General features: G+C 60.8%; 103 protein-coding genes and 1 tRNA gene (2 of these 104 running past the window's edge). 34 read left to right on the top strand and 70 right to left on the bottom strand.

From position 1 onward, the window contains the following. Positions 1 to 16, bottom strand: partial view of a 4-phosphoerythronate dehydrogenase PdxB gene (pdxB, locus tag KZO83_RS04105; protein WP_247619851.1) — the beginning only. 1,136 nt of this gene lie to the left of the window's left edge; 16 of the gene's 1,152 nt are visible here — the first part of the coding sequence; its start codon is at positions 14 to 16; the stop codon falls past the left edge of the window. Between the two features lie 193 nt (positions 17 to 209). Between pdxB and KZO83_RS04100 the strand changes: the two genes are divergently transcribed. After that, positions 210 to 494, top strand: coding sequence for a hypothetical protein (locus tag KZO83_RS04100; RefSeq protein WP_179000047.1), 285 nt, complete (start codon positions 210 to 212; stop codon positions 492 to 494). Positions 495 to 515: 21 nt separating this feature from the next. Here KZO83_RS04100 and rlmKL read toward each other — a convergent pair whose 3' ends face one another. After that, positions 516 to 2,726, bottom strand: coding sequence for a bifunctional 23S rRNA (guanine(2069)-N(7))-methyltransferase RlmK/23S rRNA (guanine(2445)-N(2))-methyltransferase RlmL (rlmKL, locus tag KZO83_RS04095; protein ID WP_247619850.1), 2,211 nt, complete (start codon positions 2,724 to 2,726; stop codon positions 516 to 518). A 239-nt stretch (positions 2,727 to 2,965) separates the two neighbouring features. On the opposite strand from rlmKL, the gene rmf reads away from it, so the two are divergent. Further along, positions 2,966 to 3,172 (top strand): ribosome modulation factor, encoded by a 207-nt coding sequence (gene rmf, locus KZO83_RS04090; RefSeq protein ID WP_040243900.1) that lies wholly within the window; start codon positions 2,966 to 2,968, stop codon positions 3,170 to 3,172. A gap of 128 nt (positions 3,173 to 3,300) precedes the next feature. Here the strand turns inward: rmf and KZO83_RS04085 are convergent, their stop codons facing one another. From KZO83_RS04085 to KZO83_RS04060, 6 genes are all read right to left on the bottom strand, one after another. Beyond that, the gene (locus tag KZO83_RS04085) at positions 3,301 to 4,305 is read right to left on the bottom strand and encodes a quinone-dependent dihydroorotate dehydrogenase (RefSeq protein WP_247619849.1); all 1,005 of its coding nucleotides are present in this window, start codon (positions 4,303 to 4,305) and stop codon (positions 3,301 to 3,303) included. Positions 4,306 to 4,453: 148 nt separating this feature from the next. After that, positions 4,454 to 5,509: a hypothetical protein gene (locus KZO83_RS04080; protein ID WP_247619848.1), complete on the bottom strand. Its 1,056-nt coding sequence runs from the start codon at positions 5,507 to 5,509 to the stop codon at positions 4,454 to 4,456. 140 nt (positions 5,510 to 5,649) lie between these two features. Further along, complete coding sequence (locus KZO83_RS04075; RefSeq protein ID WP_247619847.1) at positions 5,650 to 10,488, bottom strand: NAD-glutamate dehydrogenase; 4,839 nt, start codon at positions 10,486 to 10,488, stop codon at positions 5,650 to 5,652. Between the two features lie 173 nt (positions 10,489 to 10,661). After that, positions 10,662 to 11,783, bottom strand: a complete 1,122-nt coding sequence (gene trmA, locus KZO83_RS04070) for a tRNA (uridine(54)-C5)-methyltransferase TrmA (protein WP_247619846.1) — start codon at positions 11,781 to 11,783, stop codon at positions 10,662 to 10,664. A 58-nt stretch (positions 11,784 to 11,841) separates the two neighbouring features. Continuing rightward, positions 11,842 to 12,654 carry a glutamate racemase gene (gene murI / locus KZO83_RS04065; protein ID WP_247619845.1) on the bottom strand — a complete coding sequence of 271 codons (813 nt, stop codon included), beginning with the start codon at positions 12,652 to 12,654 and terminating at the stop codon, positions 11,842 to 11,844. Then, complete coding sequence (locus KZO83_RS04060; protein ID WP_179000053.1) at positions 12,651 to 13,544, bottom strand: LysR family transcriptional regulator; 894 nt, start codon at positions 13,542 to 13,544, stop codon at positions 12,651 to 12,653. Before KZO83_RS04060 ends, murI begins: the two co-directional genes overlap by 4 nt. Positions 13,545 to 13,673: 129 nt before the next feature. Here KZO83_RS04060 and KZO83_RS04055 point away from each other — a divergent pair, with 129 nt between their 5' ends. Both KZO83_RS04055 and KZO83_RS04050 read left to right on the top strand, forming a co-directional pair. Next, complete coding sequence (locus KZO83_RS04055) at positions 13,674 to 14,138, top strand: LexA family protein (protein ID WP_247619844.1); 465 nt, start codon at positions 13,674 to 13,676, stop codon at positions 14,136 to 14,138. Next, positions 14,126 to 15,385 carry a Y-family DNA polymerase gene (locus KZO83_RS04050; RefSeq protein ID WP_247619843.1) on the top strand — a complete coding sequence of 420 codons (1,260 nt, stop codon included), beginning with the start codon at positions 14,126 to 14,128 and terminating at the stop codon, positions 15,383 to 15,385. Before KZO83_RS04055 ends, KZO83_RS04050 begins: the two co-directional genes overlap by 13 nt. A 29-nt stretch (positions 15,386 to 15,414) precedes the next feature. Here KZO83_RS04050 and KZO83_RS04045 read toward each other — a convergent pair whose 3' ends face one another. Beyond that, on the bottom strand, positions 15,415 to 15,960 hold the full coding sequence (locus tag KZO83_RS04045) for a hemerythrin domain-containing protein (RefSeq protein ID WP_075367860.1): 546 nt from the start codon (positions 15,958 to 15,960) through the stop codon (positions 15,415 to 15,417). Between the two features lie 225 nt (positions 15,961 to 16,185). Here KZO83_RS04045 and KZO83_RS04040 point away from each other — a divergent pair, with 225 nt between their 5' ends. Next, on the top strand, positions 16,186 to 17,520 hold the full coding sequence (locus tag KZO83_RS04040; RefSeq protein WP_247619842.1) for a replication-associated recombination protein A: 1,335 nt from the start codon (positions 16,186 to 16,188) through the stop codon (positions 17,518 to 17,520). Positions 17,521 to 17,540: 20 nt separating this feature from the next. On the opposite strand, the gene KZO83_RS04035 is transcribed toward KZO83_RS04040, so the two are convergent. From KZO83_RS04035 to KZO83_RS04015, 5 genes are all read right to left on the bottom strand, one after another. Then, positions 17,541 to 17,963, bottom strand: coding sequence for a group II truncated hemoglobin (locus KZO83_RS04035; RefSeq protein WP_247619841.1), 423 nt, complete (start codon positions 17,961 to 17,963; stop codon positions 17,541 to 17,543). After that, the gene (locus KZO83_RS04030) at positions 17,960 to 19,219 is read right to left on the bottom strand and encodes a DUF445 domain-containing protein (protein ID WP_247619840.1); all 1,260 of its coding nucleotides are present in this window, start codon (positions 19,217 to 19,219) and stop codon (positions 17,960 to 17,962) included. The genes KZO83_RS04035 and KZO83_RS04030 overlap by 4 nt, the downstream gene beginning before the upstream one ends. Further along, positions 19,216 to 19,842: a condensin complex protein MksE gene (locus KZO83_RS04025; RefSeq protein ID WP_246920930.1), complete on the bottom strand. Its 627-nt coding sequence runs from the start codon at positions 19,840 to 19,842 to the stop codon at positions 19,216 to 19,218. Before KZO83_RS04025 ends, KZO83_RS04030 begins: the two co-directional genes overlap by 4 nt. Further along, positions 19,839 to 23,549 carry an ATP-binding protein gene (locus KZO83_RS04020; protein ID WP_247619839.1) on the bottom strand — a complete coding sequence of 1,237 codons (3,711 nt, stop codon included), beginning with the start codon at positions 23,547 to 23,549 and terminating at the stop codon, positions 19,839 to 19,841. Before KZO83_RS04020 ends, KZO83_RS04025 begins: the two co-directional genes overlap by 4 nt. Positions 23,550 to 23,706: 157 nt before the next feature. After that, positions 23,707 to 25,317, bottom strand: a complete 1,611-nt coding sequence (locus KZO83_RS04015; RefSeq protein WP_247619838.1) for a BCCT family transporter — start codon at positions 25,315 to 25,317, stop codon at positions 23,707 to 23,709. A 226-nt stretch (positions 25,318 to 25,543) separates the two neighbouring features. Here KZO83_RS04015 and KZO83_RS04010 point away from each other — a divergent pair, with 226 nt between their 5' ends. The 3 genes from KZO83_RS04010 (at position 25,544) to KZO83_RS04000 (ending at position 29,128) form a co-directional block, all read left to right on the top strand. Then, positions 25,544 to 27,517, top strand: coding sequence for a RecQ family ATP-dependent DNA helicase (locus KZO83_RS04010; RefSeq protein ID WP_247619837.1), 1,974 nt, complete (start codon positions 25,544 to 25,546; stop codon positions 27,515 to 27,517). Positions 27,518 to 27,597: 80 nt separating this feature from the next. Beyond that, positions 27,598 to 27,954, top strand: coding sequence for a 4a-hydroxytetrahydrobiopterin dehydratase (locus tag KZO83_RS04005; protein ID WP_179000064.1), 357 nt, complete (start codon positions 27,598 to 27,600; stop codon positions 27,952 to 27,954). Then, positions 27,938 to 29,128 carry an amino acid aminotransferase gene (locus KZO83_RS04000; RefSeq protein WP_179000065.1) on the top strand — a complete coding sequence of 397 codons (1,191 nt, stop codon included), beginning with the start codon at positions 27,938 to 27,940 and terminating at the stop codon, positions 29,126 to 29,128. Before KZO83_RS04005 ends, KZO83_RS04000 begins: the two co-directional genes overlap by 17 nt. Positions 29,129 to 29,196: 68 nt before the next feature. Here KZO83_RS04000 and KZO83_RS03995 read toward each other — a convergent pair whose 3' ends face one another. The 4 genes from KZO83_RS03995 to dkgB all read right to left on the bottom strand — a co-directional run bounded on the left by KZO83_RS03995 (position 29,197) and on the right by dkgB (position 33,415). After that, a complete protein-coding gene (locus KZO83_RS03995) occupies positions 29,197 to 29,613 on the bottom strand; it encodes an EF-hand domain-containing protein (RefSeq protein ID WP_247619836.1) in 417 nt (138 codons plus the stop codon). A 112-nt stretch (positions 29,614 to 29,725) separates the two neighbouring features. Continuing rightward, positions 29,726 to 30,985 (bottom strand): D-amino acid dehydrogenase, encoded by a 1,260-nt coding sequence (locus tag KZO83_RS03990; protein WP_247619835.1) that lies wholly within the window; start codon positions 30,983 to 30,985, stop codon positions 29,726 to 29,728. Positions 30,986 to 31,139: 154 nt separating this feature from the next. Beyond that, positions 31,140 to 32,465, bottom strand: a complete 1,326-nt coding sequence (locus tag KZO83_RS03985; RefSeq protein WP_247620178.1) for an MATE family efflux transporter — start codon at positions 32,463 to 32,465, stop codon at positions 31,140 to 31,142. A 134-nt stretch (positions 32,466 to 32,599) separates the two neighbouring features. Next, a complete protein-coding gene (gene dkgB, locus KZO83_RS03980) occupies positions 32,600 to 33,415 on the bottom strand; it encodes a 2,5-didehydrogluconate reductase DkgB (RefSeq protein ID WP_247619834.1) in 816 nt (271 codons plus the stop codon). Positions 33,416 to 33,636: 221 nt separating this feature from the next. On the opposite strand from dkgB, the gene KZO83_RS03975 reads away from it, so the two are divergent. Then, complete coding sequence (locus tag KZO83_RS03975; protein WP_247619833.1) at positions 33,637 to 35,451, top strand: sensor domain-containing diguanylate cyclase; 1,815 nt, start codon at positions 33,637 to 33,639, stop codon at positions 35,449 to 35,451. A 60-nt stretch (positions 35,452 to 35,511) separates the two neighbouring features. Here the strand turns inward: KZO83_RS03975 and KZO83_RS03970 are convergent, their stop codons facing one another. From KZO83_RS03970 to KZO83_RS03925, 10 genes are all read right to left on the bottom strand, one after another. Further along, positions 35,512 to 36,108 (bottom strand): YceI family protein, encoded by a 597-nt coding sequence (locus KZO83_RS03970; RefSeq protein ID WP_247619832.1) that lies wholly within the window; start codon positions 36,106 to 36,108, stop codon positions 35,512 to 35,514. A gap of 64 nt (positions 36,109 to 36,172) precedes the next feature. Next, the gene (locus KZO83_RS03965; RefSeq protein ID WP_247619831.1) at positions 36,173 to 36,727 is read right to left on the bottom strand and encodes a cytochrome b; all 555 of its coding nucleotides are present in this window, start codon (positions 36,725 to 36,727) and stop codon (positions 36,173 to 36,175) included. Between the two features lie 151 nt (positions 36,728 to 36,878). Continuing rightward, positions 36,879 to 37,562, bottom strand: a complete 684-nt coding sequence (locus tag KZO83_RS03960) for a type 1 glutamine amidotransferase domain-containing protein (protein WP_247619830.1) — start codon at positions 37,560 to 37,562, stop codon at positions 36,879 to 36,881. A 90-nt stretch (positions 37,563 to 37,652) separates the two neighbouring features. Further along, positions 37,653 to 38,513, bottom strand: a complete 861-nt coding sequence (locus tag KZO83_RS03955) for a DUF2797 domain-containing protein (RefSeq protein WP_247619829.1) — start codon at positions 38,511 to 38,513, stop codon at positions 37,653 to 37,655. Further along, positions 38,513 to 38,776 carry a YeaC family protein gene (locus KZO83_RS03950; protein WP_179000074.1) on the bottom strand — a complete coding sequence of 88 codons (264 nt, stop codon included), beginning with the start codon at positions 38,774 to 38,776 and terminating at the stop codon, positions 38,513 to 38,515. Before KZO83_RS03950 ends, KZO83_RS03955 begins: the two co-directional genes overlap by 1 nt. Next, positions 38,776 to 39,630 (bottom strand): rhomboid family intramembrane serine protease, encoded by an 855-nt coding sequence (locus KZO83_RS03945; protein ID WP_247619828.1) that lies wholly within the window; start codon positions 39,628 to 39,630, stop codon positions 38,776 to 38,778. The genes KZO83_RS03950 and KZO83_RS03945 overlap by 1 nt, the downstream gene beginning before the upstream one ends. 167 nt (positions 39,631 to 39,797) lie before the next feature. After that, on the bottom strand, positions 39,798 to 40,805 hold the full coding sequence (locus KZO83_RS03940; RefSeq protein ID WP_247619827.1) for a metallophosphoesterase: 1,008 nt from the start codon (positions 40,803 to 40,805) through the stop codon (positions 39,798 to 39,800). Between the two features lies 1 nt (position 40,806). After that, positions 40,807 to 41,688: an NAD(+) kinase gene (locus KZO83_RS03935; RefSeq protein WP_179000077.1), complete on the bottom strand. Its 882-nt coding sequence runs from the start codon at positions 41,686 to 41,688 to the stop codon at positions 40,807 to 40,809. Between the two features lie 104 nt (positions 41,689 to 41,792). Further along, positions 41,793 to 42,062: a hypothetical protein gene (locus tag KZO83_RS03930; protein WP_179000078.1), complete on the bottom strand. Its 270-nt coding sequence runs from the start codon at positions 42,060 to 42,062 to the stop codon at positions 41,793 to 41,795. Further along, complete coding sequence (locus KZO83_RS03925) at positions 42,059 to 43,522, bottom strand: aminotransferase-like domain-containing protein (protein ID WP_179000079.1); 1,464 nt, start codon at positions 43,520 to 43,522, stop codon at positions 42,059 to 42,061. The genes KZO83_RS03930 and KZO83_RS03925 overlap by 4 nt, the downstream gene beginning before the upstream one ends. Positions 43,523 to 43,688: 166 nt before the next feature. Between KZO83_RS03925 and KZO83_RS03920 the strand changes: the two genes are divergently transcribed. Together KZO83_RS03920 and zntR are read left to right on the top strand one after the other, a co-directional pair. Continuing rightward, on the top strand, positions 43,689 to 44,666 hold the full coding sequence (locus KZO83_RS03920) for a DUF1853 family protein (protein WP_247619826.1): 978 nt from the start codon (positions 43,689 to 43,691) through the stop codon (positions 44,664 to 44,666). A 15-nt stretch (positions 44,667 to 44,681) separates the two neighbouring features. After that, positions 44,682 to 45,122: a Zn(2+)-responsive transcriptional regulator gene (zntR, locus tag KZO83_RS03915; protein WP_247619825.1), complete on the top strand. Its 441-nt coding sequence runs from the start codon at positions 44,682 to 44,684 to the stop codon at positions 45,120 to 45,122. A 9-nt stretch (positions 45,123 to 45,131) separates the two neighbouring features. On the opposite strand, the gene KZO83_RS03910 is transcribed toward zntR, so the two are convergent. Continuing rightward, entirely contained in the window at positions 45,132 to 46,775 is a 1,644-nt protein-coding gene (locus KZO83_RS03910; protein ID WP_247619824.1) for an FMN-binding glutamate synthase family protein, read from the bottom strand. Positions 46,776 to 46,869: 94 nt separating this feature from the next. After that, complete coding sequence (locus tag KZO83_RS03905; protein WP_247619823.1) at positions 46,870 to 47,745, bottom strand: carboxylate/amino acid/amine transporter; 876 nt, start codon at positions 47,743 to 47,745, stop codon at positions 46,870 to 46,872. A gap of 28 nt (positions 47,746 to 47,773) precedes the next feature. Between KZO83_RS03905 and KZO83_RS03900 the strand changes: the two genes are divergently transcribed. The 3 genes from KZO83_RS03900 (at position 47,774) to KZO83_RS03890 (ending at position 49,956) form a co-directional block, all read left to right on the top strand. Continuing rightward, entirely contained in the window at positions 47,774 to 48,238 is a 465-nt protein-coding gene (locus tag KZO83_RS03900) for a DUF6314 family protein (RefSeq protein WP_247619822.1), read from the top strand. 110 nt (positions 48,239 to 48,348) lie between these two features. Further along, complete coding sequence (locus tag KZO83_RS03895; protein ID WP_247619821.1) at positions 48,349 to 48,816, top strand: outer membrane lipoprotein; 468 nt, start codon at positions 48,349 to 48,351, stop codon at positions 48,814 to 48,816. 150 nt (positions 48,817 to 48,966) lie between these two features. Beyond that, complete coding sequence (locus KZO83_RS03890) at positions 48,967 to 49,956, top strand: lipid A deacylase LpxR family protein (RefSeq protein ID WP_247619820.1); 990 nt, start codon at positions 48,967 to 48,969, stop codon at positions 49,954 to 49,956. 59 nt (positions 49,957 to 50,015) lie between these two features. On the opposite strand, the gene KZO83_RS03885 is transcribed toward KZO83_RS03890, so the two are convergent. Further along, positions 50,016 to 50,300 (bottom strand): hypothetical protein, encoded by a 285-nt coding sequence (locus KZO83_RS03885; protein ID WP_247619819.1) that lies wholly within the window; start codon positions 50,298 to 50,300, stop codon positions 50,016 to 50,018. A 265-nt stretch (positions 50,301 to 50,565) separates the two neighbouring features. On the opposite strand from KZO83_RS03885, the gene KZO83_RS03880 reads away from it, so the two are divergent. Then, positions 50,566 to 51,054: an FKBP-type peptidyl-prolyl cis-trans isomerase gene (locus KZO83_RS03880; protein WP_040243966.1), complete on the top strand. Its 489-nt coding sequence runs from the start codon at positions 50,566 to 50,568 to the stop codon at positions 51,052 to 51,054. Between the two features lie 71 nt (positions 51,055 to 51,125). On the opposite strand, the gene KZO83_RS03875 is transcribed toward KZO83_RS03880, so the two are convergent. Beyond that, entirely contained in the window at positions 51,126 to 51,800 is a 675-nt protein-coding gene (locus KZO83_RS03875; protein ID WP_247619818.1) for a CDP-alcohol phosphatidyltransferase family protein, read from the bottom strand. A gap of 86 nt (positions 51,801 to 51,886) precedes the next feature. Here KZO83_RS03875 and msrA point away from each other — a divergent pair, with 86 nt between their 5' ends. Beyond that, positions 51,887 to 52,489 (top strand): peptide-methionine (S)-S-oxide reductase MsrA, encoded by a 603-nt coding sequence (gene msrA, locus KZO83_RS03870; RefSeq protein ID WP_247619817.1) that lies wholly within the window; start codon positions 51,887 to 51,889, stop codon positions 52,487 to 52,489. Positions 52,490 to 52,499: 10 nt separating this feature from the next. On the opposite strand, the gene KZO83_RS03865 is transcribed toward msrA, so the two are convergent. From KZO83_RS03865 to KZO83_RS03855, 3 genes are all read right to left on the bottom strand, one after another. Then, positions 52,500 to 53,702: an MFS transporter gene (locus KZO83_RS03865; RefSeq protein WP_247619816.1), complete on the bottom strand. Its 1,203-nt coding sequence runs from the start codon at positions 53,700 to 53,702 to the stop codon at positions 52,500 to 52,502. A 100-nt stretch (positions 53,703 to 53,802) separates the two neighbouring features. Beyond that, positions 53,803 to 54,411 carry a C40 family peptidase gene (locus tag KZO83_RS03860; protein ID WP_247619815.1) on the bottom strand — a complete coding sequence of 203 codons (609 nt, stop codon included), beginning with the start codon at positions 54,409 to 54,411 and terminating at the stop codon, positions 53,803 to 53,805. Positions 54,412 to 54,708: 297 nt separating this feature from the next. Continuing rightward, positions 54,709 to 57,165 carry a DUF1266 domain-containing protein gene (locus KZO83_RS03855; RefSeq protein ID WP_247619814.1) on the bottom strand — a complete coding sequence of 819 codons (2,457 nt, stop codon included), beginning with the start codon at positions 57,163 to 57,165 and terminating at the stop codon, positions 54,709 to 54,711. Between the two features lie 204 nt (positions 57,166 to 57,369). Here KZO83_RS03855 and KZO83_RS03850 point away from each other — a divergent pair, with 204 nt between their 5' ends. Together KZO83_RS03850 and gabT are read left to right on the top strand one after the other, a co-directional pair. Then, positions 57,370 to 58,818: an NAD-dependent succinate-semialdehyde dehydrogenase gene (locus KZO83_RS03850; RefSeq protein ID WP_178999488.1), complete on the top strand. Its 1,449-nt coding sequence runs from the start codon at positions 57,370 to 57,372 to the stop codon at positions 58,816 to 58,818. A 13-nt stretch (positions 58,819 to 58,831) separates the two neighbouring features. After that, positions 58,832 to 60,112, top strand: a complete 1,281-nt coding sequence (gene gabT / locus KZO83_RS03845) for a 4-aminobutyrate--2-oxoglutarate transaminase (RefSeq protein WP_247619813.1) — start codon at positions 58,832 to 58,834, stop codon at positions 60,110 to 60,112. A gap of 84 nt (positions 60,113 to 60,196) precedes the next feature. Here the strand turns inward: gabT and KZO83_RS03840 are convergent, their stop codons facing one another. From KZO83_RS03840 to KZO83_RS03825, 4 genes are all read right to left on the bottom strand, one after another. After that, positions 60,197 to 61,486, bottom strand: coding sequence for an acyltransferase family protein (locus KZO83_RS03840; RefSeq protein ID WP_247619812.1), 1,290 nt, complete (start codon positions 61,484 to 61,486; stop codon positions 60,197 to 60,199). Positions 61,487 to 61,621: 135 nt separating this feature from the next. Continuing rightward, the gene (locus KZO83_RS03835; RefSeq protein WP_040243976.1) at positions 61,622 to 61,864 is read right to left on the bottom strand and encodes a GlsB/YeaQ/YmgE family stress response membrane protein; all 243 of its coding nucleotides are present in this window, start codon (positions 61,862 to 61,864) and stop codon (positions 61,622 to 61,624) included. A 109-nt stretch (positions 61,865 to 61,973) separates the two neighbouring features. Next, positions 61,974 to 64,475 (bottom strand): glucans biosynthesis glucosyltransferase MdoH, encoded by a 2,502-nt coding sequence (gene mdoH, locus KZO83_RS03830; RefSeq protein ID WP_247619811.1) that lies wholly within the window; start codon positions 64,473 to 64,475, stop codon positions 61,974 to 61,976. After that, positions 64,468 to 66,072 carry a glucan biosynthesis protein G gene (locus tag KZO83_RS03825; RefSeq protein ID WP_247619810.1) on the bottom strand — a complete coding sequence of 535 codons (1,605 nt, stop codon included), beginning with the start codon at positions 66,070 to 66,072 and terminating at the stop codon, positions 64,468 to 64,470. The genes mdoH and KZO83_RS03825 overlap by 8 nt, the downstream gene beginning before the upstream one ends. 255 nt (positions 66,073 to 66,327) lie before the next feature. Between KZO83_RS03825 and KZO83_RS03820 the strand changes: the two genes are divergently transcribed. Beyond that, positions 66,328 to 67,857: a glucosyltransferase domain-containing protein gene (locus KZO83_RS03820; RefSeq protein ID WP_247619809.1), complete on the top strand. Its 1,530-nt coding sequence runs from the start codon at positions 66,328 to 66,330 to the stop codon at positions 67,855 to 67,857. Positions 67,858 to 68,055: 198 nt separating this feature from the next. Then, complete coding sequence (locus KZO83_RS03815; protein ID WP_247619808.1) at positions 68,056 to 69,651, top strand: solute:sodium symporter family transporter; 1,596 nt, start codon at positions 68,056 to 68,058, stop codon at positions 69,649 to 69,651. Between the two features lie 161 nt (positions 69,652 to 69,812). Here the strand turns inward: KZO83_RS03815 and KZO83_RS03810 are convergent, their stop codons facing one another. The 11 genes from KZO83_RS03810 to KZO83_RS03760 form a co-directional block, all read right to left on the bottom strand. After that, the gene (locus KZO83_RS03810) at positions 69,813 to 71,108 is read right to left on the bottom strand and encodes an adenylosuccinate synthase (RefSeq protein ID WP_247619807.1); all 1,296 of its coding nucleotides are present in this window, start codon (positions 71,106 to 71,108) and stop codon (positions 69,813 to 69,815) included. Between the two features lie 33 nt (positions 71,109 to 71,141). Further along, positions 71,142 to 72,323 carry an ATP phosphoribosyltransferase regulatory subunit gene (locus KZO83_RS03805; RefSeq protein ID WP_247619806.1) on the bottom strand — a complete coding sequence of 394 codons (1,182 nt, stop codon included), beginning with the start codon at positions 72,321 to 72,323 and terminating at the stop codon, positions 71,142 to 71,144. 252 nt (positions 72,324 to 72,575) lie between these two features. Beyond that, positions 72,576 to 73,469, bottom strand: coding sequence for a protease modulator HflC (gene hflC / locus KZO83_RS03800; RefSeq protein WP_247619805.1), 894 nt, complete (start codon positions 73,467 to 73,469; stop codon positions 72,576 to 72,578). 2 nt (positions 73,470 to 73,471) lie between these two features. Then, on the bottom strand, positions 73,472 to 74,836 hold the full coding sequence (gene hflK / locus KZO83_RS03795) for an FtsH protease activity modulator HflK (RefSeq protein WP_247619804.1): 1,365 nt from the start codon (positions 74,834 to 74,836) through the stop codon (positions 73,472 to 73,474). Positions 74,837 to 74,897: 61 nt separating this feature from the next. After that, on the bottom strand, positions 74,898 to 76,217 hold the full coding sequence (gene hflX, locus KZO83_RS03790) for a ribosome rescue GTPase HflX (protein WP_178999479.1): 1,320 nt from the start codon (positions 76,215 to 76,217) through the stop codon (positions 74,898 to 74,900). A gap of 14 nt (positions 76,218 to 76,231) precedes the next feature. After that, a complete protein-coding gene (hfq, locus tag KZO83_RS03785) occupies positions 76,232 to 76,483 on the bottom strand; it encodes an RNA chaperone Hfq (protein ID WP_040243993.1) in 252 nt (83 codons plus the stop codon). A gap of 124 nt (positions 76,484 to 76,607) precedes the next feature. Further along, positions 76,608 to 77,546: a tRNA (adenosine(37)-N6)-dimethylallyltransferase MiaA gene (gene miaA / locus KZO83_RS03780; RefSeq protein ID WP_178999478.1), complete on the bottom strand. Its 939-nt coding sequence runs from the start codon at positions 77,544 to 77,546 to the stop codon at positions 76,608 to 76,610. Between the two features lie 31 nt (positions 77,547 to 77,577). Continuing rightward, a complete protein-coding gene (gene mutL, locus KZO83_RS03775) occupies positions 77,578 to 79,509 on the bottom strand; it encodes a DNA mismatch repair endonuclease MutL (RefSeq protein WP_247620177.1) in 1,932 nt (643 codons plus the stop codon). Between the two features lie 45 nt (positions 79,510 to 79,554). After that, positions 79,555 to 80,973 carry an N-acetylmuramoyl-L-alanine amidase gene (locus tag KZO83_RS03770; protein ID WP_418904300.1) on the bottom strand — a complete coding sequence of 473 codons (1,419 nt, stop codon included), beginning with the start codon at positions 80,971 to 80,973 and terminating at the stop codon, positions 79,555 to 79,557. 77 nt (positions 80,974 to 81,050) lie between these two features. Next, positions 81,051 to 81,530 (bottom strand): tRNA (adenosine(37)-N6)-threonylcarbamoyltransferase complex ATPase subunit type 1 TsaE, encoded by a 480-nt coding sequence (gene tsaE / locus KZO83_RS03765; protein ID WP_247619803.1) that lies wholly within the window; start codon positions 81,528 to 81,530, stop codon positions 81,051 to 81,053. 18 nt (positions 81,531 to 81,548) lie between these two features. Continuing rightward, complete coding sequence (locus tag KZO83_RS03760) at positions 81,549 to 83,057, bottom strand: NAD(P)H-hydrate dehydratase (protein WP_247619802.1); 1,509 nt, start codon at positions 83,055 to 83,057, stop codon at positions 81,549 to 81,551. A gap of 94 nt (positions 83,058 to 83,151) precedes the next feature. On the opposite strand from KZO83_RS03760, the gene queG reads away from it, so the two are divergent. Then, positions 83,152 to 84,252 (top strand): tRNA epoxyqueuosine(34) reductase QueG, encoded by a 1,101-nt coding sequence (gene queG, locus KZO83_RS03755; RefSeq protein WP_247619801.1) that lies wholly within the window; start codon positions 83,152 to 83,154, stop codon positions 84,250 to 84,252. Positions 84,253 to 84,276: 24 nt separating this feature from the next. Here queG and orn read toward each other — a convergent pair whose 3' ends face one another. Continuing rightward, complete coding sequence (orn, locus tag KZO83_RS03750) at positions 84,277 to 84,840, bottom strand: oligoribonuclease (protein ID WP_178999474.1); 564 nt, start codon at positions 84,838 to 84,840, stop codon at positions 84,277 to 84,279. A gap of 86 nt (positions 84,841 to 84,926) precedes the next feature. Here orn and rsgA point away from each other — a divergent pair, with 86 nt between their 5' ends. Next, positions 84,927 to 85,958, top strand: a complete 1,032-nt coding sequence (gene rsgA, locus KZO83_RS03745; protein ID WP_247619800.1) for a small ribosomal subunit biogenesis GTPase RsgA — start codon at positions 84,927 to 84,929, stop codon at positions 85,956 to 85,958. 91 nt (positions 85,959 to 86,049) lie between these two features. Here the strand turns inward: rsgA and KZO83_RS03740 are convergent, their stop codons facing one another. The 13 genes from KZO83_RS03740 to KZO83_RS03680 form a co-directional block, all read right to left on the bottom strand. Further along, positions 86,050 to 87,240 (bottom strand): O-succinylhomoserine sulfhydrylase, encoded by a 1,191-nt coding sequence (locus KZO83_RS03740; protein WP_247619799.1) that lies wholly within the window; start codon positions 87,238 to 87,240, stop codon positions 86,050 to 86,052. A gap of 11 nt (positions 87,241 to 87,251) precedes the next feature. Beyond that, positions 87,252 to 88,772 (bottom strand): amidophosphoribosyltransferase, encoded by a 1,521-nt coding sequence (purF, locus tag KZO83_RS03735; RefSeq protein ID WP_178999471.1) that lies wholly within the window; start codon positions 88,770 to 88,772, stop codon positions 87,252 to 87,254. An 87-nt stretch (positions 88,773 to 88,859) separates the two neighbouring features. Beyond that, positions 88,860 to 89,456 (bottom strand): CvpA family protein, encoded by a 597-nt coding sequence (locus KZO83_RS03730; protein WP_178999470.1) that lies wholly within the window; start codon positions 89,454 to 89,456, stop codon positions 88,860 to 88,862. Beyond that, positions 89,456 to 90,115: an SPOR domain-containing protein gene (locus KZO83_RS03725; protein WP_247619798.1), complete on the bottom strand. Its 660-nt coding sequence runs from the start codon at positions 90,113 to 90,115 to the stop codon at positions 89,456 to 89,458. The genes KZO83_RS03730 and KZO83_RS03725 overlap by 1 nt, the downstream gene beginning before the upstream one ends. After that, complete coding sequence (gene folC, locus KZO83_RS03720) at positions 90,112 to 91,413, bottom strand: bifunctional tetrahydrofolate synthase/dihydrofolate synthase (protein WP_247619797.1); 1,302 nt, start codon at positions 91,411 to 91,413, stop codon at positions 90,112 to 90,114. Before folC ends, KZO83_RS03725 begins: the two co-directional genes overlap by 4 nt. Beyond that, positions 91,414 to 92,346: an acetyl-CoA carboxylase, carboxyltransferase subunit beta gene (gene accD, locus KZO83_RS03715; RefSeq protein WP_178999467.1), complete on the bottom strand. Its 933-nt coding sequence runs from the start codon at positions 92,344 to 92,346 to the stop codon at positions 91,414 to 91,416. A gap of 90 nt (positions 92,347 to 92,436) precedes the next feature. Continuing rightward, positions 92,437 to 93,240 (bottom strand): tryptophan synthase subunit alpha, encoded by an 804-nt coding sequence (gene trpA, locus KZO83_RS03710; RefSeq protein WP_178999501.1) that lies wholly within the window; start codon positions 93,238 to 93,240, stop codon positions 92,437 to 92,439. Positions 93,241 to 93,248: 8 nt separating this feature from the next. Next, positions 93,249 to 94,463 carry a tryptophan synthase subunit beta gene (gene trpB, locus KZO83_RS03705; RefSeq protein ID WP_178999466.1) on the bottom strand — a complete coding sequence of 405 codons (1,215 nt, stop codon included), beginning with the start codon at positions 94,461 to 94,463 and terminating at the stop codon, positions 93,249 to 93,251. 11 nt (positions 94,464 to 94,474) lie between these two features. Continuing rightward, complete coding sequence (locus KZO83_RS03700) at positions 94,475 to 95,110, bottom strand: phosphoribosylanthranilate isomerase (RefSeq protein WP_247619796.1); 636 nt, start codon at positions 95,108 to 95,110, stop codon at positions 94,475 to 94,477. Then, entirely contained in the window at positions 95,107 to 96,033 is a 927-nt protein-coding gene (gene truA, locus KZO83_RS03695; RefSeq protein ID WP_247619795.1) for a tRNA pseudouridine(38-40) synthase TruA, read from the bottom strand. The genes KZO83_RS03700 and truA overlap by 4 nt, the downstream gene beginning before the upstream one ends. Before the next feature lie 55 nt (positions 96,034 to 96,088). Next, positions 96,089 to 97,894 carry a FimV/HubP-related protein gene (locus KZO83_RS03690; protein ID WP_247619794.1) on the bottom strand — a complete coding sequence of 602 codons (1,806 nt, stop codon included), beginning with the start codon at positions 97,892 to 97,894 and terminating at the stop codon, positions 96,089 to 96,091. Positions 97,895 to 98,054: 160 nt separating this feature from the next. Next, on the bottom strand, positions 98,055 to 98,213 hold the full coding sequence (locus tag KZO83_RS03685; protein ID WP_040244018.1) for a YqaE/Pmp3 family membrane protein: 159 nt from the start codon (positions 98,211 to 98,213) through the stop codon (positions 98,055 to 98,057). 121 nt (positions 98,214 to 98,334) lie between these two features. Next, positions 98,335 to 98,601, bottom strand: a complete 267-nt coding sequence (locus KZO83_RS03680; protein ID WP_040244019.1) for a hypothetical protein — start codon at positions 98,599 to 98,601, stop codon at positions 98,335 to 98,337. A gap of 293 nt (positions 98,602 to 98,894) precedes the next feature. Here KZO83_RS03680 and KZO83_RS03675 point away from each other — a divergent pair, with 293 nt between their 5' ends. The 7 genes from KZO83_RS03675 (at position 98,895) to putP (ending at position 107,647) form a co-directional block, all read left to right on the top strand. Further along, positions 98,895 to 100,364, top strand: coding sequence for a dihydrolipoyl dehydrogenase (locus KZO83_RS03675; RefSeq protein ID WP_247619793.1), 1,470 nt, complete (start codon positions 98,895 to 98,897; stop codon positions 100,362 to 100,364). A gap of 86 nt (positions 100,365 to 100,450) precedes the next feature. After that, entirely contained in the window at positions 100,451 to 100,861 is a 411-nt protein-coding gene (locus KZO83_RS03670; protein ID WP_246893789.1) for a CBS domain-containing protein, read from the top strand. A 226-nt stretch (positions 100,862 to 101,087) separates the two neighbouring features. Further along, a tRNA-Gly gene (locus KZO83_RS03665) sits at positions 101,088 to 101,163 on the top strand. A gap of 193 nt (positions 101,164 to 101,356) precedes the next feature. Continuing rightward, on the top strand, positions 101,357 to 101,728 hold the full coding sequence (locus tag KZO83_RS03660; protein WP_040244022.1) for a hypothetical protein: 372 nt from the start codon (positions 101,357 to 101,359) through the stop codon (positions 101,726 to 101,728). A 64-nt stretch (positions 101,729 to 101,792) separates the two neighbouring features. Beyond that, positions 101,793 to 102,581, top strand: coding sequence for an AraC family transcriptional regulator (locus tag KZO83_RS03655; protein ID WP_040244023.1), 789 nt, complete (start codon positions 101,793 to 101,795; stop codon positions 102,579 to 102,581). A gap of 190 nt (positions 102,582 to 102,771) precedes the next feature. Further along, on the top strand, positions 102,772 to 105,963 hold the full coding sequence (gene putA, locus KZO83_RS03650) for a bifunctional proline dehydrogenase/L-glutamate gamma-semialdehyde dehydrogenase PutA (protein ID WP_247619792.1): 3,192 nt from the start codon (positions 102,772 to 102,774) through the stop codon (positions 105,961 to 105,963). A 193-nt stretch (positions 105,964 to 106,156) separates the two neighbouring features. Then, positions 106,157 to 107,647: a sodium/proline symporter PutP gene (putP, locus tag KZO83_RS03645; protein WP_247619791.1), complete on the top strand. Its 1,491-nt coding sequence runs from the start codon at positions 106,157 to 106,159 to the stop codon at positions 107,645 to 107,647. A gap of 65 nt (positions 107,648 to 107,712) precedes the next feature. On the opposite strand, the gene KZO83_RS03640 is transcribed toward putP, so the two are convergent. Beyond that, positions 107,713 to 108,099 carry a GtrA family protein gene (locus KZO83_RS03640; protein ID WP_247619790.1) on the bottom strand — a complete coding sequence of 129 codons (387 nt, stop codon included), beginning with the start codon at positions 108,097 to 108,099 and terminating at the stop codon, positions 107,713 to 107,715. A 2-nt stretch (positions 108,100 to 108,101) separates the two neighbouring features. After that, a complete protein-coding gene (locus tag KZO83_RS03635) occupies positions 108,102 to 109,118 on the bottom strand; it encodes a glycosyltransferase family 2 protein (RefSeq protein ID WP_246893792.1) in 1,017 nt (338 codons plus the stop codon). Between the two features lie 315 nt (positions 109,119 to 109,433). Here KZO83_RS03635 and KZO83_RS03630 point away from each other — a divergent pair, with 315 nt between their 5' ends. Then, a complete protein-coding gene (locus tag KZO83_RS03630) occupies positions 109,434 to 110,021 on the top strand; it encodes an OmpW/AlkL family protein (RefSeq protein WP_247619789.1) in 588 nt (195 codons plus the stop codon). Positions 110,022 to 110,090: 69 nt separating this feature from the next. Here the strand turns inward: KZO83_RS03630 and KZO83_RS03625 are convergent, their stop codons facing one another. After that, positions 110,091 to 110,417 (bottom strand): YqcC family protein, encoded by a 327-nt coding sequence (locus KZO83_RS03625; protein WP_040244027.1) that lies wholly within the window; start codon positions 110,415 to 110,417, stop codon positions 110,091 to 110,093. A gap of 256 nt (positions 110,418 to 110,673) precedes the next feature. Here KZO83_RS03625 and KZO83_RS03620 point away from each other — a divergent pair, with 256 nt between their 5' ends. The 4 genes from KZO83_RS03620 to KZO83_RS03605 all read left to right on the top strand — a co-directional run bounded on the left by KZO83_RS03620 (position 110,674) and on the right by KZO83_RS03605 (position 113,636). Next, positions 110,674 to 111,708: a DUF3549 family protein gene (locus KZO83_RS03620; RefSeq protein ID WP_247620176.1), complete on the top strand. Its 1,035-nt coding sequence runs from the start codon at positions 110,674 to 110,676 to the stop codon at positions 111,706 to 111,708. Positions 111,709 to 111,711: 3 nt separating this feature from the next. Further along, complete coding sequence (locus KZO83_RS03615; protein ID WP_040244028.1) at positions 111,712 to 112,149, top strand: ATP-dependent zinc protease family protein; 438 nt, start codon at positions 111,712 to 111,714, stop codon at positions 112,147 to 112,149. 33 nt (positions 112,150 to 112,182) lie between these two features. Next, complete coding sequence (rimK, locus tag KZO83_RS03610) at positions 112,183 to 113,091, top strand: 30S ribosomal protein S6--L-glutamate ligase (RefSeq protein WP_040244030.1); 909 nt, start codon at positions 112,183 to 112,185, stop codon at positions 113,089 to 113,091. Positions 113,092 to 113,201: 110 nt separating this feature from the next. Beyond that, entirely contained in the window at positions 113,202 to 113,636 is a 435-nt protein-coding gene (locus KZO83_RS03605) for a hypothetical protein (protein ID WP_040244032.1), read from the top strand. Between the two features lie 18 nt (positions 113,637 to 113,654). Here KZO83_RS03605 and KZO83_RS03600 read toward each other — a convergent pair whose 3' ends face one another. The 3 genes from KZO83_RS03600 to KZO83_RS03590 all read right to left on the bottom strand — a co-directional run. Next, positions 113,655 to 114,347, bottom strand: a complete 693-nt coding sequence (locus KZO83_RS03600) for a SanA/YdcF family protein (RefSeq protein ID WP_246893796.1) — start codon at positions 114,345 to 114,347, stop codon at positions 113,655 to 113,657. A gap of 70 nt (positions 114,348 to 114,417) precedes the next feature. Then, complete coding sequence (gene sufT, locus KZO83_RS03595; protein WP_040244036.1) at positions 114,418 to 114,981, bottom strand: putative Fe-S cluster assembly protein SufT; 564 nt, start codon at positions 114,979 to 114,981, stop codon at positions 114,418 to 114,420. Between the two features lie 10 nt (positions 114,982 to 114,991). After that, positions 114,992 to 115,343, bottom strand: partial view of a cysteine desulfurase gene (locus KZO83_RS03590; RefSeq protein WP_246893797.1) — the 3' portion only. Its footprint extends 890 nt past the window's final position; the window shows 352 of its 1,242 coding nt (coding positions 891-1,242); its start codon lies beyond the right edge, outside the window; its stop codon occupies positions 114,992 to 114,994.

The following is a 115,343-nucleotide window of genomic DNA, read 5'->3' as shown; positions in this document are numbered from 1 at the left end:
CGACCAGGATGCGCATGACCTTCTCTTTTCTCCCTTGTTCACGTCCGACGGCCGGTTACAATACGCACGGGGCGCACTTGCCTGTCCACGGCCACGCCAGAGACGGCGTTCGCCGGGGATTCGATACCCGCCGGGAATGTCGATAGTAGGCCCGCGAAAGACACGTCACAAGCCCATTGCCAACCACAACGGCGCCACCAGGAGTTCTCGTGATCGTCCGCTGGGAAAGTGAACACGACTACGTTCTCGTGCATGTCCACCAGGATATGTTCGGTGACTGGATATTCAGCCGCGCCTGGGGCCAGATCGGCACCCAGTTCGGCGGCCTCAAGCATCAACTGGCCGACAGCTATGCCCAGGCCACGACATGGCTCGAGGATGTCGCGCATATCCAATCCTCGCGCGGCTTCGCCAAGGTCTTCGAGGCCAGCGACGACTCGAGCCCCGAGGCCCGGGAAGCGATGCGTCAGCTATCGCTGCTCGACGGCGTCTGACCCCACGCGCCTCCGCCGGCTTCAGCGGTGACGGATCAGGAAGCAATGATGCAGATCCGGGCGCCGCGTGAAGTCCGGATCGAACGTCCGCGCCGAAATATCTTCCACCGCGAAACGCTCGCCCATGGCGGCGTCGAGCGCGAAACGCCGCTGATTGTTGGAGAACACCAACGTACCGTCCGCTGACAGGCGCGACATCGCCAGTTCGATGAGTCGCACGTGATCGCGCTGCACGTCGAGCACGTCATCCATCTTCTTGGAATTGGAAAACGTCGGCGGATCCATGAAGATCAGGTCGAACTCGCTACCCGCGGTTTGCAGCCAGCGCAGGCAGTCGTCGCGGATCACCCGATGCCGGCTGGGGTCGAGGCGGTTGAGCGCGAAGTTATCGCGTGCCCAGCTCAGGTAGGTATTGGAAAGGTCGACGCTGACACTGTCGCTCGCGCCCCCCAGTGCCGCCTGAACGGTCGCCGTTCCCGTGTAGCAGAACAGGTTGAGAAAACGCTTGCCGTCAGCCATGTCACGCAACATTCGGCGCACGGGGCGATGATCCAAAAACAAACCGGTATCCAGGTAGTCGCGCAGATTGACCCACAACCGCGCCGGCCCTTCGCTGACCTCGAAACGTTCGCCGCTGGCCTCCTGCTTGGTGTATTGCGCCTTGCCCGATTGTCGCGTGCGCTGTTTGTAGTGCACGTCCTCCGGGCGTACGCCGAGCACCTGGGGGATGACCTCCAGCGCATCGAACAAGCGACGCTGCGCCTGGCGAGGGTCTACCGAGCGCGGTGGCGCGTATTCTTGCACGTGGACGTGGTCGCCATAGACATCCACCGCCAAGGCGTATTCCGGCATATCTGCGTCATACAGCCGATAACAGCTCTCGCCGGATTGCTTGAGCCATTTTTTCAGCCGCTTGCGGTTCTTCTGCAACCGGTTGGCGAACATCTGCGCGCCGTCATTGCGCGGGGCATGGCCAGGCGCCGCCTGGGTATCCCGTTCGCCTGCCGAGGCGCTCTCGCCCGAGTCCTTGCCAGAAGCGTGCGAGGTGCGCGCCGCCTCCACCGGGATCAGCAGCAACTTGCAATCCAGCGGCCCGTTCTTGAACGCATACTGTTTGGTGGCCCGCAGCCCGGTGCGGTGGCCCAGGTCGGGGTTGCCGGTAAACAGCGCCAATTGCCAGCCTTCGAACTCGGCGCGCAAGCGTTCACCGAGGGCGGTGTAAATGGGAACCACCTCAGGCAACTCGCCCAGGCGCTCGCCATACGGCGGATTGGTAATGACCAGCCCCGGCCCGTCGATGCCTTCAGGGCGCGTTAGTTGTGCTACCTCGGCACCTTGCAGCTCGATCAAGGCGGGAATCCCCGCGCGCATGGCGTTGGCCTTGGCGGCGGCGATGGCCGGTGGACTCTGATCGCGCCCGAACAGCTTTGACTTGACGCGACGACGCCCCACGCTGGCACGGGCGTCCGCTTCGCGCTTGAGCTCTTGCCATACGCCGGCATCGTGCTCTGCCCAGGCCTCGAAGGCGAAATAGTGCCGGGCCAACTGGGGGGCGATGTCCGCCGCCATCAACGCCGCCTCGATGAGCAGCGTGCCGGCCCCGCACATGGGGTCGAGCAAGGGTTCCCCACGCCGTGCCCGCGCAGGCCAATCGGCACGCATCAGCAAGGCGGCGGCGAGGTTCTCCTTGAGCGGCGCATGGCCGGCATCACGACGATAACCACGCTGATGCAGGCTACCGCCGACCAAGTCGAGCCCCAGCAGCAAGCGCCCACGATGCAGGTGCGCGTAAATACGTGCATCGGGGTTTTTGAGCTCGATCACCGGGCGTTCATGGCCGGCCGCTCGCATTGAATCGACGATGCCATCCTTGACGCTCTGAGCGCCGAAGCGCGTATGGCGGATATGCTCGGATTGGCCATGGAAATCCACGGCCAGGCTGCTTCCGGTACGCAGGTGTGCGCGCCAGTCGACCCGGCGGGCGGCTTCGACCAGCGACTCGGGACGCTCGATATCCTGCTCGCGCAGAAGACAGAGCACCACGCGATTCGCCAGGCGCGACCACAGGCAGATGCGATAGGCCATGGCGATATCGGCCTGCACGTGGACACCCGCCACGGTCGTCCCGGTCACCTCCGCGCCGAAGCCCGCGAGTTCGTCGGCCAGCAAGCCCTCAAGGCCCCGTGGACAGGTGACGTAGAGCGTCAAAGATTGGGGTTGCACATCGGTCATAAAGTCGTCATCCCGGCGCCACGCACCGGTCATATTCCTATGGTTTACATGGAACGTTTGGCTTATGCCAAATCGCTGGTCGACAAATCCGCCTCAAAGCACTAAACATTACAAGTAGTAGCTACTGAAAACGCATGCGTTTCGTGTCCGGACGTTCCGGTTCATGGCGATGATGGTTGCCCCATTGTCGGCATGTACTGTCAGATCTCAACAATCGGTTCTTGATAAGAGGCCATCCGATGAAACGACAGAAACGTGATCGCTTTCAGCGTGCATATGTCCACGGATACAAAGCCGGCATGACGGGGCGCTCTCGCGATGATTGCCCCAGCCAGGACATCAACCTCCGTGAATACTGGATGAGCGGTTGGCGTGAAGGTCGTGGGGACCAATGGGCCGGCATGACGGGGATTTCCGGCATCCATCGAAACCCCATGGTACTGTGATGGTAGAATCCTTAATGGCACCTGGATCGATACCCCAGTGACAGGTCCATGACAAGGCCCGCATCGCGGGCCTTTTTATGTCAAAGCACACTATCTACGTCAAAACACACTATCTACGTCAAAACACACTACGCCACAGCTCCAGCGCATTCGCCCACCAGGGGCGGTCCACGGTAGATAAAGCCGGTATAAAGCTGGACGAGATCGGCCCCCGCCTCGCGCTTGGTCTTTGCCGCATCACCGCTGTCGATACCGCCCACGCCGATGATCGGCAACGTCGGCAGGTGGCGGCGCAACTCATGAATCACCCGATTGGAAGGCTCGAACACCGGGCGGCCAGAAAGCCCGCCCTGCTCCTCGGCATGTGCAAGCCCCGCCACCGCCTCGCGTGACACTGTGGTGTTGGTAGCAATGACCGCATCGACACTGTTGGCCGCCAGCGCCTGCGCAACTAACGCCACCTCGTCGGCGTCCATGTCCGGCGCGATCTTTACGGCCAGGGGCACGCGCCGGCCACTGACGGCATCGAGGCGGTGTTTTTCCTCGACCAGTGTGCCCAGCAATGCATCCAGGTGCTCGCCGAACTGCAAGTTGCGCAGCCCCGGCGTGTTCGGCGACGACAGATTCACCGTGACGTAATGCGCATGCGCATGCACTTTGCGCAGGCACGTCAGGTAATCGTCCACCGCATGCTCGACTGGCGTACTTAGATTCTTGCCAATGTTGATGCCGATCACGCCGTCGTAGCGGCTCTTGCGTACATTGGCGACAAGCGCGTCGACACCGGCATTGTTAAACCCCATACGATTGATGATCGCCCCTTCCGTCGGCAGCCTGAATAGGCGCGGCCTGGGGTTGCCGGGCTGTGGCTTGGGCGTCACCGTGCCCACTTCGACGAACCCGAAGCCCAGCGCTCCGAGCGCGTCGAGGTGCTCGGCATTCTTGTCGAGCCCCGCCGCCAAGCCCACGCGATTGGGAAACGTCAGCCCCATCAGCGTGACGGGCGCCGCGGCACGCGTACCCATCCACCTGCCCAGCCCCAGGCGATGGACGGCATCGAGTGACGTCAATGCAACGCCGTGGGCGGTTTCGGGATCGAGTCGGAACAGTAGCGAACGGGCCAGGGCGTACATGGATCCTCGGACAATGTAATGAGCGGCAAGACATGAAATGGGCACGCAGTATAGCGTAGCCACGCCCAAAAGCGCAGAGCCCCGCATTCGCACATGGCGAAGCGGGGCTCGCATCGGGGCGCGTCAGCCCCCGACACAGCACCAGACCTTACGGCTGGGTATCGAGCTGCTGTACGCGTAGCGTGTAGTTATTGACACCGCTCATCGCACTGCCGAACTTCCGGCCCTTCACCCAGACAGTGTAGCGTCCCGGTTGCAGCGTGGTTTCGATGTCGAAATCACTCTCGAAACCTTCACCTTGGTCACTGGCCACGACATCACCGCTCTCGTCGAGGATCCGCGCTTCGAGGCTATAAGTTCCCTCATTGCCAGGGAAGGTCGAGCTGGTCACCGACACGGTTCCCGCTTCCACCACATCGAAACTCAATACCTTACCCTGCTCGCGAATGGCCAGGTCGGTGACGATCTCGTCGAACGCATCCGGCAAGGCGTCTTCGTCATTGGCGGACGCGGCCTCATCGTCGGAGGAGCCAGCGGCTTGGCCACCGGCCGATGCGGTGGCCGTCTCCGACGCGGTCGTAGAAGAAGCTGCCTCGCTAGCGTCGGGACGCGGCGCAGCGATGGCCGCCACCGCATCGTCATCATCAACGAAGGCCGTGGTATGACCGTCTTTACCCGGGCCACCAAACATGATGCCACCGCCGGCGTCGACACCGCTTTCATCACTTGAAAGCCGGTTACCTTGTGCGTCGAGGCCATTGACGGTGACAACGAAGCTATTACCGCCCGTCTTGGTGGTACCGAACTTCTGACCATGAACACGCAGCACGTAATCGCCGGGTTCCAGGCGCTGCTCCATGGTCAAGCCGTCGTTCTGGCCCAGCCCCGACGCCGAGGCGATTTCATTGCCCTGCTCGTCGAGCAAGGTCGCTTCGATTCGGTAATCGTCGGAGTCACCCGGCAAGGTTGAGCTCTGAAATTGATAACGTCCTGACTTCTCGACGGTAAAGGGGTGGGTCTGCGTCCCGCCGAAGAAAAAGCTCTGGCTACGTGCATCGGAACTCGACTGCAAGAAATCGGTAAGATCGATTTTAGCCGCCGCTTCGTGCGCCTTCTGCTGTGCAGCGCTCTGCGCCATGGCCAGCGATGACGTGCCGGCCAGTCCCAGGGCCACGAGCATTGTGGTAATCACGCGATGATTCATGGGGCTTCTCTACTTGGCTTCGAACCTGAGTCGGGCACAGCATATCAGAGACATCAGCGCCAATGCTTCACTTGAAAGCTCGAAGAGGAAGGAAAATCGACAATGCCCCGAGCACGAGGCTCGGAGCATTGTGTGCGGGTTTATCCCTCGCCATTGCTCTCGGCGAGATCAACCAGTTCACGAATGGCCACCGCGAATAGCGGGAAACCGCCCTGGGCGCCCGAACGCACCTCGTTGAGCAGGCCGCACCAGCGTTCGACCAAGCCGGCATGCCGTTCCAGCCACTGCTCGACACGCGGTTCCACACCACTCGGCGCGCCGTCCATCTTGAGCACGCTGACGGTCAGCGCCAGTTGCTGGCGATCGAGATCGTCGCGGAAGGTTTCGCGCGCCTGCGCCTGCCAGCTATCGCGTACTTTCAGTGCGTTGATCTGACCATTCATCCACGGCAGCTCCAGACGATGGCCGATGTCGTAATAGACCTCGGCGACACGCTGGATCTTCTCGTCGGTGGCACGCGCCGCTTCGATGATGCCCAGCCCGGCATATAGGCTGTTGGCCGCCGCGACAACGCTCGCCAGAGAGGTGGGCACGCCGGCTTTTTCTAGCTCATCGCGACGCGCATCCCACGTTTCGTGATCCTCTCCACGCAAGCGCTTGCCGACGCTCTCTTGCAGTTGGGTGATACGCGGTGCGAAATACTCCACCGCTTCCTGAATGCTCTGATTGGTGCGATGACGCAGGAACCAGCGCGTGGCGCGACGCAGCAGTCGCATCAGATCGAGCATCATGCCGTACTGAACGCGGCTTTCGACCTGATAATCGAGCGCCTCGATCTGCTCCCAGAGGCCTTCGAGATTGAAGCAATCGCGCGCGATGAGATAAGCGCGTGTCACCTCCGCTCGTGTGGCACCGGTGGAGTCACGTAGACGCCGCACGAAAGTGACTCCCATATGATCGACCAGATCATTGGCGATCTGCGTCGCGGTGATCTCGCGCTTCAAGCGATGCTGATACATCTCGTCAGGGAAGCGCTCGACCAGCGTCTGCGGGAAGGCCCGCGCCATATGCCGCTGGACATGCGGATTGTCCGGCAGATCGGAGGCGATCATGTCGGTCTTCAGCGCACTCTTGGCATAGGAAATCAGCACCGACAGTTCGGGAAGCGTCAGGCCGTTTTCCGCATTGGAGCGTTCGACCAGCATCTCGTCGGTGGGCAAGAACTCCAGCTCGCGATCCAGTCCCCCGGCGGCTTCCAGCTCATTGATGAAGCGGCGATAGGGACCCATGCCTTGCTGGCTGAGAATTTCCGACAAGGAGAGTGCCTGGGTCTGGCGATAGTTATCGCGCAGGACCAGTTCACTCACTTCCTCGGTCATGCTCGCCAGCAACTCATTGCGCTGCTTGTCGGTCATGTCACCGGCTTTGACGATACCGTCGAGCAGGATCTTGATATTGACTTCATGGTCGGAGCAATTGACCCCGCCAGCATTGTCGATGAAGTCGGTGGTGACGCGTACGCCCTGCTCTGCGGCTTCCATGCGCCCGAGTTGGGTAAAGCCAAGGTTGCCGCCTTCACCGATCACCCGGCAGCGCAACTCATGACCATCGACACGCAAGGCATCGTTGGCCTTGTCACCCACCTCGGCATGCGTCTCGTCGGACGCCTTGACGTAGGTGCCGATGCCGCCATTCCAGAGCAGATCGCAACGCGAGGTCAGAATCGCGCGAATCAACTCGTTGGGCGACAGTTTGCCGGCCTTGATGTCGAAAGCCTTTTTCATCTGCGGCGTGATGCTGATGGACTTGGCATCGCGCGAGAACACGCCCCCACCCTCGGAGATCAAGGCGGTGTCGTAGTCCTCCCAGCTCGAGCGCGCCAGCTCGAACATGCGCTTGCGTTCCTTGAACGAGGCCGCCGGATCCGGATCGGGATCGACGAAGATATGCCGGTGGTTGAAGGCGGCGATGAGGCGAATCTTGTCCGACAACAGCATGCCATTGCCGAACACGTCGCCCGCCATGTCGCCGACACCCACTACGCTGAACGGTGTCTCCTGGGTATTGAGGCCCATTTCACGGAAGTGGCGCTTGACCGATTCCCAAGCACCCTTGGCGGTAATCCCCATCTTCTTGTGGTCATAGCCATGCTCACCGCCGGAGGCGAAGGCATCGCCCAGCCAATGGCCGTATTCCAGCGAAATGGCATTGGCGATGTCCGAGAAAGTCGCGGTGCCCTTGTCGGCAGCCACCACCAGGTAGGGATCGGCCTCGTCGTGACGCACCACGCGTTCGGGCGGCACGGTCTCGCCACCTTCCAGGTTGTCCGTCACGTCAAGCAGCGCGCGGATGAATATCTGATAGCAGGCAATGCCTTCTTTCTGCACCGTGTCGCGGTCGGCACCATCAGGCATGCGCTTGCAGATGAAGCCGCCCTTGGCGCCTACCGGAACGATGACGGCGTTCTTGACCTGCTGCGCCTTGGCCAGCCCCAGGATTTCGGTGCGGAAGTCCTCGTGACGATCGGACCAGCGCAGCCCGCCGCGCGCGACCTTGCCGCTGCGCAGGTGAACACCCTCGACGCGCGGCGAGTAGACGAATATCTCGAACATCGGCCGCGGTTTGGGCATGTCCGGCACTTGCGTCGGCTCGAGCTTGAGGGCGATGTAATCCTTGGCCTCGCCATCTTCACGCCGTTGATAATAGTTGGTCCGCAATGTCGCCTGAATCAGCGCCATGTAGCGACGCAGCAACAGGTCGTCATTGAGACTGGCGACTTCATCGAGCAAGCCCTCGATGCGCGTCACGCATTCTTCGATCTCGCTGTCGCCGGCGGCATCGTCGGGATCGAAGCGTAGTTCGAACAGCGTCACCAGTTCACGCGTGATTTCCGGGTGGCTGGCAAGCGTATTGGCGATATAGTCCTGCGACAGACCGAATCGCAATTGCTTGAGATAACGCGCATAGGCACGCAGCACCGCCACTTCGCGCCACGCCAAATTGGCACCGATGACCAGACGGTTGAAGGCATCGCTTTCGGCATCGCCGGTCCAGATGCGCGTGAACGCCTCGATGAAGACATCGCGCATTTCCTGAAGATTGACGACTCCGTCGCCCCGGTGCTCGAGCGTGAAGTCATGAATCCAGTAAGTCTGGTCGGGGCATTCGACCTCGTAGGGACGCTCGCTGATCACGCGGAGCCCCAGGTTTTCGAGCACCGGCAGCACATCGGAGAGCGGGATCGGCTGATCGGCGTGGAACAGCTTGAGGTTGACCCCGTCGATGTTTTCCTCGACCAGCCGATAAAGGCTCAGGCTGATCGGTGCGTTCCCGCCCAACTCACCGAGATGATGGATATCGTAAACGGCAGTACGGGCCGAAAAGTCTTCGCGATAACTGTTGGGAAACGCCTCGCGATAGTCCTGCATCAGGCGGTTAGCCTGTTCTTCGCCGTAGCCCTCGACCATGGCGGTCTGCAGGTCATCCCGCCAGCTACGCGAGAGCGCCGTAATCTTCTTCTCCAGACGTCGTATATCGTATTCGGCCGGGCGCTCGCCGTTGAAACGCAGGATGAACTGGATTCTCGCCAGCACCGACTCGGATAGATACGTATTGAAATCACCGAAGGTAGCGTCGAGCTCTTCGCAAAGCAGGTTCTGGATGCGCACGCGCAATTCGGTGGAGAACACATCGCGCGGCACGAACGCTAGGCACGAATAGAACTGACCGAAACGGTCCTCGCGAATGAACAAGCGCACCTTGCGCCGTTCGCGGATATTGAGAATACCGAAGGCCGTCTGCGCCAGCTCGTCGGTGTCGATCTGGAACAAGTCGTCACGCGGATAGACCTCGAGGATCTGCGTCAGTTGTTTACCGTTATGCCCCTTGGGATTGACGCCCGCGGCCTTGATGACGGCTTCGATCTTCTTGCGCAGCACCGGTACGTTGCGCGGCGATTCGTTGTAGACCGTCGAGGTATAGAGCCCCAAAAAGCGCCGCTCGCCGATGACGCGACCGTCTTCATCGTAACGGTCGATGGAGATGTAATCCGGATAGGCAGGGCGATGCACGCGCGCGTGATAGGCACTCTTGGCAAAGGACAAAAGCTCCGGCACCAGCACATACTGATCGTCTTCGACGCCCTCGTCGGTACTGATGCGCTCGCGGTAACGCGGCTGGTCGAGCTTGAACACGCCCAGCTCGCTCTTGGATATCTGGCGTAGACGATCCTGACCGTCTTCCTGCAACACCTCGTACTCGTCATAGCCCAAGAAGGTGAAGTGATCGTCGAGCAGCCATTCGAGGAAAGCGATGGCTTCTTTATGATCGTCGGCCTTGATCTGCTTCGGGCGCTGCGCCTTGAGTTCCTTGATCGACTCGCGCACCCGCTCACGCATGGGATCGAAGTCTTCCACCGCCGCACGCACGTCGCACAGTACTTCTTTGAGGCTGTCGTGCAGGTCGTCCAGGGTCGCCGTATCGGAATGGCGGTCGACTTCCACCAGAATGATCGACTCGCGAGAGGCCGGGGCATTCTTGGCCTGAGTCGAGGTTGCACGCTTGAGATGATGCTTGGCATCGCGCTCCACCGCCAGAACGGAGTTATGAATCGCATGCACGGTCAGCCCGCGGCGATTGAGCTCGATACGCACCGAATCGACGAGAAACGGCATGTCTTCGTGCAGCACGGCCACTACGGTGTGCGGCGACTGCCAGCCGTGTTCCTCGAAGTCGGCATTGAAGACGCGAACCTTCGCCTCGCTGGGGTCATGCGTCTGCATGAAGTGCCACGCCGACAACGTCGCGCCGTAGATATCATCCAGGCCGCGCTCGGCGGCCTCCTCGAACGGCGCCGACGCATACAGGTCCTCGGCGAAAGCAGCGATCCGCTCCACTTTTTCCTGGGGAAGCCGCTTGGCCAGTTGTTCTTTGAGCTGGGCGAGAAAATCTTCCTTGCCCTCGATCGCAACGTGTTGCATCAAGCACCTCGTCTACGACCGGCCGCCCTTCATGGCGACCGATGAATGATCCTTCGGCGGCACGCACGCGTATCGCGTGCACCACCACGGTGACACGAGCTTACTCCCATCGCGCGTCAGACCCCACCGATGTGACGCTCCCTCATGGCGTATGCCGGTTGTGCATGGGCTGGTCACGCACGTACTGGCGCTTCCCGGCGTTCCAGCAACACGCCACATTCGCAGTGGTCGGTATACGGAAACTGATCGAACAGTGCGAAACGGGTCACGACATGGGTCGTGGCCAACGACTCGAGATTCGCCTCGAGCGTGTTCGGGTTACAGGAAATATAGACGATGCGCGAATAGGCTTTTAGTTGCTCGCAGCTATGCGCATCGAGGCCGGCCCGCGGCGGGTCGACCAACGCGGTGGTGAAATCATGCTCATCGAGCGCCAACGCCGCCACGCGCCGCCCGCTTTTCTCTCCGGCCAGGGCTTCGCTGAACTCCTCGGCGGACATCCGCGCCACCACCGCGTTAGCCACGCCATTGGCCTCGAGATTGACGTTGGCCGAGGCCACCGAGGTCCGCGAGATCTCAGTCGCCACGACACGGCGGAAGTTCTCGGCCAGCGCAATCGTGAAGTTGCCATTACCGCAATAGAACTCCACCAGATCGCCGTCGTGGCTTTCGCGGGTCACATCCCGAGCCCACCCCAGCATCGATCGACAAATCGCCGCATTGGGCTGGGTAAAGCTATTCTCCACCTGCTGGTAGACGAATTCGCGGCCTTCGACACTCAGCCGCTCCCAGACATGATCGCGCTCAAGAACGAGACGCTGCTTACGTGCCCGACCGATGATCGACACATTCAGGGATTCCTGTAACGCCCGTGCTTCTTGCTCCCAAGCCTCGTCGAGTTGGCGGTGATAAATCAAGGTCACCAACGCTTCGCCATTCAGCGTGGTCAAGAACTCGACCTGGAACAACTTGCGCCGCAGGGTATCGCTTGCCAACAGCGCGTCACGCAAGGCGGGCATGAGCGCATTGATGCGCTCCCCTGCCACCGGATATTCATCCAGTCGAATGACCGCCTTGCGCTTGGGATCGGCCGGGTCGACTTCGAACATGGCATAGAACAGATCGTCGCCGTCATGCCAAATACGAAACTCGCAGCGCTGCCGGTAATGACTCGGCGGCGAGGGAAATACTTCCAGCGGCGGCGGAGAGAAACGCGCGAACTGCTCCGTGATACGCTCGCGCTTGGCATCGAGCTGAGACTCGTAACGTTCGGGGTCGACGACGGGTACGGCCACGAAAACTCCTTTCAGCAAAAACTCGCGATGTCGCCGAAACGACACCATCTCATGGAAATCAGAAGGTTAAAACAGGGTCAGGCAATGCCAAAGAACACGGTGCGCTGAAGCCATAACCCGCCAGGGTACGTGCCAGGCCCGATTGTTGCGGAGCGCTGGCCCAGCTCGCATCGCTACCCGACGCATCACGCGCGGCCCCTGAAACGGCCGGCGAAGCGACCTGTGCCACGCGCCGCGCAATGGCGTCACCGGAATCGATCCACACGATTTCGCGCGGCGCATGCCGCTCGAGCGCCTCGCGCAGCAGCGGAAAATGCGTGCATCCCAACACCACGGTATCGAGACGCGACGCTTCCCATAACGGCGCTAGGCTCGCGGCGATGACCGCATCGTCCCACGGCATCCCGGTCAGGACGCGTTCGGCCTGCGCGACCAAGGGATCGGCCGCCAGTCTCACCACCGTGCAATCCGGTGCGAACTCACCAATCAAACGCTGCGTATAAGGACGCGACACCGTCGCCGAGGTCGCCAGAAGTCCGAACACACCACTACGCGAGGCCTGGGCAGCCGGCTTTATCGCCGGTACGGTGCCGATCACCGGAATACTCAGGCACTCGCGCAAGGCCTGTAACGCCAACGTGCTGGCCGTATTGCAGGCCACTACCAAGGCACGCGCGCCACTCGCTTCGACCGCCGCGCGACACACCGCGACGATCCGCGCGACCAACCAGGCATCGGGCTTGGTGCCGTACGGCAACGCGGCGTTGTCGCACACATACGCCAGCGGTGCACCCGGCAAACGAGTGCGCAAGGCACCGACCACCGAGAGCCCGCCAACGCCGGAGTCGAAGATCAGAATCGGCGCCGTCATGCGCGGGTCTCCGCGAAGTGCGCCAGCAGCGTATCCACTAAGGCCCTCAGGCGCGCGGGGATGAACTCACGCTCGGCATACAACAGATGGACGCTGATCGGCGCCACGCTGAAATCGTCTAACACGCGGACCAGTCGTCCGGCCTCGACTTCCGGTTCCCCCAGGAACGCCGGCTTGTAAACCAGCCCCATGCCGCGTATTGCCGCCTCGGTCAGGGCGCGTCCATTGTTACAGGCCATGACCGGCCGGATGCGCACCCGATACGGCGCCCCGTCGACCTGGAAGTGCCAATAGTGCCCTTCCCGCGCCAGGCTATAGTGCAGGCAACGATGTCCACGCAGCTCGGCGGGGTGCGTGGGCGTTCCATGCCGCGCCAGATACTCCGGCGCGGCGTATACGTGGCGCGGCATGTCCATCAACGGCCGCGCGATCAGACTGGAGTCCTCCAGCTCGCCGATACGTACTACCAGGTCGAAATCCTCGGCCACCGGGTCGACACGGCGATCCTCGAGCACGACATCGAGCATCACCGCCGGATGATGGCGCTCGAACGCCTGCAAGGCGGGTATCAGCGCACGCACGCCGAAATCCAACGGTGCGGAAAGTCGTAGCCGACCGCGCACCTCGCCACGCTGCTCGCCAAGTCCGGTCTCCAGTTCCTGCAACTCATCGAGCAAGCGACTCGCGCCATTGAGATAGCGCTCGCCCTCTGCGGTTAGCTGCAAACGCCGCGTGGTACGCGTCAACAACCGCACCCCCAGGCTGGCTTCCAGCTTGGAGATCTGCTTGCTGACCATGGCATTGGAGAATTCCAGCTTGCGCGCACCGCCAGCGAAACTGCCGGCCTCGACCACGGCGCGAAAGATGTGCATCGCCTGCAGGCGGTCCATACGACTTCCTCGAAAATACGTGCGCTCATTCTACCTTACCCGCCCACGCGATGAGATGGCTCGACTTGCCTAAAGGCAAAATACTGTTTATTTTTACAGTATTCGTCATTTCGTTTTCGAGGTTCCGCCATGTCCATGACGCCTATCGCCCTGGCCGCATCCACCTCGGCACCAGCATCGAGCGACACCCTGTCACGCGGCGCCAGCGGCTTTCCGTCTCCGGCCGACGACTACCGAGAAGCACCGCTGGATCTACATCACCATCTGGTGCGCCGCCCGGCCTCGACATTCTTCATGCGCCTGGAAGGCGATGACCACCGCCACGCCGGTCTGCACCACGGTGACTTGTTGGTGATCGACCGCGCTATTTCACCGCGCCCTGGGCATTGGTTGGTCGCCGCCATCGATGGCGAACTGAGCGTGTTGCACCTCGAACGTCGTGAGGCGCAGCTGTATCTCGCGCCGTCACGCCCCGGTCTGGCGACGCTGCCCTTCGAGGCCGACGATGACCGCTTGTGGGGCGTCATCTGCTACGCCATTCACGCCTTGCCCGCCACGGGCGAGGAGCCGGCAGAGTCATCATGTTTGCGCTGATCGACTGCAACAACTTCTATGCCGCCTGCGAGCGTCTGTTCGAACCGCGTCTGGAGGGCGTTCCGGTGGGCGTGCTGTCCAACAACGACGGCTGTGTCATCGCGCGTTCCGAAGAATTCAAGGCGCTCGATATTCCCATGGGCATTCCCACCCACAAGATCGATCCAGCACTGCGACGTCGCGTAGTGCTGAAGTCTTCCAACTACACGCTTTATGGTGACCTCTCGGCACGCGTGCAACAGGTACTGGCGCGTCAAGTCCCGACGCTGGAGCCCTATTCCATCGACGAGTGTTTTCTCGATCTACGCGGCTTACAGGAAGACTGGCACGCGCTGGGCGCACGCCTGGTGCGTAGCGTGGTGCGGGAAGTCGGACTGCCGGTATCCATCGGCATCGCCCCGACGCGAACTCTGGCCAAGCTCGCCAACCGCCAGGCCAAGGCGCAATCGACGCGCCCTCAGGTGTGTGTCTGGACACATGCTGACGCGCCCGACTTGACGGCACACCTGCGTCGGCTATCGCCGCGCGATGTATGGGGCGTGGGCGAGCGACTCAACGCGCGCCTGGCCGGCATGGGCGTACTCACCGCTGCTGCGCTGCGCGAGACCCCCGACAGCGAGCTACGACGTCGTTTCAGCGTGGTACTGGCGCGCACCGCCACCGAACTCAACGGCCATCCTTGCTTATCGATGAGCGACCTGGAAACCCCGCGCCGTAGCATTCTCTGCTCGCGCTCGTTCGGGCGCCCCTTGCGCGACCACAACGCCCTCGCCGGTGCCTTGCGCCATCACTGCCAACGCGCCGGCGAAAAGCTGCGACGCGATGCCATGCAGGCTTCGGCCATCGGCGTCTATCTGCGTACCAACCCGCACCACGCCGGCACGTTTCGTCATGCCTGCGAGTGGACCGCGTTACCCTTTCCCAGTGCCGACACGCAGCAACTCAACCGCGCGGCGCAGCGCCTGCTAGCACGCTTATGGCAACCGGCAGCCTATCAGAAGCTCGGAATAATGCTCGCCGAACTGACGCCCCGCCAGCAGAGCCAAACGACGCTCTTCGATGGCGCCGAGCCCGCCCGGCGAGAGGCATTGATGGAGGCTTGGGACGCGATCCGAGCCCGCTACGGACGTCAAGCACTGACCCTGGGCCCGCAGCCCATTGACGCCTCTTGGCAGATGAACAGCGCCTACCGTTCGGCCTGCTACACCACGCGCTGGGACGAACTGCCCCGCGCACGCGCCCGATGACCACTATGCCGTTCACGTGGCGACACAGATCAATTCAACGGCGAAGGCGCCTCGCGGAATTCGGCGTAAAGCTCCGGATAGCCTTCCTGCAGGCGCGCCAGTTCAGCTTCGGCCCCTTCCGGCAGCGCCTTGGCCAGCCGATCCAGGTCGTCTTCATCGAAGTGCTCGCGGATCAACGGGAACAACTCCTCACGCTCGCCGCGCAGATAGGCCCGATGCGCCTCGAGATAAGCCCTAAGATCTTCGCTGAAGCGGTCCATGGGCACTACCGCATCCATCAGGATCATGTCGAGATCCTGAGAGAGTTTCGCCAGGCGTTCATTGAGCGCCCGATAGTCCTCGGACAACCGCTGACACAGCGCGTCGGCTTGCGGCGCCCGCACATTCAACTGCTCGGTACACATGCGTTCCAGCGGCTCGGTGAACCCACTCATGTAGTCGAGGATGTAATCCACGACCTCGCGTATCAATTGGAAGTTGGGTCGCTCACCTTCCGCCAGGGTTTTCTGCTTGAGCTGCAACACATGCAGCAGACGCGCCATGTTGGCGTGGTCTTGGCGCAGTTGAGTCAGCATGGGCATGTACAGGCCTCCTTTGCTGTCGAAGCGTGGCAGCGCGGGGTATCCGGCAGCCTATTTGCCAGTTTAGGCGAGAGTCTTCAGTGACTCCCATTCTCCCGATGGGAAACACCCTACCGGGGCTCGAATGTTTTACCCTAGCGTGTATGACAGGATTACGCCTGTTGGCCGAAAGTCTAGACACGGTTTTTGGCGACTCGACTCACCCACGGTGGCATACACATGGACCTGTTCGCTTCTTCCCAATCTGATAACACACCGCTGGCCTATCGCATGCGGCCTCGCCGTCTCGACGACTACGTCGGCCAAGAGGCGCTGGTCGGTCCCGGCAAACCGTTGAGCCGCATGGCGGAAAGCGGCGCGGTACGCTCGATGATCCTGTGGGGGCCGCCAGGCGTGGGCAAGACCACCCTGGCCGATATTCTCGCCGATGCGTCGGGCGCCATGCTCGAACGCCTCTCGGCGGTGATGGCCGGCGTCAAGGACATCCGCGCCGCCGTCGAGCGTGCGCGCGAGGGGCAAGTGCGCGGCCAGCCGACGCTCTTGTTCCTCGATGAGATCCATCGTCTCAACAAGAGTCAACAGGATGCCCTGCTGCCACACGTCGAGTCCGGACTACTGACGCTGATCGGTGCAACCACCGAGAACCCGTCATTCGAGGTCAATTCGGCGCTGCTCTCGCGGGCACGCGTTTATGTGCTGCGCAAGCTGGAGGTCGACGACCTGCTGCGTGTACTGCATCAGGCCCTGACGGATGCCCAGCGCGGCCTGGGAGAGCGCCATATCGAGGCCGACGAGGACGTGCTGGAAACGCTCGCGCGCTCGGCCTCGGGTGATGCACGACGCGCACTGGGCCTGCTGGAGACGGCATGCGACTTCGCCGAGCCGACCGAGAACGGCGAACGCCTGACCCTGCAGGCGCTGCATGAAGTGCTGGGGCACCAGGCCAGCGCCTTCGACAAGCAGGGCGATCATTATTACGACCTGCTCTCGGCCATCCATAAATCGATACGCTCGTCACGCAGCGATGCCGCGCTTTTGTACATCGCGCAATTCGTACAAGGTGGCGGAGATCCGCTCGATGTGGTGCGTCGCCTCGCCGCCATCGCCTCGGAAGACGTCGGCAATGCCGAGCCACGGGCCCTGCCGCTGGTGATGGCCGCCTGGGACGCTTACCTACGCCTGGGCGACTACGAAGGCCAGCGCGCCATCGCGCATGCCGCGCTGCATCTCGCCATCGCCCCCAAGAGCAACGCCATCGACCAGGCCTGGAACGCCGCCAAGCAGTTCGTCGCCGCGCACCCCGACTTCGAGGTGCCCACCTATCTGCGCAACGCCCCGACCAAGTTGATGGAATCCCTCGGCCACGGCGAAGGCTATCGCTATGCGCACAACGAGCCTAACGGTTACCCCGCCGGACGAGCGCACGATTGCTGGCCCGCGGAACTCCCCGCGGCCACATTCTTCGCGCCCACCGAATACGGACAGGAAAAACGCTTCAAGCAGATGCAGGCCTGGCGCGCCGAGCTCGATGCCCAAGCCGACGGAACGTCATGAGAACCCGCCGCTTCTCGGCCTTAACGACGTCGGCACATCTCGGCGGGGTGGCGTAGCTGAGTCAACAGATAGCGCTTGAGGTCGTCCGCCGCGCCGATTTCATCCAGTGCCGTCGCCATACATGACAGCCAGGCATCTCGCTCCTCAGGGCCGATATCCAGGTGGCGATGCGCCGCAGGAATGGCGATCGGCCCGAAGCGTTCGCGGTAACGGCTCGGCCCGCCCATCCAGCCGATCAGAAAGGTCGTCAGCTTGTCGCGGGATTCGTCGAGGTCGGCGGGATGCAGAGCGCGAATCCCCCGCGCCTCGGGCAAGCGCTCCATGGCATCGTAGAAACGATCCACCAACTCGCGCACCGCCGCCTCGCCGCCCACGGCGCGCAACGTGCTATCGCCGACGCCGAAGACCATGACGTCAGGTGTCTCATGCCGTTCGTCGTTCATGCCGAATTCGCCAGTTGCAACGTAACGTCGTGGATCAGCCGAAGGTCGTTGAAGCGGCTGGCCCGGCTCTCCGATTGATGTAGCCGAAAGGCCCGTTGCTCACTACGCGGTAGGCCCTGGTACTCGGCGATCACTTGGAAGAGCCAGATCTCGTCGCCCCATTCCATGTCACTTTCCTGCAGATAGGCCAGCGCACTGATGCCCATGGGATCGGGGTGATCGATCACCGTGAGGTAGAAATTTTCCACGTCTTGCTTGAGCGCCTGTTGGCGAGCCGCCACCAGGCTTTGCTCCTCGGCCTCGGCAGGCCGTGCGGCGGCAACGGCCTGCGGCTTGTGCACCGGCGTCGGTAACTGGTGCACGAGGTCGGTCAGCACGCGAATGTCCGGCTCATGGTCCAAGGCCGGCGCAGCAGCGGCGATCAAAGGACTGGCTTGGTTGATCAGATCGGGCACTTCGCTGCGCCGCGCATAATTACCGGGAACGAAGTTGGGGTGTTCGCGTAGAAACGCCGCCATGCCACTAATCAGCCGGCTACGCGATTGCTGCTGGCGGAACCGCGCCATCAGTTCGGTCAGACGGCTCTGGACTTCACGCAGGCTGGTGTAATGCTGACTGACCTGGCGCTGCAATTGACTGATCAGCAGCTTGCGCAGGGTGCCGTCGCTACCGACCAGTTCGATCAGCTCGTCGAAGTCGATCAGTTGCAGGCCATCCAGCAGGCGCACGATCTGCTTCTGGGCACGGTCGTTTTCACGGATCTTGTCGTTCAGGCGGCTGACGAAACCGAAGTCGCTGTTGAGACGCTGCCAGAGACTATCGATGGCATCGGCGAAACGTCCGTTGAGGTCATCGACGGCCTGACGCAGACGCAGCAACTGCTGCTCCTGGCGCCAGTATTCCCCCTGATTCTGGGCCTCGCGATAGCTCTGCACCAGCGTGCGCAAAAGCTCCAGGGTTTCGCCCACGTCGGCGTTGACCTGGCGGCGGGTTTCGTCAGCCAACATCTCGGCGATCAACTCGCGCACCCTGGGCGCCAGCTTGACGCCACCCTGATCGTCGGGCCGCCAGACGATGCGTGCGGCAAGCAGCCGCCGCAGTGCGCTATCGCTCAAGGCTTCCAGTGGCACTTCATCGCGGCTGTAGCCTTGCATCAGGGCATCGGCGTGCTTGCCAAGCAGCGCTAAACGCTCCACGCCGGTGCCGATCAGGCGACTTTCCAACTCATGCTCGTCGCGCACAGCAAGCTCCTTCATAACAAGCTTTCCTGCGTCTGAGGGCGCTCATCCTCGACGGGCAGGTTTTCTTCGTCGCGGATGAGTCGCACCAGATCGACGAGGTAATCGATCTTGCCGGTGACCAGATAGACCTGGCGGTCGGCATGCGGCTGCAGCAGATAACCGTGCTCCTTGAGACGTTTGAAGACCTGCTTCATCTGAGCGTCGAGCTGCTCGCTCTGGGAGCCGAAGAAGGTGTCGCCGGCGAGACGTTCGAGCTGCTCGCGCAGACTCTGGTTGTCCTCGCAGCGAGCGCTGAGTTCGGCGGGCTTGAGTACATCGCCCGGCGCCACTAGGGCGTCATGCCCCATCGCCTCCTGCATCAGTTGAAGCCATTCGAGCATCGGCATCAAACTGTGCAGTACCTCGCCGAGCTGTCGCGAGAGTTGCTCGCGGGCCTCGTCGTTGAGCTGCCGCCAGGCCAGGAAGTAGACACTGCCTTCGGCGTTGGTAGCCAGACGACGGTTGAGCGGTCGCAGGTACGTGTCGATCTGCTCGCGCACCTCCTCGTCTTCGAGGCGACGGAAGGCTCTGTCATCGCTAACGGCGCAGACGAACTCGCCGGCCAGCAAACGCTCCAGCAGCGGACCATGTTCGATCATGACGAGACCTCCTCGGTGGTGCGTTCCTGCAGGCGCTCGGCCAGGCGACTCAGACGCGGTTCGATGCGCTTCAAGCGGCGGCGACTCGGTTGCTCGGCGTCACGATCGATCAAGTAGCGGTTATGGAATAACAGCAAGACGTCGGACTCGGGGTTGGGAAACGCCCCAACGATATGGATGCGATTGCTATCGCAAGCATCGAACAGCATCTCGACGTTGTGATAAGCCAGCGTACCGATCTCATCGATGGGCCAGTGAATGGCGATCTCCGAGGGCCCGCGCAACAACCGCGTGAAGGCGAGCAAGAACTTGCACAGGATCAGGTAGGCCATGCCGTGGCTCGAGGATTCGAGCAACTGACGATCGCTTTTGATCACCAAATCGGTGCCGCCCTCGTTCAAGTGCAGCTCGAGGCGCAGCAGGCTTTCGAAACTGTATTGCTGGTCATGGCGCAGCAGGTCGACGACATCGGCCAGCGCATCCAAATAGTCATCACTGGGCAGCGTCTGGCTGGAGCTCTCCCAGTCACGATAAAGCTGAGCGAAGCGCTTGAGCGGCTCCCAGAAGCCCAGCTCGTCGATGGTCGACTGAATGCGCACCTCAGCTTTGTTGATGCCCTCGAGACGCAAGTCATCGGCCACTTCTTCGGACAAGCGACGGCTCTGGGCGCTGATGCGTCGATTGAGATCGCGGAAGACGGTGAAGAACTTGTCCAGATCGGCGCCCAGATTGCGCCCCTGCTGGATCAATTGCTGCTGCTGATCTTCGAGCAATTGCAACATGCCCCGCAGCAGCGGAAGCTGGCGACGCGGATTGATGCCCTGTTCGCTCGCCCCGCTGCCCGACCCACTGAACAGCTTGCCGCGCTCGGCTTCCAAGGTCTCGACGAAGCCCTCGCTAGCCCCCTTGATCAGCTCGCTCTCGACGTGCTCGCAGCCCTTGCGCAGCGTTTCCACCTCCCTGCTCCGGTTGCTCAGCGCCTGGCGTGTGCGCTCGATGCGCTCATGCACATCGCCCGGCGCTTCTCGAGGCGGCTCGCCGGCGGCATCCGGCGTCGACGTCAGTCCAAGCCCCTCGACCTGACCGAGCAATGGCTTGAGGGCATCGATGACCTCGCGTTCACCATTGCAGCGTGCCTGGAGCGTCTTGATGGCTTGCTGATGCGCCACCTTGGCGGCCTGAAAATCGCTGCGGCATTGATCGCGCTGGTGCTCGGCGGCCTGCTTGTCACGCGTCAGCGTCGCTTCGCGGTCGACAAGTTGCGGCTTGCGCTCGCCCCATTCGACGCGCATGAAGCGTGTGTAAGCATCGAGTTCTTCGCGGCGGCTTTCGGTGACGCGAATGCGCTCTTGCAGGTCACTGATGCGCTGGCGCGTCGCACGCAGGGTTTCGGGATCACCGCCCTGGTCCTGCAGCTCCTGATCGAAGGCAGCTTCCAGCTCCTGACGTTGACGCTGGTGCTCGGCCTTGAGGTCTTCGAGTTGCTGCTTGTACTGATCGAGGCGTGCGTCGAAGCTGGCCAGCTGGGTCTGGCCATCGGCCTTGAGTTCCAACAGTTGCGCCTGATGGGTCTCGTCGAGCGTGCTCAATGCCTCGCGCTTTTCATCACGTAGGGCTTTGTCCGCGGCCTGCTGGCTGGCCAGCGCTTCTTCGGCGGCCTGTCGGCGTTCTTTCTGCTGCCGAGCGTGGCGCTCCTGAAGTTGATGTCGGGCATCTAGAGCATATTCGACTTCGTCATCGGCATGCTTGAGGGCAAGCCGCGCCTGGCTTAATGGCTCCTCGGCCCCTTGCACCCGGTCATGACAGGCCTTGAGCTGTTTCTCGGCAGCTTGGAGGTCGGTTTCGGCGCGCGCTTGGTCGGCCTCGGCGGCGTCGATGGCGGCATTGAGACTCGCTTCATCGCGAGCATGGTCGGGCAGCTCGATGGCGGAAAGATCGAGCGCTACACCGAATAAGTCATCGTGTTCGGTGTCGCCAAGTTGTGGCGAAAGATCGCGACGTTCAAGCAGTTCGGGCGCGATGACCTTGCCGAGGCCGTGCTCCCAGCCAGGACGGTGGTAACGCATGAAATAGCGCAGACTGCCCTCGGCAGGATCGCGCTGACGCTGAAGTTCCTGGGAACGCTGGTTCGCCCGATTGAGTTGCTGTTTGGCGCTTTCTCGCTGCTGCTCTGCCGTGTCGCGCTCGCGGCGCAAGGTTTCGTGCTCACGGCGCAAACTCTCGAGACGACTGGCGACAGCGTTACGGTCGCTCTGAGCCTGATCGACCCGGGTCTGGGCCAGTTCCGCTTCTTGAATCTCCTCGGGCACCTGGCCGGTCGAGGCGAGCTGCGCCTTGAGATCGGCCAAGCGTTCGATGCCTTGCTCGAGCCGCGTCTGATAAGCGGCATCCAGTTCGCTGCGCTGCGTATGATACTGGGACTCCAGCTCACGCTCGGAGGCCCACTGCTGCTCCTGGCGGGCCGACTTTTCGTCGCCCAGTTCATTGATGAGTGCTTGGATTTCATCGGTGCGCCGCGAGAGGTCATCGGCAAGCTCACGCAGGCGACCGTCAAGGCGTGAGCGGTTGGCCGCAGAGGCCTCCTGCATCACCGCCAGATGCTCCTGCAATTGCTGGGCCTGTTCGCGCCATTGCGGCAGTTCGGCCAGGTCCCGCTCCAAGGCGGGCATATCGGCCTCGGCATATTGCTCATACTGCTGCTGCAGGTCGTTCAGGCTGCGCTGGGTACGGTCCAGCTCGCTGGCAAGCTCACTGATGCGGTCGTTGAACGTGTCGCGCGCCTGCTCGTATTCCTGCTCGCGAGCCTGAAAAGCTTCCTGCTGAGTGTTCAGCTCGGCCTCGGTATCGGCCAGCACGCGCTCCGCGCGATGGCGGTCGGCATCCAACTGCGGCTTGAGCTGCCAGAGTGTCGATTCAAGATCGACGATATCGCGGTCGACGTCGGCCAGTTCCGCCAATGACTGTTGCAGCGGCTCCAGACGCATCGACTGGCGCATCTGAGCGATCCAGTCGCGCGCTTTGGTGTTGCGAATGCGGGTGACCGGCAGTTCGACGCCATCTTCCTCGAAGATCGCCGCCAGCATGGTCTTGAGGGTGTCCATCTTGCCCTCTTTGGCATGCACCGCCGAAATCAACTTTTCCATGTGGCGAATGCGCCGCTCGGGCTTGACCAAGCTGAATTTCGCGGCGGTCTGGCGCAGCTTCAAAGCCTCGCGCCGATTGCCCTGCTGCTGAGTGAAGTCGTTCTGAATCACCGCACGGTATTCGGAGGTCGCCCCGTACTTGGCAGAGAAGTCGATACCGGCGCGGCGCAACCCAGCCAACCAGTCGCCGTACTCCAGCGCCACGACCCCATCCTGGCTTTCTACCAGATAATTCTCGGGCTGGTACGGCGCCCCGACGAAGCGATATTCCAGGCCGCCCTCTTTCTTGCGCGTCAGCACGGCCTGGCAGACATTGCCGGCTTCGCGGCGGTATTCGTAGATCAGATAGCTGTTGCGATGCGGCAGGTAGAAAGCATCGAACTTCATCCGCGTCTTGGGGACGACCTTGTTGGGTAGCTCGCCATAGAAGACCGGCACCAGTCGCTGCAGCGTGGTTTTGCCCGAAGCGTTGGTGCCACAGATATTGGTATGGCCATCGACATCCAGTTCGACGACGCCTTCCAGATGACCGTGAATCATCACGATACGTAACAAATGGGCCATGCCGCGTCCTTGGTAGTTTGCGCTTTTTTGCAAAAAGCCATTCTACCCACCCGGGCATGCACAACCAACGTTGGCACTTCCACTACTCGTCGGCACCGATACACACAAGCCATTGCCCCACGCCAGACAGCCCGCGCTGCATACTGCCCAGGTTCACCTACAACTCGTCGGCCCGCGGCGGCTTGCCGACAGTCACCTCGCTGAGTTTCTCGTGGGCCAAGCCCCGCAGCAGCGCGAACATCATGGCGAACACCAGGATGAACATCGGCAGGCCGACGACGGTGATGACCTGCTGCAAGGCGGTCAAACCGGCATCGCCGGCAAGCACGATCAACATGGCGGCCAACATCCCTTCGGACACGCCCCAGAATACCCGCTGATGCCAGGGACCGGGATCGGACGTCCCTGTACATAGCATGTCGACCACTAGCGAAGCCGAGTCCGACGAGGTGGCAAAGAAGATCGCCACGATGACGACCGCCAGGCCCTGAATCAGCGTCGCCGCCGGGAAATGCTCGAAGAAGGCGAACATCGCCAGCGGAATGCTCTCCTCCACCGCCGCGGACAACGATCCGGCCTGCGCGCCGAGGGCCGCACGTGCATCTTCGCCGATGCCATCGATCTGCATTGCCGACCAGCCGAAGATCGCGAACCACACCAAGGTGAACATCGACGGGGCGAACAATACCCCGAGTACGAATTCACGGATCGTGCGCCCGCGGGAGATACGCGCCACGAAGATGCCAATGAAGGGCGACCAGGTCACCGTCCATGCCCAGTAGAAGACGGTCCAGCTTCCCTGCCAGCCCCAGCCACCTTCCTCGTGGGTATATTCCGCCAGCGCATCGTTCCAGAACGCCATCGGCACGATATTGGAGACATAGATGCCGACGGTTTCGATGATCGAGCGCAGCAGGAACACCGTCGATCCGGTAACCAGCACGAACAGCATCAACCCCACCGCCATGCCGATATTGATGTTGGACAGCACTCTCACGCCCTTGTCCAGGCCCGCCACGATCGAGCACACCGCCACAGTGGTGAGAACGGCAATGATGATGACCTTGGGCAGGACGCCATTGGAGACACCGAGCAGCTCCGTCAAGCCGGCATTGATCTGCTGGGTCCCCAGGCCGATCGAAACGGCCACCCCGAACAGAGTGCCGAGAATCGCGAAGACGTCCAGCGCTTTACCCAGCGGCCCGTAGATCCGATCTCCGATCAGCGAATAGAACACCGAGCTGAAGCGCATGGGTAGGTTATAGCGATAAATGAAATACGCGAATGCCAACCCGGGCAGCGTAAAAATCGCCCAGGTGTGCAGGCCCAGATGATAGATCGCGAACCCCATCGCATCGTCGGCAGCCTGGACCGAGAAGGCCTCGACGTCCGGCCGCGGCGGGTTGGCGAAATGGGACATCGGTTCGGCCACCCCCCAGAACATCAGTACCGTGCCGATGCCGCCGGCAAACAGCATGGTAAACCAGGAGACGTTGCTATAAGCCGGCTTGGCATCATTACCGCCGAGGCGAATCGCGCCGAAACGACTGATGGCCACCCACAGCAGAAACACCACCCAACTAGTCACCCCAAAGATGAAAAACCAGCCGAGATTGGTGACGATCCAGGCCCGTCCGGCACCAAAGGCAGCGCCAATGGGTTCAGGCGCCACTAACAGGGCGATCAGAAAGATCACCATGATGCCGGCCGACACGAAGAAGATGGTCGGGTCGGTTTGCAGACCGAGTCTACGAGCCAGTTTTTCCATGGGTTATTCCTTTATCTTTTATTGTCCTTCTAGAAACACAGTAGAAGCAGACGGGCAAGGCGTCGAATGGCACACGCATCCCCGCATCATCGACTTCGACGATATGCGAGAATAAGTAGACTAGAGGGATGCCACCGGCTAGCCGCCCAAAGGGTCGTATCGACGGGCGCCAATCGCCACGCTCCCGATATCCCGGCCATACTCAGTTCTGCAGCGAGAACGATCGATGATTCAGGAAACCTTGCAACGCGTCTTCGGCTACGCCGACTTCCGCCCCGGTCAGCGCCAGGTGGTCGAGGCCGTGACCCAGGGGCGCTCGGCGGCGGCGATATTTCCCACCGGATCCGGCAAGTCGCTCTGCTACCAGCTGCCGGCGCTGCATCTGCCGCACCTGACCCTGGTGGTATCGCCACTGCTGGCGCTGATGCAGGATCAGCTCGAGTTCCTGCGCCGTCACGGCATCGCCGCAGCGAGCCTCGACTCTCGCCAGAGCCGGGAGGAAGCCTCGGCGGTGATGGATGGCGTCAGGCGCGGCGACATCCGCATCCTGATGATCTCGGTGGAACGCCTCAAGAACGAGCGCTTTCGCGCCTTCCTGCAGCGGGTGCCGGTCTCGCTGCTGGTGGTCGACGAGGCGCACTGCTTGTCCGAGTGGGGCCACAATTTTCGTCCCGACTATCTCAAGCTGCCCGCCTATCAGCGTGAATTCGCCATTCCGCAGGCGCTGTTGCTCACCGCCACGGCCACGCCGCGCGTCATCGACGACATGCGCGACAGCTTCGGCATCGACGCCCGGGATGTCGCCGCCACGGGCTTCTATCGTCCCAATCTCGACCTGCAGGTGCAGCCCACCGCCACCGAGCGCCGCCCCCGTGCCCTGGTCGAGTGGCTGGAGCCGCGCCTGGCCGCCTCGCCGCCCCAGCCCAGCATCGTCTATGTCACCCTGCAGAAAACCGCCGAGCAGATGGCGGCGTACCTGGGCAAGGCGGGCCTCGAGGCCCGCGCCTATCACGCCGGCCTCGACGGCGAGACCCGCGATGCCCTGCAGCAGGCGTTCATGAACGGCGAGCTCAATTGCATCGTCGCCACCATCGCCTTCGGCATGGGCATCGACAAGGCCGATATCCGCAACGTCGTGCATTACGATCTGCCCAAGTCGATCGAGAACTACAGCCAGGAGATCGGTCGCGCCGGACGCGACGGACAACCGTCGAACTGCTTGATGCTCGGCGGTCGCGACGCCCTGGGTGCGCTGGAAAACTTCGTCTACGGCGACACGCCCGAGCGCGACGGCATCGAGCGCGTCCTGCGAGACATTCGCGATGCCGCGCCCCACGGCCAGTGGGAGGTACGCCTGAACGCCCTCTCCCAGCACAGCAACATACGGCCGCTGCCGCTCAAGACACTGCTGGTGAGACTCGAGCTCGAGGGCGTCATCGCCCCGCGCTACGCCTATTTCGCCGAATATCGCTTCAAGTATCTGATCGCGCCGGAGACACTGATCGAGCGTTTCAATGGCGAACGTCGCGATTTCGTCGCCGCCCTGATCGAGGCATCGCCCAGGGCCAAGACATGGTGCGCGCTGGACCATGAGGCGCTCGACGCCCTGGGTACCGAGCGCGGTCTCGATACCTCTCGGCGACGCGTCATCAGCGCGCTGGAGTATTTCAACGACCAGGGATTCATTCAGCTCGAAAGCAAGCAGATGACCGAGGTCTACGCTGTACGCTCCTCCGAAATCGATATTGCTGTGCTGGCCGAGCGGCTCACGGCGTACTTCCAACGCAAGGAGCGCGCCGAGATCGAGCGCTTGCAGGCCATGCTGGCTCTGTTCGAATCGACGACCTGCCTCAGCCGGCGCCTAGCCGACTATTTCGGCGATTATCAGGCGCCCGAGCATTGCGGTCATTGTTCGGTGTGCCGCGGCCATATCGCACAGTGGCCCACGGAGCCGACACGTGCACCGCTCGAGCCGCACCAGATAGCCACGCTGTGTGCGCCTTTGCATGAACGGCTCTCCGCGCTATCCGATGCGCCGCCCCCCAGCGACGCGTTGTTCACACGCTTTCTCGCGGGGCTCAGCAACCCCGTGCTGACCCGCCTCAAGGCACGCCAGCTCGAGGGGTTCGCGGCGCTGGAAGACTGGCCCTACCCGGAGATCCACGCCGCCGTGAAGGCCACATCGTCGAGCGAGGCGTAAATCATGCGCCGTTGCGGTAGGCCCGCCCCGGCGCTGGCTTCTACACTGATATAAATCACTCGAAGGAGGCGAAGAACAGCATGAGCGAGCTTGCCGAACTGAAATGCGAAGCCTGCAGCGCCGACGCCCCCACCGTCAGCGATGCGGACATGCATAGCCTCGGCGCCGAGATTCCCGAGTGGCGGATCGTGGAGCGCGATGGCATCATGCAATTGGAGCGTGAGTTCACGTTCCGCAACTTCAAGCAGGCCCTGGCGTTCACCAACCAGGTGGGCGATCTCGCCGAGGTAGAAGGTCATCACCCGGCGCTGACCACCGAATGGGGCAAGGTCACCGTTACTTGGTGGTCGCACAAGATCAAGGGCTTGCATAAAAACGATTTCATCATGGCCGCCAGAACCGACGAGGTAGCGCAGTCCAATGTTCGAGCAGATTGAACGCGTACCCGGGGACGCCATCCTCGGGCTCATCGAAGCCTTCAAAAAGGATCCCAACCCCCAGAAAGTCGATCTGGGGGTCGGCGTTTACCGTGACGCCCACGGCAATACGCCCGTCATGCGGGCCGTCAAGGAGGCCGAGGCGCGGCTGCTGAAGAACGAGACGACCAAGAGCTATATCGGCTCGCACGGCGATCCGCGTTATGGCCAGGCGGTACTCGAACTGGTTCTCGGCGCGCAATCCCCGGTGCTGGCCGCCAACCGCGCCAGCGCGACCCAGTCGCCCGGCGGTACCGGCGCGTTGCGGCTGGCGGCGGACTTCATCAAGTCGCAGTTGCCCGGCAAGGGCATCTGGGTCTCCGATCCGACCTGGCCCAACCACCTGGGCATCTTTCATGCGGCGGGGGTCGAGCTGAAGAAGTATCCGTACGTGGATGCCGACAACCGTCTCGACTTCGAGGGTATGTTGAGCGCCCTGCAGCAGATTCCCGAAGGGGATGTCGTGCTGTTGCACGCCTGCTGCCACAATCCGTCGGGCTTCGACCTGTCACGCGAGCAATGGCAACGCGTGCTGGAAGTCGTACGCGAGCGCCGTCTACTGCCACTCGTCGATTTTGCCTATCAAGGCTTCGGCGATGGCCTCGATGCCGACGCCTACGGACCGCGCCTGCTGGCCGAAAACCTCGACGAGGTCATGATCACCAGCTCCTGCTCCAAGAACTTCGGGGTCTATCGCGAGCGCACCGGCTGCATGATCATGATCGCCCGCGACAGCGAGCAGATGGAAAACGTTCGCTCGCAGATGGCCATCGTCGCCCGCGAGAACTACTCCAACCCGCCGGCCCATGGCGGCGCGGTCGTGGCCGAGATTCTCAACGACGATGCATTGGCCGGCGTATGGCGTGAGGAACTCACCGAGATGCGTGATCGCATCAACGGCTTGCGCCGTGACTTCGTCGAGGCGCTCAAGCCTTACGGGCTGGACGAACGCTTCGCGTTCATCGCCGAGCAACGTGGCATGTTCTCCTACACCGGGCTGAGCCCGGAACAGGTGGACCGCCTACGCGACGAATTCGGCATCTACATGGTGCGTTCCGGCCGGGCCAACGTCGCTGGCCTGGCGCAGGAAAACCTTCCCTATGTAGCCAAGGCCATCGCCACCGTCGTCGGCTGACAACGACGCCGCTGACCGGCACGAAAACGCCCGCCACGCGCACGCATGGCGGGCGTTTTGTTGTACGTTTACTTATCCTGAGCGTCGGGTAGCGTGTCCGAGCCGATCTTGTCGCGAAACGTCTCCCGCGTTACCTCACCTTCACCGTCGTCGAGGCGCTCGAACAAATCGAGGCGGTCGGCCTGACGTGCCTCTTCTTCGCTGAGCACACCATCCGCGTCGATATCCATCTGATCGAAGGTCACCGCATTGCGGCGTTGGTCGAGCGGGGTTTGTGCACCCCCCTGGCCGAAGCTGGCTTCCTCATCGCTGACCCCGGTTGATTTTTCGCTAACCTCGCCCGCCTCGGTCGCTTGGCCCTTCTGGACCTCCGAGGAAGCAGCCGCTTCCTGGGCGAGTGCCGCCCCGCTCATCATCATCGTACTGCTCAATAACAACGCCACTATGCCGGCGCTTGTGGCACGCCAGTTTGAGAGATTCGTCATCGCTGCCTCCTCAATGGCTCTCATCACACTTAAGAGTGCCCGATACTGATGGACCGGACCTGATGCGAGCATTGGACAAGCAGTGCGCTCAGGGATTCCCCAAGCCACAAGATCACGCGGCGTAACGCGCCACACAAAGCCCTTGAGGATCGATGGCCGGGCGACGACCAGCCATCAGGTCAGCCAGCAAGTGGGCGCTACCACAGCTCATCGTCCATCCCAGGGTGCCATGGCCGGTGTTGAGCCAGAGGTTGTCATACCGCGTGGCACCGATGATGGGCGTCGAGTCCGGCGTCATCGGGCGCAGGCCGGTCCAGAATTCGGCCTTGGCCATATCGCCGCCTTCAGGAAAGACATCACGCACCACCATGCTGATAGTCGCGCGGCGTTTTTCCAGCAGACTCAAATCGTAGGACGCCAGCTCGGCGGTACCGCCGACGCGAATCCGGTCGTCGAAGCGCGAGATGGCTACCTTGAAGGTCTCGTCCATCACCGTGGACTGCGGCGCGCCGCCATCGTCGATCACCGGCAACGTCAGGCTGTACCCCTTCACAGGATAAATCGGCAAGCGGATATCGAGATCCTTCATCAGAAGCGGCGAGAAACTGCCCAGGCACACCACGTATGCATCGGCGCTCAGGGCGCCCGCCGAGGTCATGACTCGTTCGATGCGACCGGCCTGACGCTCGATGCGCTGGATATCGACATTGAAGCGAAATTCGACACCTAACTGTTCACGGCAGTGATCGGCCAAGCGTTGGGTGAACAAATGGCAGTCGCCGGTCTGATCGTCCGGCAGATGAAGCCCACCCACGAACTTGCCCGGCACACGTGCCAGCGCCGGTTCCACGGCGGTCACTTCTTGGGCATCGAGCAGCCGGTGGCGCACGCCGCAATCGCTCAGCACGCGCATGTCCTTGGCCACCGCCTCGACCTGAGCGTCATGACGAAAGAGCTGCAGCAGGCCACGCTGGCGATCCTCGTAGCGAATCCCCGTATCGCGGCGCAACGCATCGATACATTGTCGGCTGTACTCGGCGACACGCACCATACGCTCCTTGTTGACGGCATAGCGCTCGGGCGTGCAATTGTTGAACATCGCCATCATGAAGCGTGCCATGGCGGGGTCGCGCTTGGGCCGAATCTTCAGCGGCGCATGTTCCTGGAACATCCACTTGAGTGCCTTGCGCGGAATGCCCGGGGCCGCCCAGGGCGAGGAAAACCCGAAGGATACCTGGCCGGCATTGCCGTAACTCGTTTCCATGGCGGGCCCAGCCTGGCGATCCACCACCGTGACTTCATGCCCCTGCGATGCCAGATAGTAGGCGCTGGTGACACCGACGACACCACTGCCGAGAATGAGTACGTGCATGGCTTTCCCCTACTTGGCGCTGATTGGATGCTGAAACGAAGCGCCAGTATAGGACGGAAAAGCCAGTAAAATATGAGGTAATCTAACTCATAACCAGATGATGAAATCGATTTTTATCCACCACCTGGTTTTTAGGACTTAAAAAACGGCGTTTTCAAGTTTCGCCACTGACCGCCATGCGCTGCGTCAAGGAACGCCGGAAAATGCCCCAGGCAAGGCCGCCTGCCAGCACGTTGCCCAACGCGGCTCCCCAGGCGACGCCAAAGACGCCCGACAGCCAGGCGCCCACCGCCAAGCATGGCAAGTAACACACGAACAAGCGCATGAAGGACAGCAGCATCGCGCGTACCGGCCAGCCCAGCGCATTGGAGGCGGAGACTACCAGCATGCAAAGGCCCAGCAGGCTATAGCTAGGTAGCAGCCAACGTATCAAGGTCGCGAGTTCATCGCGTATTTCCGGATTACCCGACAGAGCGACCGCTACCCAGGGTGCCGCCAGTGCCATGACACATCCCAGCCCCAACTGCCAAACCACCGCTGTACGCGCCGCTAGCCTCATCAAGGCATCGATGCGCGACCAATCGCCAGCGCCGTAACAACGCCCCAGCCAAGGCGGCAGCGACATGGTCAGCGCCAGCACCACCATCAACGAGAGCGTTTCCAGACGGCTGGCCAGCCCCCACGCCGCAACCGCCGTCTCACCCAGTTTGGCGACAATGGAGGTTGCCAGCATCGCCGACAACGGCGGCATCAATTGGCTGATCATCGCAGGGCCGGCAATCGCCATGAACGGCACGGCCGAGGCACGCAGTTCATCACGCAACCCATGACGCGCCAACCAGTCGTGGGCACGTAGGCGCACCACCAGTTGCCAGATACCGATGGAAAACGCCAACGCCGTCGCCCAGGCCGCGCCAGGCAGTCCCCAGCCCGACCAGTCGCCGACACCGAAAATCAACAGCGGATCGAGGCCTAGGTTGATCAGGCTGGTCAGCACCATGAGCTTGCCGGGCAAGCGTGTATCGCCATGTGCCCGGAACAAGCTATAGCCGAAATACAGCACCGCCCCTAGCCAGTTGGCCACCAACTGCGGCCCCCAATAGGCGCGAATCAGCTCCCGCGTGGGGGCATCGGCTCCCAACAGCGTGAAGATCGGCGTCTGCGCGGCCCACATGATCAACATCAGCAGTGCCATCAAGGCACTTCCACCGACCAGCACCAGGCTGCCTAGACGCCTGGCTCGCGCTGTATCGCCCGCCCCCAGGGTGCGCGAAATCAGCGCCGCGATGGCGATCCCCAGCCCCACCTGCACGCCGATGATCAGAAACGACAGCGGGAAGGTGAAGGATTGTGCCGCGAGCGGCTGGGTGCCCAAACGCGCGATGAAAGCACTATCGACAAGCTGGAAGCCCAGCAGCGAGAGTACACCAATGGCCATGGGCCAGGTCTGCTGCCACAGTTGGCGACGTAGCGAGGACATGGATTCCGTCACGGAAACCTCATTGCGAATCAACGGTCAAGGTATCAAGCAGGGCGCCCCCGGCATCGGTCGATACCGGGGGCGCCAAGTCTAACAGGCTGCCAGCAAAAAGTGCCTTCGTGAGTGATGACGATTCAGGCATCCCACTCAGGAGCAAAATCCGGATTGGCGATACGCTCGCCCCTATCCAGCGCATCGATGCGCGCCATCTCGTCGGCACTCAAAGTAATCGCCATCGCCTCCAGGTTCGATTGCTGGTGCTCCGGCTTCGTGGACGACGGGATCACCACGATGTCGCGCGCCGCGACCCAAGCCAGTGCGATCTGCGCCGGACTCACGCCATGCGCCTCGCCAATCTCCTTGAGCACGGGCTCGTCCATCACCTTGCCCACCGCCAGTGGCATGTAACCGGTGACTTGCAGCCCCTTCTCCTGGCAATGCGCCACCACGGTGCGATTGGCCAGAAAGGGATGCACTTCAATCTGGTTGGTAATTAGATGCTCGCCTCCGGGCACCGAGAGGGCCTGGTCGAGCTGCGCCACCGTGAAGTTGGATACACCGATTTCGCGCGTGAGGCCCTTCTCGCGCGCCTGGTTCAAGGCGCCAATGTAATCGGCCATCGGCACTTCATCGTCGGGCGACGGCCAGTGCACCAGAGCCAGGTCGACGTATTCTACGCCGAGCTTGCGGCAACTTTCTTCGAAGCTTTCCAGCAATGCCTGCGGCTGTAAACGGTCCCACCACACCTTGGTGGTCAGGAATATCTCGTCGCGGGGAACATCGCTTTGTTTGAGCGCCTCACCCACGGCGCGCTCGTTATCGTAGAACTGAGCAGTATCAATATGCCGGTAACCGAGTGACAGCGCTGACGTGACCGAGTCGATGACGTCTTGGTCCTTGAGACGAAAGGTACCGAGACCAATGCGGGGCAACGTACGTTGGTTCAGCATGATGACTCCTTGTCAGATGACAAAAGACAGTACAAAAAACGCCTGGTTACAATATGAAACATCGCATCAGGTGATCTGTCTCATCAGTACGGGAAGTGGGGACCGTTAAATTGACTTTCAACACCTTCCTCACGCTAGATCGCCATTGAGATTGGCTACCGAGCCCCATTATGATCAACCATACGTAACCGATAGTTACACACCTGAGGAAGCTAAACCTCATGCCTCATTCACTCTACGCGCGCATGATAGTCGCCGCCATCGTGCCTTTCATGATCATGCTGACCGGCTGCCTTGCCCTCTACCAGGCATCTCAGGTCGAGCAGCGCACGGCTCGCAGCGTCGCCCAGACCCTGGAGGTGATCGCCGATGCCAATCACTTGATGCGACTGTTCATGGACGCCGAAACTGCCCAGCGTGGTTACGCCCTGACCGGGGATGGCGATTACCTGGCGCCCTACCAGCGTGCCTTGAGCACTTTTCCGCGCACCCTGCGACGCTTGAAAGAAGCCTCGAACGACACGACGCAACATCGACGCCTCGAGCAGGCCAACCAACTTTTCCGGCAATGGATAAAAAACGTCGCCACCGACAGCATCCTCAAGACGCGTAACGAGACACCCGAACTACTCCCTATAGCCGATAAGGCCAGCAAGCGCATGGTCGATGAGTTCCGCACGGTCATGGGCAACTTCATCGATACCGAGCAGGAAGCTCTCCATACGCGTCAGACCGATAGCCAGGGTGCCGCAAAACACGCGCAGTACATCATGGTATGGAGCATCTTGCTGGCACTGGCGAGCGCCCTGCTGACCTGGTGGCCGTTGTTTCGGCGCACCCGGCACGCTGTCTCGGAAATCACCCAGCGCTCGCAGCGTATGGTCGCGGGGGACCTCAGCCAGCGCGTGGCGCTCCGAGGACGCGATGAGTTCGCCTGGATGGCGCATGCTTTCAACGCCATGGCCGCGCGCCTCGAGACGCTGGTAGCCACCGAAAAACGCACTAATCGCGAACTCGCCGAACGCGTCAATGTGCTGGTACGCGATCGAACCCGCGATATGCGAGCGCGTCATGATCTTGTCGAAGCCCTGCAAGCCTGCCGCAGTACGCAGGAAGCGCAGTCGACGCTGCGTAACCAGTTACCCACGGTTTTTGCCAATACCCTCGGCGGTACGTTGTGGTGCCTCAACACACATACCGCCGCGCCCCATCGTATTTGTCAGTGGGGCGAGGACAGTGGCGATATCGAGCGGGACGAATGCCTAGCTCTGCGCGATGGTGGACTGCGCGATGTCACTCTGCCCATGGCGCACGATGCAAAGGCCTGCTCGCACCTGCGCGCCGCGCGCCCCGGACGCCATCTTTGCATACCCTTGAGGGGTACGGAGGAACCGATGGGGGTACTGCACCTTCATCTCACCAGCCCCCCTGACGAGACGGATAACGGCGATCCTCAAGCTGAATTCGCCCTGGGCGCCGCCGAGGATATGGCACTATCACTAAGCAATGTGCAACTGCGCGAGCAACTCGAGGAGGCAAGCGTTCGCGATGCCTTGACCGGTCTCTACAACCGACGCTTCTTGGACGATACCTTGACGCGCGAACTGGCACGTGCCGAACGCCAGCCCGGCCCCTTGTCGGTTCTCATGCTGGATATCGACCATTTCAAGCCAATCAACGATGACCACGGCCATGCCTTTGGCGACAAGGTCTTGATCGAGGTCGCCGGTCTCCTGAGCAACAACGTTCGGCGCGGCGATATCGTCTGCCGTTACGGCGGCGAGGAGTTTGTCATCATCATGCCCGGTGCCGACCTGGCCGCCGCACGGCAACGCGGTGAGCATCTTCGGCAACAGGTCGCCACGCTGAATATCACCCTGGACGATGATACACCGCTTGGCCTTACCGTCTCTCTAGGGCTAGCCTGTTACCCCCAGCACGGCGAGTACGCCGACACTCTGCTGCATCACGCCGATATGGCGCTTTACGGGGCCAAGCAAGGCGGGCGCAATCGACTGGCGATCGCCCACCACTGAGTCCAACGTGAATCGCCCCGCACAAGGCGGGGCGATTCGGGCTCACGTATGCAGAGCGAATTACTGGCGGATACCTTCGATCACCAAGTACATGTCGACGGTGGACGCGGTCGGCCCCAACTTGCTGGTATCGATGCCGAAGTCAGACAACGTCAACGTCGTTTCCCCTTCGAAGCCTTCGCGATAATTACCCCACGGATCATCACCGCCGCCGATATGATCGACATCGATAGTGATCGACTGCGTCTGGCCATGCAGCATCAAGTCACCGGTGAGTTCACCCTCGCCTTCACCGGTCGATTCGAAACCGGTCGACTCGAACGTCGCGGTGGGATACTGCGACGCATCAAGGAAGTCATCACTCAGCAGGTGCTTGTCACGCTCGGCGTGGTGGGTATCGATACTGTTCACGTCGATCTCGACATTGGCACTGGCATCTTCCGGTGCATCGGCATCGTAGCTGAACGTTCCCGTGAAGTCCTCAAAGCTACCGAGAACATAGGAATACCCCAGATGGCTGATCTTGAACTCAATGAAGGCATGTTGCCCTTCGCTGTCGATCTTGTAATCGGCGGCGTTGGCCTGGGCCATGGGCAACAGTACGGCAGCCCCGAGGGCGGCACTGGTCGCGGTCTTGAATAGCGATTTCGAGAACATCGTCATCTCCTAGGAGGAAGGATTGAAGTACTTAAGTGGCGGCAAACCGCCACGGACATAGAACTCATTGGCGTCGAGACTCACCGGGCCACCACATGCGACGCAAGGTGTCTCGGCGGTCGAGAATATGATGTTTAAGCGCAGCCAGCGTGTGCCCCACGGCTAGCACTATCAATGCCCACGCTGCATACCAGTGCACCTCCCCCGCGAGGGTCGCCTGCCGGGGCAAGTCGCTGAGCAGTGCCGGTACTTCGAAGGCGCCGAACACACTGATGCCTTGGCCTTCGGCAGTAGAGATCAAGTAGCCACTGATCATCACCGTCAACAGCAAGACGTAGAGCAAGCCATGGCCAGCATGCGCCATCGCCCGCTCCCAAGACACGCCGTGTGCCTCGGGCGTGGGCTGCATCAGGCGCCACGCCAGCCGCAGCAGCGTCAAACCCAGTAGCGCCAGGCCCAGCGACTTGTGCCACCACGGCGCCAGTTGATACCAGCGGTCATAGTAATCAAGGCCGGTCATCCACCAGCCAAGCACGAAGAGCGACACGACCAGCACGGCACTCAGCCAATGCAAAAGGATGCTGGGCAAGCCCCAGCCGTGTACCGAATTGCGCCACATGCGTGTTTCTCCACCGATTATGCCTTTAGCATAATGGCTATCGCGCATCACGCCAGGACGCCGAGAGGAAAGGCATCATTAACTCAAAAGAAATAATGGCCCGCCAAGGCGAGCCATTATAAGGGAAGCGGGTAAAGGTCGAGGGCCAGGATCAGCCTTTGAGAGCATCCAGCAGCAACTTGGCCGTCGGCGCGCTGGAAGCCGGATTCTGACCGGTGATCAACAGGCCATCGCGCAATTGGAAGGCATCGAAATCCGCGTCGCCGCGCTCATAGTGGCCGCCCTTTTCTTTCAGAGCATCTTCCACCAGCAACGGCACGACATCGGTCAGCCCCACGGCGTCTTCCTCGCTGTTCGAGAACCCCGTTACGCGATGCCCCTTGACAACCGACTGACCATCGGGACCTTGGGCATGCACCAACACGGCAGGCGCATGGCAGACTGCGGCGACCGGTTTGCGGGCCACGAGGAAGTCGTGGATCAACTGCTGGGAATGGCGATCTTGCGTCAAATCCCACAATGGGCCATGGCCGCCGGGATAGAAGACTGCATCATAGTCATCGGCGCGCACCTCGGACAGCTTGCGCGTATTGGCCAACTGCGCCTTGGCCTCGCTATCCGCCTCGAAGCGGCGCGTTTCCTCGGTCAGCGCATCGGGCTGCGTGGAAGTGGGATCGATGGGCGGCTGCCCACCTTGAGGCGAGGCCAGGGTCAACTCGGCGCCCGCATCCTTGAACACGTAGTACGGCGCCACGAACTCCTCGAGCCAGAAGCCGGTGGCGTGACCGGTGTCCCCCATGCGGTCGTGCGACGTCAATACCATCAGAATCTTCATGCGAACCTCCTTGGGTAAGCGACGTTCATGTCGATACCCATGAAGTGGAGACATCCAAGCGGACTTCAAGGCGTCGCCGCGCCAAGCGCATTACTCGATCGCCACTTCCACTTCATAGCCACCGAACTTGCGCAGGTTGATGACACCGGTATCGAAGATCAAGTACTGCCCCTTGAGTCCCATCAAGCGGCCGCTCACCTCGGGGGACTTATCGAAATTGTGTGACACTACCTTGCCGGGAAATTCCAGGATGGGATAGTGCAACTCGACCGGGCTCGCCGCCAGCGTGCCAATCGCCTGCTCGCCAACGTGTTGCTTGAGTGCCGCCAGCTCCTGATCGAGCGCGGCCAGGAGGCGATCTCGCTCAGCGGGCAGGTCTATCGGCGCCACGTCACCTTTCAGCATTGCACGCCAATTGGTGCGATCGCCCACCATCTGCTTGAACAAAGTTTCGACCAACCCCGACTGCAGGCGATTGTCGACCTCGAGAATCGGCAGCGCCTGAATCGCCCCTTGATCGAGCCAGCGTGTAGGCAATTGCGTCTTGCGCGTGATGCCGACCTTGAGCCCCGACGAATTGGCCAGGTAGACCACGTGCGGCTGAAAACAATGCTGCTCGCCCCATGCCGGTTCGCGACACGTGCCCGCATGGTAGTGGCAGGTTTCCGGCTTGACGATGCAAGTATCGCACTGGGCAAGCGACTTGAAACAAGGGTAGCAATAGCCCTGCGCGAAACTCTTGCGCGTGGCGCGTCCGCAATGCACGCAGTGGATGGCGCCGGTATGCACGAGGCGCAACGAAGCGCCCAGGTGCGCATTGAGACCAATGCGCTGCTCGCCGGCCCGCAGGGTGTATTGTGCCGGTGTCTCGGCATCGCTGGGCGCAATCTCCATCTTGCGCAAGGGCCCGCGCGCGGCGCTGACATCCGCCACGCTGAACAGATCGCTCATCAGTTCATCCACTTGATGGTATCGGACTCGCCAGCTTCATCGTCAGTGCCGCAACCACCGCGCTCGAGATAGCCCACACGCTCGTTCTCGGGAATATCGTGGGCGACTTCGTATTTCATCACCGCCTCGAGACAAAGCTCGGTCTGTTCTTGGCTCAGGCGCTGTCCATCCGGCCATTTACGCAGCGCGATCGCCTGCTTGAAGCTGTCGTACATGGCGGGTGTCATCTGCGCCACCATCTTGTCGAAGGTCATGTCACTCACTAACGCTCTCCTCTCGCGGCACGTCCACCGGCCCACCATCCACCGATCAGTCCGACCAACAGACCGCCCAGGTGCGCCTCGTTGGCGACGTTACCGAATCCAAACAAACTCGCCATGTCGGTCATGGTGAAGACCATCCAGGCAAGCATGAACACCACCAGCATCTGGGGCACGAAAAATCCGCTTCCCGGGGCCCGACGAGACATCAGCCAGACGTATCCCAGCAAGGCATAGTCGACCCCGGACATGCCGCCGAATAGTACGGTCCCCGTGGCGTATTGCGCCAGGTTGGAGACGAGTGCCGCCACGACGGCGAGCATGATAAGACGCGCGGGGCCTTGCAGGGCTTCGACCTGGCGCCCGAAATACCATAACCACAGCATGTTGAAGACGAGGTGCATCCAGCCGAAATGCATCAACGCGGGCGAGAACAAGCGCCATACCTGACCGCTTGCCAGGGAGTCGCCCAGGGTGCCGACCGTCAGGCGTCCAGACACGGCATCGACGGGCACGAAGGTTAGCGCGGCGACCACACGATCGCCGAACAACGTCATCAAGGCGAAGACCACCACACACAATGCCACCAAGGCAGCCGCCAGCGGTGCCTGAGTAAAGGCACTGCCAAGCATGCCGGGCGATTGGCGTTTCGCGGCCTGAGCAGGACGCTCGGCCAACTCGCCACGATGCCATTGCTCGATCAAGTGCGCCGCCTCGTCACGCTGGCGCGGATCGGCCAGCCACAGCACCTGACCCTCATCCTCTTCGGTCACCTGATGGCCGATACGATGCGCCCACAACGCCCGACGCAGGGCGACGATATCCTGTTGACGAGGTAGTTCCAGCAGCTTGTACATGGGCGGGGTCCCTTTCAGTACCGCAGACGAACGCACAAAAGAAAAAGTCCGGCGGTGGGGGCCGCCGGACAAGAGCAAGGGATCATTCAAGGGAACACTTACTCTGACGACGCCCCACCGCGATGAGTTCCCGGCGCAACGAAATTTTTTTCAATTTTTTCTGCCCCTCAAGCCAGCGCGCTGTCATCTGGCGTCGGAGGAGCCGCCCCCTCACGTGCCACATCGACCCACACGAAGCGATTGGCATCCAGGCGCTGCTCGCCCTCCCAGCGATAGGCCACCAGACGCCCGTATTTCACGGCGCTGTAATCGAGGCAAGCAATATTCGGCGCTGGCAGCGCCGGAACCCCCTCACACCAATAGTGGCCAATGAACAGCGGCGGCTCCTCCGGTCCGTAATACGGCAGTCGCTGTCGCTCCTCCGCTCGCAAGGGCCAATTTTCGAGGTCGTCGGGAAGGTTATCGGGTTGGAAGACCACATCGCCATAGGTCAACGGGTCGCGTGCCCAGAAATGAGCTCGAAAGGTGGTGCGCGTGAAACCATCACCGGAATAGATTCGCAAGCCCGCAGGAAGCGGCAGTGAGGGGCCGCGCGTCAGTCGATCCATGACGCGAAAGGCGAATGTGCCCGGGCAGACTGAATCGTAAAAAAAATCCTCGCTCATGCAGCCATCGGGGCACTGCGACAGAAATGGAGCGATGAGATCGTGGTCCCAGCAGGCATGCACCACCCGCAGTCCATCACGTTCGAGACACAACGGCATCGTCATGAACCAGTCGAGATGGGACTGCCACTCCTGAGGGTGATCGCGAAACTGTGCCAACGTCTCATTGATGATGCGATTGTGGCGCGGCGAATGCTCACGCAGCCATTCTCCCGCCCATTCCGGCGGTGCTCGGCGACAATACGCCAAGGCATTGTATTCGTGATTGCCCATCACGATATCTGCCTCGCCCGCTTCGACCATGTCACGCGCGATATTCAACGCCAGCCGAATGCGCGGACCGCGATCAATCAAATCGCCCAAGAAGATCACTCGACGACGCGGATGACGATACACGCCCTCCCGATAGGAATATCCTAGCTTTTCCAGCAACACGGCCAGCGAGGCGCCACATCCATGCACGTCGCCGATCAGGTCGTAACCGTCGAGATCCTGTCGAACCAGCGTCATGTCACTCCCCCATCCGGCTGCTCCAGCCGAGCTTGGTGCGACAGGCCTCGAAATAGTTGTGACCATGCGGATGAAGAAGCGTCAGCCGTTCACGTTTGCGACGCACGACCAAGCGATCGCCGGGCTTGGAAACCACTTGCGTCTGGCCGTCACAACTGACATGCGGATACGCGTGGTTGGTTTCACCGATGTGCACAGTGATCTCGCTGGCCGCGTCGATGACGATCGGCCGACTCGACAACGTATGCGGAAACATCGGCACCAGCGTGATGGCCTCGAGCCGTGGATGCACGATCGGGCCACCTCCCGACAAAGCATAAGCAGTGGAGCCGGTCGGCGTAGCGATGATCAACCCATCGCTGCGTTGGCTATAGACGAACTGACCGTCGATGAACAGTTCGAACTCGATCATCCGCGCAGCCTTGCCGGGATGGATGACCACATCGTTGAGTCCCGAGGCCGTTCCGACCTGTTCGCCGGCACGGAACACTTCCGCCTCCAACAGGAAACGACGTTCACTCTCGAAGTGCCCATCGAGCACTTCGCCGATCCGATCTTCGACTTCATCCGGCGAGATATCGGTCAAAAACCCCAGTCGTCCCCGATTGATGCCCAATACCGGCGTGCCCGTGGCGCACAACTCCCGTGCAGCGCTCAATAGACTGCCATCACCGCCCACCACGATCGCCAAATCACAGCGCTCACCCAGTTGGCGACGACTCGCTTCGGGATAACCATGATTGAGCAATACCGTGGCGGTGCGTTCCTCGATGATCACATCGAGCTGGCGAGCGCCGAGGAAGCGGAGCAAACGCTTGAGCGTCTCTACCGCGTTGGGGCTGCCCAATCGCCCGATCAGGCCAATGGTCTTGAATGGCTGCATGAAAGCATCTCGTTGCCGGCATCGCGGCCCGTCATTATGCGGACTGGCGAGCAGCGGAGCAAACCGCGCCCAACCGGAACGCTTGCAACATTAGTGATCTTCGCTCATTCCCTGGGGTCGTTGTACTGATCCGACTCGGGCGTCTGCACGGGGTGCAACTCCCACCAGTAGAGATACAAGGCCACCGGCGAAGCGAAGATCGTATTCAAGATCATGAAGGTCACCAACGCTGCCCAACCCTGTCCATCGACCTCGCCGTAATAGAGCATCATGAAGACAATGCCAGCGACGCCCACAATCACGTTGATCACGAGGATAGCCGCGAAGAATTTGAATATCGCTTTAAGCTTACGCGACATTGGCTTTTTACTCATGGTATCGCTCCTTGCTGGATTTCATCTGTCGAGTGGTCCCCGCATTCCAGCTGCTGGGCGATCAGGCGCCCGAGAATTTCCATGCCGGTCTGCAGGCGCTCATCCCAAGGATGGCCATAGTTCAAACGCAGACAGTGGCGAAAACGCTCGTGCGAAGAAAAGATACTACCCGGCGCGATACTGATACCTTCGGCCAGCGCCATCTGATGTAGCCGCGAAGTGTCCACACACTTCGGCAACTCGACCCATAAAAAATATCCTCCAGCGGGATATGTCGTCCGGGTACCTTCAGGGAAGTGCGCCGTGATCGCTTGCAGCATACAGTTACGCTGCCATTCAAACCTGTGCCTAAGCGTTCGCAAATGCCGATCAAACCCGCTTCGTGACAGATAAGCCGATAGCGCCACCTGAGCCGGCGCTGATGCCGATAAAGAAAGTGAAAGTTTGTCGCGCATGATGTGTTGGGTATAGCGTCCCCCTGCCACCCAGCCAACACGCCAGCCAGGTGCCAGACTTTTGGAAAATGAGCTGCAGTGCATGATCAAGCCTTCTTGGTCGAAGGCTTTGGCAGGCAGCGGCCGGCGGCTATCGAAATAAAGCTCACCATAGACATCATCCTCGATCATCGGCAGCGCATAGCGTTGCAGTAACGCGACAAGATCGCGCTTCTTGTCTTCTGGCATCAGGCTACCCAACGGGTTCTGGAAGTTGGTCATCAACCAGCATGCCGCCGGCTTATACCGCTGTATCGCCCGTTCCATCGCCTCCAGATCAATACCATCGCGTGGATGTGTCGATACCTCGATTGCCCGTAGGTGATTCCGCTCCAGCGCTTGGAGCGCGGCATAAAAGGTAGGGGACTCTACAATGACCGCAGCCCCCGGCTGGGTGACGACACCCAGGCAGATATTGAGCGCTTCCAGTGCGCCATTGGTCACTACGAGATCATCCGCATAAACTTGCATACCATCCGCGTGATAGCGCAGTGAAATAGCATGACGCAGTTGAGCACTACCGGGGCTCAAATCATCTACCGTATGCCAGACACCCAGCTTGGGTAGCGTGGATGCCATGACCTGAGAAAGCCTCGGGATAGGATAGAGCTCAGGACTCGGCAGTGCAGACCCCAAAGGTACCAGATCGCGGCGCATAGTGGCGCCTAGCACTTGGAGAACACGGTCGCTGACATCGACATTGAATACACGCTCGTCAGGCGCGCTGGTCATCTCGATTTCCGGCGGACGGGTGCCTTCCGGCCCAACGACATAGAACCCTGAGCGGTCACGCGCCCGGATAAGTCCTTTGGCTTCCAGCAGATAATACGCCTTGAACACAGTCGTGGGACTGACGTTACGGCTGATGCTGGCAGCACGAATCGAAGGCAGACGATCCCCGGCATGCAACGCACCGGAGAGAATTGAAGACTCAAGTGCTTCGGCCAGATGTTGATAACGCTTCATGTCCACCTCCGACAACACTCAATACCTGTTTAAACGCAACGGCAACGGGTTCGCATTGTCTTGCAACTGGAGATATTGTCAGGGGAATACCATGGAGAGTACAGATTCAGATAAGTATGAAAAAAGCATATCAGTTGACGACAGGCGCCTCACACATGACGACGAAATGACGCAAGTACTGCTCGATGCGGCCACGCCCGCGCTGGAAGACGAATGGGCATCGCTTCACCATCCCTGGGTGCGTGATCTCGCTTGGCTATTGCATGCACCGGATATCATCGACAGCGATTACCCGGGCCGACCGACCATCGAGGAGCTCGGGCTTGGCGACGCCTCGTGCAGAAAGGCTTGGCTGCGTGCACTCGACGCCGAGCCGCAACAGCTCATGCCTTATATCAGCGCGACGCCACCGCGACGTCTGGGGCATTATCATGAGCGTCTCTGGCACGCTCTGCTCGACCTTGCCCCGGCGACGCGCCTGCTGGCCACCAACATCGCGATTCACGAGGCCGGCCGCACCCTCGGTGAGCTGGATGTGATCTATGCCGATATCCAGGGACGGCCCATCCATCTTGAACTGGCCATCAAGTATTATTTGGGACTTCGCGAAGGACCTGGCAACGAACGCAATCCGGCACGCTGGATCGGCCCCGGCTGTGCCGACTCGCTAGCCCGCAAGCATGCCCATACCCGGCACCACCAATTGCCCCTGGCCCATCATCCACGCTCGATGGCACGCTTGAGCGCGCTGGGTATCGATCCCAAATTGCTGCGACAGCGTGCGGCCATGCTCGGGATGCTGTTTTACCCTTGGTCCGTCACGAAAGCGGCGCCGTATTCGGCACGTACCGCCGCCGCTCATGGCGGTTGGCTAACATGGCAAGACTGGCCGATGCTGCGTGACCACTTGCCGACGGGAACCCTGGGAGCCCCGCTTCATAAGCCGCATTGGCTCGCGCTCCCCGGATGCGAGACTTATCGCTCGCTTCACAGGCTGGAAACCGAGCTCGAGGCGCACTTCACAGGCATCGGCGCACCACGGCAATATCACCTGCAAGCGCCCGACGGCACCCAGCGACGTTTTTTCATGGTGCCCGATGATTGGCCGCGTAGCCTGCCATTACCACCCATTACGCCACTATAGGGAGGAAATCCCACCATGCTAAGGATCGGAGAATTGGCTGAGCGTAGCGGCGTCAGCGTCGATACGTTGCGCTACTACGAAAAGGAAGGATTGCTCCCGCATGCCCAACGCGGCGACAACGGCTATCGCTACTACGCTACGGACAACCTCGAGCGCCTGCATTTCATCCTTCGCGCCAAGCGCCTGGGCTTTACCCTGGCTGACATTCGTGAGCTGCTCTCGCTACAGGTCGACGCCGATGCGCACACCTGTGAGGAGGTCAAACGCGTCGCCGAGGACAAACTCGCCGCCATCGACTCGCGGCTAGCGGAGCTGCATCAAATGCGCCAGGCACTGGCCCACCTGACCGATGCCTGCTGCGGCGGTCCGCACGCGGCCACGCAATGCACGATCCTAACCGCCTTCGCTCACGGCAAGGCCGCCCCTGAGCCGCACCAACACCGTCATGACACCTGAAAGTTACCTCTACGCGGCCGTCGCCCCACTCGGCGCATCAGCCAACCGCACGGGGGCGAAGCTCTTGGCTTGCGCCATGCGCCAGATACGCCCATAGAACGGACGCTGACCGGGGTCGCGCAACAACTCGCCCGGCTCCAGAAATGGGTGTAGATGAGAGAATAGCTTCACCTCGTTTTCCGAGACCCGGTGCACGAGGTGGTCCGGGGTGATCTGCCACGGACGCGTCAGCCCCGCCGCCGCGATCATTTCCGCCAGGGCATGCAGGGTATTGTGATGGAAGTGATACACCTGCTCGGCCTTGTCGCCGACCACGAGTGCCTTCTGACGTAGCGGGTCCTGGGTAGCCACTCCCGTCGGGCAGCGGTTGGTATGGCAGCTTTGCGATTGAATACAGCCCAGCGCAAACATGTACCCGCGTGCGGCATTGACCCAATCGGCCCCCATGGCCATGACCCGAGCGATATCGAAAGCGCTGATGACCTTGCCGCTCGCGCCGAGGCGAATCTGCTCACGCAGCCCCACCCCGACCAACGTGTTATGCACGAACAAGAGCCCTTCACGCAGTGGCGCTCCCAGATGATCGGAAAACTCGACCGGTGCCGCGCCCGTCCCCCCTTCACTGCCATCGACGACGATGAAATCGGGCACAATCTCGGTTTCGAGCATCGCCTTGACGATGGCCATGAATTGCCAGGGTTGGCCGAGACACAGCTTGAAGCCGACCGGCTTGCCACCGGAAAGCTCACGCAATTGCGCGATGAAGTCGAGCATCTCGAGCGGCGTCGAGAACGCCGGATGGCTGGCCGGAGAGAGACAATCCTCGCCTTGGGGGATCTCCCGCGTCTGGGCGATTTCCGGCGTGATCTTGTCCGCTGGGAGCAGCCCCCCGTGACCGGGCTTGGCACCCTGGCTAAGCTTGACCTCGATCATCTTGACCTGCGCATCACTGGCCTGCTCGGCGAAGCGCTTGGGGTCGAACTCGCCTTCCGGCGTACGGCAGCCGAAATAACCGCTACCTAGCTCCCAGATCAGGTCACCACCATGCTCGCGATGATAAGGGCTGATACCCCCTTCCCCAGTGTCATGCGCGAAGCGTCCAAGCCGCGCACCCTTGTTAAGGGCGCGAATCGCATTGGCGCTCAGCGCACCGAAACTCATCGCCGAGATATTGAATAACGAAATTTCATAAGGCTGGGCACACTGGCCATTACCGATGGTCAGACGAAAATCGTCCGGCTCTGCCACAGGTGCCGTTTCCATCGAATGGCCGATGTACTCATAGGCATTGGCGTAGACATCGCGTAACGTCCCGAAGGGCTTGGCATCGTTATGCTGGCGCGCTCGCTGGTAAACTAAGCCACGCTGCACATGGGAAAATGGCAGCTGCTCGGTATCGGCCTCGAAGAGATACTGACGTAACTCTGGACGTAACGCCTGAAAAACATAACGCAAGTTGCCAATGACAGGGTAATTGCGACGCACCGCATATCCACGCTGCGAGAGATCGGCAATACCCACGAGCACCAGCGCGCCGCTCACCAGCGGCAGCGGCCATCCGCCATGCCACTGTATGGCCATGAGCGTCGTCACCAGCGTGATCACGCAGCACGCTGTGAAAAAACCGTAACGCGATAACAAAGAATGCTTCATGAAGATGTCCTGAACGAAAGGCGTCATCACCATGAAAACACGAAACGTCGTCTGGGTTTAGAGTCGCCTAGCCCAATAGGCGACCGCAACGCCATCAAGCAATACCGAGCGACGCTTGGTGGCGCCGGCGCCACCAAGTATTGATCAGCAATGAGGCCAGCAATATTCCCCCGCCCAACACCAACCGCGGTACGTCAGCGTCGCGATTCCAGATCAGCAGATTGACCAGCAATCCGGCAGGCACCAGCGCATTGTTCATGATCGCCAGCGTCCCGGCATCGACTCGACAAGCCCCCTTGTTCCAGAGGAAGTAACCAAGCCCCGACGCGACGACACCCAGCCATACCAGAACGCCCCACTGCAGAGAGGTCGTCGGCAACGCCGTGATGTCGCCGAATAGCCAGAACGCTGGTAGCGCCACGCACAATGCCCCCAAGTAGAACCAGCCGAAGACATGACGATGCGCTACCTCCCGCGGCAAGCGCGGCGCCAAATGGCGATAAGCGACCTGCCCCACGGCAAAGCATAGGTTCGAACTCTGTACGACCAGGAACCCGGCCCAATAGGCATCGCTGATGTTGGCGTAACGGATGACCGCCGCCCCAAGCACGGCAAGCGCAGCAGTGAGCAGATAGAATGGCGTGAAACGCCCCTTGAGTATGTCGTCGATCAAGGTGATGTAGAGGGGCGTGAAGATTGTGAACAGCAAGACTTCTGGCACACTCAATAACAAAAACGACTGGTAGAAGCCGATGTACATCGCGCCCAACTGTATGGCCCCGATCGCCATCAGTCCCAGTACGTGCCCAAGCGGCAAATGTCGCGGACGTAGCCAGATCAGAAAGACCAGTGCCGCTAGTACAATCCGGGTAAGCACCGCAAAATAACTATCGACCTGGCCAGAGAGGTAGGCGCCAATCAAGCTGAAGGAAAAGGCCCAGAGCGTCGTCACACCAACCAGATACCCCATCTAAAGTTAACCTCAGGATTTTAAAAAGTTGACTGCCATTATACGCCTGACACGCCTGTTGCCTAGTATTCACCGACTGAGTTTCACGTCTCGCTCGGGGCACGCCTCCGGGGTAGCCTGGTCCGGCCAAGGCACGGGAACGGTAACACCTGAGGCACACACCGACGGGGTACGCTTCATTGAACAAGGCCATTTCCTGCCCCAAGGTCAATCCCGAGAGGTAGCATTTCGCAATGTCTATCGCTGGGACCTTCATACTGAGCATATCGCGCTCTACCACGAGCGCCGGGGCCCCGACGCGGCTGTCTGGTTATTCGATCTCGTCGCCGACTCGGCGACCAAATTGATCAGCCAGTCGCCGCATCTCTGCGGTGCCGACACCTATCGAGCCCGGCTCACCTTCGAGCCCCACGGCTTTCGACTCGAATGGCATATCGCGGGACCGCGCAAGGATGAGCGACTCGTCTACCATTATCGACAGCCAGACGCTTAGCGCAGCGCAACGACGCATCTTCGTCGCCAGCACTGGTCGACATCGTCACAACGCGCTAGAATAGTTTGAGAACGCTGTTTTCAAACAGCATGACAAGCAATGGAGGTCGCATGAAAGCACTACTTCCCTTAGCCCTCATCGGAACATTGGCACTGGCCGGCTGTGCCAACACATCCCCTTATTCCGGCGATGTCTATCGTAGCGGGCAAGCCGAAACCGCACAGTCGGTGACGTACGGCACCATCACGTCGGTGCGTCAGGTTCAGATTCAAGCCGGCGATCAGAACGAAAGCATTCTAGGTGGCCTAGGCGGCGCCGTGCTGGGTGGCTTGCTCGGGAATCAAGTCGGCGGTGGATCCGGCCGCACCATCGCGACGGCGGCTGGCGCCATCGGCGGTAGCGTCGCCGGCAGTAAGGTCGAAGATGCTGCCAATCGTACACAGGCCTGGGAGATAGAAATCCGTCGCGATAGCGGCGATTCCGTCGTCGTGGTTCAGAAAGCGGACCGCAACTGGCAAGTAGGACAACAAGTACGCATGGTAGGCAGTGGCGCCAATCTGAGTGTCGCGCCTTATTGATCGCCGGTAAGCGTTTGCCAAACAGGTAATGTACCGCCCGTGTGTTTTCGCAACCCGGGCGGCATTGTCTGTGCCAAGTTTTCCTATCCGATATCGTTTACATACGCTATCGTATGTCACGTGATACGCCACGGATAGGAAAATCGTTTCATGAACACAGAACGCACGCTCGGTCACCTCGCCTCGATCTTGGCCCTCGCGATGTTCTCCGGTTCCGTCATGGCCGACGGAATGCTCACGATCAAGAGCGAAAATGATCTGTTCGCCGGCGGTGGCGATGGACATTACACCAATGGATTGGAAATTGGCTGGTCGTTCACTCCCGAGACACATCACTGGACACGACGTCTCGCCGATGCGGTACCAGGCTGGTCGGGCTCGGAGCTCGATGGCGTGGCTTATCGTGCCGGTCAGCAGATCTACACGCCCAACGATATCGACCGCTCGGACCTCGTCGAGAACGACCGGCCTTATGCGGGCCTACTCTATGCCGGCGTGTCACTCTTCGATAACCGCCAGTATAACGGCTGGCGCCAAGCGGATGATCTCCATTTCGACGCCGGCATCGTGGGGCCGGCATCGGGTGGGAAAGCCATACAGAAAAACTTTCATCACCTCATCGGTAGCGACGAGCCCAACGGCTGGTCGCATCAGCTTCACAACGAGCCGATACTCAACCTGACCTACAAGCGCAGTTGGTGGCTGCAAGATTCGCTCGGCAACCTGGACATGGAATACGGCCCCAACGCTGGCTTTGCCCTCGGCAACCTGTATACCTATGCCTCAAGCGGCGTGGGCCTACGTATTGGCGATAACCTACAAAATAGCGCCGGTATACCTGCCGTCGCCCCTGCCCAAAGCGGACGCAACGACTTCGAACCCGGTCAGGGTTTCGGCTGGTATGCGTTCGCAAGCCTCGAGGGCCGCTTCATGGCGCATAACCTGCTGCTAGATGGCAATACTTTCGAGGACAGCCATTCCGTGGATCGCCGCCAATGGGTCGGCGATGCGCTGGCCGGTATCGCCTTGACGTGGGATAGCTGGCAGCTCACCTACACCAGCGTCTGGCGAACCGATGAATTCGAAGCCCAAGACGAAAATGACCAATTCGGCTCATTGACGCTTTCGCTTTGGCTGTGACGCCCCAACGACAATGCCCCGCATTAGCGGGGCATTGATCTAGCGAAAGCAGCTTTTGGTCAGTGTAACTTGACGCGACGCATCAACCAGCATCCCACGCGCTTGGCGATCCAATAAAACAGCGCCAGGATGATCAACGTCAGTAACATCGAGATCGGGTTGACGATGAAAGTGGCGCCCAACACGGCCAAGGCAATACTCCACACCCAACGATCGTCACCGCCCAGCTGCAACGCCGCCGGGATGCGGCGCATGATCATCTTCCCGAGAGAGCCGTCCCACGCTCGCAGCGCCAGGAAAAGAATCACGGCGAAAGCGATCAGCCAGATCAGCGTTACGGTCATGTTGGCCTCCTGATAGGCAACGTCGGTAATCTTTCAATTGCACCAATGTCGGCAGGGTACCGTCACCCCCCTTACCGCGCAACCGGCGCGACGTCCTGACGCAGGGCGCTGCTCAAGAGACCGCTCGGCGGCGAATTCGTTCCCGATGCACCTTGAAGTGTCGTCATGCAATTCAAAGGGCAGATGAAAACTCCGAGAGGCCCCTGACACACTTGGGTGAGCGCGTTACCATGGGTAGCGACATACACCCAGAAAGGTCTTCAACATGCAGATTGCCCAGAATTCCGTGGTTTCCTTCCACTACACCCTTACCAATAACGAGGGTGAAGTGCTGGACAGCTCGGAAGGCCGCGATCCTCTGACATACCTGCACGGCGCGGGCAACATCATTCCAGGGCTGGAAAAGGAACTGGAAGGCCGTCAGAGCGGCGAGAATCTCAAAGTCACCGTCGAGCCGGCAGAAGGCTACGGTGAAACACAGCCCGGCCTGATGCAAGAAGTGCCGCGCGATGCCTTCCAGGGCGTCGACGAAATTCAACCGGGCATGCAGTTCCAAGCGCAGACCCAAGGTGGGCCGCTCATGGTCACGGTCACTCAGGTCGAAGGCGACACCGTCACCGTCGATGGCAACCATCCGCTGGCCGGTCAGACCTTGAATTTCGATGTCGAGATCGCTGAAGTGCGTGAAGCTTCCGAAGAAGAAGCCGAACACGGTCACGTACACGGTGAAGGCGAGCAAGAACAGGAGCACTAAGACGCTCCTTCGCAACACCTGACGTGAAAACGGGCGGCCTGCGAGCCGCCCGTTTCATGTACGGCCCCCGCCTATCTTAGCTCGCCTTTCGATGAATCAACGCCTTTATCGAACGTCCCCTCGGATGTCGCTTCAGCCTTGGCCAAGGCACGATAGCCTCCCACAACGCGCGTCGCTGTCGTGAGCAGGCAGGCCAACGCGAAGCAGACCGCCCACCAGGGAAAATATGCCGGCCACAAGCAGAACACGACGAAAGCAATGATCGTCTCGGTGCCCTCGGTCAACCCATCCAGGTAGTAAAACGCCTTGTGCTCAAAGTGCGGACGCTCCAAGTCATGGTGTGCCGCGGCGATCGCAAAGGCCAGAAACGATGCGCCTGTTCCCATGAACGCGAAGAGCAAAAAGGCTGCGGGCAAGGCGTTTTGAGCCGGGTCGGCAAGCGCGAATCCCAATACCACGGCGGCATAGAAGACGAAATCCAGAACAATATCGAGAAAACCGCCGGCATCGCTTTGACGTTGTTGATGACGCGCCAAAGCGCCGTCCAGGCCGTCACACACGCGATTGAGGACAATCGCTACCAACGCCAGACCATAGGCTTGATAGGCCAATAACGGCAGCGCCAGCAGGCCGATTGCAAAACCGCCCACCGTCAGTTGTGTCGGTGTCACGCCGCGACGTCCCAAGCCAGTGGTGCAACGCGTCAGCACCGGCGCGACCCAGGCATTCGTCCATTTATCCAGCATTCGGGCTCCCGCTATTTTTCGAGTAGACTTGATGTATGTTCATCGTATCAGCGTGGCCCACTAACCCAACGCTCAGGAGATTCCCGATGCGCTTTCCCGTGCTGGCATTAGCCCTACTCGCAACGCTTGCATCCGTTCCCATCTCCCAGGCGCATGCAGCTCAGCGCGAGGCCATATTTGCCGGCGGCTGTTTCTGGTGCATGGAGCCGCCTTACGACAAACTCGAGGGCGTCGTCTCGACAACCTCCGGTTACATCGGCGGTGATAGTGAGCGTCCCACCTACGAACAAGTCAGCAGCGGCAATACCGGCCATGCCGAGGCGGTCAAGGTCGTCTACGATGATGAGGTCGTCGGCTACGACACGCTGCTCGACGTGTTCTGGCACAATATCGATCCCTTCGCCGAGGGGCGCCAATTCTGCGATGTCGGTAGCCAATACCGTAGCGCCATCTTCCCCCTCGACCAACATCAGCGACGCCTCGCTGAAGCCTCCAAGGAGGCCGTGGAAACGCGCTTCGAGCGCGACGTCAAGACGCGCATCGAAGCGAAGGCGCCCTTCTGGGACGCCGAGGAATACCATCAGAATTTCTACAAGAAAAACCCCGTGCGCTACCGCTTCTACCGTGCCGGTTGCGGTCGGGACGACCGCCTCGAGGCCGTATGGGGCGATGACGCTGGCAAGCCTTGAGAGTAAGCGCTCAGGTCGCCGCTGGCATGTCGACGATGCGTCGCTCGCGACGCCACAACCAAGCCGCCACGCTGAAGGTTCCCAACAACACCAGCAGCGAGGCAGCGATCACGCCGCTCCACTGCCAGCGCGCCCAGAACGGTTCCAGATAGAAACCACCGAGGCTGGCGCCCAGGTAGTAGAACACCAGATACAGCGACGAAGCACTGCCCCGGGCGCGCCGTGCGTGCCGTCCCACCCAGCTCGAGGCCATCGAATGCGCCAGGAAGAACCCCACGGCATTGATCGTCAGCCCCACGATGATCGTGACCAAGGAAGGCATCCATGTGAGTAACGAGCCGCTCATCAAGATACCGATGCCCAGCATCATGCAGGCCGGCTGTGACAAAAGCTGCGCGATACGCCCGGAGAGCGCCGAGCCCACAGTACCGCCGAGATAGGTCAGGAAGATCAGGCCCAACCATTGCGAAGTGAGGGAAAACGGCGCCTCGCTAAGCCGAAACGTCACATAGCTGTATTGATTGATGAAGATGAAAAAGTTGAACCCGCCGATCAGGTAGGCGGCAATCAACCGAGGATCGCGCAAATGCCCCTGCATGTCTCGCGCGGCCTGGCCCACGCGCAACGGCGAAGGGCGGAACTGTCGAGCAGGCGGCAAGGCGCGCCAGAAGACCCAAGTGCATGCCAGGCTCAGGCACGCGATCGCCACGAAACTACTATGCCACCCCCAATGTTCGGCGACCGTACCGCCGATAACGCGTCCGCCGATTCCCCCCAGCGTGTTACCGCTGATATAGAGCCCCACGGCCAGCAAAAGCGCCGGCTTGTTGAATTCATCGCCCATCCAGGCGATTGCCACTGCAGGCAACCCGCCCAGCAGGAACCCCTGCAAGGCACGTAAGGCCAGTAGACTCGCGAAGTTAGGTGCAAATGCCATGGTCAAGGTGCAGAGGCTGGCGAGTACCAACGTGACACGCATGATCGCGGCTCGGCCGATGGCATCGGACAGCGGTCCGTAAAACAGCAGCGACAGTGCCAGCGTCAACATGCTCACCGACATCGCACTCCCCGCCGCCAGTGTCGAGACATCGAAACTCTCGCGAATGGCCGGCAGTAATGGCTGTGCAACGTACAAATTGATGAAGACGGAAAAGGATCCTAGGCACAGTGCCAGGGTTGCGCGCCACCAGGCGCGGGTACGCGGCTCGATCATGACGCCCTCCATGAGTGCATCATGCTTTCGCCGGACGCAGCATTATATAAACGAGACACGAGGAGCCTATCGATCTGGCATGCCGAAACCTGTGAGCCACTCACCCTTCGTGGGGCTGGCGATCAATACGCGCCGCCAACTGAGTTCTGTCCATGGGCCGCCGTGACTGCCAGTAGTGACGATTCCAGTAGACATTGTCGAGGCGTGATAACTTGACGCCCTGTGACGTCGAAGCATGCAGAAAATAACCGTCGTCGACATAGACGCCGACATGGTTGTACGGGCCGGGAGAATGGAAGAAGACCAAGTCGCCGGCTTCAAGCTCGCTGCGCTGAACCCGACGCCCCTCTTGCATTTGTTGCCCGGTGGTACGCGGCAACGCGATATGGAACGCATCGCGATAGACATGCTGCATCAACGCCGAGCAATCGATGCCACGCTGCGTGGTCCCACCGAGACGGTACGGAGTCCCCACCCAGCGCTGATGTTCGGATAGTAGTGCCTTGCGAATACGCACCGGCGATACCAACGCCCGCTGAACGTCGCTGGCGCGAAAGGTGGCCAACGGAGATTCGCGACTTGCATCAGACAGAGCGCCTTCACCGGCCTTGGCGGCCGCGGACAGGGAAGACGATTGTGGAGCGCTATATTGCGGGCTTTGCGTGGCACAGCCACTCAACAGAGCAGCCAATACCCATCCCAATGCCATGGTTCGAAGCATCCAAGCGACCTCATCACACGTATTCAACCTCGCGGATGCCTCGGGGCGCTTGTATGAATGCAAGACGCTGCCCTGCCTTACTAGGCACTACCTGGCGAGGGGGTCGCTGTGGTGGTGGCGCGCGTCGCAGGTGCCACCGCCAGAGCGGCCTAAACTCGACTCGTTAACATGCCATGTGCCCGCTGGAGGGCATCAAGACCGACACGATGATAAAGAAACTCCCGCCTTTTGACGAGAGTCCTCGGAAACGGGATACGAAATGCTTCATCCCGGCGCCCTGCCCGATCAATGCAGCGTCCGCGCATCGCCCGGTAGGGTATCGATATGCAGAGGTGCCCAGTGACGTGCGGGAGCGCCCGGGAAATCGAGACTCGCCCAGCCACCGGACAGTGGCGGTGCGGCCGTCAACCAAGCGGTCAATGCCTCGCCGAATCCCTGCAGAAACGCCTCACGCTCATCGGTCTCGCCCATGAAGAAGGAAAAACCCGCATAAAGCCCTCGGGCGTAATCGTACCAACTCGCATAGTGCGATTGCGCCAAATGAGCGGCACGATCCACCAGGGTGTCGAATTCCACCGCCGACAGCCAGTCCATCTGTCGTCCGGCAATGGCAAGATCGACGGCCTGCGCCACATCCCAGGCGGCCATGTCGTACTCGTTGCACCCCGAGACGTTGTTCTCGACGCGCCGCAAGCGCAGTAGATGATTGCGATCATCCTCGCTGCACTCGCCGGACTCGATGATCGCGACTTCCTCACGCAAGCGCGCGGCATTGAGCGTGTAAGGCGCATAGTTGATCTGATATTCCTGACGATCACCCGCCTCGATCAAGAACCCTAGGAACGCCTTGAGCGCCTCCGCCGACAACAACCCATAATGACTATCGAGCCATTCGCGCAGTTCCTCGCGCTCGCTGCCAACCTCCGGGCCTGGGGCACTCCAGACAGGGGCATTGAGAGGCCCCACCAACGCCAGGGCCGTAAAGCGTGGCAACGACAAGCGCTCGCCGGGCTCAAGCCAGGTAGCATGGTGCCAATCGAGCCAATGGAAGGGGCTTCCGGGATCATCGCGGTGCCAACGGATTTCCGCTACCAGGGACGGCTCGTCCGCCTCGGGCAACGCCGCTTCCCATGCCGCCCACGCCTCGATCAGCGCCTTGGGGCCACTATAAAAGCGGCTCAGCACGCCGCGCAGCGACTCTGCCAGCGTCTCGAGCTCGCGCCGATCGTAATCGCCGCTGTCGGCACACATCATCAGATAGAAGGCGTATTTCTCCGCCATGAATATCGTCGCCGCATGGCGCGTGCAGTGCTTGAGGCCATTGCGTAGCCGTATAGCCTCCGGCATCGCGTGACCAAAGGGCGTTTTCGCCGCGGGCAATGCACCGTGGGCGGCATCGGCGGCCAGTTGATTGAGATGATGCACCTGCCCGGGCAGCCACAAGCTGGCCAGGCCGGCCGTCCCCATGGCAGGTTCAAGACCCAAGGTGTCACGCAGATAGCGACGCGCCTCATCTCGCTGCTGCGAGTCCGGGGGACGATCAATGCCCTGTCGGTACAACAGATCGGGTTCACGCATCGCCGCCAACGCCAGGACCCAATGCCACGCTGGCGCACGCCAGCCGCGTATTGTCTGCCGCGATGTCTCGCGCTGCGTGTCGTTTAGCAGTGCCTCGAGGGGCATCTGCCAGGGGCTCGACCGTGAACGCAACAAGACGTCCCAATCACGCGCGAAATCCGCACGCCGATCGGCCCCCTCGAAAAGGCTACGCCCACGCTGGTAGGCCTTGGCGACGGCCGTCCAGTCGCGATACCGGCGCATCAGCAGATCGCCCGCGTGTGCAGCAAATGCCTCAGCTTCCTGCGCGTCGAGCCAGCCTGCGTTCCAGCCCGCATAGGCTAGATCCGCCAACCGCAGCCAATCCCACGCCGCCCATTCCAGGGTTTCTCCACTGTCGAGGAATGTCAGCATCATATGGCCGTAGTCATGCGCTTCACCGAGCGATTCCCACCATTGATGTCGAGCACTCCCACCCTGGGAGGTCAAGCGCGCGGCATCGAGATCCCATGTATAACGATGCCCTTGTCCACCCAACCACAACAGCATGCGAATCAACTCATCGCGCCCGTCGATGCGCCAGACATCAGCCAACCAGCGCTCCACCTCCGGCCAGTCCAAGTGTGCATCGCACGTTGCGGTCAGCACAGGGGCGAAGACCGCGCGCAGACGCCATACTCCGCTATTCTGATCGATCGGCCACGGTAGCTGGGGAGACCGGTCGGACAACCACTCGGCGAGCACCTCCCAGGTAACGCCGGCCGCTTCGCGCTCGAGTTGCGACAATGCTTCGCATGCCTCGAGAAAGCCGTCATCGTCTTGTGTCCAGTCGATTTGTCCCCGCTCGTGACGCAACGCCGTCAACCATGCGTCCAGCGAGGCATGATGCGCCTGGATATCGGCGGCTATCCACTCCGCCCAGGCGTAGGCGCGGGGAGGGTCCAGCCAGCCGACGGTGCCCGACAACGCCAGCAGTTCAAGTGCCTGTAGCTGGCGCAAGGCCTCGCCCTGCCCCGGCATGCACGCTTCAGCCAAGCGCCAGCCGAGTTCACCCCGTTCGCGCACGTCAAGCAACGCTAGGCGTGCCTGAGCCGTCTCGGGCGGCACACTCAACGGTTCGGGATCAAACGCCCAGCCGCACAGCACCAATTGCTGTGCCCACCAGGCGTTAAGAGGATCGATCAAGACGCACCTCACTAATGGACTCGGCATTCATACAACGGCGCCATAGTGTACCGGAAAGAGGCTGGTGTCGCCGATACGCAAGGCGCGATAACCTGCCCATGCGAGATGCGAAAAATCGCTGGACGCCACCCTAATCAAGTGTTTTAAATAATGCACACACCGTCAAATAATAGACGATGAATCACGCGTCACCCGGAGGCTTCCATGAGTCAACCAACACCTAACATCTTAATCGACCGCGCCTACATAGGGGGCGAATGGCGCGATAGCGAGCGCCGTTTCGCGGTCACCGATCCTGCTACGGGCGAATGCCTGGCGCAGGTCCCCGACCTGGGCGCCGACGAGGCACACGATGCCATCGCCGCCGCCGAAGCCGCGTGGCCGCAATGGCGTCGACGCCCCGCCAAGGAGCGCGCGTCCTTGTTGCGTGCCTGGTTCGAGCTTGTCATGACTCATCGCGAGGCACTGGCGCAACTCATGACCTTGGAACAGGGTAAGCCACTCACCGAGTCGCGCGGTGAGGTCGCCTATGGCGCAAGCTTCATCGAATACTACGCCGAGGAAGCCAAGCGCATCGCTGGCGAAACCTTGCCCGGCCACGGCGCCGACAAGCGTATCCTCGTCATGCGCGAGCCGATCGGCGTGGTTGCCGCCATTACGCCCTGGAACTTCCCGCTGGCGATGATCACCCGAAAATGCGCCCCGGCCTTGGCAGCCGGCTGCCCCGTGGTGATCAAGCCCGCAGAAGCCACGCCGCTGACCGCCCTGGCGTTGGCCAAGCTCGCCGAGGATGCCGGGCTTCCCGCAGGCGTCATCAACGTGCTCACCGCCGAGAAGCCCGCCGAGATCGGCCACGTGCTGACTACCGACCCCCGCGTGCGCAAGGTCTCATTCACCGGCTCGACTCCGGTCGGCAAGCGCTTGCTGGCGCAGTGCGCGGAGACCGTTAAGAAAGCCTCTCTGGAACTAGGCGGCAATGCGCCTTTCGTGGTTTTCGACGATGCCGATCTGGAGGCCGCTGTGGAGGGAGCCATCGCCTCCAAATTTCGCAACTCCGGTCAAACCTGCGTGTGCACCAACCGCTTTCTGGTGCAAGACGGCATCTACGACGCCTTTATTGCTAGGTTCGCCGAGCGCATCGCGGAACTCAAGGTCGGTAACGGTCTCGAGGACGACGTGACCCAAGGCCCCTTGATCAACGCCGCGGCCATCGACAAGGTGCAGGCACACATTGCCGATGCTCGGTCCAAGGGCGCACGCTTGGTGTGTGGTGGCGAACCGCACGCATTGGGCGGCACCTTCTTCCAACCGACCCTGCTCGCCGACGTCACCGCAGACATGCATGTCGCCCGCGAAGAGACATTCGGCCCCGTGGCCCCGGTTTTTCGTTTCACCGACGAGGCCCAAGCCATCGCCATGGCCAACGCCACCGAATTCGGCCTTGCCGCCTATGTCTATGCGCGCGACTATCGACGTATATGGCAAGTGATGGAGGGCCTCGAATACGGCATGGTCGCCATCAACGAAGGGCTTCTATCGACCGAGCTGGCGCCCTTCGGCGGCATCAAGGAGTCCGGTCTGGGACGCGAAGGCTCCCACCACGGTCTCGAGGAATACACCGAGCTAAAATACGTCTGCATGGGCGGACTTTAACAAGGAGGCAAGCATGAACAACGCACAGCTCAATGAACTCAAGACACGTTACGTCGCCAGCGGCGCCGCGAGCCCAGCGACCCAATTTGCCGAGCGTGCCGAAAACGCTCTGATCTGGGACGCCGACGGTAACCGCATCATCGACTTCGCCGGCGGTATCGGCGTGCTCAACGTCGGTCACCGTCACCCCAAGGTGGTGCAAGCGGTCAAGGACCAACTCGACAAGGTGATGCACACCTGTCAGACGGTGATGCCCTATGAGGGCTACGTGAAGGTCGCCGAGAAGCTCAGCCAGCTCACGCCGGTGCGCGGCCATGGCAAGGTAATGCTGGCCAATTCCGGCGCCGAGGCATTGGAAAACGCGGTCAAGGTCGCCCGCGCGGCCACTGGACGCGACAACGTCATCTGCTTCACCGGCGGCTACCACGGCCGCACGTTCATGACCATGGCCATGAACGGCAAGGTCGCCCCCTATGCCACCGACTTCGGCAGCATGCCGGGCAACGTCTTCCGCGCCCCTTATCCGGTACCCTATCACGGGGTCAGCGAGGAAGACGCGCTTAACGGCCTGAGAATGACGCTCAAGACCGACGCCAACCCCCGCGACACCGCCGCCGTGGTGCTTGAGCCGGTGCTCGGGGAAGGCGGCTTCTACGCAGCCTCGCCCAGCTTCCTCAAGGCGGTTCGCGAGATCTGCGACGAGCACGGCATGCTGATGATCGTCGACGAGGTGCAGTCCGGCTTCGGGCGTACCGGCAAGCTGTTCGCCATCGAACACAGCGGCGTCGAGCCGGATATCATCACCATGGCCAAGAGCATGGCCGATGGCATGCCGATCTCCGCCGTGGTCGGTACCGACAAGGTCATGGATGCCTCCGGTGGCAATTCGCTGGGCGGCACCTACACCGGCAGCCCGGTCTCCTGCGCTGCGACTCTCGCGGTACTGGAAGTCTTCGAAGAAGAGAAGATTCTCGAGAAGAGCCAAGCACTGGGCGATAAGTTGGGTGAGCGTTTCGCAAAATGGCAGCAAGACTTCGCCTGCGTCGACAACGTCCGCCACCTGGGCGCCATGGCCGCCTTCGACGTGGTCGCCGACAAGGCCAAGCATACGCCAGATGCTGAACGCACCGGAGCGCTGTGCAAGAAAGCGCGTGAGAAGGGATTGATCCTGCTGTCCTGCGGGCTCTACGGCAATACCATCCGCTTCTTGATGCCGGTGACCATCGAAGACGATATTCTCCAGGAAGGTCTGGATATCATCGAGGCCTGCCTCAAGGAGTTGAGCCACGCGTAAACGCACGAGCGTCATCGCATGATACGAGAGGGGCGCCATATACATGGCCCCCCTCTCGTCGTTCAGCTCAGACAGCAACTAACGTCAGCGCGCCACCTTTTCGGTATGCGACGGCGGCGTCCCCACCCTAGGCAGCAACCAACGCTGCATGGCATTGCGTACCCGCAGTACGAACTGTTCTTGAAACATTACGCAGAACAGCACCGTCAGCAGGAGAAACAACGGATAGAACACCAGCGAGCTGTCACCAGCGGCATCGAAGCAAGCGCGAAATCCGCTCGTGCACAGGGCTGGATCGCCCGCGAACACGCGCTCGGTTCGGGTAAAGATCACGAAAAGCGGAACATGCAGTGCGAACATCGGCAGCGACGCACCGCCCAGCCGACTCGCCAAGCGACGGACACGGCGGCTCTCGGGCGTGCGCCATTGTGTAGCCAGAAGAATCAATGCCAACTGCGCAGGCAGTAACAAGCCATTATGCAGCAGGTAATACCAGGCATGTCCCTGCCCCAACAACCAGACCGCCACCACGACACAGCTGGCCACAAATGCCATCAGCATCAGACGCTGCATGACACTCAGCCAGCCGCCCGCCGCGCGATAGCGGGTATACCACACGCACAGCAGTATTCCCGCCACGAACTCAGGCAAGCGAATCAGGGGGTTGCGGTGCAGGATTCCCGTTTCGGGCATACCGAAGTCGGTCATTGCAATGACTATTAGAGGCGGCAGCAGATAGAGCAAGTTGGTCACGACCAAAGCCCGTCCCGCGTGGCGAAGACGAAAAAGGCGCGGCGCTATCCACGGGAAGACCAAATAAAAGGCCATCAGCGCCGAAATCGACCAGGACGGCGGATTGAAGGTCAGATAATACGGATTCCAAGCATGCAACAGGCTGACATTGAGCACTAGGTTGAGCGCGAGCTCGGCGTTGCTCATGAAATGCTCCAAGGCGCCCGGTGTCGTCTGACCCAGATCGTTGTTGACATCGTAAATGACGAAACGGGGCGACATACCAGCGTCTTGAGGCGTGATGGCGAGGTAACCTATCAACAAGGAAATACCAATCGCCAGCAGCAGAGAGCCTATATGAATCGGGTACAGATTCGAAAAACGCTTGATCCAGAAGCTCCGCGCCGGCTCACGCAGCTTGCGCTGATTGTCTAGATAGACATGGGTCAGCAAGAAACCCGACAGCACGAAAAACGTACTGGTCGAAAAGAAACCGATATCGGTCACGTAATGCGACCAGTCACTGATCGACGGGTAGGTATGCAGAGTATGGAAGATAACGATATAAAGCCCGAGCGCGAAGCGTAACCACTCCAGGCCAATAAAGCGTTCCTTCTGGCCTGACCGTTGTGTCTTGTCCATAAGCACGAGTCTCACAGCAGTTCCGAGAATACTGCATCCACGAAAAGCCCCGGCCTCTCAAAGGGGCCGGGGCAAGGAATTATTCGTTTTCCATATTCAACGAACGCTCTTTAGGGTATCAGTACCCACGGCACGCTACGACTTCCGGACCTTGGCCACGATCCACAGTAGCAACACGGCACCGATCACGGCCATGATCAACGAGCCGATGATATTGGTCTGCGCCAATCCCAGTAGGCTGAAGAGGAAGCCGCCGATAACCGCGCCCACGATGCCGACACCGATGTTGCCGAGGATACCGAAGCCGCCACCGCGCATGATCTTGCCTGCAATCCAGCCGGCCAAGCCCCCGATGATCAACCACAAAATGATGCTCATTCCTTTATCTCCTTCTTTCCTTGAATGCGACGCTACACGAAAGGCCACTCACAGACATCGCCTCCAGCATAGCAGCTAGGCTGGCGGCGATACTTCGTCGCCCGTCGTCTCATCCCGGCACCCGCCATGAGACAGGCGTCGGCGTACCGAGTTCGCGCCAGTCCGGGTGTGCGTCAGGCGATGTCCATACCCAGTGATGCAGCATCGACAGCAACACGGGGTCATCGAGAAAGTTCAATTGGGCCGCAGGCTCCACCTTGATGGGATTCTCGGTAACGACCGCCCTGACCCGTTCCTCTCGACGTTGCCGTAGAAGCGCCGATACGCCATGCCGGCTCGTGGCCAGCGCACACCCTAGCGCATTGGCCATGGGGTCGACGACCACCTGCACGAACGTCGGTGCCGTCGCCTGCTGGGTGCGCATACGTTTCAGGTGACGCACCATGCGCCGCAACACACGCGGAGGGTGCGTCTCTTCGGGAATACGAAACAAGCGCGCGTGCTGACACCAGCGCCCCAGCGACACACGGCTGGAAAATACCGACACCGGGATCGATACCATCAAGGCGCCCACGATGGGCGCCAGCCACCAGAGAAAGGTCGGTTCCATGTAATACACGCCCACGGCCCATACCGCCCCGATGAGCGTCTGAACGCCATGGTGACGCACGGCATCGCCCCACGGCGTATCGCTGTTGTCACGCGACGGAGAACGCCACTGTATGGCGCGTCCCAGAAGCGCCGTCAGTACGAAACGTGTATGAAAAAGCATTCGTACCGGCGCCATCAGCATGGAGAAAAGCGATTCCAGGACCATGCCCGCGCATAGCCGCAAGCCGCCGCCAAACTCCTTGGACCCTTGCGCAATCACCAGGATCACGCTGAGCACCTTGGGCAAGAACAAAAGCGTGGCCGTCGCCGCGAACAATCCCACCGCCATGGTCGGATTCCACTGCGGCCAGACAGGAAACATCATGCCCGGCTCGGGAAAATACTGCGGCGTACTCAACGTATGCACCGCCAGCAAGGCTGTCGACAAGATCAGGAACAAGCACCACAGCGGCGCCGATATGTACGACATCACCCCGGTCAGGAAGACCGCGCGATGCACCGGATGGATGCCCTTGGCCAGAAACAGGCGAAAGTTCATCAAGTTGCCGTGGCACCAGCGGCGGTCGCGATTGAGTTCGTCGAGAAGGTTGGGTGGCATCTCTTCGTAACTGCCATCCAGATTGTAGGCGATCCACACGCCCCACCCTGCCCGACGCATCAACGCCGCTTCGACGAAATCGTGAGACAGAATTTCCCCGGAAAGCGAGCCTTTCCCAGGCAGCGGTGCCAGCATGCAGTGACGCATGAAGGGGGCCAAACGAATGATCGCGTTATGCCCCCAATAATGCGACTCGCCTAACTGCCAAAAATGCAGCCCCGCCGTGAATAGCGGTCCATAGACACGCGTCGCGAACTGCTGCATGCGCGCATAGAGGTTCAAGCGACCGGAGGCACGCGGTGCAGACTGGATAATCCCGGCCTTGGGATGCGCTTCCATCAATCGCACCAGACGCGTCAAGCACGCACCGCTCATGACGCTGTCGGCATCCAGCACCACCATGTAGCGATAATTAACGCCCCAACGCCGGCAGAAGTCGTCGATATTGCCGCTCTTGCGCTTCATGCGGCGCTGGCGACGGCGATAGAAGACACGGTCGAAGGCATCCAGCTCACGACACAACGCCAGCCAGGCGTGCGTCTCCGCAATCGCCAGCTCGGGATCGAAGGTATCGCTCAAAATGAAGAGGTCGAAGTGACGTTCCTGGCCGCTATCGCGCAGCGACTCGAGCGTGGCTCGCACACCGGCAAAAACGCGCGCCACATCCTCATTACAGATAGGCACGACCAACGCCGTGCGCGCCGCTTCGTCGATCGGCGCATCCTCTTGCACATCACGGGCATCGATCGCGTAGCGGTCGCGTCCGCGCAAAAGCTGAAAGAACCCCATGAGGGCCGTCCAGAATCCCGCCGAGACCCAGCAAAACAACAGCACGAACAGCGTCAGAATGGCGACTTCGAGCGCTTGCTTCCCTTGATAGGGCAACACCGAACGCATGTATTCCGCCGCCACCAGACTTTGCCCTACCACCAGGAGCAACAGAATCTTACGACGCAGCCTGCCGACTTTCTGCCAACGCGGGGTCGGCATGGCATCCGACCCGCCCTTTTGACGTCGACGAAAGCCACGCTCTACCCAGTTGCGCGTACGCTGAGCATAACGCACGAAAGGATTGGTCGCCCATGGCTCCGGTGCCAGGGGTGTGCGGACTATGGGCGGCGTAGTACAAAGCCGCGTAATGCCTTGCGCGTCCGTCGTGAGCACGGTGGGCGGCGCCAACGGACGGGCGCTATACGCAAGCGACAAGCGCGCGCCCACCGACGCCGACGCCGGATCATCTTCCGAGACCTCGCGCGCACCGAGGCTCGAGTGCAAGGCTTCCATGCCTTGTTCATCGAGGCGACTCGCGAGCAGTTCGCGGCGCGCCCCTCGGGAATCCGTTTCCTGTGCCAGACGTTCGAGATAATCGCCGGTCACTGTATCAGCTTGTGTATCAACCATTGGCGGGGAGCCGGTAATACCAGGTTTCCGAAAGCCGCTCATCTCCATCTTTCAGGTAAGCGCGAATATCCAGAGGTTGACTGTCATCGCTACGCTTGACGCGCACGAACATTCGCCACCCCCCTTCGGCGTCATTGGGAACGACACGACTTTCGACCAGTTCGCCGTTTTCTCCGACGGAGGCATCGACTTGCATGCTGGCACCGTCCTTGATCGATTCCAGCCCCGGTCCCTTGAAGTCGACGATGAACGCTAGCGAACCATCGGTCTCACGCACCAAGTTGTCTTTACGTACCTCGCCTTGCGAGCGACGCGTCTGGCCAGCCCAGGATAAATCGGGACTATGGAACTTGGCTTCGTGCGTCGTCCAGTACATACGATAATTGAAGTCGAGTTCATCGCCCGCTTGCGGCGCTTCGTCGGGCTTCCACAAGGTGACGATATTATCGTTGGTTTCGTCTGGCGTGGGGATCTGGATCAGTTCGACTTGGCCCTTGCCCCAGTCGCCTTGAGGCTCGATCCACACGCTTGGACGACGATCATAGCGATCTTTGAGATCTTCATAATCATGAAAGTCGTGACTGCGCTGCAGCAGTCCGAATCCCTTGAGAGAGTCGACATCTTGCTCGTCGACCATCAACTTGTTGGGATTGGCAAGCGGGCGCCAGACCCAGTCTTCCTTGCCCCCTTCCGCTTTTTTGCCTCCGTCGTGCACCAACAGACCATTGGAATCGTGAATCGCCGGCCGATAGTTGAGTGAGTTTGTAGGCTGGCCAGGGCCATACAAGTACATACTCGTCAGCGGTGCGACCCCCAGTTTTTCCACGGCGTTGCGCATGAAGAGATGCGATGTCACATCGACGACGGTGTCTTCGCCAGGACGAAGAACGAAGCGATAAGCACCGGCAAGGCTCGGTGAATCGAGCAGTGCGAACACCGTTAGATACTGGCTGTCGTTGCTTGGCTTGACGACCCAGAACTCACGAAACGCGGGGAACTCCTCACCACTGGGTAGCGCCGTATCGATCGCCAGACCACGACCGGATGCACCATAGGTCTGATCACGCCCCAAGGTGCGGAAATAACTCGCCCCCTGAAAAGCCATGACTTCATTCATGCGATCGGCGTCATTGAGCGCATTGGTCACCTTGAATCCCGCAAACCCGAGGCCCTCGAGATCTTCCTCGGGAATATCCAGGTCACCGTATGCGAAATCGTCGGGATCGAAGGAAATGTCTTCCACTTCACCTTCCACCACGGTGTGTATCTTCACCGAAGTGTCGTAGTGCATCCCTTTATGAAAGAAAGCAAGATTGAAGGGTAGGTCTTCGTCTTCCCACAGCGCGTGCCCATCTTTGGTATGGATCTTGGCGTAATCCGCGTACTCCAGATTGCTCAGCGATTCCGGCAAGTTCGTGTCGGGTGCTTGGTACCCTTGCTCGGAAAGTTGTTCGGCTTTCTTGACCACATCCTCGAAGCCAAAGGCCATACATGCCTGCGCCGCGAAGGCTAACCATACGCCCAGCATGCCCGCGAGAGGGCGACTACAACGACGCGAGGAAATTGCCGTCAAAAAATGTCGATTCGGTACACTCACATTACTACTCCCTTGCGGCTTTTCAGGGGCAAGTCCCCCCTTTACGTCACATTCTTCGGCTGAACACACTAGTGTATGCAATACACCCAACGAAGATGAAAGTTCCAGAGGCGACGCAGATTGATGAGACGAGAAGCCCTCCATGCTCCCGATACGAGAGCTTAGCATCACGCAGGGCATGAAGGGAGCCCACCGGCAGCGTTGTCGTCACATTGCGCTCATCCACGCTTTCTCTCACACCACTAAGGGTACCTGATGTCGATACCGTCAACTCTGCCTCCCTCTCGCACGCCGAGCCCCGATGCCTGGCGATGGGCGGGAATCTTCATTGGTCTTGTGCTGGCCACTTATCCGATCGTGGCGGCCGATCGTCTCTACCTCGACGATATCTGGCGCAGCATGTATGGCGAGCCCGGTTGGACCTCGAATGCGCGCCCTCTTGCCGATGTCGTCATGCTCACGCTCAATCAGGGCACGCGTGTCGTCGAGCTGGCTCCACTTCCTTTATGGCTGGGATTGGCCAGCGTCGCGACAATGCTCGTTGCGCTACGTCAGGCCTTTGTGCAATTCAGTGACGGCCACGCCTGGCTTGCGATGACGTTGTTGGTGCTGCAACCCTTCTTCCTGCAGAACCTTTCCTATCAGTTCGATGCCTTGCCCATGGCACTTGCCGTCAGCTGCGCCGGGCTAGCCCTCGCCGCCGGCATGAGAGCGTCACTGGGAAAGGGCGTCATGCTATCGGTCATCGGCTTATTCGCCAGTCTATGCTTCTATCAGGCGGCGGTGAGCGTTTACTTCGTGTTACTCGCTTTTCATGCTCTGCTCAGCCTGGCCACGCATGGCACACTCCAATGGCGGCGCCATGTCGGCTTGCTAGCCGCTGGCGCCGTCACGCTCGTGGGGTACAAGCTGATGTCGGGTTGGTGGCTGGCTGGCGGCTATAGCCTGTCGCATAGCCAGATGGCCGCCCCCGCGACACTGCCCATTCATATTTTCGACAATACTCTGACCTTCTGGCGCTATGCAGCCAGGACACTCGCAGGAGCGCCTTGGTGGGGTCTATCGGCCACGACCCTGATCGCATTGATCGGCCTGATCCTCGGCACCCTGCGCCCTGCACAGGCCAAGCGCTCCCTTGCATGGCCCTGGCGGCTCTTGCTCATGGTGGTCATCTTGCTGCTGCTACCGCTTGGTTCGCTGGGCATCATGGCGGCGCTTGAAGATCCTCTCTGGCGTCCGCGCACCTTCATCGGGTTCGGCGCCTTGTGCGCCGGCTCACTGTTTTGTGCAGTGGCTACCTGTGAGCATTACGGATGGCGCCGCTTAGGCGTGTCGATGCTCATTCTCGTACTGGGCGGTGCCACGGTGATCGCATATGCCTACGGCAATGCCCAGGGCAGTCAGAAAGCGTTCGAGGAAAGCGTGTCGCGCCAGCTAGTCGACGACCTGCGACGATTCGAGGCAAGTGGCCCCCTCGTTGTCTTCGGTACTCTCCCGCTCAGTCAGAGCGCCCACAACACCGTGCGTGCATTCCCCGTACTCAAGATACTCATGGGCAGCTATCTAGACAACGGCTACTGGTGGGGCTACCAAAACCTCTACCGCTTGGGCTTGCCCCAACGTTACGAGTTCAATGGCGACCAGGCACTGCGCGACGCCTTCGCCAACCACTGCACTAGCCTCGAGCCTCTTCTGGAACGTGGCTGGTACACCCTATATCGGTGGCAGGACGCCACCTTCGTCGCCTTGGATGAGGGCTGTCGCCAGGACACTAGCAACCCATAAAGCGAGTTACACAGACATTACTGGAGCAATGTCAGACAAATGGGGAATGGTAGTTTTCTGTTTGCCGGCTAAAATTCGTCCTCACGATGTAGTGTTCGACACGCCCGTGCGCTTGAAGACTGACGATATGACAAGGCCATGTCGCGGGCCTTCAATCGACACGGCCATGACCCATGAAAGTCCAAGGATGCCTATTCCATGCATGCCCTGACGCTGATCTCGTTTCTTTTCTTCACGGGGCTCGTCGCACTGATCACCTGGCTGATCACGCGCCGAGATGACCTGCGTAGCACCCGCGGCTACTTCTTGGCCGGCCGTAGCCTGACCTTTCCGCTGATCGCCGGCTCACTGTTGATGACCAACCTCTCCACCGAACAGATGGTGGGGCTCAACGGGGCCGCCTTCACCGATGGCTTGAGTGTCATGGCGTGGGAGGTCGTTGCGGTCGTTGCCCTGGTGCTGCTGGCGCTCTTCTTTCTGCCACGCTTCCTGCGTAGCGGGATCGCGACCGTACCGCAACTGCTGGAGATCCGCTTCGATCACGGCACGCAGTTGATCTGTAACATCATCTTCCTGATCGCCTATGCGGTGATCCTGCTCCCGATCGTGCTGTATTCCGGGGCGATCGGTTTGCAAGGCATGCTCGATCTCCCGGGGCTGACAGGCATCGAATCGAGCAGCTTTCTGCTGTGGGCGACCGTATGGATCGTGGGCCTGATCGGCGCCGTGTATGCGCTCTTCGGGGGGCTGCGGACGGTGGCCGTGTCCGATACGCTCAATGGGGTCGGGCTACTCATCGGCGGCCTCTTGATCGTGTTTTTCGCGCTCAACGCCGTCAGCGATGGCGGAGGCATCCTGGCCGGCTGGGATATCCTCAACGAACAGCACCCCGAGATGTTCAATTCGATGGGGCGCGAGGATCAGGCCGTACCGTTCGCCACGCTATTCACCGGCGTCTTCCTGATCAACCTGTTCTACTGGACCACCAACCAACAGATCATTCAGCGCACCTTCGCCGCCAAGACACTCGCCGAAGGCCAGAAGGGTGTTCTGCTGACCGGTTTCTTCAAGCTTCTCGGCCCCTTGTACCTCGTACTGCCGGGCATCATCGCGTATCACATGTATGCCGACCAGGGCGTCCAGGCCGATGAAGCCTACGGCCACCTGGTGTTCGACATCCTGCCCCCTTACCTGACCGGCTTTTTCGCTGCCGTGATGGTCGGCGCCATCCTGTCGTCGTTCAACTCGGCGCTCAACAGCACCACGACGCTGTTCAGCCTGGGCATCTACAAAGGCGTCATCAAGAAAGATGCCACGGAAGCGCAAGTGGTTAAGTCAGGCAAGATCTTTGGCTGGATCATGGCCATTGCCGCCATGGTCATCGCACCGCTTCTCGCGGGCCAGGAAAGCCTGTTCAGCTACTTGCAGACGATGAACGCCATTTATTTCATTCCCATCCTGGCCGTGGTCCTAGTGGGGCTGCTCACCAAGCGCGTTCCCGCGATTGCAGCCAAGATAGGCTTGGTCGCGGGCTGCTTATTGATAGCGGCGGGATATTTCATACCGCCCTTCAACAAGATTCTCGACGTCACTAGTCAATACCATTTCGTAGCAGGCGTCTTCGTGCTGCTAATCGCCATCATGCTGATCATCGGCAAGGTCTGCCCACGCGGAACCAAGTGGGTTCACCAGGATGCGGGCGAAGTCGATCTAACTCCCTGGAAGGGCGCTTGGCCTGTGGGCTTGGTACTCGTCCTGTGCGTCATTGCCATCTATGCCGCCTTCGCCGGCTAAACGACTTCCCTCAGCAACACGTAAAAAAGCTCGCGCCGGTAACGGCGCGAGCTTTTTCATTGTCTTTCATAGTCAGCGTGACAAGGCCGGCTCTAAAAACCTAAGCTCCTGCACGAAAACGCCCGACCGGGCATTGCCCAGGAACCAGGCAAGCGGCCCATCTAGTCAGAGAACGGGTTGCGCAGCACGATGGTCTCGTTGCGATCAGGCCCCGTCGAAATGATGTCGATCGGCACGCCCGTCTGCTCCTCTAGAAAGCTGATATAGGCGCGTGCATTATTGGGCAGGTCCTCGATACGCTTGACTCCCAACGTCGACGCACTCCAGCCGGGCAGATCCTGATAAAGCGGTTCGATGACCTCATAACCTTCGGAGTCGACGGGGTTATCGATAGTAGCGCCATCCTTGCTGCGATATCCCACGCAAACCCGGATGTTTTCCAGGCCATCGAGCACATCCAGCTTGGTCAGGCATAGCCCGGAAACCGAGTTGATCTGCACCGCGTGGCGTAGCGCCACGGCATCGAACCAGCCACAGCGTCGCGCGCGGCCCGTCGTGGCACCGAACTCATGGCCTTTCTCCGCCAAGTGGCGACCGAATTCATCGAAAATCTCGGTGGGGAACGGCCCCGACCCGACACGCGTAGTATAGGCCTTGGTAATCCCCAGCACGTAATCAAGATATAGCGGCCCCACGCCCGAGCCCGTCGCCGTGCCCCCTGCTGTGGTATTAGAGCTGGTCACATACGGATAAGTGCCGTGGTCGATATCCAGCAACGAGCCCTGCGCCCCTTCGAACAGGATGTTATCGCCGGCCTTACGCATTTGATGGACCAACGACACGGTATCGCAGACCATCGGGCGCAGTTCTTCGGCCATTTCCATCGCCTGGTCGAGTACCTGCTGAAAATCCACCGGTGACTCGTTGTGATACTGCGTCAGCACAAAATTGTGGTAGTCGAGTACCTCGCCCAGCTTCGACGCGAAACGCTCGCGATGCAGGATATCGCCGAGACGCAGCCCACGCCGTGCAACCTTGTCTTCATAGGCCGGCCCGATTCCACGGCCGGTCGTGCCGATTTTGGCAACGCCACGCGCCTTTTCGCGCGCCTGATCGAGACGCACGTGATACGGAAGAATCAGAGGACAGGCCGGGGATAAGCGAAGCCGTTCACGCACGGGCACGCCTTTCGCTTCCAGCTCGCGGATTTCTTCCATCAGCGCTTCCGGCGAGAGCACCACCCCATTGCCGATCACGCAGGTTTTATCGGCACGCAACACCCCGGAGGGGATCAGGTGCAGGACGGTTTTTTCGCCATCGATCACAAGCGTATGGCCGGCGTTGTGCCCCCCCTGAAAACGGACCACCGTGGCGGCGGATTCCGTCAGCAGGTCGACGACCTTGCCCTTGCCTTCGTCACCCCACTGGGTGCCCAATACGACTACGTTCTTGCCCATTGCTTTCGTCTCTCGATCAAAGGATCCGCCGATTTACGCGAGCGGTTCGACCCGCCATTCGCCGTTGGTTTCCACTAATTGTCGATCGCAACGCTGTTCGCGAGGCCCCACACGCTGCCCTGGCAATGCTTGAATGACGCGCTCGCCGGAAGCGCGCAGATGCGCAATGGCCTGGGTGAGCGTGGCACGCTCATCGGCAGGCGCCCAAATGGCGTCACCACGCGGACCGCTTTCGATCAGCGAGGCCAACAGTTTGAGATCCATGGAAAATCCCGTCGCCGGGCGCGCCCGACCGAAGGCGCGTCCGGTGTCATCGTAGCGCCCGCCCTTGGCCAAAGCCTGCCCATAACCCGGCACATACGCCGCAAACACCATCCCCGTGTGGTATTGATACCCACGCAGCTCAGCCAGGTCGATATACACCTCGGCCTGTAGGTGATTGGCCGTGACGGCACGGCATAATGCTTGCAGCTCATCCAGTGCCGCCGCGACTGCGGGAGGCGCTCCTGCAAAGACCTCGCGAGCCTGATCAAGCATCTCCTGGCCCCCGTACAGACGCGGCAATGTTTGCAGCATCTCGGCCAACGCGGGGTCACGCACATCCCGCGCGACCAGGGCATCGACGTCGTTGAAGGCCTTGCGCTCGATGGCTTCGAAAAGCGCATACTCGCTTTCCGCATTCAATGCCGCCGCGTGCACCAAGGCACGATAGATGCCGATATGACTGAGCGCCAGGTGAGTTTCGCCCGCCCCGGCGACTTCCAGCCCCGTGAGCGCCAACCGCAAGACCTCGATGTCGGCATCCAACCCCGCATGGCCGAACAGCTCCACCCCCACCTGAGTCGGGCTGCGGCCGCCCTGATGCTGATCGGCTTTGGCACGCAATACGGTCGTGCAATAGCAGAGCCGCGCCGGCCCATTGCGCTGCAGCGAGTGCGCATCCATACGCGCCACCTGCGGCGTCACATCCGCGCTGGCGCCCATCATCCGTCCGGAGAGCTGGTCGGTCAGCTTGAATGTCTGCAGATCGAGATCGGTCCCCGTGCCGGTCAAAAGCGAATCGAGAAACTCGACCGTCGGAGGAATCACCAGGTCATATCCCCAGCGATCATAGAGATCGAGCAACGCACGACGCAGTTGTTCCATGCGCGTCGCCTGAGGCGGAAGTACTTCATCCATGCCGTCGGGAAGCAGCCAGCGGTCAGCGATGGTCATTTTTCGGTCCTGCCAGAAATGAGTGGCGTATTGGCATCGTCGGCTGAGGGCGAGACGACACGAACGCTGACACGTCATGTCGGAGTCGCATACCGAGCCCGTCGCGAATCGCCGTAGAGGCATCCAGATCCGCTGACAGGCCACAAAAAAACCGGGCGACGCCCGGTGTCAAGAGTCTACCACGTTTGGCCTCCGGATGTACCCCGGACGGATGTACCCCGGACGGACGGACCCCGGAGGCCAGGTCGTGACTTATTCGTCGTTGCTGCTTGCCTCGCCGTTCGGCGACCGGAAATAACGGAAGAACTCGCTATCCGGGCTCAACAACAACATATCGTCGCCCTTGTCGAAGCTATTCCGATATGCCTGCAGGGAACGATAGAAATCAAAGAAGTCTTCATCCTGCTTATAAGCATTGGCGTAGATCTCCGCAGCCTTGGCATCGCCTTCACCACGCAGCGTCTCGGCCTTCTTGCGGGCGTTAGCCAGTGTCACCTGACGCTCACGATCGGCGCGGGCGCGAATACGCTCGGCCTGCTCCTGCCCCTGGGCGCGATACTGACGCGCTTCGGCATTACGCTCGGTGCGCATACGCTCGAAAACCGCCTGCTGGACTTCCTGAGGCAGTTCGACACGCTTGAGGCGAATATCCAATATCGAGACACCCACTTCCTCACGCAGTCGTTTATCCAACTGCTTCTGCGGCTCCTCGAGCATCTCATTGCGTTCTTCGCTGATGATCTTGTCCACTTCGCGGCTACCGAAAGCGTTACGCAAGCTTTCATCGACGCGCGGCGCAATGAGGCCCTCGGCGCGCGAGACCTCACCTCGTGTGGCCTGATAGAACAGGCTGGGATCGACGACCTGCCACTTGACGTAGGAGTCGACGATCAAGGCATTGCGACGCGCTGTCAGAAAGCGACTTTCGGTGCTTTCCAGCATCTGCACACGCGCATCGAAGAAGCGCACGGTGTTGAGCACCGGCCATTTCACATGCAAGCCAGGTTCGATATCGGCCTGCACTACCTCACCGAAGCGTAACTTGATGGCCCGCTGCTTCTCCGTCACCACATACAGGCTGGAACTGGCGATCCAGGCCCCTACGGCCAGCAATGCGACGATACCCAAGGCACGATTGTTGACCATGATTAACGACCCTCCCGCGAAATTCCGCTCGACTGGCGCTGACCACTGCTGTTGTCGCTACCAGAAAGTGGTTCGTTTTGAACCTGCTGGGAGACCGACTCAAGTTGACGTATATCTTGCGAGTCAGCATCGCTACCGCTGCCGGCGCGAGGCTTACCTAGCTGATCGAGCGGTAGATAAATCATCGAGTTGTTCTGAGAGCCAACATCGATCAATGCCTTGCGGTTGTTACCCAATACCTCGCTCACTGTATCCAGATAGAGACGTTGGCGTGTCACGTCCGGCGCCTGCTGGTATTCGTCCAGTACGGCCAGGAAGCGGTTGGTTTGGCCTTCGGCATCCGAGACCACGGTATTACGATAACCGGTCGCTTCTTCGATAAAGCGCTGCGCTTCCCCTTCAGTGCGGGGCTGCAGGGCGTTCTCGTAGGCCCGTGCTTCGTTGATCAAGCGCTGGCGGTCTTCACGTGAGCGAATCACATCGTCCACGGCATCTTGAACCTGTTCCGGCGCCTGAGTGCTCTCCAGATTGACGGTCTGCAAACGCAACCCTAGCCCATAGGCATCCAGAGACTCCTGGAGCCGTTTGGCGACCTCGGGACCAAGCTCCTCACGGCCACTGAGCAACGAATCCGGGACCGGCGGCGTCATGGTGACCACCGGCAATTCGCTGGGATCTTCCACGGTTTCCGGCATATCCGGCACCTTACCGCCTTCATCGATCTGCTTGACTTCTTCGACCTCGGTTGTACTGGTCAGCACATTCTGCATGCCACTCGCACCGACGACATGGCGTAACGTGGAATCGAGTGCGTTACGCAGACTCTGCTCGGGATCACGTACGTTAAGCACATAATCGCGAGGATTGGCGACCTGATACTGAGCAGAGAGACGCACCGTCACGATGTTGGTATCGCTCGTCAGCATGGAGGCGTCCTGCCGGAACGAACGCACCTCAGTAACATTCACCCTCGTCACTTGATCGACGAAGGTCGGGCTCCAATGCAGACCGGGACTCACCGTATCGTGATACTTGCCGAAGCGCAGCACCACACCGCGTTCAGACTGATCGACCACGTAGAACCCAGACCCGGCCCAGATGACCAATGCGATGATCACTAGCACGCCCGGCAGTATGAAGGGGTTCCCCTTGCCGCCCGAGCCGCCGCCGTTGCCATCGCTTCCACGCTTACCGCGCTTCCCCATCAAGCGACTAAGCTTGTCCTGAAACTTCTTCAGCGCCTCGTCGAGATCCGGCGGGCCTTGGTTGTTTCCACCATTCCCCCCACCGTTACCGCTTCCGCGACGACCACCGCCGCCGCTCCACGGGTCCTGCTGATTTCCACCACCAGGCTCGTTCCAAGCCATACGTTTTCTCCACTGCATTGATTGCGATGCATCTCGCCAGGGACGCCAGTGACGGGCACTGTCAGTGGCGCTCCCACTCCGGGCGATCGAGGGCTCCCGGCGGCAAATAGTGTGCTGCGTTTTCGCCGAGACGGGCCATCAACTGAAAGAAATCGCGCCTAGGCAGACGGATATCCAGCAGGATTCGGCCCTGCTCGTCAAATTGTTCTTGCTGCACGGCATTCAACGCATGCAGCGATGCCCGCAATCTTCCCTGTTCGGGCTCCAACGTCAAACTCGTCTCGAGCAGCTCTTCAGCCAACAGCTCGCCGAGTGCTTGATGCAACAATTCGAAGCCGCGTGCGTCACGCGCCGACAGCCACACGACCTGCGGACGCCCGTGTCCGTCACGCTCAAGACGTGGAGCGCTGTCCAATATGTCGATCTTGTTCATGACCAGCAGCCGTGGCACCTCGGCGGCGCCGATTTCCTCGAGTACCGCATCGACCTGTGCCACGTTGAAATCGCGATCCGGATCCGCGGCATCGATGACGTGCACCAACAACGATGCCTCGGTCGCTTCCTGCAAGGTGGCACGAAACGCCTCCACCAGCTTGTGCGGCAGATGGCGGATGAAGCCCACGGTATCAGCCATGACCACCGGCCCGACATCTTCCACGTCGATGCGACGCAGCGTCGGATCGAGCGTAGCGAACAGCTGATCGGCGGCGTACACGTCTGACTGGGTCAAGGCATTGAAAAGCGTCGACTTACCGGCATTGGTATAGCCCACCAGAGAAACGCTGGGGATCTCGGCACGCGCTCGCGCACGGCGATTCTGGTCGCGCTGGGTGCGGACCTTCTCCAAGCGCTTGTGAATCGCTTTGATACGCCCACCCAACAAGCGGCGGTCGGTTTCGAGCTGCGTTTCCCCCGGACCGCGCAAACCGATCCCGCCTTTCTGACGCTCCAGGTGGGTCCAGCCACGCACCAGGCGCGTCGACATGTACTCTAGTTGTGCCAGCTCGACCTGAAGCTTGCCTTCGTGCGTACGCGCGCGTTGCGCGAATATATCCAGTATCAACCCCGTGCGATCCAGAACACGGCTTTTCAGGGCGCGTTCCAGATTGCGCTCCTGCGAAGGCGACAAGGCATGGTTGAAAATGACGACTTCGGCGCCGTGAAGTTCGCGGATCTCGCGAATCTCCTCCAGCTTACCGCTGCCGATAAATGTCTTGGGATCGGGACGACGCCGACTGCCCTCGATGAGGGTCGCCGGCGTCACACCCGAGGAACGCACCAACTCCAGGAATTCTCCCGGGTCTTCACGTTCCTGTTCGTCGTGGAAATCCACATGGACGAGAATCGCCGTTTCACCGGCGTCGGGACGTTCGAAAAACAATCAGCGCCTCTCGATCAAACGTCTTCTTCCGCCGGGGCATTCGGATCCTGGACGGGAAGACGCACGTTGCGTGATGGCACGACAGTGGAAATGGCGTGCTTGTACACCATCTGGCTGACGGTATTGCGCAGCAGGATGACGAATTGATCGAAAGACTCGACCTGCCCCTGCAATTTAATACCGTTCACCAAAAAGATGGAGACCGGAATGCGCTCCTTGCGCAGAATGTTCAAGTATGGATCTTGAAGGGACTGTCCTTTGGACATTTTGCTCTCCCTAACTTCTCGCTGTGGTTTATGGTCGTTTTCGAAGGGTCACAGCCGCCATTCGCGTTGCCACCGCCATTCGCGGCGCTACTCGCCAAGCGTTGTCGTGACCGGTCATCTTACGCTAAGTGCCGCTTCCGCGCACGATTTTCAATACCTGCTCGTGCATATCGCTCGCCTCGCTATCGACCCACTGCACGCCTTGCCAATTGCGCAGCCAGGTCAACTGACGCTTGGCGAGTTGCCGCGTCGCTGCTATGCCTCGCTCGCGCATCGTGGCTTCATCGGTCTCACCATCCAGATGCTCCCACATCTGACGATAGCCGACACAGCGGATCGCGGGGAACCCACGATGCAAATCGCCACGCGCCCTGAGAGCGGCAACTTCCTCGCGGAAGCCGCCCGCCAACATGCTTTCGAAGCGCTGCGCGATACGTTCATGCAACACCCGGCGTTCAGTAGGCGCCAGCGCTATGGACACGAGGCGCCAAGGAAAGGTTTCACGGGGCTGTTCGGCCCAGAGTTCGCCTAGTGCCCGGCCAGTGAGGCGGTACACTTCCAGCGCCCGCAACAGGCGCTGCCGATTGTGTGGATGGATGGTTCTCGCGGCGATCGGATCGACCTGCGCGAGCTCTGCATGCAGCACCTCCAGCCCTTCGCGCTCGGCGCGCAGGGCCAACTCATCGCGCAGCGCAGGATCGCGGGCAGGCAATTCCGCCACCCCATCGATCAAACGCTTGATGTACATCATGGTGCCACCCACGAGTATAGGGATACGCCCCTGCGACGAGATGTCGCGCATCTCAGTCAGAGCGTCTTCGCGGAATTCAGCGGCAGAGTACGTTTCGGCCGGGTCTCGAATATCGATCAGACGATGTGGAGCCCGCGCCAACTCTTCCGCCGAAGGTTTCGCGGTACCGATGTCCATGCCGCGATAGATCATCGCCGAGTCGACGCTGATGAGCTCACCGCCCAGGCGCTCGCGCAGGGCGATGGCCGAATCGGTCTTGCCGGCCGCCGTCGGGCCCATCAAGAGGATGGCCAGTGGCCGCGTATCGTTCATCGAAAATCCTGAAAACGGTCAATGACCAGCCTTACTGGCCACGAAGAAACAGCTTATCCAGCTCGTGCATCGACATCTCGGTCCAGGTTGGCCGCCCGTGATTGCACTGCCCACTGCGCTCGGTACGCTCCATGTCGCGCAGCAAGGCATTCATTTCAGGCACTGTCAGCCGGCGATTGGCCCGCACGCTGCCATGGCACGACATACTGGCAAGCAATTCATTGATATGCGCTTCGACTCTGTCCGACCGCCCGAAGCGCTCAAGATCGCCCAGCATGCCATGAATCAGCGATTCAACATCGGCATTGTCGAGCAGCACTGGCACTCGGCGTACGAGGAGTGTTTCCGGGCCGGCGACATCCAGCTCGACCCCCAGACGCTCGAAAGTCTCGTGTTCGCGTTCGGCGGTTTCTACCTCGCGCGTACTGACCGCCAGCGACATCGGCACCAGCAGCGGCTGTGTCTGCAACCGTCCCAGAGCCTGCCCGTCGCCATGTACTTGCTGCTTCATGCGCTCGTAAGTAATGCGCTCATGCGCAGCATGCATGTCGACCACGACCAGCCCGCGGGCGGTCTGCGAGAGAATATAGACACCATGCAACTGCGCCACCGCATAGCCTAGTGGCGGCGCTTGGGTCGCATCGGCCTCGGGCATCGCATGCGCCTGGACGTCGGGCGTATGTGTCGCCGGCGCCTCGGGCTCGTTGCGTTGCGGCTGCGGCGTCAAAAGCTGTTCTTCATGCTCGGGATGCAGTGCCTGGTAACCGGCCATGAACTCGCGCACACGATGGGCCGCGGGGCGCTCCTGATCGGCGCCCAGCGCCATGCCTTGTTGCTGCCAGCGCGGTTGCGCATCGACAGCCGCCGCTGATGCTCCCGATGCCGGCGTTTCATCACCAGCACTACCAGCGCTCGCGGTCACCGCGTCTGACGAAGAGGCCTCGTTGGGGCGGACATCGGCCAGCGCACGGTGCAGGCTCGAGAAAAGGAAGTCGTGCACCAGACGTCCATCGCGAAAGCGGACTTCATGCTTGGTGGGGTGCACGTTGACATCGACCACGTGCGGATCGAGTTCCAGATAGAGCACAAAAACCGGGTGGCGACCGTGAAACAGTACATCACGGTAGGCTTGACGTACGGCATGCGCGACCAGGCGGTCACGCACGACACGGCCATTGACGAAGAAGTACTGCTGGTCCGCCTGCGCTCGGGAATGGGTCGGCAACCCGACCCAGCCCCACAGGCGTAAACCGGTCGCTTCGATATCCACATGCAGGGCATTCTCGAGGAAATTGCGACCCAGCAACGCCCCAACACGTCGTTCCATCGCCGCCGGCTCATCACCCGCGCGTAGTTGGTGCACGACCTTCTGATTGTGCCGCAGCACCCAGGCGATGTCGTAGCGCGACAGCACCAGCCGCCGAAACGTCTCTTCGACATGGCCGAACTCGGTCTTCTCGGTACGCAGGAACTTGCGGCGTGCAGGCGTATTGAAGAACAGGTCGCGCACCACGACCGAGCTGCCACGCGGATGTGGCGCGGGGCTCACACGAGGCTCCATCTGACGCCCTTCGGCGACCACACGCCAGCCTTCGCTTGGTTCATCCTGCGTATTGGACACCAGTTCGAGCCGCGAGACCGAACTGATCGAGGCCAGCGCCTCACCGCGAAAACCGAGACTATCCACGCCTTCGAGGTCGTCCAACGAGGCGATCTTGCTGGTGGCATGCCGCGATAGTGCCAGCGGCAGATCGTCCTCGGCGATGCCACGCCCATCGTCACGCACACGAATCAAGCGGGCACCACCCGCTTCGAGATCGATCTCGATACGCTGACTACCGGCATCGATGGCGTTTTCGGCCAACTCCTTCAATACCGAAGCCGGTCGCTCGACGACCTCGCCGGCCGCGATCTGGTTGGCGAGCCGGGGATCAAGAATATGAATGCGTCGGGATTCAGTCATAACCGCCATTGTGCCTCGCGCATAGGGCTAACGTCATGTCCATGCTCACGAATGAGGGATCTTCAGCACCTGGCCCACGCGCAGAATATCGCCGCTAAGATCGTTGGCCTGCTTGAGAGCCAGCATCGTCACATCATGACGCGCTGCCACCTGAGACAAGGTATCGCCCTTTTGCACACGATATTCGTCGGGCTCCTCGCCACGTCCTTGGTCACGTTGCCAGGCCAACAGACTGCTAGGCGGTGGATGGCGGCGAAAATGCGCGATGATGCCATCACCGATGGCGTCCGCAATCTTCTCTTGAAACGCCGACGAGCGCAGTCTCTTTTCTTCGCCGGGATTGGAGATAAACCCGGTTTCGACCAGCAACGATGGGATATCCGGCGACTTGAGCACCACAAAACCCGCCTGTTCGACCTGCGAGCGGTGTAGACGGTTGATACGCCCCAATTTATCGAGAACTTGACCGCCGGTGCTTAGCGACTCATTCATCGTCGCGGTCATGGTCAAATCGAGCAGGACACCGCGCAGCACCTCATCCTTGTCGGACAGATCGAGTCGTCCGTCGACACCACCGATCAGGTCGGAGCGGTTTTCCGTCTCGGCCAGCCAACGCGCACTTTCCGAGGTAGCCCCGTTCTTGGACAGTGCATAGACAGAACTCCCACTAGGACCACGACTCTTGACCGCATCAGCATGCACCGAGACGAAGAAGTCGGCTTTCTGCTCACGTGCAAGCAACGTTCTTTTGCGTAGACCCACGTAGTAATCGCTATCTCGCGTCAGGAAGGCCTTGAAGCCCGGGGTGGCACTAATGTGTGCCTTGACCTTGCGTGCAATGGCCAATACCACGTCCTTTTCATACGTACCGCTAGGTCCGATCGCTCCCGGGTCTTCGCCCCCGTGGCCGGGGTCGACGGCAACGATGATATCGCGCTTGGGGTGGGGTTTCGCCTGGCTGTCGCGCTTGGCCAACGCCGCGCTTGGCGACGCCCCTTCAGCCTCGGCCTGCCTCAGTTCCCGCTCGGCATCCATTTCCTGATCGCGGATCATAGCCGCGATGGGATCGACGGGCTCGTCCAGCGCCCCCTCGCCCGGGTAGTCGAGATCGACCACGAGACGGTAGCCGTACTGATCGGTGGGCGGTAACAAAAAGTGGTGAGGCTCTATCTTGCGATTGAGATCGAAGACCACACGCAAGTCATCGCCATTGCGCCTCCCCGTGCGCAACGCATCTATCGCACTGTCTTCCGGATCAACCTCGTCCGGGTCGAAGGCTAGTTGCGTATCCTTCAAATCGACGACCAGTCGGCGCGGGTCGTCGAGCTTGAACACGGAACTGTCCACCTCGTCGGACAAATCGAAGACCACGCGCACATGATCGGGCGCCGCCCAAAGACGGATATTGTCGACGTCAACGTCGGCGGCCTGCGCAGGTGCCACATGACATATCGCAAGCACCATCAGCACGAACAAGCTGATGAAATGCCGGACGGCATTCGAGTGGCATCGCGTCTGCCAGGGCTTTTCATGAAACGGCATCAAGCGTCGTTTTCCTTGTCCTGACGAGTGGCGTGCAGTGCAGTGATCACGGCCTGGCCGTGCGGGCTGAGTCCTTCGAGCGTAACGTGGCGGCCCTCACCTTCCAGGGCCAGATGCACCACGAGATCAGCCTTGGGCAACCATCCAGCACCTCGGGAAGGCCATTCGATGAGGCTCAAACCGTCATCACCGAGCATATCGCGTGCGCCCATGAACTCGAGTTCTTCGGGATCGCCCAATCGGTAGAGGTCGAAATGATAGAGGCAACGCCCGTCCAGCATGTATGGCTCCACCAACGTATAAGTGGGACTCTTGACGGCTCCCTCGTGGCCATAAGCCTGCAAGATGCCGCGCGTCAGCGTGGTCTTGCCGGCACCCAGCTCACCTTCCAGGTGGACTTGGCCGTGGCCATTCAGGGCATGCCCTAGCGCTTCACCGAAAGCGACATGGGCGGCTTCGTTGGGCAGAAAGCGTTGCATCTATCGTGGCATCTCGCGTTATCGCATGGCATCAAAGCGGCGTGGGTTGGCAATCGCGCGCGCATAGGATGCCAGATCCGTGGCGACCAGACCACGCTCGCCCCCGTCTTGCGCCGCCGCATCACCGGCCAGGGCATGCAGTAGAACGCCATGCCGCGCCGCTTCGCCCGGCGTTTGGCCTTGGGCCAACAACGCCCCGACGATCCCGGAGAGTACATCGCCCATTCCGCCGCTCGCCATGCCGGGATTGCCGTACGGACACACGCTGACGCCGTCCGCGTCAGCGACCAAGGTGCCCGCTCCCTTGAGCACCACACTCCCCCCATAGCGCTCATGCAACGCCAATGCCGCCGCGCGTCGGTCGGCCTGAATCTCGGCGCCGGAGACACCTAGCAAACGCGCGGCTTCACCGGGATGCGGGGTCAGCACCCAATCCTCGCGGCGGTTGGACGCGTCTTCGGACAGCCAGTTGAGCGCATCGGCGTCGAGAACGCTGGGCAACCCTGCGGCGAGCGCCGCTTGCCACAGGGCTTGCCCCCAGGCCTGGCGCCCAAGCCCCGGCCCGACCACCAAGGCATTGGCTTGATCGAACAGCGCGCGGATATCTTCGGCCTTTTCCACACCCCGCGCCATGACCTCCGGGCTGCGCACCAGGCTTGCCACGACATGCGCAGCATCAGTAGCCAAACTGACCTTCCCTGCGCCACTACGCAGCGCGGCTTCGCTGGCCATCAACGCCGCGCCTCCGAAACCGGGAGCGCCGCCGATCACCAACACATGCCCGAAGTCACCCTTGTGGCTCCCTCGTGACCGAGGTGGGAGCGCCTGTTGCAGCATGTCGGCCGCCTGCAGCTCGCCCAGTGGCACGAGATCCTCATGTCCTTGAGGCGTCACTCCAAGCGTCTCGACACGCAGCTCGCCGACATGGTCCACGCTGGCGCCAGTATGCAAGCCAAATTTATCGGCGATGAAAGTAACGGTCAGGCTGGCTTTTACCGCTCCCCCCCCGATACTGCCAGTCTGTGCCGAAAGCCCCGAGGGCATATCCACCGCCAACACCGGACGCGGCGTCGCATTGAGCGTCTCGATAGCACTGCGCATCGGTTCGCGCACTTGCCCCGTCGCGCCGGTGCCCAACAGCGCATCGATCACCACATCGCCGTTGATCACCGTCTCGGGGCGCCATTCGATGACATCCAGCCCCGCCTGCCAGGCCATTTCGTAAGCCCGCGCCGCGTCACCACTCAGCGTCGCGGGGTCGCGCAAGGCGATGAGCTGTACGTCAAGGCCATCGCCCGCCGCCAGTGCCGCCATCACATAGCCATCACCAGCGTTATTGCCACCGCCACACAAGATGCTCAAGCGATGCGCTTCCGGCCAGCGCGAGCGCAGGGCAGCATACGCCGCCTGCGCGGCGCGCTGCATCAATTCGAACCCGGCCACTCCCTCGGCCACGAGGCGTCGTTCCAGCGCCTGGATTTGATCAGCGCCATACAAGGGATGCGGTGCTCTGCATGTCGTTGTCATGAATTGCCTCCTGTCTCATGCTCGCTGGCGACAAGCATTTATTCCCCGCAACGATTGCGCTAGGGTGGCGTCCACGCTTCACGGGGCTCTCATCATGTCCTCATCCTCGCCCATCGATTACGCCGCACTGGCCGATCGCATCCATACGTGGGGGCGCGAACTCGGCTTCCAGCAGGTCGGTATCACCGACACCGATCTCGAAGCGCATGAGCGCTATCTCGAGCGTTGGCTGGCGGCCGGTTACCACGGCGAAATGCATTTCATGGCCAAACACGGCCACAAGCGCACGCGCCCCGAGGAACTCATACCTGGCACCTTGCGCGTCATCAGCGTGCGCATGGACTACCTGCCCCCCGAGGTGGAAACCACCAAAGTCCTCGGACAACCCGAGCGCGCCTATGTTTCACGCTATGCGCTGGGACGCGATTACCACAAGCTGATCCGCAAGCGCCTTGCCGCCCTGGCCAAGCGCATCGAGGACGAAGTTGGCGCTTACGGCTACCGTGCCTTCGTCGATTCGGCTCCGGTCATGGAGCGCGCCCTAGCGCAGAAAGCCGGCCTCGGCTGGTTCGGCAAGAATGCCATGCTGCTCAACCCCCAGGCCGGTTCGCTGTTCTTTCTCGGCGAGCTTTACACCGATCTGCCACTACCGGTGGACGCGCCATTCGAGAACGAGCACTGCGGGAAGTGCTCCAGCTGTCAGACGGCTTGCCCTACAGGCGCCATTGTCGATGACAAGGTCATCGACTCGCGGCGCTGCATCTCGTATTTGACCATCGAACTCGCCGGCTCGATCCCCGAAGAATACCGCAAGGCGATGGGTAATCGCGTATACGGCTGCGACGATTGCCAGTTGGTATGCCCTTTTACGCGCTTCACGCGTGCCTCGAAGGAAGAAGACTTCGCACCGCGCCACGACCTCGACCGGGCCTCGCTCATCCGCCTCTTCGCCTGGAGCGAAGAAGAGTTTCTGATGCGTACCGAAGGCAGCGCCATTCGCCGCATCGGCTACGAGCGCTGGCTGCGCAACCTGGCCGTGGGCCTAGGTAACGCTCCTTGGAGCGAACAAGTTGAAGGTGCCTTGCGCGCACGCCTGGCCTACCCTTCCGACTTGGTCCGCGAACACGTGCGCTGGGCGCTCGAGCAACAACGGCACAAGCGCGAGCAATTAATCGTCAGTCACGCCAGTGTCTAAGCCTTTTAAGGCGTGCTTGACCGGCTAGACGCGCAAAAATGTCTTGCGATAATGCGCCAGCTCCGCCAACGACTCGCGAATGTCGTCCAACGCCTGGTGCGTATTGCGTTTCTCGAAGCCCGCCAGGGCCTGCGGATTCCAGCGCTTGGCCAGTTCCTTGAGCGTCGAGACATCAAGATTGCGGTAGTGGAAGAATTCGGCCAGTTCGGGCATTTCCCGCAGCATGAAGCGACGATCCTGATGCACGCTATTGCCGCACATCGGTGAGCTGTTCGGCGTCACATACGTCTTGAGAAACGCCAGTGTCTGGCGCTCGGCCTCGGCGGTATCGATATCACTCTCGCGGACGCGCTGCGTCAGCCCCGAGGCGCCATGCGTGCGCGTGTTCCACTCGTCCATCTCCTCGAGCAGCGCATCCGGCTGATGCACCGCCAGCACCGGCCCTTCGGCAATAAGATTCAGGTCGCCATCGGTGATCAAAGTCGCGACCTCGATGATGCGCTCGCGGGTGGGGTCGAGCCCGGTCATTTCCAGGTCGATCCAGATCAGCAGGTCGTTACGCGGAGTTTGCGGAGTGTCACTTGCCATGGGGGTCTCCATCGGGGCGCCACCTAGGGACAAGGGGACGCAATGAACGCTACAATAACGGCCATTGTACCCTGTCCCGAGAGCGCATGAGCAAACGCAAACTCAGCCGCCAGCAACGTTGGCGAGTCGAAAAGATTCAGGCCCAGCGCGCCGAACGTGCCGAACGCCGCACCCAGCGCGACGACACCGCACTCGAGGCCGGCGATTACGGCCCCGAGCGTTTGGGACGTGTCACCGCGCATTTCGGACGCACGCTGGAGGTGGAGGCCGAAGATGAACACGGCGACCTTCAGCGCCACCGTTGCCATCTGCGCGCCAATCTCGAGGGCCTGGTCACTGGCGACGACGTGGTATGGCGTACGGCGAGCGACGGCAGTGGTGTGGTCGTGGCGCGCCAACCGCGCCGCAGTGTGCTCGAACGTCCCGACGCGCGCGGCCAGCTCAAGCCCGTGGCCGCCAATATCGCGCAGATTCTGATCGTCTTCGCCGTGGAGCCCGCACCGCACCCCAACCTCATTGACCGCTATCTCGTCGCAGCCGAGGCGACCGGCATCACGCCCGTGCTGGTGCTCAACAAGACCGACTTGCTACCCGATGAGGGCGGTGAGTTGCGCGATCTACTGGCACGTTATCGAGCCATCGGGTATCGCGTCGTCGCCGCCTCTACGCAGCAGGAAGGTGGACTCGATGCCCTGCATGCCTGCCTTACCGCGCGTACCTCGGTGTTCGTGGGTCAGAGCGGAGTGGGTAAGTCATCCTTGATCGACCGCCTGCTGCCCGATAGACAACTGCGGGTCGGCGCACTCTCGGTGGACTCGCGCAAGGGCACGCACACCACCACCACGGCCACGCTCTATCACCTGCCGGCGGGCGGTGAACTGATCGACTCGCCAGGCATACGCGAATTCGGCCTGGGGCATCTCGAGGAGCATGAGGTAGCGCACGGCTTCATCGAATTCCAACCGTATCTCGGCCATTGCAAGTTCCGCGATTGTCACCATCGCCAGGAACCGGGATGCGCCTTGCGTGAGGCCGTGGAACGCGGCGACATTCTCGCCTCACGGTTCAATAGCTACCGACACATCGTCGATAGCCTGGAACCCGACCGTTCTCCATGAAGAACGCCCCATGAAAAAACGCCTCGCCCCCAGGAGGGGCGAGGCGTCATTCGAACGACATGCCGAGCGCACCGACAGGCTGGGATACGACTCAACCAAGCGTGTCGAGCCCGCGACGGATATCGCGCTTGAGATCATCCAGCGCTTCCAACCCCACGGCGATGCGCACCAAGCCTTCACTGATCCCCGCGGCAGCCTTCTGCTCGTCGCTCAAGCGCGCATGCGTCGTCGTCGCCGGGTGCGTGACGGTGGTTTTCACATCCCCTAAGTTGCCGGTGATCGACATCAGGCGTGAATGATCGATTAGCGCCCAGGCGCCGTCGCGACCGCCCTTCACCTCCACACCCAGCACGGCGCCGAAGCCGCTTTGTTGTTGCTTAGCCAGTGCATGCTGCGGATGGCTTTCCAGGCCACTGTAATGCACACGGGCGATTTCCGGCTGCGTCTCCAGCCACTGCGCCAGGGCCAGAGTATTCTCGCAATGCGCCTTCATGCGCAGCCCCAGCGTTTCCAACCCCTTGAGGAAGATCCACGCATTGAAGGGGCTCATGCAGGGACCACAGGTGCGTACGACGCCCACCAGCTCCTTGAGCATCTCCTCGGGCCCCACTACGGCACCGCCGATGGCACGCCCCTGGCCGTCCAGATATTTGGTCGCCGAATGAATCACCAGATCGGCGCCCAAGTCGAGGGGACGCTGCAACGCTGGGGTCAAAAAGCAGTTGTCGATGGCGAGCCAAGCGTCATGGCGATGCGCCAAATCAGCCAAGGCGGTGATATCCACCACCTCGGAAAGCGGATTGGAGGGTGTCTCGGCAAACAGCAAGCGCGTCTTCGGAGTGATCGCGGCCTGCCAGGCGTCCAAATCGCCCAGTTCCACGTAGCGGGTCACGATGCCTAGCTTACCGAGATACTTGTCGAACAGGCTGACCGTGGAACCAAACAACGAACGCGAGGCGACGATTTCGTCACCGGCTTGCAGGAACGCCAGCGCCGTGGCGAGGATCGCCGCCATGCCCGAGCTGGTAGCCACGCACTGCTCGCCCCCCTCGAGCGCCGCCAGGCGTTGCTCGAAGGTGCGCACCGTGGGATTGGTGAAACGCGAATAGATGTTACCCGGCTCTTCGCCGGAGAACTTGCGTGCCGCCTCAGCGGCACTGCCATAGACGAAGCTCGACGTGGGGAAAATCGGCTCGCCATGTTCCTGTTCGTGCGTGCGGTCGTGGCCAGCACGAATCGCCAGCGTGTCGAGCGCGAAGGTGTCGTCATGATCGTCATGCATATTTCACCTCCTCAGTCTTCTTCTTCGACATCGTTATGCAGGTCGACCACAGCGTGCACTGAGTTCTCCTGGCGCTTGGCTACATCGTTACGCGCAGCCTCGAGATCGGCCAGATAAGCTGCATCGATATCACCGGTCACGTACTCACCATCGAAAACCGAGCAGTCGAACTCCTCGAGCGAGGGATTGACGTCGCGGCAGGCCGCTTTGAGGTCCTCGAGTTTCTGATAGACGATTCGATCGGCGCCTATGAGCTCACCGACTTCCTCTTCGCTACGCCCATGCGCGATCAATTCCGATGCCACCGGCATGTCGATGCCATATACATTGGGGTAACGCACCGGCGGCGCAGCGGAAGCGAAGTAGACCTTGCGCGCACCAGCCTCGCGAGCCATCTGGATAATCTGCTTACACGTGGTACCGCGCACGATGGAGTCGTCGACCAACAGCACGTTCTTGCCGGCGAACTCAACGTCGATGGCGTTGAGCTTCTGACGCACCGATTTCTTGCGCTGCGTCTGCCCCGGCATGATGAAGGTCCGCCCGATATAGCGATTCTTCATGAAGCCTTCGCGATACGTCACGCCCAGATGCTGCGCCATTTCCAGCGCCGAGGTCCGCGAGGTATCGGGGATCGGAATCACTACGTCGATGTCATGCTCAGGCCAGTCGCGCTGGATACGATCGCCCAGCTTGCGACCCATCTCCATGCGCGTACCGTAAACATAGGCGCCATCGAGGATCGAGTCGGGGCGCGCCAGGTAGACATGTTCGAAGATGCACGGCGTCAATTGCGGGCGGTCGGCACACTGCTGGGTATGCACCCGATTGCCCTCGGTCTCGATGAAGATCGCCTCACCGGGCGCCAGATCGCGACACAGCTCGAAGCCGCCGACATCCAGCGCCACCGACTCAGAGGCGATCATCACGTCCTGGCCATCGTCACTGTCGCGGGTGCCATAGACCACCGGGCGAATCCCATGCGGATCACGAAACGCGACCATGCCGAAGCCATTGATGAACGCAACCGCAGCATAACCGCCCTGACAGCGACGATGGACGCGACGTACGGCATCGAAGATGTCATCTGGCGAGAGGTCGTGCCCTTGCTTGCCCAGCTCGTGCGCGAACACATTGAGCAGGACCTCGGAATCGGAGCTGGTATTGATGTGGCGCAGATCGGAAAAGAACAACTCACGCTTGAGCTGTTCGGAATTGGTCAGATTGCCGTTGTGCGCCAGCGAGATCCCGTAAGGCGAGTTGACGTAGAACGGCTGCGATTCCGCTTCGCTCGATGAGCCGGCGGTCGGATAGCGAATATGCCCAATCCCCATGTTGCCGCGCAGACGCGTCATGTGGCGCGTATGAAACACGTCACGCACCAGGCCATTGCTCTTGCGCAGCAGGAAGCGTCCCTCATGCCATGTCATCATCCCGGCGGCATCCTGGCCACGGTGTTGGAGCACTGTCAGCGCGTCATACAGCGACTGATTGACCGCCTGGTTGGCCATGAGGCCCACGATACCGCACATTGTGCCTTTCCTCGCTTGCCTTGAGAGTAGCGAACGGCTGCGATGAATGCCGTTCGCGGTTAAAGCCTGTCACGCATCGAGGCGCCTTCAAGGCGCCTTCGTATCCGATGATGCGTTCGATGCAGGTGCCTCGGGCGACGTTTCCAGCACTTGGCCGGCCGCCTCGCGTCCCGTATCACGCAAGGCACGTTCGGCACCTGAAGTGTCGATTTCCCACGCCTCCAGGCGGTCCACCGACCAGTCACGCAACTGCTCGAAGGCCGGACGCAACTGCGCATTCTGCCACGCGGCGATCCCTGACAAAGGCGTCAACGTCAAGATGACCGTCGCCAATACCAGAATCAAGGCACCGCGCGCGGCGCCAAACGTCGCGCCGGCAACACGATTGAAAAATCCCATGCCGACCCATTCGATGGCGGCGTTGATCATGCGGATCAAAAACCCGCAGAGCATGACGATGACGAAAATCACCAGAACGAAGCCCAGCACCAGACGGATTTCGGGATGATCGATATAGGGTGCCATCATCTCGGCTACCGCCGGGGCGAACATTCGCGCGCCCAACAATGCCGCCACCCAGGCCGCTAGTCCCAGCGCTTCGCGCACCAGCCCCCGCATGAAACCGGCCAGCATGGAGACGGTCAAAACCGCCAAGAAGGCCCAGTCGAGCCAGGTCAGCGTCATCACTCCTCCCGCACGCGAATCAAGAGCCCCTGGATATTGGCGTCTTCCTTGAGTTCGGTGCGCACGCGCTCACCTTCATCGGAGGTCCCAAACGGACCGACGTACACCGTGGTCAGATCATTGTCGCGCGGACGCTGATAGGCATCGAACCCTTGTGACGAGAGCTTTTCGACGAGCCGTTTGGCATTGTCCGGTTGCCCGAAGCTACCAACCTGCACTGCCCAGCCGTCTTGCACCTCGGATGTCGTTGGCGACTCGCCAGTGTCCCCTTGCGCTTCCGACGATGCCGACTGCTCAGCGATGGCGGCAATAGGATCGTCGTTCACGGAATCCGCTTCATCGGATGCCTCGCCGTCATCGGAACCCGCTGGCTGCGAAGACGCTGGCTGCGAAGCAGCATCGGCGTCGGATTGACCGAGCTGGGCCTCGGTCGATGGCTCGACGACCCTGTCATTGTCCGCGTCTTCTTCAAGATTGGCAGGCGGCTCGGGAGAGTCGACATCACGCTGATCAACGGAAATCGGCTGCTCGATGGCAAGTACCGGCTCGGGGCGCTCGCTCCGCGGAGTCGGCTCATCGAGCAACATAGGTAGGAAAATCACTGCCAACGCGACGAGGATGATCGCGCCACTGACCCGCTCACGAATTCCATATTTCATGACACACTCCTTGGGCTCGCCACGACCCCGAGTGATTCAAGGGTGGTCGAAGCCTCCGCGACGGTCCAGAACGAGCCGCAGACCAGCACCTCGTCGCCATTGTCCATGTTGGTGTGCAACCAGCGTACGCCAGCGTCCGGCGACGCGGCGCAATGCAACACCTGAGCGTCGCACGTCGCCAAAAAGGCGGCCAACTGCTCAGCATCGCGCGCGCGATCACCGCTCAACGATACCGGGACCCAGGCATCGATCTGAGGCGCCAGCGCCTCGATCACACCCTTGGCATCCTTGTCCGCCAGCATGCCCAGCAGACAAAGACGTCGCCCGCGCGCCGGACGCTGTGCCAAGGAGCTAGCAACATAGGCGGCGGCATGCGGGTTATGACCGACATCTAGACACCAGGGGCCCTGCCATTGCAGCCGCCCGGGCAGTACGGCTCGACCAAATGCCCGCTGGCACGCCGATCCCTCCAGGGAAATCCCCGCCAACGCCAGTGCCTGCAATGCCGTCGCGGCATTGTCCAATGGCAGGTAGGGATCGGGGAGCGCACTCAGAGTCAGGGCCTCGCCAGTGATGGTTTCGCCCTGCCACTGCCAGCCGTCGGCTGTGGCTTGCCAGTCGAAACGCTCGCCAAGCGCAAATACCGGCGCCGCCAGGCTCTCGGCATGCTGGCGAACACTCGCCGGCAAGGCGGTACTACCCAGCACCGCCGGGCGACCTGGACGCATGACGCCGGCCTTTTCCTGACCGATGGTCTCGAGATGCGTGCCCAGAAAGGCGGCATGATCTTGAGCTACGGTGGTGACCACCGCCACGTCCGAGTCGATGACGTTGACCGCGTCCAACCGCCCCCCCAGCCCCACTTCAAGCAACGCAACATCGGGTTGTTGGCGCATAATCAACCACAAGGCAGCCAATGTGCCGACTTCAAAGTAAGTAAGGCTAATCTCTTCATCTGCAAGGCGGGCCGCTTCGACAGCCTCGAAGGCCTCGACCAAAGCGGCATCATCGACCTCTTGGCCATCGAAGCACAGGCGTTCGTTGTAACGCTGTAGATGCGGTGATGTATAAGCGGCGCTGCGCCAGCCATGCTCACGTGCCAGCGCATCGAGCATGGCCACGGTCGAGCCCTTGCCGTTGGTGCCGGCTACCGTAATGACACGCCCCGCCAGCGCTCTGGCATTGAGTCCCAAGCGCGTGGCAACCGCAGTGACCCGCTCGAGCCCCAGATCGATGGCCACGGGGTGCTGGCGCTCGAGATGCGCCAGCCAAGCCTCCAGAGTGGTCGTATCAGACATTCAGTGATCGGCCTGGGAGAACTCGTCCAGTGTGCTTTGGGCCGGCGCTTCATCGGCTTCGCTGTCCTGGCCGAAACGCGACTGATGCGTCAGCTTGCGCATGACACCGCCCAGGCGCGCTCGCATATCATGGCGATGCACGATCATATCCACAGTGCCGTGTTCGAGCAGAAATTCGCTGCGCTGGAAACCTTCCGGCAACTGCTCGCGCACGGTCTGCTCGATGACACGCGGCCCAGCGAATCCGATCAAGGCATTAGGCTCAGCGATATTGAGATCGCCCAACATCGCCAACGACGCGGATACCCCACCGAAGACAGGGTCGGTCAACACCGACATGTAGGGCACGCCCGCCTGCTTGAGCTTTTCCAAGGCAGCGGATGTCTTGGCCATCTGCATCAGCGAGAAAAGCGCTTCCTGCATGCGGGCACCGCCGGATGCAGCGAAGCAGACCAGAGGTACGCCCTCTTCCAGCGCCTGGGTCGCGGCACGCACGAACTTCTCGCCCACCACGGCCCCCATGGAACCGCCCATGAAACTGAATTCGAACGCCACCGCGACTACCGGCAAGCCATCGAGCTTACCGCGCATGGCAATCAAGGCATCGTTTTCGTCGGTGGCTTTCTGAGCCGCCGCCAAGCGATCCTTGTATTTCTTGGAGTCGCGGAACTTGAGTCGATCGCTGGGCTGCAGGTCGGCGGCGATCTCCTCGCGACCTTCCGTATCCAGGAACCAGTTGAGTCGTTTGCGTGCGGTCAGGCGCAGATGATGATCGCACTTGGGGCACACACTCTGATGGCGCTCCAACTCGGGAAGATAGAGCACCGCCTCACAATTGGGGCACTTACGCCACAGGCCATCAGGCACGCTTTTCCGGCGATCGGTTCGCTGGGTACGGCTCATCGACGGCACAATTTTGTCTAGCCAGCTCATGGTTCTGAGACGCTTCCGTGTTGCTTGTCTGACGCATCGAGCCACGTCCGTGGCCCAATGCAGCGAATAGTAGGGGCTCGCATGACCGACTCAGCGATCAAGCGCATCGCGCATGTCGCCAAGCACAGCCTTTAGCGCCGCCGGTATTGCCTCGGGGCGTTCGGCGTTTTCGGCGATACGCGACACCAGTGCACTGCCGACGATGACGCCATCGGCTACCCGGCCGACCGCCGCAGCGGTCTCGCCATCGCGAATGCCGAAGCCGACACATAACGGCAAATCGGTCATCTCGCGTAGCGGCGCTAACTGCCGCGCCACGGCCTCGACATCCAGCGACGCAGCACCCGTCACACCCTTGAGTGATACATAGTACAAATAACCCTCGCCGTGCGCACATATTGTAGCTGCCCGGGAGGACGAGGTGGTAGGGGCCAGTAGGAAGATCGACTGCAGACCATACTCGGCAAACAGTGGCGCTATCGCCGTGGCTTCTTCAGGCGGCATGTCGACCATCAACACGCCGTCGACGCCCGCATCCCGCGCACGCCGGACGAACGCCTCGTAGCCCATGCGCTCGATGGGATTGAGATATCCCATCAACACCACCGGCGTTGTCGAGTCAGACTCGCGAAACGACGCCACCATGTCGAGCACATCGGCCAGACGCGTCCCGTGCTTGAGCGCGCGCTCGCAAGCTTTCTGGATCACCGGCCCATCGGCCATGGGGTCGGAAAACGGCACGCCCAATTCCAGCACATCGGCGCCCGCTTCGACACAGGCGTGCATGAAGCCAACGGTATACTGTGGCGCGGGATCGCCGGCAGTGATGTACGGAATCAAGGCACGGCGCGACTGGGCCTTGAGCGCCGCAAAACGTTGATCGATACGATTCATAGTCATGCTCAAAATTCCAGACCGTCGAGCTTGGCCACCGTGTGAATGTCCTTGTCGCCACGCCCGGAAAGATTGACGACGATGTGCTGATCGGGGCGCATGGACGCCGCCATCACCTTGGCATGGGCCAGCGCATGAGCCGATTCAAGCGCGGGCATGATGCCCTCGATGCGGGTCAACTCGCGAAACGCCTCGAGCACCGCATCGTCGTTGGCGGCCACGTAATTGACGCGACCGACGTCCTTCCACAGTGCGTGCTCGGGGCCGACGCCAGGATAGTCGAGACCGGCGGAGATCGAATGCGTATCCGACACCTGGCCACTCGCGTCGGACATCAGGTAAGTCCGATTGCCATGTAGCACACCGCTGGGCGCATTGGCAGTCAACGGTGCGGCATGACGCCCCGTTTCGACACCGTCGCCACCGGCCTCGACACCCACCATCGCCACTTCTTCATCCTCGAGGAACGGATAGAACAGGCCGATGGCGTTGGAGCCGCCCCCGACGCAGGCCACCAGGGCATCCGGCAGGCGACCGATCTGAGCGAAGCTCTGCTCGCGGGCTTCGCGACCGATCACCGACGTGAAGTCGCGCACCATGGCCGGATAAGGATGCGGGCCGGCCACGGTACCGATGATGTAGAAGGTATCGTCGACATTGGTCACCCAGTCGCGCAGCGCCTCGTTCATGGCGTCCTTGAGGGTTCGCGACCCGGACTCGACCGGATGCACTTCGGCCCCCAGCAGGCGCATGCGATAGACGTTGAGCTTCTGGCGCTCGACGTCCTCGGCGCCCATGTAGATCTCGCACTTGAGCCCCAGCCGCGCGGCGACGGTGGCCGTGGCCACGCCATGCTGGCCGGCACCGGTCTCGGCGATGACGCGCGGCTTGCCGCTCTTCTTGGCGAGCAACGCCTGGCCGATGGTGTTGTTCACCTTGTGGGCGCCGGTGTGGTTGAGATCTTCGCGCTTGAGCCAGATCTGCGCACCACCGATCTGCTTGGACCATCGTTCAGCGTGGTACAGCGGAGACGGGCGGCCCACGTAATGGGCCAGATCACGGTCGAATTCGGCCTGGAAATCGGCATCGTCACGAAGGCTCATGTAAACCTTCTCCAACTCTTCCAGGGCGAAGCTCAGAGTCTCCGAGACGAACCGGCCACCGTAAGGACCAAAATGGCCTTGGGCGTCCGGCAGTCGGGTCAGGTCGCTGAACTTGGTCACGAATGACACCTCTATGGGGCTTGGGTATGGAACACTTGGGACAGAAATGCCCGGATGCTCGCGGGATCTTTGACGCCCTTGGCCGCCTCGACGCCTCCCGAGACATCGACGGCGTAGGGCCGCACCCGCTGAATGGCTTCGGCAACATTGGTTGCCGTCAAACCTCCTGCGAGAATAACAGGTTTTGCCAGGTTTGCGGGGATTCGCGACCAGTCGAAGGTCTCACCCGTCCCTCCCGGCATGCCGGGACGATAGGCATCCAGCAGCAGGCCGCGCGCGCCGGCATAACGCGTAGCCTCGGCGTGCAAGTCGAGCCCGTCGCGCATGCGCAAGGCCTTGATCCAGGGAATATCCAGATGCGCACACGCCTCGGCGGTCTCGTCACCATGCAACTGCACCAAATCAAGATGCCGCGCGCAACGCCTAATCTCGTCCGGCGGCTGGTCGACGAACAACCCTACTCGTGTAACGAAGGGCGGCACGCATGCCGATAGCCGCGCCAGGCGCGCTTCATCGATGGCCCGCGCGCTGCCAGGCCACATCACGAAGCCCAGTGCATCGGCCCCCGCCGCCACAGCCGCTTCGATGTCTTCCTCACGCGTCAGGCCGCATATCTTGACGCGAGTTCGCTGCACCGGCGTCTTCATGACGACACCTCTCGACGCGGTGGATGGACGCGGCGCTGGCGACGCGCACGCGCCCACTCGCTATCCGGCAACGTGCGCTCGCCGCTCCATTCCCCGACGAACGCCAGCATGTTCGGGCCAAGCGGCTCTTGTGGCAATGGGAAGCGCTCATCGTAGTACACGTCGACGAAATGCAGCCCGCAACCCGGCGCCGTGACATTGCCCTGCGTTCGGTCGCGCAGCGCCAACAACTCGCCAGGATAGGTCGTCGGGTGATCGCCACGCCCAACGGCCACCAATGCGCCGGCGATATTGCGGATCATGTGATGCAAGAACGCATTGGCCTGAATGTCGATGACGATCATCGGACCATAGCGCCGCACCTCGATGAAGTGTACATGACGATGGGAGCTTTTCGACTGGCAGCCCGCGGCGCGAAAACTCGAAAAATCTTGCTCGCCGATCAACGCCTGAGCGGCGGCATGCATGCGATCGGCATCCAGGGGCTCACGACACCAGGTCGCATTGGCGCGCTCGAGCACCGGCCGCGATGGCTGATTGAGAATCACGTAACGGTAGCGCCGCGCCAAGGCCGAAAGCCGCGCATGAAAATCGTCGGCGACCGGCACCACCCAGCGCACCGCAATATCGCGCGGCAATTTGGCGTTGGTACCGAACAGCCAAGCTTTTTGTGTGCGAGACACCGGTGCATCGAAGTGCACTACTTGGCGCGTGGCATGCACCCCGGTATCGGTGCGCCCGCTGCACAGCGCTTGCACCGGCGCATTGGCAATCTTCGAAAGCGCCGTTTCCAGCGCTGCCTGCACCGAAGGCGCTTGTGTGAGGCGCTGCCAGCCACAGTACGCGCTGCCATCGTACTCGACACCGAGTGCAATGCGCCCTTCCAGCGGCTGGCGGTCATCCTGGAATTCGAAGAAGGCCATCGATATCCGTCACGTTGAGTCTTGGGTATGTGGTGCAAACGTCTGCGTATCGCACTCAGACGCCATCGTACTCACGCATCAGCGCCCTGGCCTCGCGCGCCACACCATCGTCTTCGGCGCGCGCAGCGACTTGCAGCAACGCCTTGGCCTGCGTGGTTTCGCCCTCGGCGGCCAGCAACCCTCGCGCCCTCTCCAGCGCGTCGGCTGGCGCCTCGGCGGCGCGCCCATTATCCAGATGCGAGGGTTCGAACGCCACTTCCTCGACCTCCCAACGCGCAGCATCATGTGATGACTCACCTGACTCAGCGTACGAATCGGCCCCCGTCGTGGGCTCTACCTCGGGTAACTGATAGTCCAGGCGCGCGGGCGCGCCGGGAACCTCGGGCGGCTCGAACTCGAGCGGCGCGGCTTCCTCGTGGGGGCGTGCGGCCGGCGTTACCGCCTTGGCGTCCTCATCCGATTCATCATGCGGCGTCTCGGGCTTCGCGTTGTCGGCAGGCACCGAGGCGCCTTCGAATAGCGCGTCCATGTCAGGGGAGGACGTCATCGGTTCATGCGGCACGCTGGCGGCCTGCGTGGCGACGACTTGACGATAATGCATCACCAAGGCCTCCGCCTCGCGATGCGTTTCATCACTGACCGTCGACGCGAAGCACTCGGCCTCCCCCTCCAACGCATCGAGCTCGCCTAGTTCACCCAACACCGACAGCAATTTGAGGCGTAACTCGGCATTTTCCTGTACCGCCAGGCGCGCCTGCAGCCATTCACGCGCCTGGGTATAACGTCCATAGGCGATATAAATATCGGCCTCGTCGATGGTGGCCGTTTCGGGTACATCATCGTCACTGAGGATCGGGCGCGCCTTGGCGGTAGGCTGCATCGTCCCCAACTGCGCCGCCATATCCTGATAGGTCGCTTCGCGGCCGCTACGCCAACGCTGCCACCCCCAGAGCGCCAGCAAGACGGTCAACACGACCAGCAACACTACCTGCAGTGGCCCCAACCAGGATGACGAGGAGCCCTCGCGCGAGGCAGCAGTAGTCGGCGTACTCGGGGATGTCTCGTCGTGGGGTGACGCTGCCTGCTCGCCGGGCGATGCCGACGGGGTATCGGACGCTGTCTGTGTCAGCAAGGCCGCCACGCCGGTCACATCGACCGGCGGTAGCGGCGAGAGTGCTTCGAGGCGCTCGGCCAGCGCATCACGTTCTCGCTCGACGTAAGCCATGCGTACTCGTAGAGCTTGCAGCGCCGCCTCCAGCTCGGCCGCACGCTGAGAATCGGCCCCACCTGCGTGCTGCCTCGATGAAGTGGTACCCGACGCGGAACGCGAGGCCTCGCCCCCCTCACGAGCCTCCCCAACGACGCCCTGAGGCGACTCAGGCTGGGGCTGAGAGGTCGCGGTCGTCGATGAAGTAGCTTGCCGCGCCGACGTTCCCTGCACCGCCTGCGACGCGCCAGGAGCACTCGCCAGCACGTAGCCAGGCGGATCGAGCAGTAATGTCACCGGCTGCTGGATGCGTCCTTGCGGCCATGACACCTCCAACAATAATTCAAGATACGCGCGCCCCACCGGCGCCTGACTGCTGATCGTGACACGTGGCGGTGTGGCATCACTCGATAAACCAACGTTCAGCGGCATCTCGAGCGCCGTCTTGCCCAGTCCCGCCGCCTCGAAGGCAGCTTCATCCGCTAGACGCACCTTGAGTCGCTGGGGGTCGATATCACCGACACCGGACAGCGTCAGTTCGGCACGCAAGGGCTGATTGAGATAAGAGGTGACCTGCGGCGCTCCCACACTCACGCCTAGTGCCACGGGGCTCATCACGACTAGGCACAATGTCAGGGCAATCTTGCGCAGCATGGAATCCTCAAGAACGACATCAACGATGGTTGGAGTTTTATCATATCTTTTAACCAGCCACCTCATACTAAGCCCTACCCAAACAAGACGAGCCCGCCTAGGCGGGCTCGTTGCTCAGATGACGTCAATCAAGGGCACCATCTCGGCGATGCCACATCTGTCAACGCGTAGCGATGATCCAAACGGCATGAATGATGCCGGGAATATACCCCAACAACGTCAGCAGAATATTGAGCCAGAAATGCAGACCGAAGCCGACCTGCAGGAAAACCCCCAGGGGCGGCAGCAAAATAGCCAGAATTATGCGGATAATGTCCATACATCCTCTCCTTGTAAATGCGTCCTTTCAGAGTCTTTCAAAGTCGCGTGGGGCGCCCCCACTGGTGGTATTCACCGCCTAGCATGATACGCAAGGGGAAGACGCCTCGATAGCCTGGCTACTACTTGCTGCGAGGATCGCAGTATTCGACTCCCGGCGCATGCGAATGCGCTTCGGGGTCAATCTTCTGGCGCACCTTGTCGGCGCCCGAGGCCAGCGTGTCGTGGTGACGCTCCCAATCTTCCCAATCATGTGGGGTACCACTGCGCGGGCGCTGGCTTGCCGCGCCTCGAGCCCGTGCCCAGGCCTGCTCTTCGAGGGTGGTGGGCTTGTCCTCTTCTTTGTCGAGGCCGATTCCCTGCTTGGCCAAGTAATCGCGTGCGTTCATGTTGCCTCCCGAAGAGCCGAACCCTGTGTATTACGTCTCGTGCCAATGATTTGCGCTATTTCTGCGCGGCGTCATCTTCTCACAAAGCCACTATAGCCTATCCATTCTAAATGAAGGCATGAGACCAACTTTCAAGCCGCCGCCCCTTCATCGTTTTTAGCTATCAGAAATTTAATTTTAATCAAATTCATCATAACCTTGCTCCTCGGCATACTACCCGCGCTTTCAAGTAGCCAAGCGACACGCGACGGCTCGCTCATTTTCAAAACCGACGACTCAACGAGGACACAGGCATGGAAGTACGCAAGGTGGATGTCGCCATCATCGGCGCCGGAACCGCAGGCCTCGGCGCCTATCGCGCCGCTAAGGCGCATACCGACTCGGTCTTGATGATCGAAGGCGGGCCCTATGGCACGACCTGCGCACGCGTCGGCTGCATGCCCTCCAAATTGCTGATCGCCGCCGCCGAGGCCGCACACCATGCCCGCGACACGTCGCCCTTCGGCATCAACGTCAGCGGCGAGATAACAGTCGACGGACGTGCGGTGATGGACCGTGTTCGCCGAGAGCGCGATCGCTTCGTGGGCTTCGTGATCGAATCGGTCGACGGCATTCCCGACAGCGACAAGCTGCGCGGTTATGCCCGCTTCGCCGATGCCAACACGCTGATCGTCGATGAGGAAAACCGCGTCGAGGCCGAAAAAATCGTCATCGCCTCCGGTTCGAGCCCCACCTACCCTAGTTTCTTCGAGGCCGCCGGCGATCGCCTGGTGATCAACGACGACGTCTTCGAGTGGGAGACTCTGCCCGAATCGGTGGCCCTTTTCGGCCCCGGAGTCATCGGTCTCGAATTGGGCCAGGCGCTACACAGACTCGGCGTGCGCTTGCGCATCTTCGGCGTGGGAGGTGCGCTGGGACCGCTCCAGGATACTACGATTCGTGACTACGCCGAGCAGGCGTTCAACGACGAGCTTTATGTCGACCCCGACGCCACGGTCGAGTCTATCGAGCGCGACGGCGACAGCGTGATCATCACCTTCATCGAACGCGGGACCGGGGAACGCCTGACCGAACGCTTCGACTATCTTCTTGCCGCAACCGGGCGGCGTCCCAACATCGACGGTCTCGATATCGAGGCGGCCCACCTCACGCTCGATGCCCGTGGCGTGCCGGTGTACAACCGCCATACGCTGCAATGCCGTAACGACCAAGATTCGCCAAGCCATGTATTCATCGCTGGCGACGTCAATCATGAGTTGCCGCTTCTCCACGAGGCCTCCGACGAAGGGCGCATCGCTGGTGACAATGCCGGCCGCTACCCTGACGTCAGGGCTGGGCACCGCCGCACGCCACTGGGTGTGGTCTTCAGCGACCCGCAGATTGCCACTGTGGGGATGAGCTATCCTCAGTTAGAAGCGCGCTATGGCGACTGTGAGTGCTTCGCCGTCGGCGAGGTGTCCTTCGAGGGCCAGGGACGTTCACGGGTCATGCGCATGAACAAGGGGCTGATGCATGTATACGCCGAGCAAGGCTCAGGGTTGTTTCTCGGCGCCGAGATCTTCGGGCCACGCGCCGAACACTTGGGCCACTTGCTCGCCTGGGCGCATCAGCAACGCCTAACGGTCAGCGAGATGCTGGAGATGCCGTTTTATCACCCGGTCGTCGAGGAAGGCTTGCGCACCGCATTGCGCGACCTCAACGCCAAGCTCCAGTTGGGGCCGGCGATCGTCGAGCGCTGCATGGAATGCGGCCCGGGGGACTGATGTTTCAACGCCACGCGCCGCGTGGTGCCACGCTAACGGCATGACGTCAGTGGATGTCATGCACGTCGATGCCCAGGAGACCTGCCATGACGCGTTCATCCCCCGCCGTAGTCGGCGATATCATGATCGGCGATGGCTACCGAGTCACCGCCAACATCTCGATCTCGGCGCTCGCCGATGGCCTGGCGCGCCACCGATTGCCCGGTGCACCCGTCGTCGATGCACAAGACCGCTTGATCGGCTTCATCTCGGAACAGGATGTGTTGGGCCAGTTGCTCGATAGCGCCTATCACTGCGGCCAACCCTCATTGGTCGGCGAGTTGATGCGAGACGAGGTCCTGACGGTGACGCCCGATAAGAGCATCGTCGACTTGGCCGAATCCATGCGTGGCGAACGCCCCAAGGTATATCCCGTTGTCGATGACGGACACGTCATTGGCCTGGTAACCCGCCGCGAGGTTCTCGCCGCCCTATTGGTAATGCGCAACCGCTGCTGAGGCCGACGCCAACCCATAAAAAAACCGCCGTGCAAAGGCACGGCGGTCAATCGAGAACAGTAAGCTCAAAACGCATTTCCTAGCGACTGCCTGGAATCACGTTTCTTGCATTAACTCAGACCGTATTACCGGCAAAAGTTCCCTCGCCTCGCGCATTTTTTATCGAGCGCTGCCATGGTCAGGCTTGCCAAGTCCTAGCCCGCTTGATTAACATCCCCTGCGTCGAGCGGGCATAGCTCAGTTGGTAGAGCATCAGCTTCCCAAGCTGAGGGTCGCGAGTTCGAGCCTCGTTGCCCGCTCCATCCTTTCTGCATAATTTGACGTCGCCCTAGGGTCGCGAGCTGGTACGCCAGCCCGGTGGAACGCCACCCGGTCGAGCCTCGTTGCCCGCTCCATCTCTTCTTTGCGTTCATAACGCCAGGAGAGTCACTGCGTCGCGGCGCGCTCGCATGCTAGACTCAAGGCTTCGCATTCGTTTCGGCCTCTCACCGCATCATGCTACTTTTTTTACTGGTTTTCGCCGTCTGCCTGTCGATCCTGGTCGGCACCGTGGCGATGCTGATGCTCAGCCGTACGCCCCGTTACCGGACCGAGCCCGAGCATCTGCTCACGCTGTTCGACAAAACGCTGGACAAACGCGTCAGCGTGGCCGAATGGCATACCCTGGTCGATTATCCGATTCGCCACGATGCCTATCTCGAAAGCATTCGCCGCCGCGCGCAGCATGTGATGGAAGAGCACGGTAGGCCCTGGCAAGTCGCACAAGGAGGCTGCCTACTATCGCGCGCCGGGCGTGACGAACTCGAGGCGCTACGCGACCATTTGCGTGCGCGCCTGGCACTGCGGGAGCCTGAACTAAAGGCCTGAGAATTGCACCTCACGCACTATGGGCGTGTATGGTAAGCTCACTGCGAAGCTCGGGAGGGTCGCCATGAGCAGCAGCATTCGTCTGACGCCGCTCGACAACACCGTCAAACATCACGGCCATGCCTTTCATCAGATCGTCATCGGCCTAGCCGGCCATGCCGAGTTCGAGATCGAGGGGCTGGGCGGCTCCATCGCGCCCCTATCCGGCTGCATCGTCCCGATCAATCATGTGCACTATTACGAAGGTATCGGTGACAACCGCCAGCTGATCCTCGACCTTCCGGATGATTCGCCCTCGCTGACCGGTGGTCATCGCGAACTGGCCAGCCTGTTCGATGCGCCACGCTATTTCACGCTCGACGACCCCCTGCGCAACTATCTCAACTTCGTGGTACAGGAAATGTCGCAGCCGCGCCATGCCGACGGAGAATTGCTCGCCACGACCTTCTTGAGCTGCCTGCATGCCCGCCTGGCCGCGCCGACGACGCTCGATAACGGACGCGCGTTGGATCTCGATACTATCGATCGCTACATCGACCTTCACCTCGCTGAGCGCGTGACAGTCAAGGATCTGGCGCGCTTGGCCTGCCTGAGCGAGGCACATTTCGGCGAGCGCTTTCGACGCCATACGGGGCTGACGCCTTACCAATACTTGTTGCGTCGCCGCCTCGAGCGCGCGAGCACCTTGCTGCGAACCGTCGGTGCACCGCTCAGTGAAATAGCGGCACGCACAGGATTCGCCAACCAAAGCGCCCTGTCGCATGCCTTTCGACGCCAGCATGGCCAGTCTCCCTCGCAATGGCGCCGAAGCGCCACCGCCTCCGTCATGACCACGCCCTCCATCATAGACTAAGGTCTAAAATTCAAGCCCACCTCTTCTTCTGCCGTGTTTTTTGACACAAATACCCGGGAAATTGGCAAGACCGGGCACGCTGACCCACTCTAAAGTCGACGCTATACAACATAACCAGGACGCCGATACCGGCGCCGACTCCGCACGCCCACCTTCATCATTGCGTCGCCGATCATCACGGGGTCAAGACATGCAAAATGCCAACACCATGCTGGAAACCGCCACCTGGAATGACGATCTCGACACGCTGTTCGCCCGTGTCAGCGATTATTACAGCGTCGAGGAAGACGCCTATGTCGCCGAGCTGGTCGCGTTCCTGCGTACCGAAGAGCAAGACTTCAAGCGGATCGCCACGCAAACCGCCGAGCTGGTGCGCGACGTCCGCGAGATGGATACGGCGGTCGATTCCATCGATGAGTTGCTGCAGGAATACAGCCTCGATACTCATGAAGGCTTGATGTTGATGTGCCTGGCCGAGGCCATGCTCCGCATCCCCGACAAGGCTACCGCGGACGCCCTGATCGAAGATAAGTTGGGACCCGCCGACTGGAAGGCGCACGTGGGCCAGAGCGAGTCGTGGTTCGTCAATGCGTCCACCTGGGGGCTGCTGATGACCGGCCGCGTCCTGCAGCTCGACCAGCCTCGCGAAGGCAAGCCCGCCACCTTCATCAACAAGATGGTCAATCGCATGGGCGAGCCGGTGATTCGGCGCGCCATGTATCAGGCGATGAAGATCATGGGCAAGCAGTTCGTGCTGGGGCGGACCATCGACGAGGCCCTGAAGCGCTCTCAGCCGCTGTTTGACAAGGGCTATACCTACTCGTACGACATGCTCGGCGAAGCGGCGCGCACGCGGCCCGACGCCGGTCGTTATTTCGATGACTATGCCCAGGCCATCAAACGCGTCGGTGCTACCAGCCGCAAGTTGGACGCCAAGACGCCAGCACCGTCGGTGTCGATTAAGCTATCGGCCCTGCATCCGCGTTACGAATTCGGACGCCGCCGCCAGATCCTAGAAGAACTCACCGACAGCGTTCGCCAGCTTGCCTCGCTAGCCCGCGAGAACAACGTCGCCATCACCATCGATGCCGAAGAAGCCGACCGCCTGGAATTGTCGCTGGAAGTCTTCCGCGACGTGTTCGAAAGCGATACCTGCCGAGGCTGGGGGCACTTCGGGCTGGTGGTGCAGGCCTACTCCAAACGTGTCTTGCCGGTTTTGCACTACATCAACCGTCTCGCCGATCAGTGTGGCGACGAGATCCCACTGCGACTGGTCAAGGGCGCCTACTGGGACACCGAAATCAAAGAAGCCCAACAGCAAGGGCTAGACGGTTACCCAGTCTTCACCCGCAAGGCATGCACCGACGTCACCTATCTAGCCTGCGTGCATTTCCTGCTCTCCGAAAATACCCGAGGGCGCATCTTCCCGCAGTTCGCGACGCACAACGCCCACACCATCAGTACCATACTGGAGCTCGCCAATGCAGGGGATCGTCATTTCGAGTTCCAACGCCTGCATGGCATGGGCGAAGCGCTCTACGAAGCCGCGCTCAAACGCGCGCCACAGGGCACTTATTGCCGTATCTACGCCCCGGTAGGCGCGCACAAGGATCTACTGCCCTACCTCGTGCGGCGTTTGCTGGAAAACGGCGCCAATTCGTCTTTCGTGCACCAGTTGGTCGATCCTCGCGTGCCCGTGGAAAGCCTCTGCGAGCACCCGGTAGAGACCTTGTCGCAATACGACACTTATGCCAATCCACGGATTCCGCTGCCACGCGATATCTATGGGGAAAAACGCAAGAACTCCAAGGGCGTCAACTTGAACATCAACAGCCAATACCAACCGCTGATCGACACCATGGCGACATTCATGGATAGCGAACATCACGTCAAACCACTGCTGGCCTTCGACGTGGAAGACGATGCCGCACAGCGTCACGACGTGCTCAGCCCTTACGACACCCGCCAGCGCGTGGGCAGCGTGCAGTGGACCACGAGCGAGCAGGCCAAACGCGCCGTGGATGCCGCCTGGGCGGCCTTCCCACGCTGGTGCGATACGCCAGTCGAGGAGCGTGCGCAGATCCTCGAGCGCTTCGCCGACTTGATGGAAGAACACCTCGCCGAACTGATGACGCTATGTTCCCGCGAAGGCGGCAAATTGCTCACCGATGGCGTCGACGAGATCCGCGAAGCGGTGGACTTCTGCCGCTACTATGCGATGCGTGCCCGCGAGATGTTCGACGCGCCGATCCCCCTACCCGGCCCGACCGGCGAGTCCAACGAACTGATCCTGTCCGGCAAGGGCGTATTCGCCGCCATCAGCCCGTGGAATTTCCCCGTCGCGATTTTCTGCGGCCAGATGGTCGCCGCCGCTGTCGCTGGCAATCCGGTGCTCGCCAAGCCGGCCGAGCAGACCTCGCTGATCGCCCATCGCGTCGTGGAATTGCTGCATGAAGCCGGCATGCCGCGCGACGTGGTGCAATTGCTGCCCGGCGATGGCCCTACCGTGGGTAGCGTGTTGACTGGGGACGCTCGCATCACCGGCGTGGTCTTTACCGGTGGCACCGATACCGCGCAACTCATCAACCGCTCCCTCGCCGATCGCGAAGGTGCCGCCTTGCCGACCTTGATCGCCGAAACCGGTGGCATGAATGCCATGATCGTCGACTCCACCGCGCTCCCCGAGCAAGTCGTCGCCGACGTGGTGGCCTCGGCGTTCCAGAGCGCCGGCCAGCGCTGTAGCGCCTTGCGCGTGCTCTACATTCAGGAAGATGTCGCCGACCACGTTATCGAGCTACTCAAGGGCGCCATGGCAGAGCTGCACATCGGCGATCCGCGTGACCTGGGTACCGATGTCGGCCCGGTCATCGACGAGGATGCTCATCGTCAGCTCAGCGATTACATCGTGCGCCTCAAGGAGGAAGGCCGTCTGGTGGCCGAGGCGACACCCGATGCCGACACCACGGCGCACGGCCACTTCATTGCGCCGACCGCGTTCGAGATCGAAGGCATCGATGCACTGGAGAGCGAGCAATTCGGGCCGATATTACACATAGCTCGGTATCGTAGCGCGGAGATCGACCATGTCATCGATACCATCAATGCCAAGGGGTATGGCCTGACGTTCGGCATTCACAGCCGCAACGAGTCCTTCGCCGCTGACATAGCGCGGAAAATTCGAGTGGGCAATGTGTACGTCAATCGTAATATCATTGGAGCCGTCGTGGGCGTACAGCCTTTCGGTGGCCAGGGTCTGTCAGGCACTGGCCCCAAAGCGGGCGGACCGCATTATCTGCAGCGGTTCGCCACGGAGAAGACTCGCACCATCAATACCGCTGCCTTGGGCGGCAATGCGTCTCTACTCGCGCTGGGAGACGAGTGATCTTCACTCGTCATCAAACAACAAACGGTGGGAACTCCCTCATGGTCAAAATAACGCCACTATCGGCTTCACCTCCACGTTCTGCCTGTTCATGATGCTCGCCATCAACGTTCTGGCCCGCATGCGTACTAACAACCTGCCGGATCTGCATCCGGCCTAATAACTAAGATAATTAAGAACAGGAGACGTTTTTATGGCTATTGGTGTTTGGATCAGCCTTTTTGCTTACTTTGCGCTCATGATAGGCATCGGCCTTTATGCCATGCGCACATCCACGTCCACGTCTGAAGATTACATGTTGGGTGGTCGAACCCTCAGCCCTAAAGTGGCGGCCCTGTCGGCCGGCGCTTCGGACATGAGTGGCTGGTTGCTGCTGGGTCTACCCGGGGCGATGTTCGTATCCGGCTTGGGCTCGGCCTGGATCGGCATCGGCCTTTTCGTAGGGGCATTCTTCAACTGGGTTTTGGTGGCACCACGCCTTCGTGAACAGACGGTTCATTATGGCAATGCGATAACCATCCCCGCGTTCCTGGCAAACCGATTCCCGACGCGAGCTATGTCGTTGAGGACGGTATCCGCCATCGTCATCGTTGTCTTCTTCGCGGTTTACACGGCATCCGGCCTGGTGGCAGGCGGCAAACTGTTCGAAAGCGCGTTTTCCGGCGTTATCAACATCGGTGGCCTGAGCGATTACGCTGTCGGTGTCGTCATCACTCTGGGTGTGGTGCTGGTCTATACGGTTGTCGGCGGCTTTTTGGCCGTGAGCATGACGGACTTCGTGCAAGGCTGCATCATGATGCTGGCGCTGATCATCATGCCAGCGGTCGTGATCTTCGGCGAAGGTGGCGGCGGTTTCACCCAAGCCTCGCAGACCCTGAATGAGGTCGATCCCACACTGCTATCGTGGACGGATGGATTGACCTTCATCGGTTGGCTGTCTGCAGTGGCCTGGGGACTGGGTTATTTCGGACAACCGCACATCATCGTGCGCTTCATGGCCATTCGGTCTCTGAAGGATGTGCCTATCGCCCGTAACATCGGTATGAGCTGGATGCTCATTTCCCTGATCGGTGCGGTCTCTCTGGGGATATTCGGCCGAGCCTATGCAATCCGCAATGGTATGGAGGTCGAGGATCCGGAAACGATCTTCATCATCCTGGCGGACCTGCTGTTCCATCCGCTGATCACCGGTTTCCTCTATGCGGCACTGCTTGCGGCGATCATGAGCACCGTGTCCAGCCAGCTTCTGGTGGCATCTTCATCACTGACCGAGGACTTCTACCGCCTGTTCCTGCGTAAGCAGGCAACGGAAAAGGAGACCGTCACGATAGGTCGCGTTAGTGTCGTATTGGTTGGCTTGGTGGCCGCCTTCATTGCATCTGACCCGAACTCTCAGGTCCTGGGGCTGGTCAGCAACGCCTGGGCAGGCTTCGGTGCGGCATTCGGCCCATTGATCATCCTGTCGCTGATGTGGTCGCGCACGAACGGTGCTGGCGCCATCGCCGGCATGGTCGTGGGGGCCGTCACCGTCATGATCTGGATCTCACTGGGCTGGAACGCATCGTTCATGGGAGGTTCCGGTGTATACGAGATCATTCCTGGCTTCATCGCCTCCTTCATTGCCATCCTGGTGGTGAGCAATGTGACTAAGGATGCCGGGGAATATAAGCAAATCTCTCGCTAAAAGGGCGCGCATAGCGCACGCCGATTAGTGAAAGGGCTCCTGCGGGAGCCCTTTTCGATGGTCGGTCACGGTGGTGCACCAAAGGCCCAGAAGCGCGACGCCAGGTAAGTGAGCACCGGCACCATCAATGTCGCGATCACCACGGCAATAAAGCCGCTTAGTGGGGTCACGGCCAACAAGGCGGCCAATACCCCGTTGTTCAGAGCGAAGCCCAACGCCGCCACCAAGAAGAAACGCCTTGCCCGGCCACGCCGGCGAAAGGTAACGCGCCGATGCCCGATCAATGACACCTGGAAAGCCGCCAAAAATGCCACGAGATTCGCCACGAACTCGGACATTCCCGGCCAGAGCCCGATCAGCACGCCCGCCACCAGCAAATGTACCCCCGTGGCGATGCCCCCGACGAGCCCGAAGCGCGCAGCAGTGCCAGCCTCTCCCACGAGCCGACTCATGGTTAGCCGTTACCTCGACCGCGCGACGCTCGTGGCGTCTCGCTATCTTCGGCGACCAGGTAGAGCGGCCGATGCTTGGCCTCTATGAAGAGCCGCCCCACGTATTCCCCCAGCACGCCGATCGACAACAATTGCATGCCGCCGAAAAACAGGATCGCCGTCATCAGCGACGCATAGCCGGGCACGTCGCTGCCAAATAGCACCACACGCCCCACCAGCAACACGATGTACAAGAAAGCGATCAAGGCAATCACCGCACCGAAGTAGGACCAGATCCGCAACGGCCAGGTGGAAAAGCTCACCACGCCGTCCAGTGCGAAGTTCCACAGTTTCCAGTAGTTGAACTTACTCTGCCCCGTCTCGCGGGAAGGACGTGCATAGTAAACCCCAGTGGTGCGATACCCCGGCCAGGAGAATAGCCCCTTCATGAACCGACTGCGTTCCGGCAAGCGGTTGATAGCGTCGACCACGCACCGATCCATGAGTCGGAAATCCCCCGCGTTACGTGGAATCGGCGTCTCCGCCATGCGGTTGAAGAAGCGATAGAACAAGCCGGCGGTGGCACGTTTGGTATGAGTGTCCTCGTCACGGGTACCACGCACGCCATAGACCATGTCATAACCTTCCTCACGCCACCGACGCACGAACTCGAGGATCACCTCTGGCGGATCCTGGAGATCGACATCCATGGGCACGATGGCATCGCCACGGGCATGTGCGAGCCCCGCCGATAGCGCCGCCTCCTTGCCGAAGTTACGAGTCAACGACAAGTAGCGCACGCGAGCATCTTGCTCATGCGCGTGGCGCAAGCTGGATAGGGTCGCGTCCTGCGACCCATCATCGATAAAGAGCACTTCCCAGCGTGCAATATGGCCATCGAGGGCGTCACGGATCGCTTGAAGAAATCCCGGAATGGCGGCCTCTTCATTCATGACAGGCACCACGATGGACAATAGCCAACCAGCACCGGTGCCTTCTTCCTGTACTCCCTCGCTCGCCGACGATGATGATAGTTCCATCTTTTCCTCCGCTTTTAGCTCGCCACGATCAACCACAGACTCAATGTCGCCATCCCCACCGCATCAACGCACTCCTTTTGCGATGGGCTCACTTGGCAGTTAAGAGGTTTTCCACCCTCTTGGCGAATCCAATCATTTCGAGGGCACGGCACCCGTATGATGCCGAACTCACCCATCATGGTGGATCAGACTCGTTCAACGGAAGAAAACAGTGTTTGAAAATTCTTCTGGACTTAAAAAACACTGTTTCCTATACTGCAAGCGTTGATACGGAAACGCCGTTCGATACGGCGCTGTAACCCAAAGGAGTGTCCCATGACCAAGACTAAACTTTTTTCCGCCCTCGTACTGGCCGGCTCCTGCGCTTTCGGTACACAGGCTGCTCTCGCCTATGACGCAGGCGACTTCTTCGTACGCGGCGATATCGCCAAGAGCGACATGGATGATAGCCACGTCGAGGACGAAAATGGCTTCATGGGTAGCGTTGGCTACCTCTTCCAAGACAAGTTGGGTGTTGCCCTGACCTCCAGCGAAAAGTTCGAGCACGACTTCTCGACCAATGGGGTCAACGGCGACTTCGAACAGCGCCCGATTAATCTGATGCTGCAATACTATCCGCTGGGTGGCACTGACTCGCGCGTCCAGCCCTATGCCGGTGCCGGCGTCAACTACACCAAGTTTTCCAGCGAAAACCTCGCCAACGGCCAGAGCGCCGATATGGACGAATCCTGGGGTGCCGTCGGTGAACTGGGCGTTGACCTGTTCGTGACCGAGAACCTGGCCTTCAACGGCTTCGCCAGCTACACCGATGTGGATTCCGACGTCGACATCGATGGCAGCTCAGCCGGTTCAGTCGACCTGGACCCGGTCACCGTGGGTGGCGGTCTCAGCTATCGCTTCTAAGCAACACGCATCAGCACGTTGATATAACGCCGGGCTCTCGCCCGGCGTTTTCGTATCTGGCCATGCATCTCACGCCTCGGTAACCACCCGGTCTACCTCGGCCACGGCTTCAGTAACCACGCGACGTACGCTGGGCGAGGCGTCTTTCAGCCAAGTATCCACGGCAGGCGCCACATCGCATGACGCCGGCAACGGTGACTCGGTCTCGACCAGCGTTTCGAGCCGCGCCACGAAGACATAGCGCAGCCACTGCGGCATCACCATGGTATCGACGCAAAATGGCTGCTGGCTGGCAAAAGCCGCTGCGGTTGGTTCTTCCACCCGCCACATATCGACACTGCGTAATGTCGCGACCAAGTTTTCCAATGCCTTCATCAAGTCGTCATGAGCCGTCATCTCGCCTCCTGGAAAGGGTTAAATACAGCTCCATTATCGCGTTCACCCTAGGCGATTGACCACCTCGCCGACGGTTTCTCCCCAAGATGTCGTTTACCCACAGTTCATTGGGACGGGATTGTGGATAAACGTGGGACAACCTTCGTTTGTCCTTGGATGACGCCGCTTGGCAGCAAGCGTTTATTTTTTGACCAATCTGGGACTGGTCAGCGCCATCCTTGAGCGCTACAGTGCCGGCCTCGATCCCGGAGGCAGCATGCAGTCGATCACCACCCTCAGTGAATTTTTCCAACGTACCGGTGCGGAAGTACGCCTTTTCGACATGGGGCGTCGCATCGCGCCTTTCGAATTCTCACGGCTTACCGAGTTCGAAGCCGGCGCCACCCCCTGGCCCTTGCCCTGGAACGGCCAAGCGCGCCTGGCATGCGCATTCCGCCTAGGCAGCGATGCCGCAAGCGAGCCCTTGATCTGGTTCTTGGCCTTGCCCCTAGATGAGCAAGGCATGCTGGTCCCCGGACCCCGTGACGCCTTCCTCGAACGCTTGGTCGAGACCCTGGGCCGCACGGTGGAAAGCGTCGGACGCGACGACGCACCGCACATCGACAACTTGATGCGCGACAACCCCTTGGTCTTTACCCCTGAGCTCACACAGCAGGCCATATTGCATGCCCAGGCCGCCCGCGACTTTGCCCAGCCAGCCAGCAAGCACCATGCACTGGTCTACGCCTACCTGATCGATGCCGACACCAGCGTCGACTGGCAAATGCTCGGCCTGCAGGGAATTGCCGACCTCGTGGCCCGTCTCGAAAGTGGGGAAGAAACTCGCCTAGCCGAACGCATCCCCGTACTACCGGTCGAGGTCCTGCGACCGCTTTGCTACTGTATGGAGCATCGTGACTTGGCTTCGGCATGCGTGGAGCCGCTTCGCGAACGCGCCGAACAAGCGGCGCGCTCAGGGGACCTCGAAACCGTATGCGCGGTAATTCGCGCCCTGGGCAGCAGCCACGATTCCCGGGTCGGTGCCTGGTACGATACGCTACTCGATGATCCAGCGGCCTGCGGGCCCGATGTGCTCGCCGCCATGGCCGCGCGCGGCTGGATGCATCTCGAGGATGAGCAACGCTTGCCGCGATTCCTCACACGACTAGCGGAAACGCCACAAGCTAACTTTACCGCACTGGTACGTGACCTAGCGCTTGTGCCACGCTTGCGCCTACCGGTATTAATGACGCTGCGCCAAGCGAGTGCCGACTCTCCTATCGGTCTACGCTTGGCCGAACTGGATCGTTGATGCATGAAAGCACTGCCCTATCAAGCCAAGGCCGTCATCGGCCGGCGCGAGATGGTCACTCTGCCGGAGTTGGGCCTGACGCTGTGCGCTAAAATCGACACGGGAGCGCGCACCTCGGCGCTGCATGCCGAAGATATCGAGACGTTCGAGCGGCAAGGGCATCTTTGGGTGCGTTGCATTACGCGCAGCGGCGGTCCCGACGCCCCATCGCATACGCTAGAACTCCCCCTGTACGACCGCCGCAAGGTCAGGAGTTCCAACGGGTTCGAGCAATGGCGCCACGTCATCCGAACGCACATGCAACTCGGGGGACTCGACTATCCTATCGAACTGACATTGACTGACCGGCGTAGCATGCGCCACCCCATGCTGCTTGGACGGCGCGCGCTGCGCCGCCTTCTGGTCGCGCCTGGCGCGGCCTTTCTGCACGGCGAGCCCTGATCCCGCCGGCATCGCTATCGAGTGGAGACGACCATGCACATCGGCATTCTTTCACGCAATCGCAGACTGTACTCGACGCGGCGTCTGATCGAGGCTGCCGAAGCGCGCGGGCACACCGCCCGGGTGGTCGATACGCTGCGCTGCTACATGAACATCGCCTCACACCGGCCGTCGATTCACTACAAAGGCGAGGAAATCGAGCCGTTCGACGCTATCGTGCCGCGCATCGGCGCCTCCGTCACCTTCTATGGCTGCGCCGTATTGCGCCAGTTCGAGATGATGAGTACCTATGTGCTCAACGACTCGGTGTCGATCACGCGCTCACGCGACAAGCTGCGCTCTCTGCAATTGCTGTCACGCAAGGGTCTAGGGCTTCCGGTCACCGGGTTCGCCCATTCACCGGACGATATTCCTGACCTGATCACCATGGTCAAAGGCGCGCCACTGGTCATCAAGCTTCTCGAGGGCACCCAGGGCATCGGCGTGGTTCTGGCGGAAACCAACCAGGCCGCCGAATCGGTCATCCAGGCCTTCATGGGCATGAAAGCCAACATCATGGTCCAGGAATACATCAAAGAAGCCAAAGGCGCCGATGTGCGCTGCCTGGTGATCGGCGACAAGGTGGTCGCCGCCATGAAGCGTCAGGCGCTTGAAGGTGAGTTTCGTTCCAACCTCCACCGTGGCGGTACCGCCAGCGTCATACGCATTACCCCGGAAGAGCGTTCCACGGCTATCCGCGCCGCCAAGGCAATGGGCCTGCGCGTCGCCGGTGTGGATCTACTACGCTCCAACCACGGCCCCGTGATCATGGAGGTCAATTCCTCGCCGGGCTTGCAAGGCATCGAAACCGCCACAGGCAAGGATATTGCCGGGCAGATCATCGATTACATTGCGAAAAATGGTGTCACCCCTCGCAAAGCACCTCCCAAACCCAAGGGCTGAGTGGGACATCCCCCGTGTGCCGTGCCACACGGGGAAATTTTCTTGCCGCCGGGGTAGCAAAACGCTGTTTCCACCCGCACAATTTGCGTCACCGGAGGAGGTGACCGCCCATGTTTCTCGATAATCGCCAAGTGGCGATGGACAGCGTGCTGGAAGCGCTGGCCGACAGTCTCGATTATTTCCAGGACAATTTCGAGCGCCTGCGTCCCGCGCTGCGCGATCGTCTGAAGCCGCATTATGAAGAGCGCGGCCAGGCCATGCGCGAGCTGCAGAAACTGGCCAAGGAACATCTCGATATTCTGCCGCGCGATGCCGACGTGGAGCGCGATGACTACCTCTGGCTATGGAGTCGTATCAAGAGTTTCGTGGGCAACGACAGCCAGGTGTTGCTAGGCGAGCTACTCGAGCAAGAGCGCGTGTTGATGCAGGCGATGGGCACGGCATTCACCCATCCTCTCCCGGATGCCGTAGAGCCGGCACTGGAGCGCTGCTGGAAGAATTGCCGAGCGTTGATCCGCGAACTCAATGCACAGCACAAGCGCTGATGCCAACCTCGGGCACCGTCACTCCTCCTTCTTGCGAATAGGCAACGTTTCAGGCGGCCCGAGAAAGTAAGGTACCCTGCCCCACAGGTAGATATCACCGACGGTCGCTGCACGTGCCAACCATTCGCGCAGCCAAAGCTGCCATTCGCCCCCGACCCGACCGTCCGGCACAGCGCACCCTTCCGCTTTCAAACCGACCGCATCGGCGATGAACAGAGCACGCGGCAAGTGCCATGCCTGCGAAATCATCAGCACGTGCTCGGCCCCGAAGACACGGCGCGCTCGCACCACACTGTCGAAGGTGCTGAAACCGGCATAGTCGAGCGTCATATCGTCACTATCGACGTTACGCGCACGCAATGAGCGCCACATCGACACGGGCTCGTTGTAGTAGCGCGTGCGGTTGTCACCGGACAGCAAAAGGTGCTGGACACGCCCCAGGCGCAGCAGTTGCGCTGCGGCTTCCATGCGCGCGGCGAAATAGGGGTTGTGGCCGCCGCCACGAAGTCCTTCGGCGGTCCCGAAGACCAGCCCGACCGGCTCGGCATCGCACACGAGCGCGTCGTGATGAATACGGCCAGCCGTCTTGGCGAACACCCAGACGTTGAGCGCCACCACCACGGCGAACATGAAGATCACGCCGACAAGACACCACTTGAGCAGTCGCCATCCCCACCGGATCAGCCCCCGGCGACCGTTTTCTCGCGGCATGCGGATCTCCAACGAATAAGGGGCGTCAGCCACGCCCCACCATGAGAAAGAGAGCGACTAAGACCTCGTCCTAGAACATGCCCAGTTCCAGCCTCGCCTCCTCCGTCATCATCTCACGGCTCCAGGGCGGGTCGAAAACGATCTCGACATGCACCTTGGACACTTGCGCAGCGCCCTGAAGCTTGCGCCGGGCATCTTCGGCGATCACCTCACCCATGCCGCAGCCTGGCGCGGTTAACGTCATGCGGATGGTGACCATGGTCTCGCCACTTAGAAGATGCTCGATACGGCATCCATAGACCAGCCCCAGATCGACGATATTGACTGGAATCTCCGGGTCGAAACAAGTCCGCAGTTGCGCCCAAATGAAGGCCTCGAGTTGCTCGTCGCTGGCTCCCTCGGGCAGGGACGCACGCGACACTGCTTCGAGCCCCAGGGCATCGAGGTCGTGTCCCTCGATCAGGAACATGCGTCCCTCGAAGCCGACACTGACCGTTCCACCCTTGGCCTGCATCACCGAGACGATACTATCCTCGGTCAAGGTCACGCTCTTGCCGAAGGGAATCGAAATCGCCTCGACATCGCGCTGCAAGGGCATTTCTTGCCCCTTGTAGAGGCTTTGCAGTTGATCCATGCCGTCTCCGTTAGCGCACCATGGCGATGACTTTCTGTAAGGCCTCGACGAATGCATCGACCTCTTCCGGCGTGTTGTACGCGGCCAGAGAGGCGCGACACGTTGCATCGAGTCCCATGCTAGCAAGCATCGGCTGAGCACAATGATGCCCGGTACGAATCGCTACGCCAAGCTGATCGATCAGCAGGCCAATATCTTGGGAATGAGCACCGTCGACCACGAACGACAGCACGCTCACCTTGTCCGGTGCCGTACCGATCATGCGAAGGCCATCGACCGCCTGCAACTTGTCGGTGGCACGCTCGAGCAGGTGATGCTCCCACGCCGCCATCAGGTCGATGCCGGTATCCGCTATCCAGTCG

Origin of the sequence: Chromohalobacter moromii, from assembly GCF_023091865.1 — a bacterium.
Lineage (GTDB): Bacteria > Pseudomonadota > Gammaproteobacteria > Pseudomonadales > Halomonadaceae > Chromohalobacter > Chromohalobacter moromii.
Note: the sequence above shows the minus strand (reverse complement) of the source record. Positions and strands in the feature narration are given on the sequence as shown.

What these genes read in the sequence shown, in the direction of transcription:
- rlmKL (WP_247619850.1), bottom strand. Translation starts at nt 2,726, where the DNA reads ATGACCGATGTGCAACCCCAATCTTTGACGCTCTACGTCACCTGTCCA.
- rmf (WP_040243900.1), top strand. Translation starts at nt 2,966, where the DNA reads ATGAAACGACAGAAACGTGATCGCTTTCAGCGTGCATATGTCCACGGA.
- KZO83_RS04085 (WP_247619849.1), bottom strand. Translation starts at nt 4,305, where the DNA reads ATGTACGCCCTGGCCCGTTCGCTACTGTTCCGACTCGATCCCGAAACC.
- KZO83_RS04080 (WP_247619848.1), bottom strand. Translation starts at nt 5,509, where the DNA reads ATGAATCATCGCGTGATTACCACAATGCTCGTGGCCCTGGGACTGGCC.
- KZO83_RS04075 (WP_247619847.1), bottom strand. Translation starts at nt 10,488, where the DNA reads ATGCAACACGTTGCGATCGAGGGCAAGGAAGATTTTCTCGCCCAGCTC.
- murI (WP_247619845.1), bottom strand. Translation starts at nt 12,654, where the DNA reads ATGACGGCGCCGATTCTGATCTTCGACTCCGGCGTTGGCGGGCTCTCG.
- KZO83_RS04060 (WP_179000053.1), bottom strand. Translation starts at nt 13,544, where the DNA reads ATGGACCGCCTGCAGGCGATGCACATCTTTCGCGCCGTGGTCGAGGCC.
- KZO83_RS04055 (WP_247619844.1), top strand. Translation starts at nt 13,674, where the DNA reads ATGTCCATGACGCCTATCGCCCTGGCCGCATCCACCTCGGCACCAGCA.
- KZO83_RS04050 (WP_247619843.1), top strand. Translation starts at nt 14,126, where the DNA reads ATGTTTGCGCTGATCGACTGCAACAACTTCTATGCCGCCTGCGAGCGT.
- KZO83_RS04045 (WP_075367860.1), bottom strand. Translation starts at nt 15,960, where the DNA reads ATGCTGACTCAACTGCGCCAAGACCACGCCAACATGGCGCGTCTGCTG.
- KZO83_RS04040 (WP_247619842.1), top strand. Translation starts at nt 16,186, where the DNA reads ATGGACCTGTTCGCTTCTTCCCAATCTGATAACACACCGCTGGCCTAT.
- KZO83_RS04035 (WP_247619841.1), bottom strand. Translation starts at nt 17,963, where the DNA reads ATGAACGACGAACGGCATGAGACACCTGACGTCATGGTCTTCGGCGTC.
- KZO83_RS04030 (WP_247619840.1), bottom strand. Translation starts at nt 19,219, where the DNA reads ATGAAGGAGCTTGCTGTGCGCGACGAGCATGAGTTGGAAAGTCGCCTG.
- KZO83_RS04025 (WP_246920930.1), bottom strand. Translation starts at nt 19,842, where the DNA reads ATGATCGAACATGGTCCGCTGCTGGAGCGTTTGCTGGCCGGCGAGTTC.
- KZO83_RS04020 (WP_247619839.1), bottom strand. Translation starts at nt 23,549, where the DNA reads ATGGCCCATTTGTTACGTATCGTGATGATTCACGGTCATCTGGAAGGC.
- KZO83_RS04015 (WP_247619838.1), bottom strand. Translation starts at nt 25,317, where the DNA reads ATGGAAAAACTGGCTCGTAGACTCGGTCTGCAAACCGACCCGACCATC.
- KZO83_RS04010 (WP_247619837.1), top strand. Translation starts at nt 25,544, where the DNA reads ATGATTCAGGAAACCTTGCAACGCGTCTTCGGCTACGCCGACTTCCGC.
- KZO83_RS04005 (WP_179000064.1), top strand. Translation starts at nt 27,598, where the DNA reads ATGAGCGAGCTTGCCGAACTGAAATGCGAAGCCTGCAGCGCCGACGCC.
- KZO83_RS04000 (WP_179000065.1), top strand. Translation starts at nt 27,938, where the DNA reads ATGTTCGAGCAGATTGAACGCGTACCCGGGGACGCCATCCTCGGGCTC.
- KZO83_RS03995 (WP_247619836.1), bottom strand. Translation starts at nt 29,613, where the DNA reads ATGACGAATCTCTCAAACTGGCGTGCCACAAGCGCCGGCATAGTGGCG.
- KZO83_RS03990 (WP_247619835.1), bottom strand. Translation starts at nt 30,985, where the DNA reads ATGCACGTACTCATTCTCGGCAGTGGTGTCGTCGGTGTCACCAGCGCC.
- KZO83_RS03985 (WP_247620178.1), bottom strand. Translation starts at nt 32,465, where the DNA reads ATGTCCTCGCTACGTCGCCAACTGTGGCAGCAGACCTGGCCCATGGCC.
- dkgB (WP_247619834.1), bottom strand. Translation starts at nt 33,415, where the DNA reads ATGCTGAACCAACGTACGTTGCCCCGCATTGGTCTCGGTACCTTTCGT.
- KZO83_RS03975 (WP_247619833.1), top strand. Translation starts at nt 33,637, where the DNA reads ATGCCTCATTCACTCTACGCGCGCATGATAGTCGCCGCCATCGTGCCT.
- KZO83_RS03970 (WP_247619832.1), bottom strand. Translation starts at nt 36,108, where the DNA reads ATGTTCTCGAAATCGCTATTCAAGACCGCGACCAGTGCCGCCCTCGGG.
- KZO83_RS03965 (WP_247619831.1), bottom strand. Translation starts at nt 36,727, where the DNA reads ATGTGGCGCAATTCGGTACACGGCTGGGGCTTGCCCAGCATCCTTTTG.
- KZO83_RS03960 (WP_247619830.1), bottom strand. Translation starts at nt 37,562, where the DNA reads ATGAAGATTCTGATGGTATTGACGTCGCACGACCGCATGGGGGACACC.
- KZO83_RS03955 (WP_247619829.1), bottom strand. Translation starts at nt 38,513, where the DNA reads ATGAGCGATCTGTTCAGCGTGGCGGATGTCAGCGCCGCGCGCGGGCCC.
- KZO83_RS03945 (WP_247619828.1), bottom strand. Translation starts at nt 39,630, where the DNA reads ATGTACAAGCTGCTGGAACTACCTCGTCAACAGGATATCGTCGCCCTG.
- KZO83_RS03940 (WP_247619827.1), bottom strand. Translation starts at nt 40,805, where the DNA reads ATGACGCTGGTTCGACAGGATCTCGACGGTTACGACCTGATCGGCGAC.
- KZO83_RS03935 (WP_179000077.1), bottom strand. Translation starts at nt 41,688, where the DNA reads ATGCAGCCATTCAAGACCATTGGCCTGATCGGGCGATTGGGCAGCCCC.
- KZO83_RS03930 (WP_179000078.1), bottom strand. Translation starts at nt 42,062, where the DNA reads ATGAGTAAAAAGCCAATGTCGCGTAAGCTTAAAGCGATATTCAAATTC.
- KZO83_RS03925 (WP_179000079.1), bottom strand. Translation starts at nt 43,522, where the DNA reads ATGAAGCGTTATCAACATCTGGCCGAAGCACTTGAGTCTTCAATTCTC.
- KZO83_RS03920 (WP_247619826.1), top strand. Translation starts at nt 43,689, where the DNA reads ATGACGCAAGTACTGCTCGATGCGGCCACGCCCGCGCTGGAAGACGAA.
- zntR (WP_247619825.1), top strand. Translation starts at nt 44,682, where the DNA reads ATGCTAAGGATCGGAGAATTGGCTGAGCGTAGCGGCGTCAGCGTCGAT.
- KZO83_RS03910 (WP_247619824.1), bottom strand. Translation starts at nt 46,775, where the DNA reads ATGAAGCATTCTTTGTTATCGCGTTACGGTTTTTTCACAGCGTGCTGC.
- KZO83_RS03905 (WP_247619823.1), bottom strand. Translation starts at nt 47,745, where the DNA reads ATGGGGTATCTGGTTGGTGTGACGACGCTCTGGGCCTTTTCCTTCAGC.
- KZO83_RS03895 (WP_247619821.1), top strand. Translation starts at nt 48,349, where the DNA reads ATGAAAGCACTACTTCCCTTAGCCCTCATCGGAACATTGGCACTGGCC.
- KZO83_RS03890 (WP_247619820.1), top strand. Translation starts at nt 48,967, where the DNA reads ATGAACACAGAACGCACGCTCGGTCACCTCGCCTCGATCTTGGCCCTC.
- KZO83_RS03885 (WP_247619819.1), bottom strand. Translation starts at nt 50,300, where the DNA reads ATGACCGTAACGCTGATCTGGCTGATCGCTTTCGCCGTGATTCTTTTC.
- KZO83_RS03880 (WP_040243966.1), top strand. Translation starts at nt 50,566, where the DNA reads ATGCAGATTGCCCAGAATTCCGTGGTTTCCTTCCACTACACCCTTACC.
- KZO83_RS03875 (WP_247619818.1), bottom strand. Translation starts at nt 51,800, where the DNA reads ATGCTGGATAAATGGACGAATGCCTGGGTCGCGCCGGTGCTGACGCGT.
- msrA (WP_247619817.1), top strand. Translation starts at nt 51,887, where the DNA reads ATGCGCTTTCCCGTGCTGGCATTAGCCCTACTCGCAACGCTTGCATCC.
- KZO83_RS03865 (WP_247619816.1), bottom strand. Translation starts at nt 53,702, where the DNA reads ATGATCGAGCCGCGTACCCGCGCCTGGTGGCGCGCAACCCTGGCACTG.
- KZO83_RS03860 (WP_247619815.1), bottom strand. Translation starts at nt 54,411, where the DNA reads ATGGCATTGGGATGGGTATTGGCTGCTCTGTTGAGTGGCTGTGCCACG.
- KZO83_RS03850 (WP_178999488.1), top strand. Translation starts at nt 57,370, where the DNA reads ATGAGTCAACCAACACCTAACATCTTAATCGACCGCGCCTACATAGGG.
- gabT (WP_247619813.1), top strand. Translation starts at nt 58,832, where the DNA reads ATGAACAACGCACAGCTCAATGAACTCAAGACACGTTACGTCGCCAGC.
- KZO83_RS03840 (WP_247619812.1), bottom strand. Translation starts at nt 61,486, where the DNA reads ATGGACAAGACACAACGGTCAGGCCAGAAGGAACGCTTTATTGGCCTG.
- KZO83_RS03835 (WP_040243976.1), bottom strand. Translation starts at nt 61,864, where the DNA reads ATGAGCATCATTTTGTGGTTGATCATCGGGGGCTTGGCCGGCTGGATT.
- mdoH (WP_247619811.1), bottom strand. Translation starts at nt 64,475, where the DNA reads ATGGTTGATACACAAGCTGATACAGTGACCGGCGATTATCTCGAACGT.
- KZO83_RS03820 (WP_247619809.1), top strand. Translation starts at nt 66,328, where the DNA reads ATGTCGATACCGTCAACTCTGCCTCCCTCTCGCACGCCGAGCCCCGAT.
- KZO83_RS03815 (WP_247619808.1), top strand. Translation starts at nt 68,056, where the DNA reads ATGCATGCCCTGACGCTGATCTCGTTTCTTTTCTTCACGGGGCTCGTC.
- KZO83_RS03810 (WP_247619807.1), bottom strand. Translation starts at nt 71,108, where the DNA reads ATGGGCAAGAACGTAGTCGTATTGGGCACCCAGTGGGGTGACGAAGGC.
- KZO83_RS03805 (WP_247619806.1), bottom strand. Translation starts at nt 72,323, where the DNA reads ATGACCATCGCTGACCGCTGGCTGCTTCCCGACGGCATGGATGAAGTA.
- hflC (WP_247619805.1), bottom strand. Translation starts at nt 73,469, where the DNA reads ATGGTCAACAATCGTGCCTTGGGTATCGTCGCATTGCTGGCCGTAGGG.
- hflK (WP_247619804.1), bottom strand. Translation starts at nt 74,836, where the DNA reads ATGGCTTGGAACGAGCCTGGTGGTGGAAATCAGCAGGACCCGTGGAGC.
- hfq (WP_040243993.1), bottom strand. Translation starts at nt 76,483, where the DNA reads ATGTCCAAAGGACAGTCCCTTCAAGATCCATACTTGAACATTCTGCGC.
- miaA (WP_178999478.1), bottom strand. Translation starts at nt 77,546, where the DNA reads ATGAACGATACGCGGCCACTGGCCATCCTCTTGATGGGCCCGACGGCG.
- mutL (WP_247620177.1), bottom strand. Translation starts at nt 79,509, where the DNA reads ATGACTGAATCCCGACGCATTCATATTCTTGATCCCCGGCTCGCCAAC.
- KZO83_RS03770 (WP_418904300.1), bottom strand. Translation starts at nt 80,973, where the DNA reads ATGGTGCTTGCGATATGTCATGTGGCACCTGCGCAGGCCGCCGACGTT.
- tsaE (WP_247619803.1), bottom strand. Translation starts at nt 81,530, where the DNA reads ATGCAACGCTTTCTGCCCAACGAAGCCGCCCATGTCGCTTTCGGTGAA.
- KZO83_RS03760 (WP_247619802.1), bottom strand. Translation starts at nt 83,057, where the DNA reads ATGACAACGACATGCAGAGCACCGCATCCCTTGTATGGCGCTGATCAA.
- queG (WP_247619801.1), top strand. Translation starts at nt 83,152, where the DNA reads ATGTCCTCATCCTCGCCCATCGATTACGCCGCACTGGCCGATCGCATC.
- orn (WP_178999474.1), bottom strand. Translation starts at nt 84,840, where the DNA reads ATGGCAAGTGACACTCCGCAAACTCCGCGTAACGACCTGCTGATCTGG.
- rsgA (WP_247619800.1), top strand. Translation starts at nt 84,927, where the DNA reads ATGAGCAAACGCAAACTCAGCCGCCAGCAACGTTGGCGAGTCGAAAAG.
- KZO83_RS03740 (WP_247619799.1), bottom strand. Translation starts at nt 87,240, where the DNA reads ATGCATGACGATCATGACGACACCTTCGCGCTCGACACGCTGGCGATT.
- purF (WP_178999471.1), bottom strand. Translation starts at nt 88,772, where the DNA reads ATGTGCGGTATCGTGGGCCTCATGGCCAACCAGGCGGTCAATCAGTCG.
- KZO83_RS03730 (WP_178999470.1), bottom strand. Translation starts at nt 89,456, where the DNA reads ATGACGCTGACCTGGCTCGACTGGGCCTTCTTGGCGGTTTTGACCGTC.
- KZO83_RS03725 (WP_247619798.1), bottom strand. Translation starts at nt 90,115, where the DNA reads ATGAAATATGGAATTCGTGAGCGGGTCAGTGGCGCGATCATCCTCGTC.
- folC (WP_247619797.1), bottom strand. Translation starts at nt 91,413, where the DNA reads ATGTCTGATACGACCACTCTGGAGGCTTGGCTGGCGCATCTCGAGCGC.
- accD (WP_178999467.1), bottom strand. Translation starts at nt 92,346, where the DNA reads ATGAGCTGGCTAGACAAAATTGTGCCGTCGATGAGCCGTACCCAGCGA.
- trpA (WP_178999501.1), bottom strand. Translation starts at nt 93,240, where the DNA reads ATGAATCGTATCGATCAACGTTTTGCGGCGCTCAAGGCCCAGTCGCGC.
- KZO83_RS03700 (WP_247619796.1), bottom strand. Translation starts at nt 95,110, where the DNA reads ATGAAGACGCCGGTGCAGCGAACTCGCGTCAAGATATGCGGCCTGACG.
- truA (WP_247619795.1), bottom strand. Translation starts at nt 96,033, where the DNA reads ATGGCCTTCTTCGAATTCCAGGATGACCGCCAGCCGCTGGAAGGGCGC.
- KZO83_RS03690 (WP_247619794.1), bottom strand. Translation starts at nt 97,894, where the DNA reads ATGCTGCGCAAGATTGCCCTGACATTGTGCCTAGTCGTGATGAGCCCC.
- KZO83_RS03685 (WP_040244018.1), bottom strand. Translation starts at nt 98,213, where the DNA reads ATGGACATTATCCGCATAATTCTGGCTATTTTGCTGCCGCCCCTGGGG.
- KZO83_RS03680 (WP_040244019.1), bottom strand. Translation starts at nt 98,601, where the DNA reads ATGAACGCACGCGATTACTTGGCCAAGCAGGGAATCGGCCTCGACAAA.
- KZO83_RS03675 (WP_247619793.1), top strand. Translation starts at nt 98,895, where the DNA reads ATGGAAGTACGCAAGGTGGATGTCGCCATCATCGGCGCCGGAACCGCA.
- KZO83_RS03670 (WP_246893789.1), top strand. Translation starts at nt 100,451, where the DNA reads ATGACGCGTTCATCCCCCGCCGTAGTCGGCGATATCATGATCGGCGAT.
- KZO83_RS03660 (WP_040244022.1), top strand. Translation starts at nt 101,357, where the DNA reads ATGCTACTTTTTTTACTGGTTTTCGCCGTCTGCCTGTCGATCCTGGTC.
- KZO83_RS03655 (WP_040244023.1), top strand. Translation starts at nt 101,793, where the DNA reads ATGAGCAGCAGCATTCGTCTGACGCCGCTCGACAACACCGTCAAACAT.
- putA (WP_247619792.1), top strand. Translation starts at nt 102,772, where the DNA reads ATGCAAAATGCCAACACCATGCTGGAAACCGCCACCTGGAATGACGAT.
- putP (WP_247619791.1), top strand. Translation starts at nt 106,157, where the DNA reads ATGGCTATTGGTGTTTGGATCAGCCTTTTTGCTTACTTTGCGCTCATG.
- KZO83_RS03640 (WP_247619790.1), bottom strand. Translation starts at nt 108,099, where the DNA reads ATGAGTCGGCTCGTGGGAGAGGCTGGCACTGCTGCGCGCTTCGGGCTC.
- KZO83_RS03635 (WP_246893792.1), bottom strand. Translation starts at nt 109,118, where the DNA reads ATGGAACTATCATCATCGTCGGCGAGCGAGGGAGTACAGGAAGAAGGC.
- KZO83_RS03630 (WP_247619789.1), top strand. Translation starts at nt 109,434, where the DNA reads ATGACCAAGACTAAACTTTTTTCCGCCCTCGTACTGGCCGGCTCCTGC.
- KZO83_RS03625 (WP_040244027.1), bottom strand. Translation starts at nt 110,417, where the DNA reads ATGACGGCTCATGACGACTTGATGAAGGCATTGGAAAACTTGGTCGCG.
- KZO83_RS03620 (WP_247620176.1), top strand. Translation starts at nt 110,674, where the DNA reads ATGCAGTCGATCACCACCCTCAGTGAATTTTTCCAACGTACCGGTGCG.
- KZO83_RS03615 (WP_040244028.1), top strand. Translation starts at nt 111,712, where the DNA reads ATGAAAGCACTGCCCTATCAAGCCAAGGCCGTCATCGGCCGGCGCGAG.
- rimK (WP_040244030.1), top strand. Translation starts at nt 112,183, where the DNA reads ATGCACATCGGCATTCTTTCACGCAATCGCAGACTGTACTCGACGCGG.
- KZO83_RS03605 (WP_040244032.1), top strand. Translation starts at nt 113,202, where the DNA reads ATGTTTCTCGATAATCGCCAAGTGGCGATGGACAGCGTGCTGGAAGCG.
- KZO83_RS03600 (WP_246893796.1), bottom strand. Translation starts at nt 114,347, where the DNA reads ATGCCGCGAGAAAACGGTCGCCGGGGGCTGATCCGGTGGGGATGGCGA.
- sufT (WP_040244036.1), bottom strand. Translation starts at nt 114,981, where the DNA reads ATGGATCAACTGCAAAGCCTCTACAAGGGGCAAGAAATGCCCTTGCAG.